Raw genomic sequence first — 111,990 nt, 5'->3', positions numbered from 1 at the left:
CCGTTGTCGGAGTATGTGCGCCGGCGCCGCATGACCGTCGCCGCTGCTGAGGTCATCCGAGGCGAGGACGATCTGCTGAGTATCGCCGTCCGACACGGCTACGGCTCGACCGAGGCGTTCGGACGCGCGTTCCGAGCGGTCCACGGCGCCGGTCCGCGTGACGTGCGCCGTGACGGAGGCCCTCTGCGCACACAACCACGGCTCAGGATCCGCCTGACCGTCGAAGGGAGCACCCCCATGGACACCCGTCTCGTCGACCGCCCCGGGTTCCGGCTGATCGGACACGCGGCCCGGGTTCCGCTCATCCACCAGGGCGTCAACCCGCACATCCAGCAGCACATCACCGCACTGCCGCCCGAGGAGCACGTCCGGCTCAAGGCCCTCGGTGATACCGAACCGGGGGGTCTGCTCCAGGTCAGCGACGACCTCGACCCCGACGGAACGGAGGGCAGCGAACTGACCTACCTGCACGGGGTCGCCGTGTCCCGGGACACGGCGGCCCCCGACGACCTCGACGCCATCGAGGTACCGGCCGGCAGGTGGGCGGTGTTCCGTACCGCCGGACCGCATCCACAGGCCCTGCAGACGGCCTGGGCCGCCACCGCGACCGAGTGGTTCCCCTCCAACCCCTGGCGTCTCCGGCCGGGCCCCTCGATCGTCGCGGTCCTCGAGCGCGCGGAGGACTTCAGCACCGCGACCTGCGAACTGTGGCTCCCGGTCGAGCCTGTCTGACGGACCGCGGTCGCAGCCGTTGCCTCTTCGGTCTCAGTCGGTGATGTACCAGTCGTTCTCGAGGTACTCGAGGGTGTAGCTGCCGAGGTCGCTCTCGGAGAAGGGCACGGAGGCCCTGACCGCTTCGACCGGCATCTCGATCTTGTCGGGCGTACGCACGACGATGCGCTGCGGGTCGACCGTCGCGGTCTGCAGGGCCTTCTTCTGCTCGGGCGAGATCATCTGGACCACAAGGGCGTACGTCGACGTGCACGGGCCGAGCCCCTGGTCCTGCGCCTTCCGCGCGGCGGGCCCGGCCACTTCGCAGACCGTGTCGATGTCCTCACGGCCCAGGGCATGGAGGTATTGCGCGTAACGCTGGATCGCGCCCTCCTCCGTCCTGGGCGCGGGCAGGTTACCGGTCGGCGCCACCGTCGGCTTCCCGGGCGGGGACGCCGACGGCGTGGCCGACGGCTCTTCCGCCCGTGCGGACGCGGAGGACTGTGAAGGCTTCGCGTCCGCGTCCTCCCGCGTTTCCTCCGGACCGCACGCCACCAGCACCACACAGGCCGATACCGCCACGCTCACCATCGTCCGAGCCCTCATTCGGTCCCCCCACTCTCAGTCGGCAACACAAGCGGTCACGCAGGACCCGGGGGAATGGTTCCCGAGCCGGCCCGGGGCGGGACGGGCTCAGGTCACCGGGTGGGACAGTTCGATGTCGAGCGCATCGGCCCCGGAGTCCGTCACGCGCAAGGCGGTGGCGACGGGCGGGTAGCCGCTGGCGACGACGGAGTAGTCACCTGAGTCCAGGTCGGCGAAGGCGTACACGCCGTCCGCGCCGGTCGTGGCCGTCGCGGTGACGTTGCCCGCCGCGTCGACGAGCGTGACGCGGGCGTCCGGCAGCGGGCGCAGGTCCGCACCGGAACGCACCGCGCCCTGGAGCCGGGCGCCCGCGACCAGGTCGATCCGCACCCGGCCGGATCCGCCGTCGCCGACCACGACGGGAACGGCTGCCGGCCGGTGCCCCGCCGCGTTCACGGCGACCGTGCACTCGCCTGCGGGCAGCTCCCCGAAGGCGAACTCCCCGTCCGGGCCGGTCTGTCCGGTGCCGAGCACCTCGCCGCGCACATCGGTCACGATCACCACGGCGGCGACGACCGGCAGCCCGTCGGCGCCGCTGACGACCCCGTTCAGCGCCTGCACGCCGGAGAGCGGGATGTCGTACGCGAGCCGCTCGTCGCCGACGACGACGGTGGCCGCCTGTGGCTGGTGCCCGTCGGCTGCGGCGATCAGCACATAGGTGCCGGCGCCGGGGACGGAGAGCTCGTAGGCGCCGTCGGAACGGGCCACGGTCCGGCCCAGTTGACGCCCCGTGAGTGAAATCAGGGTGACCGTGGGGCGAGAGGCACCGGTGGAGCTACGGATGTGGCCATGGAGGGCGGGGCCGTCCTGGACCAGCACCTGACCTGCCTGGTTCACCTGCGTGCCGTGGTCTGCTTCCGGAGCGGTCGCCGGGGACGGTTCACCGGCGGGGGCCGGTGCGGCCGGCTGCGGGCGACGGAATCCGATCAGGGTGGCCGTCGCGACGAGGGCCACCAGCATCCCGGCCGCACCGACGGTCATGCAGACGTGGACGGCGTCGGTGAAGCTCGCGCCGATCGCTCCGAGCGCGGGGCCTGTCGCCTCTGGGGTGAGCCCCAGGTGTCCCGCGGCGCCCACGCCGCCCTCCGCGAGGGCCTCGCCCACCCGCTGCTGGTCGGCGGCGGTCAGCCCTGAGTCCGCGAGATGCCCGGGCAGTGCGGAGGTGAGCCGGCTGGTGAGTACGGCGCCGAGGACCGCTGGACCGAGCGCGCCACCGAGCTGACGCAGGGTGTTGTTGCCCGCGCCCGCCATGCCCGCCAGGTGGTGCGGCACGCTGCCGACGGCGACGGCGCTGATCGGCGTCATCACGAAGCCCATGCCGAGTCCGAACAGGGCCAGCGGACCGGCCATCGCGCCGAACCCGGAGTCGGTCTCCAGGCCGGTCAGCCAGAGCATGGCGCCCCCGACACCGAGCAGGCCGACGCACAGGAGCACGCCGGGTGCCACCTTGCCCATCAGACGGCCGACGAGCGGGCCGGTGACGACGGAGACACCGTTGAAGACCAGCATCCGCCAGGCGATGTCGAGGACGGAGAGCTGCTGGACACTGCCGAAGAAGAGGCTGAGGGTGAATACGGAGCCGATCATCCCGAACATCACGAGCGCGTTGACGACGCCGGCGCCGGTGAAGGGACGTACCGCGAACAGCTTGAGGGAGAGCATCGGCGAGGCGGAGCGCAGCTCGGCGACGATGAACGCGACCAGGCCGATCGCGGCGGCGGTGAACGCGACGACGACCTTGGTCTGGCCCCAGCCGTCGGCCCCGCCGCCTTCGATCACTCCGTAGATCAGGCCGACGATGAAGACGATCGCGGCGATCTGGCCGGGGACATCGATGGCGCGGCCGTGCGCGGAGCGCGAGTCCTCCAGCATCCGCACGGCCACCAGACCGGTGACAGCGGTGATGACGGCGGCCGGCAGGAAGATCCAGCGCCAGGTGGTGTGCTCCAGGATGACGCCGCTGATCAGCGGGCCGAGGGCCATGCCGATGCTCAGGGAGGCGGCCCAGGCGGCGATGGCCTTGGCGCGGGCCCGGAAGTCCGGGTAGGCGTGGCTGATCAGGGCGAGCGTGGAGGAGGCGAGGGCCGCGGCGCCCGCGCCCGCGATCGCCTGGCCCACCCAGACCTGTTCGACGCTGTGCGCGGTCAGGGAGGTCACGGAACCCGCGGCGAACAGGAGCATGCCCGCGAGATAGGCCTTCTTGCGGCCGTAGAGGTCGCCGATCAGGCCGAAGGTGAGGATCAGCGCGGCCATCGGCAGGATGAACGCGTCGGAGACCCATTGCAGGTCGGACGTGGAGGCGCCAAGTCCCTGCTGGATGCGCGACAGGGACACCGAGACGCTGCCGATGGGCACGTATGCGGCGAACATCCCGAGGCAGGCCAGCACAGTGGTCAGCGCCGGGCGCGCGACAGCGCGGTGAGGGGGTGATATCGCGGACATGGTGAGACGGACCTCCGGATCGAACGCGGCGGCCAAGTTATCAGTTGCCTGTCATAGTCCCAAATGACTGAGATCGGCGGGTGCGGGCGTGACCACCTGGATGGGGCCCGCAGGCACTGTCCGATCGCAGGTGATTCCGCCGGTCACGGATCCGGGCGGGCCGCCCTTGGCGGAACGGTCTCAGTCGGTCCTGGGCGGGTCGGGCCACATGCGGGCCACAGGGGAATCGGGGCCGTCGAGAGCGATGGCGATGCGACGCATGCCGAGCGTCAGACGTTCCAGCTCCTCGGGCCCGCCGACCACGTCGCAGAGCCGCTCCACGACCGCTTCGACGAGCCGGCGCCCCTCGGCCATGCCCCTGAGTCCGGCCTCCGTCGGCTCGACCAGCACGACCCGCCTGTGCACGGCGTGCGGATGCCGCTCGATCCATCCGATCCGCTCCAGATGCGAAAGCGCCGTCGTCACGCTCTGCGGCGTGATGTTCTGCCCCCGGGCCAGATCCGCCCCGGACAGCGGCCCGTGCTGGTCGAGCGTCATCACGATCCCGAGCTGCGTCATGGTGACGTCCAGGGGGCGCAGCCGTTCGTTCAGGGCGCGGTGCACGGAGTTGTTCGCCCGCCACATGGAGTGGCTGAACGTCTGGTTCCAGGGCGTGCCGGAGGCAGCCCCCTCCGGGCGACGGCTCGGCATATGCAACTCCCTGCGGACAAGCGGCTCCCAATCGTAGCGGCAGGGCCTCGCGCGTCAGGCCGCCGGAGACCACGGCCGGCCCGGCTCGTCGCCCGGCCGGGCCGGGCCGGCGTGCGGCCCGGAGCGTGGTGTGGATAAGTGGCAGGGAGCCCTGTCCACCACCCACGGAGTGCGCGCATGTCCGACGCCGTACCGGAGCCTGTCGCGGTCCAGCCCGTCGTGGCACCGCTGACCAGTGCCGCGGTGGTGCTGGTCGCCACGATCGAGCCGGGCGGCGAGTCCGCCGTACGCGACGTGCTGCCCGATCTCGCGGCGTTCGCGCGCTCGATCGGCTTCCGGGTGCCGAGCGCCGGACTCGCTTGCGTGACGGGCTTCGGATCCGATGCCTGGGACCGGCTGTTCGCCGGCCCCAGGCCTGCGCGTCTCCACCCGTTCCAGGAGTTGCGGGGCCCCGTCCACCGTGCTCCGGCGACACCGGGCGATCTGCTGTTCCACGTCCGCGCCGAGCAGATGGACGTCTGCTACGAGTGGGCCTCTCAGCTCCTCGGACGGCTCGGCGGTGCGGTGAGGGTCGTCGACGAGGTCCAGGCCTTCCGATACTTCGACCACCGCGACCTGCTCGGTTTCGTCGACGGTACGGAGAACCCGGTGGGCGACGGGGCGAGGGCCGCGGCCATGGTCGGCCCGGAGGACCCTGACTTCGAGGGCGGCAGCTACGTCGTCGTGCAGAAGTACCTGCACGACCTGGCCGGCTGGAACGGGCTGAGCACCGAGGAGCAGGAACGGGTCATCGGCCGTACGAAGTTCACCGACATGGAGCTCGCCGACGACGTCAAGCCGGCGAATTCGCACGTCGCCCTGAACACCATCACCGAGGACGACGGCACCGAACGCGACATCCTGCGCGCCAACATGCCCTTCGGCAGCTTCCGGGAGGGCGAGTTCGGGACGTACTTCATCGGGTACGCGGCCGATCCCGGGGTCACCGAGCAGATGCTCCGCAACATGTTCCTGGGCAGCCCACCCGGCACCCACGACCGCATCCTCGACTTCTCCACCGCGGTCACCGGCACGCTCTTCCACGCCCCCAGCGCCGACTTTCTCGACGCTCCTCCTCCGCCGCCCTCCCCCGCCGGGACCACAGCCGCCCCGGAGCCGCAGCCCGCGGAGCGGCGCCCCCCGACGACGCCGGTGGTCCGCGACGGTTCGCTGCGCATCGGCAGCCTGCAAGAAAGCGCCCAGTGATGAACAATCTGCACCGCGAGCTCGCGCCCGTCACCGACTCCGCCTGGGGCCAGATCGAGGAAGAGGCCAGACGCACCTTCAGCCGTCACGTGGCGGGCCGCCGGGTCGTCGACGTCAGCGATCCCCAAGGGCCGGAGCTGTCCGCGATCGGCGACGGACATCTGCGGGACATCGATCCGCCCACCCCCGACGTGTTCGCCCGTGCGCGGACGGCGACTCCGGTCATCGAATGGCGGGTGCCCTTCACCGTGACCAGGGCGGCTGTCGACGACGTGGAACGCGGCTCCGAGGACAGCGACTGGCAGCCGGTCAAGGACGCGGCCCGCACCTGTGCGTTCGCCGAGGACATGGCCGTCATCGACGGGTACGCGGCGGCCGGCATCACGGGCCTGCGTGACGGTTCCTCGCACACCCCGCTGCCGCTGCCCGCGGACGCGCGGGACTATCCGGCGGCGGTGAGCCAGGCCCTGACGCGGCTTCGGCTCGCGGGGGTCGACGGGCCGTACCGGCTGCTGCTCGGCGCCGACGCGTTCACCGAGGCCTCCGAGACGTCCGACCACGGCTATCCCGTGACCACCCATCTGGCGCGGCAGCTCGACGAACCCATCCTGTGGGCGCCCGCCGTCGCGGGCGGAATCCTGTTGTCCACGCGCGGGGGTGACTTCGAGCTGTGTCTGGCCCAGGACCTGTCCATCGGGTATCTGGACCACGACGCGACGAGCATCCGGCTCTACTTCCACCAGGCGTTCACCTTCCGGATGCTGACGCCCGAGGCTGTGGTCCCGCTCATCGCCTGAAAGCACCGACCTGCGAGGCTCCTATCAACGCCAGCCGCCGTACGCCACCGTCGGAATCCGTGACCGAGCCCTCCCCCGCGCCGCGCTCCGCCAGATTCGCGGAGGCGCTACGCCTCGCGGTGGGGGAAGGGCTGCTCGGCGAGGAGCGGCCACTCGCGGGCTTCCTCGACGCTGACGGGATACTCGACTCCGTCGACGCGCTGCGGGAGGCCTTCGCCGCCGCGCCGGGCGTACGGGTGCAGCACACCTTCGCCGCGAAGGCCGCGTCGCTGATCCCGGTGCTGCGGCTGCTCGCCGACTGCGGCATGGGCTGCGAGGTGGCGGGCCCGGGCGAACTGAGGCTCGCGGTCGAGGCCGGTTTCGCCCCGGCCCGAATAGTCCTGGACTCACCCGCCAAGACCCGCGACGAGCTCCGGCTGGCGCTGGCGCTCGGTATCGCCGTGAACGCGGACAGCTTCGGCGAGATCCGCCGGATCGAGGAGCTCCGCTCCCCCGGGTCGGCGTCCGTCCTGGGGCTGCGGGTGAACCCGCAGGTGGGGGGCGGCTCAATCGGTGCCATGAGCACGGCGACGGCCACTTCGAAATTCGGAGTGGCCCTGCGTGACCCCGGCGCCCGTGAGCGGGTCGTCCAGACCTTCGCGGAGCATCCCTGGCTGACCCGGCTGCACGCCCACGTCGGCTCGCAGGGCTGCTCTCTGGAGCTCATCGCCGCCGGCATCGCGGAGACGTACCGTCTCGCCGAGGAGACCAACGAGGCCCTGGGCACCCGCCAGATCACCGGGATCGACATCGGCGGCGGGCTGCCGGTCAACTTCGACGACGACGAGACCCGCCCCGCCTTCGCGGAGTACGTGGCGGCGCTCCGGGCCGCGGCTCCGGGCATCTTCGACGGGCACTACGACCTGGTCACCGAATTCGGCAGGTCCCTGCTGGCCAAGAACGGCTTCATCGGGGCGCGTGTGGAGTACACCAAGGACGCGGGGGGCCGTCGCATCGCGCTCACCCACGCGGGGGCCCAGATCGCCACCCGCACCGTCTTCATGCCCGACGCCTGGCCGCTCAGGGTCGGCGCGTTCGACGGGGAGGGCCGCCCCCGGAGCGGGCCGCCGATGGCCCAGGACATCGCGGGGCCGTGCTGCTTCGCCGGGGACGTCGTGGCCCACGGCCGCGACCTTCCCGAGCTGCGGGAAGGTGACTTCGTCGCCCTCTACGACACCGGGGCGTACTACTTCTCCACTCCCTGGGCCTACAACAGCCTGCCCCGGCCGGCCGTGTACGGCTTCGCCGGGCAGTCCGGCGGCCTGCGCTTCGCTCCGGTCCGCGAGGCGCAGTCACTCGACTCGGTGGCGGCGGAGAGCGGGCTGCGCCACGCGGACGCGCTGACGCAACTCCGCGAGAAGCCCTAGAAGCCCCGGCTCACCCCGCCGGCTGGGGCGAGGGCTCCGGCTCGGGCACCGGATCGGGGTCGGGGTTAGGGGGCTGCGGAATCGGGTCGGGCGCGGGGCCGGGCGGCACCGGGCCCGGCGGTACGGGTGGCGGGGAGGGCACAGGCGTCGGCGGCCCCGGTACGGGCGGGGGAGTCGGGGCGGGCGGCACGGGGTCGGGACTGGGGTGCGTCATCTCGGTCCTCCATGTGCGACGGACGGGACGAGTGGATCTCCTCTCCACCGTCTCCCCGTGCGGCTTCCCTCGCCTGCCGAGTCCACACGTACGCACCGTGGCTCCTGGCCCGGGACGTCCCCCGGCCGGCCCTGCCTCAGGGCCGGCCGGGGGAGAGCCCACGAGGCGGCTCAGCCCCCGGCGGGGACGACGGCCTGCGGGCTGCGCTCGGTGCGCGTACCCGGCACGGGAGCGGAGGCGTCGGCGCCCAGGGCAACGATGCGGTTCCCCGCGTCGACGTGCACGACGCTCGGCACGAGGGAGCGAGCCTCGGCGTCGTCGACCTGGGCGTAACTGATGAGGATGACCAGGTCACCGGGGTGTACGAGGTGGGCCGCGGCGCCGTTGATGCCGATGACGCCGGAGCCGCGCTCGCCCTCGATGACGTACGTCTCCAGACGTGCGCCGTTGTCGATGTCCACGATGTGCACGAGCTCGCCGGGCAGCAGGTCCGCGGCGTCCATCAGGTCGGCGTCGACCGTGACGGAGCCGACGTAGTGCAGGTCGGCCTGGGTCACGGTGGCTCGGTGGATCTTGGATTTGAACATGGTACGCAACATCGCGGTACTCCCAAAAATAGGCTCCCTGCCTGCGTTATTGCAGGTCAAGGGCTCTTTCAAAACACTACATCCAGTCGCGTTCCCCGGGCGGCGTTCCCAGGTTTTTCAGGACTCGTGCTGACCACTTGCCGACTTTCCTGACGCATCGCCTGGCGAGTGCAGGAGGGGGACTCGCTCCCCCGGACCTCACCGCGACGACGACACAAGCCTAAGCAGCGCCGCCCCCGGAGGATCCGTGATCACCGTCACTTGGTAGACGTGGCGCATGGAGGAACTTTCGCGAATCAGCGATATCGAGCAGGCCGGGGCCGGCCACGGGGCAGTTGATCTGGGCCGCCCAGGGACAGGGCGGCGAGAGCCTGGGGCCAGGGGTGCGGGCATGGCGTCACGGCGCGGCGTGGGCGGTGGCCAGCCCGAACCGGCAACAGGACCGGCTCGCGGTCATGGGTGACGGCGCCGATGTGGTCGTGTTGGTGCGGCGGGTCCTGAAGGAGGTCGGCGCGTCCTACCGGCTCCTGGGGGAGCTACGTTGATCGATGCGCGCCGCTGGCCGGGGTCGTCGGCGAGGTGGACGGCAGCCTCGGGGTGGAGCCGCTGGCGGTCGCGGCGGATGTGTGGTCCGCGGCCGGGTGCGGGTTCATGGGCGGCGTGTTCACCCGCCCCACCGCCCGCGCCCGCGCCCGCGGCCTTGGCCGGGCCGTGTCCGGCTTCGTCCTGGACGCCCTGGTCGACCGGTACGGCCGCGCCGCGCTCATGGTGCTCACCAGCAACGCGCCGGCCATAGCCACGTACGAACGCCTCGGCATGGCCAAGCATCGGTTCGCAGCGGCGCGCATCCCGGCCCGGTGAGGCCGAGCGGGCGGTGCGGGGGCAGGCCGGTTCCAGAGGTTCGAGGTCGCCGTACAGGTCGTGCCGTGCATGACGAAGTAGCGCGTCGCCTCAATTGCTCCAGCGAGCCACGATGGCCCGATCGACGCGGAAGAGCGCCTCGCACTCCGCGCAGTACGCGCTTCCGAAGAGGTAGGTCAATGCGTCCGCGACCTTGTGCTGACCGTCGGTGAGAGCACGCACGTGGAGCCGCTCGGCCAGCCCTTCCAAGGTGGAGATGGCTGCGGGTCGCAACTCCCGTCGGTGCCCGGTGGCCTCGTTCATGTACATGCTGTCGGTCGTGGAGAAGTAGCCGTATTCGCCGAACACGACGAAGTTCTCCGCCCCGCACGCTGGGCAGGGAACTTCGAACTCCTCATCGTTGAGTCCGTGCAGCTGCTCCCCCCACACCTCGACTCCCTCGAAAGCGAGCAGGGCTTCGAGGAGTTCCACATAGCGCTCCGGACTGTCGGCCAGTGACGGATCGTGCAGAGCCTCCTCCGCCAGCTCGATCAGCTCAGAGGCCTCCGCGGCGTAGGTATCTTTGGGGTCAGGTATCCCGTAGGGCCGGTCGGCGCCGGCGACGATGGACGCGGCCAGGAGCAGGGGCGCGGTTCGGTCCGACGGCGTGAGCCGGCGCGCCTTGCCGACCAGTGCGGGCAGGGCGGCGTAGCTCGCGGGGTAGACCGTCCCCTGGTGACACAGGCGGGACCAGAGCTCGTCCCACGCTGGGCTCTCCGGGTCGTGCCCGGCTGCCTCCAGGAGGCCAGGCACGTCTTCGGCAGTTCCGTACGCATGGGTGAGCTGGGACCATTCCGTCATGGGGCTGATCAAAGCAGACGCCTTCAGCGTCCGAGGCTGCGCCCTGGCGTGGACCTGAGAGGCACGATGTTCCGCAAGCAAAGGGGCCGGCGACGCGGAGACGGTCCGTCCCGGAGCCAGGGCCCTCGGGCGACTCCGAGTGGCTCAGGACCGTTTTCCGTCCTCGAGCCCGCGCATCGCCCATCCGATCAGGCCTGTAGCTGCTCGCCCCGTCGGCATCAGCACCCATCGCTCCCCCGGCCCCCAACGCGGAAAGCCCAGTTCACTGGTCGCCCAGCGGGGCAGGAGGGCGACAGCGTTGGTCGCCAGGGCTGCGTAGAACGGCAACGCGAGAACAGGTATCGGTGGCCGCAGCAGCAGGTACCGAGTGGTCTCCCGCGCCTGCGGCGTACATCGCAGCTCTGCCCGGTACTCCTCCAGGCGTGCGCGCAGAGCCTGGGTCGATCGAGGCGGGGAGGTGACGCCCAGCGCCTCGGCGACGCGGGCCATTTCCGCGACGTACCGGGAGCATTCGCATTCCGTCAGGGGCCGCGACCCGAACCTCTGGTGTGCTCCGAGGAAGCTCTCGGTCTCGGCCACGTGCACCCACTCCAACAGGTGGGGATCGGAGGCGCGGTAGGGCACGCCCTCGTCGGTGGTGCCCCGGATCCGTGCATGCACGCCCTTGACGCGCTCGCAGGCGGCCTGCGCATCCTCGGCCGTGGCATACGTCGTGGTGGCCAGGAAGGTGCTGGTGCGCTGCAGCCGCCCCCAGGGGTCTCCCCTGAACCCCGAATGGGCGGACACCGCGGCCATGGCTACGGGATGGAGAGACTGCATAAGCAGTGCGGACAGTCCGCCGATGAACATCGCACTGTCCCCGTGGACACGGCGCACCGGACTGTCCTCCGGGAACCAGCGGGGTCCAGGCGTGTTGTGGATCGCATCCCTGTTCCGGGGGCCGTCCGGGCCGGCCACCCGCTCAAACAAAAGTTCACCGGCGCGCTCACGCAACGCGTCGAGCGCGCTCTGCAGAACGACCATCGACGCTCCTCACGGCTCTGAAGCTTGCCGGCCGCGCGGATGCGGCCGAGTCGGAACCGGCACCCCTGCACCCATGATCCCTCACGGAACGAAGCGCACGCCACTCATCCGCCTCGATGCTTCGGGGCTCCCTGGGCAGAGCCGACGGGAACCGGTGGCCGCCGTCGCAAAGGGTGGCACGTATCGGTACCCACGCCCTCACGACCTGTGCCCTGAGAGCGTCCAAGCTCACTCCTCCGGTCAAGTCTCGAACGTACGACGCCCGTGCTCGACGCCCAGCGCCCTGTGCGTCAACGCTATTGACACCTACCTTTCAAAGGTTTTACGTTCCGTGGCACATGAGAGCGCTCTCAAGCACTCTCTGTCCCCACGTGACGAGGTGCTGCCCATGCAAGCCTCCCTCTCCAGACCCGTAGCGGCGACGGTCCTGGCCATCGCCCTGGCCGCTGTGGGCCTCGGCCCTGCCGCATCCCCGGCGGCAGCCGCCACCATCCCCGCAGGTTCCGGCAGCTACACCGACAGCCGCCCCGCCGGTGCCTCCGGCCCCACCACCAACACCGGCGCCCCGGTCACACCCAAGCTCACGGCGGCGGCCAAGGACAAACCGGTCCCGACCAACGACTGGTGGTCCTCCCTCGCTTACCAGCGCTACGGCGACAACCCGTACTCCACCCCGATGTACGGGCACCCGCTGACCTATCAGGCGACCTCCGGCGGACTGGAGGTCGGCTACCCGACCACGCCCGTGGTCGTCGGCGAGGGCCGCCAGTACGAGTACGCGCACAAGGCGGACCTCACCGTCGGCCTCAACGGTCTGAACTCCCCGGACACCAAGGCCGACGACTGGTCCGACTGGACGGTCACCCCCTACTGGTCGGACGGCACCCGCACCCTGCGCACGACCATCGGGCACGGCATGCCCTTCGTGTACGCCAAGGGCTCCGGCGGCGACGCCCGCATCACCACGGCCGGCACCCCCACGGTCTTCGCGGACAACGGCAACGTCCTCGGCATCACCGTCGCCGGCCACCACTACGCCCTGTTCGCCCCGACCGGCAGCGACTGGGCCGTCTCCGGTTCCACGATCACCGCGGGCCTCGGCGGCAAGGACTACTTCTCGCTCGCGGTACTGCCGTCCACGGAGGCGCTCGCGACCTACCGGAAGTACGCCTTCAGCTTCGTCACCGGCTCCAAGGTGGCCTGGGAATCCGCCGGAGGCACGGTCAAGGCCACCTACAGCCTGACCACGGAGGCCAAGGAGGGCACCGAACGCGGCACGCTCCAGGCGCTGTACCGCCACCAGTGGCTGCACACCTCCGACGCACTCACGCCGTACACGTACGTCTCCCCGCGCGGCACCATGAAGGTGCGGGAGTCCGCCTCCTTCACCACCAGCCAGAAGAACCAGGGTGTGCTGCCCGCGCTCCCCGCATCCAGCGGGGTCGACAAGGTCCGGCTGACCGGATACCTGAACGAGGTGGCGAACGCCTCCGACCCGTTCTCCGGGGCCAGTGACACGTACTGGACCGGCAAGGCGCTCGGCCGCCTCGCCCAGCTGGTGCCCGTCGCCGACCAGATCGGCCAGCCGGGCATCCGGGACAAGCTGCTCGGCCTGATGAAGGGCCGCCTCCAGGAGTGGTTCACGGCGGGCGGCGCAGCTGAGTTCAGTTACGACAAGACCTGGAAGACGCTCACCGGCTACCCGGCCTCGTACGGCAGCGACACCGAGCTCAACGACCACCACTTCCACTACAGCTACTACGTGTACGCGGCGGCGATCGTCGCCCAGTACGACCAGGCGTGGGCCGCCGACTCCGCCTGGGGCACCATGGTCAAGACCCTGGTGCGGGACGCCGCCAACCCCAGCCGGACGGATGCCGCGTACCCGTTCCTGCGCGGCTTCGACGTCTACGCGGGCCACAGCTGGGCCTCCGGCCACCAGGGTTTCGCGGCGGGCAACAACCAGGAGTCCTCCTCGGAGTCCGTCAACCTCAGCGCGGGGCTCGTCCTGTGGGGCGCGGCGACGGGTGACACCGGGCTGCGCGACCTCGGCAGCTACCTGCTGACGACCGAGTCGGAAGCGATCACACAGTACTGGTTCGACGCCGACCAGCAGGTCTTCCCGGGCTCCTTCGGGCACGACACGGTCGGCATGGTGTGGGGCAGCGGCGGCGCGTACTCCACCTGGTGGACCGCGAACCCGGAGGAGATTCACGGCATCAACGTCCTGCCCGTCACCGGCGGTTCGCTGCACCTGGCCCGTGAGAAGGCCGCCATCAGGCGGAACATCGCGGAGATGGAGCGGGAGAACGGCGGACCGGCCGTCGAATGGCGCGACCTCCTGTGGGAGTTCGAGTCGCTGGCCGATCCGGCTGCGGCGAAGGCCAAATGGGACGCGGGGAACGCGGGTTACGGCCCGGAGCAGGGTGAGTCCAAGGCGCACACGTATCACTGGATCGCCACGCTCGACAGCCTGGGCGCGCCCGACCTGACCGTCAGCGGGAACATCCCGACGTCGGCGGTCTTCACCAAGAACGGAGTCCGTACGTACAGCGCCCACAACCATGGTTCCACCGCTCGCACAGTCACCTTCTCCGACGGCGCGACCCTCTCGGTGCCGGCCCGTTCCACGGCCACCGGCACGGGCGCCGGCGGCGGAGACCCCGACCCGGATCCCGAGGAGCCTGGCCCGTCCACCGGCAACACCTTCCGGCTCAAGACCGGCGGAACTCTCACGACCGCCACGGACAGTGCGGCGGGAGCCGACACGCTGGCCTCGGCCGACGGCGTCAACCGGGACGGCACGCCGTACAGGCCGACGGTCTACGAGATCAAGAAGGTCGACGGAACACTCGCACCGGGGGCGTCCACCGCCTTCCGCCTGCGGGTCGACGCAGGTACGAAGGTGGGTCTCGCCCCGCAGGTCAGGGTCAGTTACGACGTGACCGGGGACGGCACCTTCGACCGGACCGAGACCTTCCGCTACTTCGCGACCGACCCGGTCACGGGGTGGGAGGAGTACACCCAGGCCGTGGGCACCACAGCGGTGACCGGCAGCCTGGCCGACCTCAGGGGCGGAACGGTCCGCCTGGAGATCTGGAGCGCGCTGGGCAACGGCACGTCCCAGGTGCAGACCGGCACGGACGCGGCCGTCGTGAAGATCCCGTACGTCTAGGCCCTTCGTTTGGACAGGCCTCGCGAGCCCGGCATGATCCGGACGGGAGGCCCTGGACCTCGACGCGCGCGGCGGGTCCCGAGCACTCAGGCCGGGCCCGCCGTGTCTGTCTCGACCCCAGCTGTCTCCTCAAGTCGACCAAGCGCCACCGCATGGCCGAGAACACTCGATGTCCAGGCCCCGGCCCGGGGCCTTCCCCGCATCGGGGCAGGCGAGGAGAAGGCTCACGCCGACGCACTCGCTCGGACCGGCTGCTCGGATCACGTACTCCGGCCCCGCGCCCGGGCCAGCCGCTTCAGTTCGACGATGGTCGCCACAGCGCGCAGCCACGTTGCCGCGGTGTCGTCGGCCGCGATCCCGCCCACGAGTTCGGCGCCGGCCCGCAGCCACTCCCGTACGAGAACGGCCGCCTCCCGGCCGGGCAGGGGCTCGGGCAGCTCCGCGGCGCGGGCGAGTCCGCCGGCACGCACGGTGTCGGCGAGGAAGGCGACCGAGCGCGGCTCGGTGCCGAGGCGATCGAGGACGACGGCCGCGGCCGCGGCACCGTCGCCGAACAGGGCGGTGCGCCGGGGGCCGGGCTCGGCGGTGAGGCCGTAACGCAGCAGGACGGTGATGTCGAGCCGGGCCAGCTCGTCGTCCGTGCGGTCCGGCGGGTGCGGGGCGTCGTTCATGGCGGGGCCTCGGGTATCTCGTCTTCGCTGACTGGTCCGCCGCGGTTCAGCTGACGGTGACGGTGTAGGTGATGCGCTCGGGAGCCTGGGAGGGGGAGGTCGCCCCAGGGGCCGGGGTCGCGGACGGCCCGGTCGTCTCCGGGGGCAGCGTGGACGTGTTGCCCTGGCACGTGGTGAAGGTGCAATGCAGCAGCGTGAACCGGGTGGTTCCCTTGCCCTTGGCCTCGAAGGTGAAGGTGAGCCGGCTGCCCGCGCCGGGCGCCGGCTTGTCGCCGGAGTCGGACGCCTGGTCCCGGCCTCGGCTGACGAGCACCGAGCTGTCGGGCTCGGGGTCGACCAGGTACCAGTCCTCGCGGGTGGAGGCGTTCTGGTCGACGTTGAGCGTGAAGCGCTCGCCCGGCTCTGCGGTGATGTCGGTGTCCTTCGCCGTGTAGCTCTCAGGACTGTCCGAAGCGCCCGTGGAGCCGCCGGACGATTCTCCGGTGCCCGAGCCACAGCCCGTGGCGAGAGCCAGGAGCGCGGCCGCCGCGATCGCGGCACCGCCCTTGCTACCGCGGAAGGTAGACACTGTACGCGTCAGGGAGTTCACTGTTGGAAGCCTTGCCCATGTGGCCGTTGATGAAGTCGTCCTCGCTGACCCAGGTGGTCGAGCCCCAGGGGTTGTACACCTGAAGCATGTCACCCTCCTGGGCGATGATGGTCATCGCGTGTGCGCCGTCCTTGCCCGAGACGTCGACCGGCACCGGATGCCCCTGCGCCACCGACCTCTCGACTTCGGTGAGAGCCGCCCTGCGGTCGGCGGCGCTGTCCAGGTCCTGGCGTTCGTAGTCACTGCCGGTGGCACCGCCGACGGCGGAGTCGTTGATCCGTTCCTGCCCCTCGGACCCCATGCCCGTCCAGTTCTCGCCACCGTCGCCTTCGGTGTGCAGCCGGTGCTGTTCGGCTACCAGTCGCTGCTTGAAGGCGTCGGGGTCGTCTTCCTGCCCGTCGGGGCCACCGGTGAGTTCGAGCGCGTACAGGGGGTCGACCATGGCGCGGGACGTGACGGTGGACGAGGCCACGCAGGTGCCCTCGGAGCCGTCGCCGCCCTGGATCCACTTCTGTCCGTCGAACGTGACGGAGTCCGTGTTGCTGTTCGCGCCGTCCGCAGCCAGGCCCTCGTCGTTCATGCTGTCCGCCTCGGTGACCACCGGAGTGAGGTGCCGGCGCATCCAGTCGGAGTCCTTGCCGTGGATCTTGTCCTGGAACGTGCCGATCTCGGCGACGCTGTGGCCGGCGGCCAGGGCCTTCATCAGGTAGGCCCGCTCCTGCGGAGTCTCCGACTTCGCGAGCATCCGCTCCATGGCCATCTCGTCGTCGAGGCCCAGCAGGTCCATACGTGCCGATGCACGCTCCAGTTCGCCCGCCTTGAGGATCTCGTTGAGCTCGGCGTCGGCGCCCGCGACGCCGGTGTCGGCGAGCATCAGCTTGTCGACGGCGGTCAGTTCGCTGGTGCCCATCTTCCCGGCCCGCGCCTCTGCGGCCAGCTTGTTCAGATCCCGGGCCGCGACGCGGGTGGCCTCCTGCGCGTCGGACACGGCGGTGTGCATCAGGTCGACCGCGTAGGAGCTGAAGTGGGCGGCGTTCTTACGGTCCCACTCCTCTTCGTCGTTCTCGTGCATGTCGTCGAAGAAGCCGTCCCTGCCGCCGAGCGCGTTCTTCTGCTCCACCAGCTGTCCACGACCCCGCTCGTCCTGGCGCTGCGCGGCGCCGATCGCGTCGGCCAGAGTCAGCAGCACCGACGAGCCTTCGTGGAACGCCTCGCTCATCTGGGTCACGGCCCGCCCGGCGGCCTTCACCGCGTCGGAGGCGAGGACGCTCGTGTCGCCGACCCATACCTCCGCAAGGCCTTTGCGGCCCACCCGGTCGACCTGGTCGAAGACGGTGCCGACGTTGCCGACCTGGCTGCGGTAGAGGGTTGACAGGCCCTCGATGACTCCTTGGTCCCCACCCGGTGCGGGCACCGACAGGGCGTCGTCTATCAGGTCGAGGACCTCGTTCTTGCTCCCGGCGCCGAGCAGTTTCTTGGACAGCCCGGCGAGCCACGCGAGGCGGATGGAAGGGGAGTCGAAGGGAGAGGGGAAGAACGACACCGACCCACTCCTCAGTAGCTCGACAGGACCGAGCTGCGCCCGCCCTGCGTCGGTGTGGTGGGGATGCCGCTCGGGGCGTCGACGGAGACACCGGACACGCTCGTCCTCACGAGACCGTCGGTTCCGCGGTAGGCGTTCTTGGCCAACTGCACCTTGCCACCGAGCTCGTGCAACGCCGACGCCAGTGTCTTGGCCTCGGCCTCCCATGCCTTGACGAACGCGTTGAGGGCCGAAGCGGCGTCATCGCCGCCGGCATCGTCGTACGAGTAACTGGTGCGGGACCTGACAGCCGAGCTGACGCCGTCCATATCCGTTCCGGCGTCGTCGAGTTGCAGGGCCTGGCCGGTCATACCTGCCTTGGCCTGGTAGCCGTCGAAGCCCACCGCGCCTCCCCCGTATGCGTTCGATCATGGACCGCAGGCAGGCTAACACCCACTTCATATAAGAAGCTCACACGCCATCCGCCGCACACACTTCCTCGACATCACCCACCCCACAGCACACCCTCCAGGGCGAACGCTCCAGGTAGCCGCACCACCCACACCCACCCGTGCAACGGCGGCGGGGCAGACCCCTTGACGGGCGCAGGGCCAGGGGAAAGGATGACCAGGATGTCGTACTGACAACGTTGTCATAGCTCCGGAGGGCCCCATGACCGATGACCCGACCACCCTCGACAGACGAAGGTTCGTCCAACTCGCCGGACTGACAGGTCTGTTGGCCGCCGGTTCGCTGGCCTTCCCAGGTGCGGCGGCAGCGGATCCGACTGCCGTCATCGGAGGCCACCACGACGCCTCGGAGACGGACGACATCGCAGAAACCTATTACCAGGTGCTGCTGACGCACACGCGGTGGGCGGAGACGCAATGGGACTCCGCCCTCGGCCATTACACCGCCAAGGACTTCGGCTTCGCCGTTGTGCTCGGCAACGCCGTGCTCCTGACCCAGGGGACCTACGACCCCGGGCGTGCCGGCATCGGCAAGGACGAGCTGCTTTCCCGCACGATGGCCACCATCAAGCACTTCGCCGCCTCCAATCGCCTCACAGGAGGCACGGAGTGGGGCCGCACGTTGTTCTTCGACACGACCTTCCAGTTGTACTTCGTGCTCGCCGCGCGGCTGCTCTGGGATCAACTGGACGCCACCACGCGGCGGAATGTCGACACGATCGCCCGCGAACAGGCGCAATGCACCACCGCCCTCGGCAGCGGGAACGATCCCGCCTCCGGGAGCTGGACGCCGAACGGGCTCGAGGGTGGATTCGTCGGTGACACGAAGCTCGAGGAGATGGGCGTCTACGCCCAGTCGCTGGCACCGGGCCTCGCCTGGGCCACCGACGATCCCCGGCACGACGGGTGGACGGCGGCCTTCGGCCGGTGGACCCGGAACGAAGCAGGCCTGCCCGCCGCGGACCTGGCCAATCCCGCCCTGGTCGACGGAGTCGCCGTGCAGGCGAACACCGCGACGAACCTCTATGACACGTTCATCGTCGAGAACCACGACTCCTTCGGCCCGCACTACCAGGAGGAGTTGTGGCGTACCTCCGGCCGCAACGCCGCCCACTTCATCGCCGCGGGCCGGCCCATGCCGCAGGTCCTGACCGCGCAGCCGAACGCGGGGCCGTTGTGGCGCACTCTTCTGATGGTGATGAGCGACGCGGGCGAACCCCTGATGCCCATGGTGGCGGACCGCGAACACCTCTACGGACGCGACGTGATCCCGCTGGCCTTCCTCGCCCAGGTGACCGGGGACCGCTCCGCCGCCTGGGCGGAGGCGGCGATGGCGAAGCGGCTGGCGCCCTACCAGGCGTACGCCCCGGAGTACCGGCTCGCCAAGTTCTCGGGCGAGGCGAAGTACGAACCGGAGGCCAGGGCCGAGATCGCCATCAGCTATCTGCTGCACCGGTGGCGGGCTGCGCACGGCGGCGCCGTGGCACCGCTGTCCGACGAGGAGTTCTACGCGCGGGCCTCCGGGGTGCGGGACTTCGCCGAGGGCCCTGGCCTGGTGGTCCAGCAGACCCCGGCGGCCTGGGCGGCTGCGGTGAGCAAGCCGGGCTTCGTCAAGTTCGCGTGGCAGCCCGCCCATGACGACTGGCTGTTCGCGCTGAGCGGCAACACCCCGATGTTCCTGCCTTCGACCGGCGGCAAGGTGCTGCGCCGCTCGGTCACGACCTACCGGCAGGTCCGGGACGGTATCGACGCGACTGCCTCCGTACTCGAACTCGACACCGGGATCGCCGGTTTCACCACCCTGCCGTCGGGTGCGGTCGTCTACGCGACGAGCGGCACGGCCGCCGGAGAGGGGCACCTGCGGATACACAATCTGACGATGCCGGGGCTGGCGGGTCTGGACGGCAGTCGTACGTACACCTCGGCCGAGGGATCGGTTCAGGTGAAATCGAAGGACAGCGGGAACACCTCGGGCGGGACCGGGCCCCGGGTCGACACCCTCCTCCTCCCCCGCGGCACCCACCGTTTCGTCCGTATGCAGGGCGTCTCAGGGCACCCGCAGTACGGGTACTCCCTCTACACCTTCTCCGTCCGGGACGGCGCGGACGGCGCCGACCTCGCCCGCGGCGCTGCCGCCACCGCTTCGTCGGCGACGCCGGGCCGCGAGGCGGTGCGTGTGCTGGACGGCGACGACACCACCCGCTGGGCCGTCGCCGTCGCCGAACGCACCCGCCAGGACAGCTGGCTGACGGTCGACCTCGGCAGCTCCGTCGCCTTCGACCACGTCAGCCTGGCGTGGGAGTCCGCGGCTGCGACCCGGTACCTGATCCAGGGGTCCGACGACGGGGAGCACTGGACCGAACTGACCCGCTTCCCCGAGGCCGAACTCACGAGCCGCGGCGGCTGGCTCTCCGTGGACGGAAGGGCAGGACTGGTGGTGCGTGACAGCTCCAATCCCCTCGCCGTCTACGGTGACATGGTGGTGCTGTCGGACGGACCCGCCGAGGCCCTCACCATCGAGGGACATCCCACAGGAGACCCCGCCGCACTGAGGGCGGCGGCGTCCCGGAAGGCACCACAGGCCGGGAACTCCGCAGTTCACGCCAGCACCGCGGGCGGGCACCTGAGTCTGTTCAACCTCTCCACCGACGCCGTGAAGACCTTGGTGGCCTTGCCCCGGCAGGGCACCGGCCTCGTCCTCTACGCCGGTTCGCAGACGGTGACCTCCTCCGGCACCGATTTCGCGGCCGAACTGGACGGCGCGACCGCGGCTGTCGCCCCGGCCCGTTTCACCCTGCGGGCGGCGACGGGAGGGACGGTGCCGCCCGGCGTCCGGGCAGAGGTGGTCGACGCCTCGACCGTGCGGCTCGCCGGGCCGTCGTGCGACCTGTTCGTGACGGCGGACAACGGCCGGCGCACCAAGGTCCGGCTGCGCCGCGGCCGGACCGCGACGGTGACGGAGCGCGGCGTCGTCCCTTATCCGCTCGGAGACGCAGCGTTGGGATGCGACGCGTTCCCGAACGCACCGCGCCCGGCCGGCATGTCGGACCCGTCAGCCGCGGTTGACGGCGACCGGCGGACATCGTGGACCCCGGGATCCGGCCAGGCCCGGATGGTCGTGGACCTCGGTTCGGTCCGGCCTGTCGGACGGGTCCTCGCGGAGTGGACGACGAGCAGGATCCCGGACTCCACCGTCGAGTTCAGCGACGACGGGGTCACCTACCGGCCCGGTGGGAGCCTTCGGGGCCGCACCACCACGACCGGCCTCTCCGCCGGCACCACCGCCCGCTACGTAGCGCTGGACGTCTCGGGCTGGACCCGCGGGCACGCACGCCTCAGGACCCTTTCCGTACTCCCCCGGTAAAGCCCTCCGGCGCCCCACGCACACAGGAACACGGACACACCACGTTCCGCTACCGCCGCGGTCCGGTGCCGGGTGGCGGCTGCGCCCGCGGTGGTTCCGGTCGGGCCACGAGTACCTCGACGCCGTCCGCCTGGAGGGCGTCGAGGTCGAAGGCCGGGATGCCCGAGTCGACGATGACGAGGTCGAACGCCGTCACGGGGGCCAGTTGGTAGAGCCCGCGCCGGCGGAACTTCGTGTGGTCGACCAGAAGGATCTTGCGGGCGCACGCATCCATCAGGGCTCGCTTCACCGCCACCGTCTCCTGCGACTGGTGGTAGCAGTGGCCGCGGGTGATGGCGGTCGTGGAGGCGAAGAGCGTGTCGGCGCTGAGACTGGTCACGGCGTCCACCGTGCGCAGGCCGAGGAAGGCGTCGTAGGCGGGGTAGTAGGTGCCGCCCAGGGAGATGAGCTCGATGCCCGGGCTGCCGGCCAGCGTCTGGGTGACGGGACCGAAGTTGGTGATGACGGTCAACGGGGCGTGCCGGGCCAGGAGACGGGTGAGCGCCAGAGCCGTCGTACTGTCGTCGATGACGACCGCCTGCCCGGGCTTGACCAGCGGCAGGGCGGCTCGGGCGATGGCCTCCTTCGCCGCCGTCATGGCGCGGGCACGGTGGCGCACGTCGCCGTGGAAGGCGGTCGAGGGCTGCGCCGTCGCGCCCCCGCGGACCTTTCTCAGCCAGCCCCGGTCCTGCAGGTAGTCGAGGTCCCTGCGGATGGTCATGGCGGTCACGCCGAGCTCGTCCGCCAGTTGCTCGATCCGGACGAAGCCCCTGTCCACGACGCGGACTTTGATCCGCTCCCTCCGCTCGCGGGGTTTCCTGCCGCTCATGTCGGCCGGTTGCCGGTCCTCTGCTCCCACAGGCGCTCCTGTTCCTTTTCTGTGAAGTGCACATCCCCTGCCGCCGCCGTCGCCCCGTTGCGGAACGAGGGACCTCGGCCGGAGTCCGCATCCCGCACGCCTTGATCCCGAACGCCGAGCGAACATCGAATGCCGGGGAAACAGCGCGGCAATTGTTCAATTACTGCGGTCCGTTGACACAAATGAAACATCTGAGTTTCCTGAGCGTTGCCTTCAGTGTCGATGCGCAGGGAGTGGAACATGAGAAGACCGGCACGTCTCGCTCTCACCGGCATCCTCGCCATGGGCGCGCTCGTATCGTGCGCGGAGGAGCCCGGCGGCACGACCGGCTCCGGCGGCGGCAGCGGCACGGGCAAGGTCGCGTTCCTGATGCCCGACCTCGCCTCCACCCGGTACGAGCAGTACGACGCCCCCCTTTTCAAGAAGCGCATGGGGGCGCTCTGCCAGGAATGCAAGGTCATCTACCAGAACGCCGACAGTGACGCGTCGTTGCAGCAGCAGCAGGCCAACTCGGCGATGGCCCAGGGCGCCAAGGTCATCGTGCTGGACCCGGTCGACTCCGATTCCGCCTCCACCATCGTGCAGATGGCGCATTCCCAGGGCGTCAAGGTGATCGCCTACGACCGCCCGGTGACCAAGAAGGCCGCGGATTTCTATGTCTCGTTCGACAACGAGGCGATCGGCGAATCCATCGGCCGGTCGCTGGTCGGCCGCCTCGAGAAGACGGGAGCGAAGGGCGGACTGCTCCAGGTCAACGGGTCTCCGACCGACGCCGCCGCCGGGCTGATCAAGAAGGGGATCCACAAGGCGATCGACGACAGCGGGTTCGAACTGCTCGCCGAGTACGACACGCCGGACTGGTCGCCGGAGAAGGCGCAGCAGTGGGCGAGCGGGCAGATCGCCCAGTATCCCGGCCGGATCGCCGGTGTGGTGGCCGCCAACGACGGCACCGGGGGCGGGGTGATCGCGGCCTTCAAGGGTGCCGAGGTGAAGGTCCCTCCGGTCACCGGCAACGACGCCGAGCTGGCGGCGGTCCAGCGCGTCGTCTCGGGTGACCAGTACAACACCATCTCCAAGCCCATCAAGACGGTCGCGGAGGCGGCGGCGGAGGCCGCCCATCAGCTGATGGAGGGTAAGACGCCCAAGGGGGACTCGACGCTCTTCGACACGCCTTCGCAGCTTTTCGAGCCGACGGTGGTGACGCGGGAGAACGTCAAAGAGGTCATCTTCGGTCCCGGCGGGGTGCTCGAGCCCGCGGATGTCTGCACCCGCGTGTACGCCGACGACTGCCGGCGTCTGGGCATCGAGTAGCGGCGGCCTGTGCCGGAGCGAGAGAGGGTAACCATGACGAGCTCCGCGATCCCGGCGGCCCCCGGTTCGCCTGGGACGGGCCCGGGAACCGACGGGACGGTCGTACTGTCGCTGAGGGGTGTGAGCAAGCAGTTCGGCGCCGTCGCCGCGCTCAGCGGGATCGATCTCGATGTCGCGGCCGGTGAGGTGGTGGCCGTGGTCGGGGACAACGGCGCCGGCAAGTCCACCCTCGTCAAGATCCTCTCCGGGGTGTACGCGCCCGACGCGGGGGCGGTCTCCTTCCACGGAAGGGAGGTCTCGTTCGACTCCCCGGGCGACGCGCACGCGCTGGGCATCGCGACGGTCTACCAGGACCTGGCGCTGTGCGAGAACCTAGACGTCAAGGCGAACCTCTTCCTGGGCCAGGAGCTACGGCCCTGGATGCTGGACGACGTCGCCATGGAGAAGCGGTCCTGGGAACTGCTGCGCGAGCTGAGGGCCAGGATTCCCACGCTCGACGTCCCGGTGGCCGCCCTCTCGGGCGGTCAGCGGCAGACGGTGGCGATCGCCCGGGCCCTGCTCGGCCGGCCGGAGGTCGTCCTGCTCGACGAACCGACGGCCGCCCTCGGTGTCGCCCAGACCGCGGAGGTGCTCAACCTCATCGAGCGGCTGAGGGGCAAGGGGCTCGGCGTCGTCATGATCAGCCACAACATGGAGGACGTCCGGGCGGTCGCCGACCGGGTGGCCGTGCTCCGGCTCGGGCGCAACAACGGTGTGTTCGACGCCCGGGAGGTCTCTTCCGAGGAGGTCGTCGCCGCGATCACCGGGGCCTCCGACAACGCCGTTTCGCAGCGTGCCGCGCGCCGCGCGGTCACTTCTCGGGAAGAGGAGGGACAGTCGTGACCTCTCTCGGTTCTCCCGTGGCGGCGGCCACCGACCTGCAGGACGAGCCTCCGGCGGCGCGGCACGGTTTCCGGGACAGCGTCCGGGGCACGGTCCGCCGGGCGCGGGCCGGCGACCTGGGCATGCTGCCGGTCGTCGCCGGTGTCGTGGTGATCTGGACGATCTTCCAGTCGCTGAACCGGACCTTCCTGTCCAGCACCAACCTGGTGAACCTGTCCTTCGACATGGTGTCCCTGGGGGTGATCGCGCTCGGCATCGTGTGCGTCCTGCTCGTCGGCCAGATCGACCTGTCGGTCGGATCGGTGAGCGGGGTCGCCGCCGCCACCACTGGCGTGGTGATGGTCCGTCACGAGCAGTCGGTGTGGCTGGCGGTCCTGATCGCCGCCGGAGTCGGCGCGCTGATCGGCTGGGTCTACGGGCAGGTGCTGAACCGCTTCGGAGTGCCCAGCTTCGTCGTCACCCTCGGCGGCCTGCTCGCCTTCCTCGGCACCCAGCTCTGGCTCCTGCGCGGCCAGAACGCCATCAATCTGCCGTACGACTCCGCCCTGGTGAAGTTCGCCCAGGTGTGGTTCGTCCCCGACGCCCTGGCCTACGCCCTCATGCTCCTGACCGCGGGCGGTTTCCTCGCCGTCGGCCTGGCCCGGTCCCGCAGCCGCCGCCGTGCCGGGCTGTCGTCCGTCTCGCCGCGGTGGCTGGCGGTGCAGTCCCTGGCCCTGGCGGCGGCGCTGCTGTTCGCGGCGTACTACCTGAACCGCACCCGTGGTGTGCCCTGGATGTTCGTGCTCTTCGTCGCCCTGGTCCTGATCCTGCACTACGTCCTCACCCGGACCGGGTTCGGCCGGTCGCTGTACGCGGTGGGCGGCAATGCGGAGGCCGCCCGCAGGGCCGGAATCGACGTACGCGGCGTGTACACCGCGGCGTTCGTCATGTGTTCCACACTCGCCGCGACCGGCGGGGTCCTGGCCGCCGCCCGTCTCGCGGCGGCGAACCAGAGCACCGGCACGGCGGACGTGAACCTGAACGCCATCGCCGCGGCGGTGATCGGCGGGACCAGCCTCTTCGGCGGCCGTGGTTCCGCCTTCGCCGCCCTCCTCGGCGTGCTCGTCATCCAGTCGATCTCCAGCGGGCTCACCCTGCTCAATCTCGACTCCTCGTACCGCTTCATCATCACGGGCTGCGTGCTGCTGGTCGCCGTCGCCCTGGACTCCGCCGCCCGCCGCTCGCGGCAGGCACACGGAAGGGGCTGAGGCATGACGTCGCTGGCCATCGACGCGGGCACCACCACGGTCAAGGTGGTCGGATACGGCCCGGACGGAACAGAACTGACGGCCAGCCACCGGCCGACGCGGGTGCTGCGGCCCCGGCCGGGTCTGGCGGAGCAGGACATGGGCCAGGTCTGGGAGGCGGTCGTCTCCGCGATCCGCGAAGTCGTGGCCGCGCTGCCCGAGCCGCCCGATCTGGTGGCCGTCACCGGGCAGGGTGACGGAGCATGGCTCGTCGACGACCGGGGCCGCCCCACCGGGCCCGCCGTGCTGTGGAACGACGGCCGGGCCGCCGACCTGGTCACCGGGTGGGAGCGCGACGGCACCCTGGAGCAGGCCTTCAGGATCTGCGGCTCCCGGCTGTCCACCGGCATGCCCAACGCCGTGCTGGCCTGGATGCGGGAGCACGACCCGGACCGGACTCGACGCTCCCGCCACCTGCTGACCTGCGGTGGCTGGCTCTTCCTGAAGCTCACCGGCGAAGCGGCCGTGGACGAGTCCGAAGCGTCGGCGCCCTTCCTGGACATCGGGCGACGTACGTGGTCCGACCGGCTGTTCGAGCTGTACGGCGTGGAGTGGGCCCGTGACCTGCTGCCCGAGCTGCGGGACGACGACCACCGTGTGGCCGCGCTCAGCACCGCCGCCACCGCCGGGACGGGGCTGCCCGAGGGCATCCCGGTGGTGCTGGCCCCCTACGACATCTGCGCGACCGCGATCGGCTCCGGCGCCGTCAGCGCCGGCCGGGCCTGCACCGTGCTCGGCACCACGCTGTCCACCGAGATCGTCACCGACTCGGCCGGCTGTGTGCTCACCGACGAGCCGGTGGGCATCACCGTCGCCCTGGGCGTCCCAGGGCACTATCTGCGTGCCTTCCCCACCATGAGCGGCGGCGACATGCTGCACTGGGGCGCACGGCTCCTCGGGCTCGGCTCCGTCGCGGACCTGATGGCTCTGGCGGAGCGCGGCGCCGAGGACACGGCCGGAGTGCGGTTCCTGCCCTACGTCTCCTCGGCCGGTGAACGCGCCCCGTTCTTCGACCCGGGGGCGCGCGGTTCCCTGTCCGGCCTGTCCCTGGACAGCGGCCGGGAGGACGTGGCCCGCGCGGTGGTGGAGGGCGCCACCATGGCCATCCGGGACTGTCTGGCCGCCTCCGTGGCCACCCCGGAACTGTTGACCCTGAGTGGGGGCGGTGCCCGGAGCGCGTACTGGACGCGGCTGATCGCGGATGTCGTCGGCCTGCCGGTGGCGATCCCCGCCGACGCGGAGACCGGGGCCCGCGGCGCCTGGCTGACCGGCATGGTCGCGACCGGCCGTGAGCCCGACTTCGCGACGGCGGCGGCACGGCACGTACGGATCTCCGCGACCTACGAGCCGGACCCGGCCAAGGGCCGGTCCGTGGGTGCTCGTTACGAGGAGTTCGTCCGGCTGCGGGAGCTGCACCGGCCGATCTGGGCGCTCGGGCGCGACGGCGCGGGTCTCGTCGGCGGAGCGGGCGCGTGAGCGGCGCCGACCAGGACGTCTGGCTTGGCATCGATCTGGGCACACAGGGGGTCCGCGCGGTCGCCGTGTCCTCGGACGGCCGGCTGCTCGGGTCGGGATCGTCGCCGCTGACCAGTAACCGGCGGGGCGAACGCCATGAGCAGGACCCGGAACAGTGGTGGCGTGCGGTCTGCTCGGCCGTGGGGCAGACCTGCGCCACGGGCGCCGACCCGCGCCGCATCCGCGCCGTGGCCGTCGACGCGACCTCCGGAACCGTCACTCTGACCGACCGGCACGGCAGGTGTGTCGTCCCCGGCCTCATGTACGACGACGGCCGCGCGACCGTGGAGGCGGAGCAGGTCAACGCGCTCGGCGAAGAGCAGTGGGCCAAGGCCGGCTACCGGCGGATGCAGCGTTCCTGGGGACTTCCCAAGCTCCGCTGGCTGCTCGACCGGTATCCGCACGCGGTGGCGGACGGCTGGCGCCTCGCGCACCAGAACGACGTCATCAACCGCAGGCTCGTCGGGCACGAGGTGCCCACCGACACCAGCAACGCGCTCAAGTCCGGGGCCGACGCCGCGGCGGTGTCATGGCCGGAGAAGGTCTTCGCCGCGCTGGCGATCCCCACCGGTGTCCTGCCCGGCCTGGTGCTGCCCGGCACCTTGATCGGCGAGGTCTGCGCCGGTGCCGCGGCGGAGTGCGGGCTCGTCCCGGGGATTCCCGTGGTCGCCGGGATGACGGACGGCTGTGCGGCCCAACTGGGTTCCGGGGCGACCGCGGTCGGCAGCTGGAACTCGGTCCTGGGCACCACACTCGTGCTCAAGGGTGTCACCGAGGAACTGCTGCACGACCCGAACGGTGTCGTCTACTCCCACCGCTCGCCCTCCGGCCACTGGCTGCCCGGCGGTGCTTCCAGCACCGGTGCGGGCCTGGTCGCCCGGGAGTTCCCCGGCGTCGGGCTGGAGCTGCTGACCGACGAGGCGGCGCCTCTGCTGCCCACGGGGCTGCTGCGCTATCCGCTGGTCTCACCCGGGGAGCGTTTCCCCTTCGTGGCCCCGGAGGCCGTGGCGTTCCGCAGCCGGGAACCGGCGGGCCGTGCCGAGGACTTCGCCGCGCTGATGCAGGGAGTCGCGTATCTCGAACGCCTCTGCTTCGACTATGTGGACCTGCTCGGCGCCCCCACCGACGGGGCCGTCGTCCTCACCGGCGGCGCGACCCGCAACCCGGTGTGGAACCAGCTCCGCGCCGATGTGTTGCGCCGGCCCGTGTCCCTGCCCCGCCATGCCCAGCCCGCCCTCGGCATGGCTGTTCTCGCCGCTTCCTCCTGCGGGGACCCGGGCGGTCTGGACCGTGCCGCCGCCGCGATGGTGCGGCCCGACCGGGTGCTGGAGCCACGGCCCTCGGACCGATCCGCACATGACGAGGGCTACGCCCGGCTGCTCGATCTGCTGGTCCAGCGTGGCTGGCTGCCCGAGACCGTCGCGGCCCACGCACGAGAAGGGACCGCACCATGAGCCTCCATGTCTTCCTCGTACGGCACGGGGAGAGCGTCTGGCACGCCGAGAACCGCTACGCCGGGGTCACCGACATCGATCTCTCCGAGCACGGCCGCGCCCAGGCCGCCGGGCTCGCTTCCTGGGCAGGCCGGGCGGATCTCACGGCGGTGTGGTCCTCACCGATGCGACGCTGCCGGCAGACCGCGGAGGGGAGCGCGGCCCGCGCCGTTCTGCCGCTGAATCTCGAACCACGGCTGCGCGAACTCGATTTCGGCCTCGCCGAGGGGATGACCCGCGCCGAGATGCGGGAGCGCATGCCCGGCGCGCTCAAGGCCTTCGAGGCCGACCCGGTCGGGAGCCACTTCCCGGAGGGGGAGGACCCCGTCGCCGTCAGCGAACGCTGTGCCGGCTTCCTCGCCGGTCTGCGGGCCGGTCACCAGGAGGGACGCGTCCTCGTCGTGGCCCACTCGACCGCCATCCGGCTCACCCTCTGCCGACTGCTCGGTATCCCGCTCCGGGAGTACCGCCGTGTCTTCCCCTACCTGGCCAACTGCGCGTTGAACGAACTGATCCTCCGAGACGGCACACCCTCGCTGCTGGCCCTGAACCAGCACGTGACCCCAGGAGCACCCGAGTGACCACGATCCTCGCGGCCGGCGACCACTTCGTCCGTAACACCCTCTTCACCGACCACCTCCGGCCGGTCGCCCCCGAGGCCACCTTCCGTGAACTCACCCTGCCGTGGCCCGTCGAGCCCTTCGGAGCGGTGGCCGAGGTCCACGAGGCCTCCGGCACGGAGGACCAGCTCATCGAGGCCCTGGACGGTGTGGACATCTGCGTCACCCAGATGGCGCCGCTGACGGAGCGGGTCCTCGATGCCAGCCCAGGGCTCCGTCTCTTCTGCGTCGGGCGGGGCGGCCCGGTCAACGCCAATCTCGCGGCGGCCACCCGGCACGGTGTCGCGGTCACCTTCGCCCCCGGCCGCAACGCCACCGCCACCGCCGAGCACACGGTCGCCCTGATGCTGGCTGCCACCCGCCGCGTACCCGCCACCCATCAGGACCTCACGGCGGGCGTCTGGCGGGGCGACTACTACCGCTACGACAGCGTCGGCCCCGAACTTGAGGGCAGCACGGTCGGCATCGTGGGATACGGCGCCATCGGCTCCCGGGTGGCCCGGATCGTCCAGGGTTTCGGCGCGCGTGTCCTGGTCGCCGATCCGTACGCCGACGACGCCGTCCTGGGGCCGGCGGAACGGGTGGACCTCCCCGAGCTGATGCGCCGCTCGTCCTTCGTCACCGTGCACGCCCGGGCCACCCCGAAGACCGAGGGGCTGCTCTCCCGTGAGCTGATCGGACTCATGCCGCCCGGGGGCGTCCTCGTGAACTGTGCGCGTGGCTCCCTGCTCGACTACGACGCCGTCTGTGACGCCCTGGACGAGGGCCGCCTCTTCGGCGCGGCCTTCGACGTCTACCCGGAGGAGCCGCTGCCGCCCGGCTCCCGGCTCCGGCGTACCCCCAACGTCGTCATGACCCCGCATCTGGCGGGCGCCAGCAAGCAGACCGCCCACAACGCGTCCGCCCTCGTGGCCGGTGAGGTCGCCCGCTTCCTGGCCGGCCGCGCCCCGGCCCACTGCGCGAACCCGGAGGTGCTGCGGACCTGGTCGTGACGGACGTACGAAGGGAGTTGGAGCAAGTCCCACGTTCCCGTGGAAAGGAAACCGCGTGCGCAGCAAGCTCCGGATGTTCCGAACCGTACTCGTCGCCGGGATAGGTGTCCCGGCCCTCCTCCTCGTCGCCCCCTCCCCCGGCATCGCCGCCGGGAGCGACCACGCCGGCCGGCCGCCCGGGCTGCCTTCCTACGTCTACGGCGGCGCGTGGCCGACCAGCCATCTGCAGGGCGTGACCGTGGACCGCAGACGCGGCTTCGTCTACTGGTCGTTCACCCAGCGGCTGGTCAAGACCGACCTCGCCGGCAAGGTCCTCGGGACCGTCGAGGGCCTCACCGGCCACCTCGGTGACATCGACGTCGACGACCGGGACGGCAGGGTCTACGGATCGCTCGAGTACAAGGCGGCGGAGTCGTTCTACATCGCCGTGTTCGACGCTCAGGAGATCGACCGGGTCGGGATGGACGCGGAGCGGGACGGCGTCATGACCGCGGTCCATCTCGACGAGGTGGCCGAGGACTTCACGGCCGACATGGACGGCAACGGCGTCTTCGACGGCGACACCGCCGACACCCTCGACCACCGCTACGGGTGCAGCGGGATCGACGGGGTGTCGTTCGGCCCCGAGTTCGGCAAGCGGGGCGGCAGACAGACGCTGAAGGTCGCGTACGGCGTCTACTCCCACACCGGCCGGACCGACAACGACCACCAGGTGATCCTGCAGTACGACATCAGCACCTGGGGCAGGTACGCACGACCGCTCTCCCAGGACGCCCCGCACCACAGCGGCCCCCGGCACCATGACGGCAAGTTCTTCGTCCGCACCGGCAACACCACCTACGGCGTGCAGAACCTGCAGTACGACCCGTACACCAGGAACTGGATCATGGCGGTCTACAAGGGCAGGAAGGAGGGCTTCCCGAACTACTCGGTCTTCACGGTCGACGGCTCCGCCGAGCCCGTGCGCGGAGAGATCGTGGGACAGCCCACGCGGGAGACCGGCGACCTCCTCACCCTCCGCGAGGCCGGCCTGCGCGACGAGGCGACCGGCATCCGCGGCTGGGAGTTCCACGGCAGTTACGGGTTCGACGCGCTGGGCGACGGCCGCTATTACGTCGCGGAGGGCCGGGCCGTGGAGAAGGACGGCGTCGTCGAGCAGGAGGGCGAGATCCGTCTGCACCGCTGGACGGGCGAAACCCCGGGCCCCTTCGAGCCACTCGGCTGAGGCCCGCCTTCCCGCGCGGCGGGTCAAGTCGTGTTCTCCCTGCCTGTGCTCCGGGGAACCGGGCCTGTCAGCTCCCGGGCGTCCAGCGGCAGCCGCCAGGTGATGCTCCGCCGCACGGTGCCGAGCTCCCTCTCCAGTGGTGAAGGAGGAACGGCCAGCACCGCACACGACGCGTGTGCCAGACAGTAACGCGAGACGGACGGCCACAGTGCGCGGTGCCATCGGCGCGGTCCCCTCCCGACAACCAGGAGGTCGTCGTCCCGGGCGGCGACCTCCACCAGCACCCGCCCCGCTGGACCACGCACGGTCAAGGGCCGCACCGGGACATCGGGGCCGGCGCTGCCGAACGCGGCGTCAAGCGCGTCGAGCAGCTGCTCCCCCGCCGATCTGCGGAATTCGGCCGACTGCGGCGGACCGGAGAGACCGCCGTGCCCGGGTCCGCCGCCGGGCGGCTCCCAGGCCAGCACGGCCCACAACTCGCACCCGCCGCTGCGGGCTTCGGCCGCGGCACGGCGCAGGGGTGCGAGGTTCGACTGCGCGTGGCTCACGCCGACCACAACGCGTCGGCCAGCACTATCTTCCATGGTTCACAGCCCGATGTCGCGGCCGTTGATGTCGGCCAGGGATTCGCGGCGTACCAGGATGCGCGCGCGGCCTTCGTGGACGGCGACCACCGGGGGACGCCCGACCGCGTTGTAGCTGGACGCCATGGAGAGGTGGTAGGCGCCGGCGACCGGGACGGCCAGGAGGTCGCCCGGGTGGATGTCGCCGGGCACGGCCGCGTCGGCGGCGAGCACATCGCCGGCCTCGCAGTGCCGTCCGACGACGGTCGCCGTACAGGGCTCGGCGGTGGACCGGCGGCCGATGAGCCGGGGTGCGTAGCGGGATCCGTACAGGGCGGGCCGCGGGTTGTCGCTCATTCCGCCGTCCACGGCCACGAAGAGGCTGTCACCCGTCCTCTTCACGGTGAGGACCCTGTAGAGCGCGACTCCTGCGGGGCCGGTTACCGCGCGGCCGGGCTCGATGGTGAGCCGGGGCACGGGTATACCGGCCGCCGCGCAGCTCGACGCCAGCTCGCGGCGGATGCGCGCGCCGAGCGCCGCGATGTCGAGGGAGGTCTCCCCCGGCCGGTAGGCGACGCCGTGTCCGCCTCCCATGTCCAGCTCTGGCAGGGCGACTCCGTGCTGGTGGCTGATCTGGGCGAGCAGCCCGACCATCCGCCGGAGCGCGGTCAGGTAGGGCTTGACGGTGCTGATCTGCGAACCGATGTGACAGTGAAGTCCGACCAGGTCCAGACGCGGCTGACCGAGTATGCGGGCGATGGCGTGCTGGGCACTCCCGTCGGTGAGGGAGAGTCCGAACTTCTGATCGTCCGTGCCGGTACGGATCGCCGCGTGACCGCCGGCGCTCACACCGGGGACCACGCGCACCAGCACCTTCTGGCGGGCGCCGTCCGGAACGAGCGCGGACAGCCGGGCGATCTCCCACGCGCTGTCGATGACGATCCTTCCGACACCCAGGCGCAGTGCGGTGCTCAGGTCGTCCGGGCTCTTGGCGTTGCCGTGCATCACGATGCGCTCGGGAGGGAAGCCGTTGGTGACGGCGAGCTCCAACTCGCCCGCGGAGCAGACGTCCAGGCCGAGGCCCTCCTCCCGTACCCAGTGCAGGAGGGCACGGCACAGGAACGCCTTGGCCGCGTAGACGACGTCGGTGTCCGGGAAGGCACGCACGTAGGCGCGGCAGCGGTCCCGTACCTCCCCCTCGTCCAGGAGATAGACCGGAGTGCCGAACCGCTCGGCGGCCTCCACGAGGGAGACGCCGCCCACCGCGACATCGCCCCGGGCGGAGAGTCGCGCCGAAGCGGGCCAGACGGACAGACTCGCGGCGTTGCCTGCCGGGGCGGGAGCGGCCTGCGGTGTGGCCGCGGACGGCAGTCCGGGCAGTGTGGTGGTCATGGTGTTCCCCCAGCGGGTCAAGAGGTGGACGCAGGAGACAGTGGCCGCGCCGCGACCGGGCGGAGCGGGTCGGCCGGGCACGGGTCCCCGGCCGGACGGCGGGTCAACCCGGCGGTGGACACGTCACGGGGCCCTGGGGCTGCGAGCAGCGGGTCGACGACGAGGTCGACGATTCCCAGAGGCGCGACGAGAGCGCGTACAGCGGGCTCGGAGAGCCGGATCCAGGTCTGCCGCCGCCCCAGGGTGAGCGTCAGCCGTCGCTCGTCGGTGAACGCGACTGCGGTACGGACACCGAGGGGCGTACGGAAGAGGCGGGCGCAGCAGCCGGCGGGCCCCTGCCGGACCGGGACGAACAACACCCCGGTCCGGGACGGTTGAAGGGGGTCGGGATCCTCGACGCCTCGGCTGTCGTTCATGGCACTCCTCATGGAGACGGGCACATCCCCGGACCGCTGGGCCGGGGGCTTTTCGATGACGCTATGCCCGCGCCCGGCGGGTCGGCGGTATCCGTTAGCGGACCCTTGACTCCGCACGCCCGACCCTTGACGCGCCGTTGACGAAGCCTCCCGGTCCTGGCCATCGCGGCGCGTGCGCCCCGATCGATCTGACACCCTCTGGCGCCGAGTGGTGCCACCAGGTGCCACTTGACGCCATCCGTCATGCATACACAGCATGGCGCCACAGCGTCCCCCACGGGCGCCACGGACGCCAGAGCATTCTCGCAGGTCAGCACAGTTTGGGCGGCGAGCAGGTCGGGTGCCACCGCCACCCCCTTGCGCTTGGCGCCATCATGGTGCCATCATGGCGTCATGGACCTCACCCCGTACGTCGACACCATCCGCCGCGACCTGGCGGTGGCCGCCGAAGCCGGCGGCGACGAAGCCCGCGAGCTGGCAGAGAGGCTCACCGCTCCCCTGGAGTCGGCGATCCGGCTGACCATGCTCAACGTGCTTTCCGCCGCGATGGACGAGATCACCCGCGAACTCGCCCCCGGCTCGGTCGACGTACGGCTGCGCGGGCTCGACCCCGACTTCGTGGTGACGACGCCACCCGGCGACGGCGGCGCTTCCGCGGGGCCGGCCGCACCGTTCGAGACCTCCGGGCCCCCGGCCGGGGCCGACAGCGACGAGGGCGGCACCGCCCGCGTCAACCTGCGCCTCCCGGCCCACCTCAAGACCCGCGCGGAGGAGGCGGCCGCCCGCGAGGGCCTGTCGGTCAACGCGTGGGTGGTCCGCGCCGTGTCGGCTGCGGCCGACGGTGGTGCCCAGCCGCGCACGACGGAGAAGACCCGGACCGTCGGACAGAGCTTCACGGGCTGGGTGCGCTGAGCGCCCCCTGACCGCACCGCTTCACCCACACCACGTCCCACCAGCGGGGACGCCCTGAAGACCCAAGAGGACGGGACAGCCATGCCTTCTTTCGACACCCCCGAATCGATCTCTGTCTCCGCACACGTGGAGGCGGGTTCCATCCAGTTCACCGCGGGCGACCGCCTCGACACTGTGGTCGCGATCCTGCCCCGTGACCCGAAGAAGGACATGGACGTGCGGACGGCGGACCAGACCGAGATCACGTACGCCGGCGGCACACTGACGGTCAGGACGCCCAAGACCAATCTGCTCGGCCGCACCGGCACCGTGGATGTGACCGTCGAACTGCCGACGGGCTCGCGCATCGACATGACCGGTGCCTGGGCCCAGGTGCTGGGCGAGGGCCGGCTCGGTGAGGTCCGGGTGAAGACCTCGTCCGGAGACGTCCGCCTCGACACGACCGGCCCCCTGTGGCTCAAGGCCTCCCACGGTTCGATCAGCGTGGACCGGGTCGAGGGCCTGGCCGAGATCACCACCAGCTCGGGCAGCCTGCGCGTCGGCCTCGTCGACGGCCCCGCCGTCCTGAAGAACTCGCACGGCACCACGACCGTCGACGCCGTGACCGGCGAAGTCCGGGTGAGCGGCGCCAACGGCGACATCGAGATCCGGCGCGCCGAGGACTCGGTCACCGCCACCACCGCCCACGGCACCCTCCGCGTGGGCGAGGTGGTGCGCGGCACAGCCCAGCTGGAGACGAACTACGGCGCCATCGACATCGGGGTCCGCGCGGGCACGGCCGCCTGGCTCGACGTCAACTCGGGCTCGGGCCAGGTTCGTAACGCGCTCACCGCGTCCGACGCGCCGGAGGAGACCGAGGACACCGTCAAGATCCGCGCCCGCACCCGGCACGGGAACATCGACATCCGCCGCGCCAAGGCCTGAACACCCGCCCCGCCGGCTCGCCCACCACACCCCAGCCACTTCACCCCCCGAAGGGGAGGGCTCCATGCCTTCATCTGTCATGCCCACGATCGGTCGGCCCGGTGGTCAGCGGCCGCCCGCCGCCATCTCCGCCGTCGGTCTGCGCAAGTCCTACGGGGACAAGACCGTCCTCGACGGCATCGACCTGCACATCCCGGCCGGCTCGGTCTTCGCTCTGCTCGGCCCGAACGGCGCGGGCAAGACCACCGCCGTGAAGATCCTCTCCACGCTCATCACCGCAGACGGCGGGCAGGCGCAGGTCGCGGGCCACGACCTCGCCGCGGACCCGCAGGCGGTGCGGGCCGCGATCGGTGTCACCGGGCAGTTCTCGGCGGTCGACGGTCTGATCACCGGCGAGGAGAACATGCTCCTCATGGCCGACCTGCACCACCTCTCCCGCAGCGAGGGAAGGCGCGTCACCGCCGAACTCCTGGAGCGCTTCGACCTGGTCGAGGCGGCGAAGAAGCCCGCCCAGAGCTACTCGGGCGGTATGAAGCGCCGCCTGGACATCGCCATGACCCTGGTCGGGGGCCCGAGAATCATCTTCCTCGACGAACCGACCACCGGTCTCGACCCCCGCAGCCGCCACAACATGTGGGGCATCATCCGCGAACTCGTCTCCGACGGCGTCACCGTCTTCCTCACCACCCAGTACCTGGAGGAGACCGACGAACTCGCCGACCGCATCGCCGTGCTCCACGACGGCAGGCTCGCCGCCGAGGGCAGCGCCGACGAGCTCAAGCGGATGATCCCCGGCGGACACATCCGGCTCCGCTTCACCGACCCCGCCGCGTACCGTTCCGCCGCCTCCAGCCTGGGCGAGGTCACCAGGGACGACGAGGCACTCGCCCTGCAGATCCCCAGCGACGGCACCCAGCGCGAACTGCGCGCCGTCCTCGACCGGCTGGACTCGGCCGGCATCGAGGCGGACGAACTCACCGTGCACACCCCCGACCTCGACGACGTCTTCTTCGCGCTCACCGCCGGCACCGCCATCCCCGACCAGCCCAAGGAGAACGTCCGATGAGCAGCCTCTCCCTCACCGTGCGCGACTCGTCCACCATGCTGCGCCGCAACCTGCTGCACGCGAGGCGCTACCCCTCCCTCACCCTCAACCTCCTGCTCACCCCGGTCATGCTCCTCCTGCTCTTCGTCTACATCTTCGGAGACGCCATGAGCGCGGGCATCGGCGGCGGCGACCGTTCCGACTACATCGCCTACATCGTCCCCGGCATCCTCTTGATGACGGTCGGCTCCACCACGGTCGGCACCGCCGTCTCCGTCTCCACCGACATGACCGAGGGCATCATCGCCCGCTTCCGCACCATGGCCATCCACCGGCAGTCGGTGCTCATCGGGCACGTCGCCGGCAGCGTGCTGCAGTGTGTGATGAGTGTGGTCTTCGTCGGCGCCGTCGGGGTGGCCATCGGATTCCGGTCCACGGATGCCACGGCCATGGAGTGGCTGGCGGCGTTCGGGCTGCTCGCGATGTTCGCCCTGGCGCTCACCTGGATCGCGGTCGGCATGGGGCTGGTCAGCCCGAACGCCGAGGCGGCCGGCAACAACGCCATGCCTCTCGTCTTCCTGCCGCTCATCTCCAGCACCTTCGTGCCGGTCGAATCCATGCCGGGCTGGTTCCGGCCCATCGCCGAGTACCAGCCCTTCACCCCCGCCATCGAGACCCTGCGAGGACTCCTCCTCGGCACCGAGATCGGCCACAACGGGTGGCTCGCGGCCGGGTGGTGCCTGGCGCTCACGGTCCTCGGTTACCGCTGGTCCAAGGCGCAGTTCGACCGCGACGCGAAGTAACCGGCCTGCGGTCCGGACCGCCTCCCGCGAGCGATGTCATCGCCGCGGGAGTCAGTCCTTGCGCCCGGTGGTGGCCACGGTGACGCCGAGGCCGATCATCGCGAGGCCGCCGACTCCGCCGACCAGGGAGAGCCGCTGGGGCGAACGGGCGAACTGGTCCCGCGCGGTGGCCGCGACCAGCCCCCTCCCAGGCGCAGTCGGAGACCACCGCGATGACGTCGCCGTCCATCAGGCCGTCGTTGACATGGCCGGGGGCGAGGCGGTCGAGGTCCTGCTCCACGCTGGATGCGGATGCCGTTCCTTAAGGGCCCCAGAGCCGCAACCGGACACCGGCCTGGGCGAGGAAGGTGTCGAGCACTCCGTCACCGACCTTGGGCTGGACCTTCCCCCAGGAGTTGCGCGGCGGATCGACCCGTACGGCGCGGGCCCGCTGCTGGAGCTCCTCGGACTGGGCCAGCAGCCGGCCGGAGGTCTCCTCGTCCCCTGCCTGCCGCGCCTGGAGTGCGTCGATCATCGTCACCATCGCCTTGCCCCACAGCTCGGTCGCGTCCAGCCAGGGTGCCGCGTCGACAGTGAATCCCTCCTCCACAAATCCGTCGCGGATCGTGGCCGGGGACCGCTCGACTGCGGTCGCGTAGGTGCGCAGGGCCTTGACGGCGCCGGTGCGGTCCCCCTCGTCCCATGCCTTCCAGAACTCCGCTGTACGCCGCGCGAGTTCCGGCGCCTGGGGCTGCCAGGGAGTGCTGCCGAAGGTCGGGGCCATGTGTTCGAGGTCGCCGAGAACGAGCAGGGCCTCGGTGGCCTCGCGGTCGCCACCCGCGAGGTAGGACATGGCGTTACGCCAGTTCCTGTCCGCGTCGTACGCCCGGTCGTTCCAGGTGAAGTCGGCGGCCCCGAAGACGGCCACCTTGCTCGCGTACGGCTGGTTCATGGGGTTGGCCACGATGCCGGAGATGTGCTCGGACAGACCTGCCTCGCGCTTGTCGTACGGTGCGAGCAGCAGCCGTCCGCTGGTGTTGCCGAAGTCGTTGACCGGATAGTTGTCCCACACGAAGACCTTGCGGCCGAACGCCTTTGCCGCCTGCTCCGCCTCCTCGTCGGTGATCTGTGCGGGAACGACGCCCACGCCGGTCCACATCACCTCGACGGCGGGGTCCAGCGTGTCCCGTATCGCCTGCTTGTAGGCCGTGTCGGAGAGGTCCGAGTACTCGGTGGGCACCATCTGCAAGGGCCACGTGCCCTCGTGGGTCGCGATGAAGGTGCGCTGTACGTCGTTGAGCAGGTCGACCTGGGCCTTTCCGGCCGCTCCTCTGCCCGGCTCGCCGTACGCCTCCCGGTCACCCTCGCAGTTCCAGCTTGCGTAGTCGATGTCGTCGAGAGGGAGGGAGAAGGCGCGGGTCCCGAGGTCGTACAGGGCCTGGAGCTTGTCCTTGAGCGCCTTGCGGTCGGCGGGGTCGGAGTAGCAGATCGACTCCCCGGGGGAGACGGCGAAGGTGAAGCGGACATGGTTCGCCGTGGCCCGCCGCACCAGCTCGCCCAGCTCCGCCAGCTTGTCGGCGGGATAGGGCTCGCGCCACTCACCCCGGTGGTAGGGGTCGTCCTTGGGCGCGTATATGTACGTGTTCGCCTTGACGTCCCCGTAGAAGTCCATCTGGTCGAGGCGTTCGGCGGGTGTCCAGGGCTGGCCGTAGAAGCCCTCGATGGTGCCCCGCAGCGGCATCGACGGGAAGTCGCTGACGCGTACACCGGACACCTTCCAGCCGTGGTGTCCGGAGCGGACGAACAACTGGCGCAGGGTCTGCACGGCGTAGAACTGCCCGGCGGCGTCCTTGCCGCCGAGGGTGACCCGGGAGCCCTGTCCGGTCCGCGAGACGCGCAGAGCGTAGCCCTCCGCGTGGTCCGGTACCGCCGTGCCTCCGAGTCCCGCCGCGATGTCGGAGCGCGCGACCGGGCCCAGCCGTACGGTGAGCAGTCCGGCGGCGGCCTGGGGAACCTTTCCGGGAGCGACGATGTCCACCCAGTGGGCGCCGTGTGCCTTCAGCTCGCGGACGAGGCGGTCACGAGCAGCCGCGTCCGTGTCCTTGTCCGCCACCACGAGCACCCTGCCCGTCACGACGGCGTCCCCGCCCGCCCGGGCGAGGGACTGCGGGGCGGGCGAGACCGACGGCACCGCCGCGGCCCCACGGGGGACGGCATCGGTGGCGGCCGCCGGGAGCGCGTCGAGCGCCATGGTGCTTGCGAGTGCGAAGCACACACCGAGCACCGTGGTGGCCTTCAGGTTTCTTCCCATGAGCTCTCCAAGCATGGTCTAGACCATCAAATGCCCTTGCTCCCATGGATGGTGCGGTGCCGGGAGCCGAGAGGTAAGACGTATGGGGTCTAGACCTCTTCGTCGCTCCCCTTTACTCTGGCCAACACAGCCCGCCGGAGGCTATCTCCCTGGCATGCCCCGCTCACGGCGACGCGACACGCAGGCCTGCGCCGCGGTGGAGCCGGTCCGGCGCCATGCGGGTCGGGCCTACTGTCGCCCGTCGACCAGGCCGGATTCCCAGGCCCAGGCGGCGATCTCCACACGGTTGCGGGCGGACAGCTTGATCTGGACGTTGGCGAGGTGCGTCTTCACCGTGCCCACCGAGATGGACAGTTCGACGGCGATCTCGGCGTTGGTCAGTCCTCTGGCCACCAGACGCACCAGGTCCTTCTCCCGTGCGGAGAGCGCGGTGTGCGGCTCCCGGGGCGCGGGCGCCGCGCTGTTGAGGCGCCGCAGCAGCCGTACGGTGATGGCCGGGCTCACCAGCGCCTCGCCGGAGGCGGCCGCCCTGATGGCCTCCACCAGCAGGGCAGGGCCCGAGTCCTTGATCAGGAAGCCGGAGGCCCCCTCACCCAGGGCACGCTGGACGTACTCGTCGTCGTCGAACGTCGTGACCACGACGACCTTCGGCGGATCCACCGTGCCGGGGCGGGTCAGCCTGCGCAGCGCCTCCAGGCCGTCCATGCGGGGCATACGGATGTCCATCAGCACCACGTCGGGCCGGTGGCGCTCGGCGAGCTCCACCGCGAACACCCCGTCCGAGGCCTCCGCCACGACGTCGATGTCGTCCTCCGCGGCGAGGATCATCGCGAACCCTGCACGGACCATCGCCTGGTCGTCGGCGATCAGCACACGGATCGTCATCGGACCGCCACCCCTGCCGCGGACAAGGGAAGGGTCGCCTCGACACCCCAGCCGCCCGCCGTCACCGGGCCCGCCTGGACACTTCCGCCGATCAGGCCCACCCGCTCGGCCAGGCCCTTCAGCCCGAAGCCGCTCTGCGAGACGTGGCGCGGCCGTCCGTCGTCACTGACCCGCACGGTGACCTGGCCTCCCGAGCGGTCCACGCGCACCCGCACCTCGGTGCATCCATGGGCGTGTTTACGTACGTTGGTGAGGGCCTCCATCACCACCCGGTGCGCGGTGGTGGTCACCTCCACCGGCAGGTCGTCGAAGGTGCCTTCCAGATCGAGCCGGGCCCGCGCCCCGCCGACGGCCGAGAACTCCTCGACCAGCGAACGCACTTCGCCGATACCCGCCAGAGGTGTCAGCGCCACTTCCCCGTCGGCGTCCCGGAGCATCCCCACCATGTGCCGCATGGAGGTCAGCGCCTCCGAGCCCGCCTGTTCGATCCGCTGCAGCGCGGGCGGCACCAGTTCGGGTCGCCGGTCCGCGATCGCATGGGCTCCCTGCGCCTGGACGACGATGCCGGTCACGTGGTGGGCGACGAAGTCGTGCAGGTCCCTGGCGAACTCCGTCCGCTGCTCCAGTTTGAGAGCCGCCGCCTGACGCCGCCGGTCCACGAGGAGCAGACGCGTCCCGAGGCCGATGCTCAGCACCGTGAGCGCTGCCAGGGCGTAGATCAACGCGAAGATGGTCGTGGACTGCTTGAGCTGGACCGACACCGGTCGCAGCACGATCGCCAGGTACAGCAGGGGAACAGCCACCGCCGCCCACGACGGCTTCCCCCGCCGGGCGACGACCAGGAGGATGCACACCAGAGCCGCCGGTTCGGCGTATCCCAGCGCCTGCGCCCCGACCCTCATCTCCATGTGCAGCAGCGCCGAGAGACACAGCGACATGACCGCCAGTGTGCAGCCGGCTGCCGGCAGCGCCCGGCTGCCGAGCCGGGGCGAGGCGACGACCAGAGCGATGGCCAGCAGGGCGCCACCCAGCTTGGCGGGGCCCAGCACGGAGCCGTCCCCGAGCCGGTAGAAATCGCCGCCCACCCAGTCCAGCACGACGAGGCCGGCCAGGGCCACGACCAGAACCAGCCGGACCGTGACAAGCAGCTGCGGATGGTCCTTCCCCCGTGTGGCTGTGGGTGCGGCCAACCTCTCCAGCATCTCTCTCACCGTCCTCCCGCCGACCGGCCGAAAGTCGGAGTCGGCCGCGAATGATCTGTCTTTCGCCCGATCCGCCGCAGGCCACGGCGGAGAAGAGTGGTGTCCACCCGGGCGGCGTGTCATAGCCGACCCTCCCACACGCACAGGAGTCACATGAACCACGCAGAGGTGCACCACGGAAGCGGGCCGGGGTTCGGGCGCCCCGTCGGCGCGGCTGCGATCGAGGCCCATGGGCTCGGCAAGCAGTACCGGCGCGGCTGGGCGCTGCGGGACGTCTCCTTCCGGCTGCCTGCGGGGCGGGTCTGTGGCCTTGTCGGCCCGAACGGCGCCGGCAAGAGCACCCTGATGGGCCTGGCCACCAACATGATCCGGCCGACGGCCGGCGCCCTGCGGGTGTTCGGCGCGGCGCCGGGATCGACGGAAGCCGTCCTGCGGACCGCGTTCCTGACCCAGGAGAAGCCGCTGTTCCGGCGCTTCACCGTCGCGGAGACCCTGCGACTGGGCCGCGAGTTCAATCCCTGCTGGGACCAGGAGGTCGCCGAGGGCATCGTCCGCGCGGGTCAGGTGCCGCTGAAGGCGAAGGTCGGCACCCTGTCCGGGGGGCAGCGCACCCGCGTCGCCTTCGCCCTGGCTTTCGGGAAGCGTCCTGATCTGCTCATCCTCGACGAGCCGATGGCGGATCTGGACCCGCTGGTCCGCCGCGAGCTCATGGCCACCCTGACGGCGGAGGCCGCCCAGCACGGCACCACGGTGCTGGTCTCCTCGCACATGCTCGCCGAGCTGGAGCACATCTGCGACTACCTCCTCGTCATCGCGAACGGCGGTCTGCGCCTCGCGGGCGAGGTGGACGAACTGCTCGCAGCACACGCGCTGTTCGCCGTCTCCGGGGGCGGCTCGTCCCCCGCACTCGCGCCGCACAGGGTCATCGAGTCCCGCAACGAGGGCCGGCCGGGCGTCCTGGTGCGCCTCGGCGGACCGGTCGAGTACGGCGGGCAGGCCGAGCCTCTCACCCTGGAGGAGCTTCTGCTCGCCTACCTGCGGTCACCCGACGCGCCCCCGCTGATCGCGCCCAGCGCGCGGGTCGGCGACATCCACGACATCATCACCCACGACCGGACGAAGGCTGTGACCGCATGACCACGCTCACTCACGACCCGGCCCGTACAGCGCCCACCAAACCGGCACGCAGCTACTGGATCCCCCGGCTCGGCGGTCCGGTCTGGCTCGTCTGGCGCCAGCACCGCGCCGCGTTCTGGACACTCATCGCCGCCATGCTCCTCGGCGTGCTCGTCATGGTCCATCTGCGCGGGCAGACGATGGACTTCCTGGCCGCCCAGGACCCGACCTCGCGGAGGTCGGGAGGGCTGCCCCCCGAGTTCGAGACCCACGTCGACCGTCTGCACAGCATCGGGAGCTACCTCAGTTACATCCCCGTTCTGGCCGGTGTCCTGCTCGGGGCTCCGCTCATCGCGGGCGACCTGGAGACCGGCACCGCCAAGCTGGTGACCTCGCAGTCCGTCAGCCGACTGCGGTGGCTCATCACCAAACTCGCCGTTCCCGCCGCGATGCTCGCTCTGTCGACCGGCGTGCTCACCGCCGTGCTCACCTGGTGGTGGAACCCGCTCAAGGGGCTTTCCGACGCCCTCATCTGGACCTCCTTCTTCAGCGTCACGGGGGTCGTACCGGTGGCCTACGCCCTGCTCACGTTCACCGTGGGCGTCGCGGTCGGCCTGCTCCTGCGCCGCACGCTGGTGTCGATGGTGGTCACGCTCGGCATCGTCGTGGCGATCGGCTTCGTCTGGGACGAACTCTGGCGGAGCCTCGGGCACATCATGTCGGTCAGCACCGACAAGGGCGTGGGGCCCGGTGCGGTACGGCCGGAGCTGCCCACCGAGGCTGAGCAGCAGGGACAGGGGACCTACTTCCTCACCAGCTCCGGAGACCGCCTGGACTGGACCACCTGCCTCGACCAGGTGGAGAACGACCGGGCGCACACCGCCTGCCTGGAGTCCAAGCACGTCATCGGCTGGTCCATGGACTACCTCCCCGTCTTCCAGATGCAGACGATGCAGTGGCTCGGAGCCGGCATCATGCTCGCCCTCGCTGCCGTCGTCGCCACCTTCGTCATCCTCTGGGGGCGCAAGCGGCTCCTGTGACCCGTGGCCCCCGGCCGGGGGCTCACCGCGCGGGTTTCGGCGACGCGCGTACCGGTTGGCGGGGAGCGGGCGCCGCGTGGTGGACTTCGTGTACGGACGGAGAGAGACGGTGGCGCAGGGCATGGCCGATCACGGTACGGACCGCGGGTATCTGCTGGACAACCGGCAGTCGGAGGCAGGCATCCGATTCGGTGCGCTCTCCGAGCTGTTCGATCCGGTGACGTTCCGGCACATCGACCGGATCGGCGTCACCCAGGGCATGCGCTGCTGGGAGGTCGGGGCGGGCGGCCCCTCCGTGCCCACAGGTCTTGCCGAGCGTGTCGGAGCCACGGGCCAGGTGGTCTGCACCGACATCGACGTGTCCTGGGCACGCGAAGCCGCCTCCGAAGTCGTCGAGGTCATGCGCCACGACGTCGCGGCCGATCCTCCGCCGCCGGGTGGCTTCGACCTGGTGCACGCCCGGCTGGTCCTGGTGCACGTCGTCGACCGCGCGGAGGCGCTGCGCCGCATGATCCAGGCGCTGCGTCCCGGTGGTGTGCTGCTCCTGGAGGATGCCGATCCGGGGCTGCAGCCTCTGCTGTGCCCGGACGAGTCGGGCCCCGAGCAGCGGCTCGCCAACCGTCTGCGCTCCGGGTTCCGGGAGCTCATGGCCGCACGCGGTGCCGATCTCGCGTACGGCCGGACACTGCCCCGGCTGCTGCGCGAAGGCGGCCTCGACGACGTACAGGCGGATGCCTACTTCCCGATCACCTCACCGGCCTGCACCGTTCTCGAGGCGGCGACGGTCCGGCAGATCCGTGGCCGGCTCGTGGCGGCGGGGATCGCGACCGACGAGGACATCGACCGCCACCTGTCCGCCGTCGCGACCGGACGACTCGACCTGGCGACGGCCCCCATGGTCTCCGCCTGGGGGCGCCGCCCGTAAAGGCGTGCACCGACACAGGCTTTCGTCCCCCGCCCTCGGTGACCTCAGGCCCGCTTGTCATCGTCAGCCACCTGGCACTACTGTCGCCACGCCTTGGTGAACGGGAAATCGGTGTGATGCCGGTGCGGCCCTCGCCACTGTGATCGGGAAGTCCGGCTCCGGCCCTCGCGGGCAGCCACTGGGTCCTTGTGACCCGGGAAGGCGGAGTTCGGGCGGTGGTACCCGTAAGCCAGGAGACCGGCCAAGGCACTTCAACCATCCACGAGGTGCTGGAGAGGGTCTGCTGAGCCATGCACATAGCCGAGGGTTTTCTGCCTCCGGCGCACGCGATCGCCTGGGGTGTCGCGTCCGCGCCGTTCGTCGTCCACGGAGTCCGGTCACTCACGCGTGAAGTCCGGGAGAACCCCGAGAGCACTCTGCTCCTGGGGGCTTCCGGGGCCTTCACGTTCGTTCTTTCCGCATTGAAGATCCCCTCCGTGACCGGGAGCTGCTCGCACCCCACGGGCACGGGGCTGGGGGCCATCCTGTTCCGCCCGCCGATCATGGCGGTCCTGGGCACCATCACCCTGCTGTTCCAAGCGCTCCTGCTCGCCCACGGCGGTCTGACCACGCTGGGTGCCAACGTCTTCTCGATGGCGATCGTCGGGCCCTGGGCGGGGTACGCGATCTACAGGCTGCTGCGCCGGTACGGCGTGCCGCTGATGGTGGGGGTGTTCTTCGGCGCGTTCGTCGCCGACCTGTCGACCTACTGCGTCACGAGCGTGCAGCTGGCGCTCGCCTTCCCGGACCCGAGCACCGGATTCCTGGGCGCGCTCGGCAAGTTCGGCTCCATCTTCGCCGTCACCCAGATCCCGCTGGCGGTGAGCGAGGGGCTCCTGACCGTTCTGGTCATGCGGCTCCTCGTGCAGTCCAGCAAGGGAGACCTGACCCGGCTCGGCGTGTTCCTCGCCGGCAGGCGGGACCGGACCAGGACGGCCGAGCCCGAGGCGGTGGCCCGATGAACAAGAACACGAAGATCAACGCCCTTCTGCTGCTCGTCGTGGCCGCGCTGGCCGTCCTGCCGCTGGCCCTAGGCCTCGGCGACGACGAGAAGGAGCCGTTCGCGGGCGCGGACGCCCAGGCCGAGACGGCGATCACCGAGATCGATCCCGATTACGAACCCTGGTTCTCCCCGCTGTACGAACCGCCGTCCGGCGAGATCGAGTCGGCGCTGTTCGCCCTCCAGGCCGCGTTGGGCGCGGGCGTCCTCGCCTACTACTTCGGCCTGCGACGTGGGCGCCGTCAGGGCGAGCTGCGTGCGAGCGCGCAGCAGGACGGCGGAGACGCCGGGGAACCCGCGGCCCGGGGGAACTGAGGCTCGTGCTGCCGATCGACGCGGCGGCGCACAGCAGTCGCTGGCGCCGCCGCCATCCCGTGGACAAAGCCGTACTCGGTCTGGGACTCACGGTTCTGGCGATCTCGCTGCCGCCGTGGCCCGGAGCCGTACTGATACTCCTCACCGCCGTCACCGTGCTGCTCGGGCCGGCCGGTGTGCCCGCCCGCCAACTGTGGCGGGCCTACCGGGTTCCCCTGGGTTTCTGTGTCACCGGGGCGGCCACACTGCTCGTACAGGTCGGCGGGCCGGAAGGACTCGTGACCCTGGCCGACGGGGGTCCGGTCCGTGCCGGGGAGCTGCTGCTGCGCACCTCGGCGGCGTCGCTCGGGCTCCTGCTGTTCGCCTTCACCACCCCGATGTCCGACCTGCTGCCCCGCCTGGTCAAGGCGGGGGTGCCGGCGCCGGTGGTGGACGTCGCCCTGGTGACCTACCGCATGAGCTTCCTGCTCCTCGACTCGGTGCGCCGGATCCGGGAGGCCCAGGCGGCCCGGCTCGGACACACCACTCGGGCCGCCGCCTGGCGTTCGCTGGCGGGGCTGGGGGCCACCGCGTTCATCAGGGCCTTCGACCGCGCGGCACGGCTCCAGGCCGGGCTCGCCGGGCGCGGTTACGACGGGACCCTGCGCGTCCTGGTACCCGAGGCCCGTGTCTCCGGCCGGTTCGTAGCCGTGAGCGTCACTCTGCTCGCGGCCCTCACCGTGCTGACCCTCGTCCTGGAAAGGCCCCTTTCATGAGCGAATCCGTACTGCTCGCCCTGCGGGGCGCGTCCTTCGCGTACGAGGACGGCCCTGCCGTGCTCAGCGGCCTCGACTTCGAGGCGCGGGCGGGGCGTGCGCTCGCCCTGCTCGGCCGGAACGGCAGCGGGAAGACCACGCTGATGCGTCTGCTCAGTGGCGGGCTGCGCCCCGGCGAGGGGAAGTTGACGGTGGAGGGCCGCCCGGTCGCGTACGACAGGAAGGGCCTGACCCGGCTGCGTACGACGGTCCAGCTGGTGGTGCAGGACCCGGACGACCAGTTGTTCGCCGCGTCCGTCTCCCAGGACGTGTCGTTCGGACCACTGAACCTCGGGCTGTCCGACAGCGAGGTGCGGGCCCGGGTGGACGAGGCACTGGGCGCCCTCGACATCACAGCGCTGGCGGACCGGCCCACCCACCTGCTCTCGTACGGGCAGCGCAAACGGACAGCCATCGCGGGCGCGGTCGCGATGAAGCCCCGTGTGCTGATCCTCGACGAGCCCACCGCCGGGCTCGACCCGGACGGTCAGGAGCGGCTGCTCGCCACGCTGGGCGCCCTCCGGGAGAGCGGCACCACCGTCGTCATGGCCACCCACGACGTCGACCTGGCCCTGCGCTGGGCCGACGACGTCGCGCTTCTCACCCCCTCGGGTGTCCGCGCCGGGCCGGGGCCCGCGATGCTCGCCCGTACGGAACTCCTGGAGGAGGCGGGGCTGCGGCTGCCGTGGGGAATCGCGACCGCCCGGGTGCTGCGCGCCCACGGCCTGCTGGACGCGTCGGCGCCCGGCCCCCGCACCCCCGAGCAGCTCGCGGGCTTCACCTCGCCGACGACGGCGGGGGGCGGCCCTCCCGCCGGTGAGGGCGTCAGATGACGCGGAAGAGGTCTCCGGCGGCACGGACATCGGTGAGGTCCTCGATGCTGCGGAGGTTGTCGCACAGGGCGTCCAGGACCGTGCCGGGCCCCGCGGCCTGCGGGGCCCCGACGGCCACGCCGAAAGAGCGGAAGTCCAGCGTGTGCTTGGCATCGTTCCAGCTGCGCATCCACTGCTCGCTGACGTCGCACTCCCCGTCGGTGATCATCACGATGTCCCCGCGCCTGCGCCCGTCCGAGTTGAACTCCTCGTCCAGCAGTCTGACGGCCGCCGCGAGCGGGGTCCGGAACTCCGTACCGCCTCCGAAGAAGTGCTCGGCGAAGTCGAGGACTTCGGCGATGCCGGCCGGCTGGGAGCCCGGGAAGCGGCACACCTTCACGGAATCGGACGATGAGAACAGGATTCCGACGAAGTCGCGCCGCGCCCGGTGGGCCTGGTCCAGCAGCGCCAGGGCGCACGCCTTGGCCCACGCCTCCCGCGTGATCCCGCCGGGGCCGGACTCCAGCATCGAGTACGAGCAGTCGACGCACGCGATGACGGCGCCCTTCCCCGTGGACTGCTCGCCTCGGCTGTCGTAGAGCATCAGCCGCGACTCGGCGTACCTCGCGGCGAACACGCTCCTCATGGCCGGTACGCCGAGGTTGGCCAGCTCGGAGGGGATGACCCGGGAGAGGTCGTCGCCCAGCGTGATCCCGACCAGTTCACCCCGGCCCTGCTCGACCTTGCGGGCGCGTTCCCCGTCGGCCATCTGCCGGAACCGGCCGATGAGGTCCGCGAACCGCCCCAGCCGGCCCGAGCGCAGCCGCTCGGCGAGCCGGGCACGCCGGTCGAACGGCATCCGCTCCAGCTCGCCCGGCCCCACGCCCCACGCGCGCATCAGCTCGGCCTCCTCGCGGGACTGCCCGGCGGCCTTGCCCGAGGCGCTCCGTGCGGCCGCGCGGATACCGGGAGCCGCGGCGGCGAGTGCCTGCCCGGCCTCCTGGGCCGCTTGCCGCGCTGCGGCGTCGGCGGCCTCGGCCGTCTCGACGGCCCGCGTCAGGGCGTCGGCCGTGAGGTCCGGCACCGTGCCGTCCTCGTCCGCCTCCCCGCCGGCCTGTCGGAGCGCCCCGGTGACCGCGGCCGCCGCGCGGTCGGCCTCCTCCCGGGCGTTCTTCGCCCGCCGGGCCTGGTCCGCCGCCTCCTTGGCCAGTTCCAGCATCCGGCGCAGGGCGTCGGACTGGGCGAGCACGGCCATGGCGGCGGCGTAGGGGTCGCCGGACGTCTCGCGATGCAGCTCGGCGAACTCCGGGCTGCTCGTCACAGCCGCGACGACCTGGTGGTTGACCAACCGTGAAGGGTCCATCCCGGCCCGCTCGCGCACCTGAGGGTTGACCTTGTAGGCGGCCAGGAACACGTCCGCGAGCAGGTCCTCGGTGTGGTCGTAGCGCTCGTTCAGGTCCTTCGCGAGTCGCTGCAGTCCGGTGGCCTGGGTGTAGGTGTCGCGCCAGGCCATCGTGTCGAACCGGTCGGCGGCCACCGCGGCGTTCGCCTTCGGTTGCCGGGCGTCGGCGGCCGGCCCGAGCCACTTGCCTGCGCGGGCTGTCAGATCCGTGATTCCGCGGGGTGTCTCACCCATGATCGTGTCCCCCGCTGCTCAGAGCCGGGCCTGCACGATACTCGCGTCCACCCCGAGCGCTTCGGTCAGGACACGGGCGTGAACGGCTCGCTGAAGGGTGATCACGCGTTCGACGGCGGCCGTGGAGCGCCCGACCGTCTCGGCCTCCTTGCGCAGTCTCTCCAGCTTCTTTCCCGCCATGTTGAGCTTGGTGATCGCTTCCCTGATCGCCCAGTCGCCCAGTGCCTCGCGGGACTGCCCGGCCTTCGCGTCGAGTTGGGCCTCCAGCTCCTCGATGGCGTCGGCGAGGTCGAGCGCCTCCTTGGCGTCGGGGTTGACCAGGTGGAGCACCTCGCGTTCGACGGCCGGGCGTTCGGCGGGCGAGTCCCACAGCACATGGGTGAGCACCGACAGGTCGTTCTGGCCCACCTTGTCGCGGCCGTCCAGGAAGGCGCTCGCCTGGAGCAGCCGGACCGACTGCCGCCAGCGGCGGTCGGAGGAGATCAGCTCCTTGCGGCGCAGGGCGGCCCGCAGCGTGCACACGGCGTCCACGATCGTGTCCGGGACGCCCACGGCCGGGACGGCTTCGGTCACGGCGTGCCGAAGCTCGGCCAGCTCCACGGTCGTCCGGGCGAGGGCGGCCGGGGCGGTGACGGCGGAGCGCACCAGCCCCGCGAAGTTGGAGGGGTCTGCGAGGTATCCCACCTCCAGCCGCACCAGCAGCCGGTCGTAGATCGCGGCACTGTCCTCTCCGGTGGGCAGCTCGTTGGAGGCGGTGATCGCGCTGATCAGGGGGCAGTGGATCGGCTCGCCGCCGTTCTCCGGGTGGTAGATGCGTTCGTTGAGCAGCCCGAGGGTCTCGTTCAGGGCCGCCGTGGAGCACTTGAAGATCTCGTCGATGAACGCGATGTGCGCCGTCGTCGCCCGGCCGTCGAATATCTGCCGGTATTCGCCCCGGCTCAGCGCACCCACGTCGATCGGGCCGAACATGCGGGTCGGCGCGGTGAACTTGCTGAGCAGGATCTCCCAGTAGTTCGCGCTCTCGATACGGCCCGTCAGCTCCCGCGCCAGTTCCGACTTCGCGGTGCCGGGAGGACCGAGCAGGAGGGAGTGCTGACCGGCGAGCATCGCCACCGTCAGCGTACGTATGACGTCGTCCCGCTCGTAGAACAGTCCTGACAGTTCACCGGTGATCGCTCGCAGTCGCGCCGCCGTGTCCTGTGCGCCCATCGCCATCTCCTTGCTCGAGGACCCTGCCCGGGGCCGGAGGGTTACGGGCCGGCCCGCGGCCATCATTATGCCGACCGGGGGCGGTCCGATTTCGGTCCTCGACAAAGGGAACGAAGAAAAAACGAGCTGAAGGGCCGGTGCCGCAACACGGCTCTCGCCCTGGCTCCTGGGAAAGACGCCGCCCGCAGGCCGCCACGCACTCCGTCCGCCTTGCCGACGCTGTGCCCGCGGACGCCAAGGCCGTAGCCACGGCGACCGAGGCACGAGGAAATACCTTCGGAGAACACGACAACGGGCAGGAATTACGGCTCCTGAGAGCCGGTCAGAAAGACCGGCCTTTCCTGCGACGGTTCAAAAATGGGAATTGATTTTTCGCACGCAGCCGTCGGCTTTCGTCGAACTCGGTCTTCCCCGCACTGTCGAGGCTCTCGGCCTGTCGGGGAGTGCCCAGACCAGCCCCCCGGAGCCACTCGCTCCGGACAGCCGACACTCCGGGTCCACAAACGATCCAGTCAACCGCAGTCGTGTTTCCATCGGGTTGACAGGATCCGCGAGCCGAACCGCTGTGCGAATATGACGGATGCCGATCGTCCGGCATATGCACCGGCCACAGAAGCGCCGGTGATCTCAAATAGTGAGAACGGATCGGTGGGCGCACCCTGCACGCCCACAGGACTCCGCCGCACAATTCGGCTCGTCAGGCATCGACTTTCGGACTCTTCACAAAGGATTAACTCCATAATCCCCCCGGCCTGTTAGCGTCCCGAGGGACGGGTGAAGTCCAGGAGGAGGTGAAGCGTGCGAGCAGCGGCGGTCCGGTTCGTACTCGCGATCCTGATGGGCTTCCTATTGGCCCCGCACTCCGGCACCTCGTCGGGGGACGCACACGCGTCCGCCCCAGGATTCGAGGCAGCCGCTTTCCCGGAGGCGACCACGGGTGAGGCGCACGGCGAGTACGGCACGTGCGGCACCTCAGAGCGCGGGGGCGAGTCGAACGGCCTTCTGCGCCACCGGGACCGGCATCGCTCCGCGAGCGTCCCCGCCCCGGAGACGCCTTCGCGATCCGTCGTGACGATCGACGCAGGCGGCCTGCTCGCTCCGGCGGCTGTCGCCGCGATGGGCAACGCGCACCACACGTCCAGATCCTCGACCGCGCACTCCTCCACCCTGCTCCAGGTGTTCCGCTGCTGAGCTGACCCTAGGCGCCCGGTGACCTGCCCCGCTCGGCCCGCTGCTGCGGGCTCTTCGACACGGGGTCATGTCGCCCTGCCGTCCAGGCTCCAGTTCTCACACGTATGCCGACGCGCCGCCCTCAGGCGCGCCAGGAGGAACCACTGGTATGCAATCTCTCGTCGATCACTCCCGGACAGAAGTCCTACGCATCAGCGCCAGCGTCGCCTGGGCACCCCCGCCCGGCGACGTGCGCTCGGCCCCCTTCCGCACGGGATGAGGGCCGCCATGGACAGGGTCTCCAAGTTCCCTCACCTGCGGCAGGATTTCGCCGCGTCACTCGTTGTCTTCCTCGTCGCTCTGCCGCTGTGCGTGGGCGTCGCCGTCGCGTCGGGGGTCCCCGCGGAGCTGGGACTGATCACCGGCATCGTGGGCGGGCTCGTCACCGGCTTCATGCGCGGCAGCAGTCTCCAGGTGTCGGGGCCGGCCGCCGGTCTCACCGTGCTCGTCTTCGAGGCCGTCCAGACCTTCGGGCTCCCCGCGCTCGGAGTCATCGTGCTGACGGCGGGGCTGCTCCAGCTGGCCATGGGCGCGCTGCGGCTGGGCCGCTGGTTCCGGGCGATCTCGGTCTCGGTGGTCGAGGGCATGCTCGCGGGCATCGGCCTCGTCCTGATCGCAGGTCAGCTCTACGCGGCCGCCGGTGCCGAGGCACCGCTCTCCGGTACGGGCAAGATGGCCGGCATTCCCGGGCTGCTGGCCGACAGCGTGTCCAGCCCCTCGGCTCTCGCCTCACTCGCGGTGGGCGCCGCGACGATCGCCCTGATGGTGGGATGGAACAGGATGCCGAAGCGGGTGCGGGCCGTCCCGGGCGCACTCGCCGCGGTCGCGCTGGCCACCCTCGCCTCGCTGGCGTTCGGCCTGCCGGTCGAGACCGTTCAGGTCCAGGGGCTCCTGGACGCCGTCCAGACCCCCGCGCTGTCGGAGTTCGGCGGACTCGCGAGCCTGAGCCTGCTCGGGACCGTGGCGGCGTTCACCTTGATCGCCTCCGCGGAGAGCCTGTTCAGCGCGGCCGCGGTGGACCGGCTGCACGACGGTCCGCGTACCGAGTACGACAAGGAACTGATGGCCCAGGGCACGGGCAACACCGTGTGCGGGCTCCTGGGCGCACTGCCGATGACCGCGGTCATCGTGCGCAGCTCGGCCAACGTACAGGCGGGTGCGCGGACGCGGGCCTCCCGGGTGCTGCACGGTCTGTGGCTGCTCCTGTTCGCGGCGCTCCTTCCCTCGGCGCTGGCCCTCATCCCCCTCCCCGCACTCGCCGGCATCCTCATCCACGCCGGATGGAAGCTGATCCCGCGGCGCGCGCTCGTGAAGCTGTGGCGGGAGCACCGTGGTGAGGCGATGATCCTGGTCGTCACGGCGGTGGCGATCGTGACGGTGAACATGTTCGAGGGAGTTCTGACCGGTCTGGCCCTGTCGGTGGCCAAGGCGGCCTGGGACGCCTCGCACATCAAGCTGGAGGTCGTGGACAGCAACGCCGACGGAGTCCGGGCCCGGCTGTCGGGCAACGCGACCTTCCTGCGGCTGCCGAAGATACTCGACAGCCTGGAGGCCCTTCCCAAGGACCGTCCCATCTCCCTGGACCTCTCCGGCCTGCACCATCTGGACCATGCCTGCCGTACGGCTCTGGAGAACTGGGCCGAGCGGCACAGCTCGTCCGGCACCGAACCTGTGCGGCTGACCCGGTCCGACGTGGTGACGGCTGCGCCCTGAGAGCGCGGACGGCTCGCCGGGGCGCCCTCCTCGGGCGCCCCGGCGAGTCGTCCCCCGCGGTCAGCCGTTGGGGAGGATGACCGCGCGGCCGTTGATCTTGCCCGCGTGCAGCCGCTCGTAGGCGAGCGGGGCCTCGTCGATGGAGTACGTCTCGACGTGGACCTCGACGGCACCCGCGTGGGCGAGCTCGATGACTTCGGCGAGCTCCCTGCGCGAGCCCCAGTACGGCGCGGAGACCGACGTGGAGAACGGCAGGACGCCGAAGCCGACGGGCAGCAGGCCGCCGCCGATCCCGACGATGGTGACGTCGCTGTCGATGGAGGCCATCGCTCCGGCCGTCTTCACGGTCGGCTCGGCGCCGACGAAGTCGAGGACGACCTGGGCACCGATGCCACCGGTGAGTTCGCGGACCTTGGCGGCGGCGTTCTCGTCGGACAGCACCGCCTCGTGGGCGCCCACGGTCCGGGCGAGTGCCAGCTTCTCCTCGGTGACGTCCAGTGCGATGACCCGTACGGCGGTCATGGCACGCAGCAGCTGGATGGCGACGTGGCCGAGGCCGCCGGTACCGATGACCACGGCGGTGGCGCCGGGGGTGAGCTTCGACAGCGAGCGCTTGATCGCGTGGTACGGGGTGAGGCCCGCGTCGGTCAGCGAGACGGTCTTGACCGGGTCCAGGTCGCCGATGGGCGTCAGATGCCGGGCGTCGTCGACGATCATGTACTCGGCCATGGCGCCCGGGTTCCCCAGTCCGGGCGGGTTGATGCCGAGATCGGCGGCGCGCAGGCAGTAGTTCTCCCGGCCCTCCGCGCAGTTCACGCAGGTGCCGCAGCCCCACGGGCCGTAGACGGCGACCGCGTCTCCCACCGAGACGCCTTCGGCGCCCTCACCGAGCGCGGCGACCGTACCGACGCCCTCATGACCGAGCGTGAGCGGCAGCTGGTAGGGGAATCCCTCGGCGGGCCAGCTCATCACGGCGATGTCCGAGTGGCAGACACCGGCGGCGCTGACCTTCAGCAGGATCTGGCCGGGCCCCGCCACGGGATCGGGTATCTCGACGACCTCCGGGGCGGCGCCGACGGTGCGGTACTGGACGGCTTTCATGTCTCTCCTTCGTTCTCCGTACTTCCTTTGTGACCCTCGTGGTGGCGGTGCGCCACTCGGGGATCAGGGAGCGGAGTAGCCGCCGTCCACCAGGTGGTAGCTGCCGTGGATGAAGGAGGCGCGCTCGGAGAGCAGGAAGGCGATGAGTTCGGCGACCTCCTCCGACGTGCCGAGACGGCCCGCCGGGTGCAGGGAGATCAGGTGGTCGCGGGCCGGTCCGTCGGTGTCGCGGAGCAGCGGGGTGTCGATGAAGCCCGGGCCGACCGCGTTGATGCGGACGTTCTGTGCCGCGTATTCGAGTGCGGCGGTCTTGGTGAGGCCGACGACGCCGTGCTTGGCGGCGACGTACGCCGGAGAGTTCGCGAAGCCGTTGGTGCCGAGGATCGACGAGACGTTGACGACGGCGCCGCCGCCCGCGGCCAGGATGGCCGGGAGCTCGTGGCGCATCGAGTAGAAGACGCCGCTGAGGTTGGTGGCGACGACCCTGTTCCAGTCCTCGACCCCGTACTCCCCGGTGGGCTGCGAGGGGCCGCCGATGCCGGCGTTGTTCACGGCGAGGTGCAGGGCGCCGAAGGTGTCGACGGCGAACCGCACTCCGGCCTCGACGGAGGCGGGGTCGGTGACGTCGAGGGCGACCGCGGCGGCGCGGGCGCCGGTGGCCTTCAGGTCGTCGGCGGCCTTGCGGGCGCTCTCCTCGTTGTAGTCGGCGACGACGACGGCCGCGCCGCTCGCGGCGAGCCTCCGGGAGAGGGCGAGGCCGATGCCGGACGCTCCGCCGGTGACGAGGGCGACCTTGCCGGCGAACTCCGCCTCGTAGGCGGTGGGGAGGGTGGTGCTCATGGTGTGCTTCCTTGCGTGGTGCTGTGGGGCGCCGGCCCGTCCTGCCGGGGTTCCAGCAGGTTTGCGGAGAGGGCGTCGAAGGCGTGTACGACGAACTCGGGCAGGGCGGCCGGCCGGCCACCCCGTACCCATGCCGCCTGGGCCGCGAGGAGCGCTCCGGCTCCCGCGGCGACGGCCACGGCGGGACGGAGATCCTGTCGTGGGTCGGCACCGAGCCGTTCCGCGAGAATCGCCACCGACTCCTCCTGGGCGTCCACACGGATGTGGTGGTACGCCGCGTACAGAGTGGGTTCCTCCTCGGCCATGCGCAGCAGGTCGAAGATGCGTGGCCGCAGATGCCAGGGCTCCGCCTCCGGGTCGTCGAGCCAGTCGAGGACGGCCCGGCGGTAGGCGATGAGCGGTGGTTCGGCCAGGGGGCGCTCGCGGAGCGCTCGGTTGATCCTGTCGCCGTCGCCCCGCACTGCGTCGAGGACGGCGGCCTCCTTGCTCGGGAAGTACCGGCTGAAGGTGCGCCGGTCGACGTCGGCCGCCTGCGCGATCTCCTCGACCGTCACGCTCCGCAGACCACGTTCGAGTACGAGATCGAACGCGCTCCGCGCCAGCGCGTCCCGGGTTCTGCGCGCCTTGCGGCTGCGCCGTTCCGGGACGTTCCCTGTCGCATTCATAGTTGCATCGTACACCTGAAAACGTCCCGGTGGGACTTCTGTCCCGCCGGGACATCTCTGCACCTCTGCGATGTGGGTACCGCCCGAGGGCGGCCTCCCGTCAGGACAGGGCCTCCGTCTCCCCTTCCGGCGCCTCCTCTGGGCGCCGGCTCAGCGCGCCCGGCCACCAGGCGACAGGCCCGATGTCCCTCACCAGCGCGGGCACCAGGAGCGAACGCACGACGAGGGTGTCCAGCAGGACACCGAACGCGACGATGAACGCGATCTGGACGAGGAAGGCCAGGGGGATGACTCCCAGGGCCGCGAAGGTTGCCGCCAGGACGACACCGGCGGAGGTGATGACCCCGCCCGTGGTGGTCAGTCCGCGCAGTACACCCTGCCGGGTGCCATGGATCAGGGACTCCTCGCGGACGCGGGACATCAGGAAGATGTTGTAGTCCACGCCGAGGGCGACCAGGAAGACGAATCCGTACAGCGGCACGGAGGAGTCGGTGCCGCTGAAGCCGAAGACATGCTCGAAGACCAGCGACGAGATACCCAGCGTGGCCAGGAAGTTGAGCGCCACCGTGGCCACGAGGAGGAGCGGCATCAGCAGCGAGCGGAGCAGGCCGATCAGGATGACGAGGATGATGACCAGCACCACGGGCACGATGATGTTCCGGTCGTGCTCCGCGGTCCTCTGGGTGTCGTACTGCTGGGCGGTGTAGCCACCGACAAGCGCCTCGGAGCCGGGTACGGCGTGGACCGCGTCGCGCAGCCGCGTGACCGTCTCCTTCGCGGCGTCGCTGTCGGCCGTGTCCGCGAGGGTCGCGTCGATACGGACCCGCCCGTCCACGACGAGCGGGTCCCCGCCGCCCGGACGTCCGGAGGCGGTCATGACGGAGACACCCGCGACCCCCGGCACCTCCTCGGCCGCCGCGACGACCTGCTTCGACCGGTCCGCGGCGGCGATCACGACGGCGGGGTTGCCCGATCCGCCGGGGAAGTGGCGGCTCAGGGTCTCCTGCGCGGCGACGGACGGCGCGTCGTTGACGAAGATCTCCTCGAGGGGTACTCCCTTGGAGTTCAGCGTGGGCATGAAGGCCGCGCAGGCGAGGAGGCCGACCAGCGTGATGGCCCACACCTTGCGCGGGGAGCGGTCGACCAGCCCCGCGATCCTCGACCAGATCCCCTTCGAACCGGAACCGGACTCGGCCCCACCCTTCTTCGGGCCCGACGGCCAGTACGCGGCCCGGCCCAGCAGGACCAGGACGGCGGGCAGGAAGGTCAGAGCACTCAGGACGGAGCACACGATGCCGATGGCACCCACGGGCCCGAGGGCGCGGTTGTTGGTCAGGTCGCTGAGCAGGAGAGCGAGGAGTCCCAGCGCCACGGTGGCGGCGCTGGCCGTGATCGGGCCGGCGGATTCACGGAGTGCCGCGCGCATCGCCGTCCACTTGTCGGGCTTCCGCCCGAGCTCCTCACGGAACCGCGCGGTGAGCAGCAGCGCGTAGTCGGTGGCGGCTCCGATGACCAGGATCGACAGGATGCCCTGGACCTGCCCGTCGACCCGGACGATGTCGTGGTCGGCCAGTACGTAGACGATGGCGCAGGCCACGCCGAGCGCGAAGACCGCGCCGATGATGATGATCAGAGGGAGCAGGACGCTCCGGTAGACGAGGAGCAGGATGACCAGCACGGTCACCAGCGCGACGCCCAGCAGCAGTCCGTCGATTCCGGCGAACGCGTCGGACAGATCGGCCTGGGAGGCGGCGGGGCCCGCGAGCCCGACCACCGTCCCCGGGACGTCCTCCGCGAGGGTCCGGACATGTGCGAGGGCGTCAGGGAGTTCGTCCCCCAGGTCCGGCCTCAGCTGGACCACGCCCTCCAGGGCTTTGCCGTCCTCGGACAGCAGCGCCGGGCTCACCTGGCCGGCAGCCCCGGGAACGCCCTTGGCCGAGGCGAGGGCGGCCGTGGCCGCCTTCCGCTGCTCGGGACCGAGCTCCTCGCCCTTCTCGGCCGACGTCCAGACCACGACGGCGGGCACGGTCTCCTGCTTGCTGAACGCCTTCTGGGCCTCGATGACCCGGGTGGACTCCGCGCTCTGCGGCAGGAACGCGGCCTGGTCGTTCGTGGCCACCTCCCCGAGCTTCCCGGCGTACGAGCCGAAGGCACCGCCGACGACGAGCCAGGCGAGGAGGAGGAAGACAGGGACAAGAAACAGCCGGCGGGCCGGCTTCGATGCGGTGGACATGGCACTCCTGGGTCGGCCGCGATCTCTCAACCATGATGTATCTCAATCATTGAGATTACATGTCGCACGGTCCAGCCTCCCACCGGCATGGCGGTTCAGCGCCGAGGAACCTGCATACGGGCGAGTTCACCGTTCATCCGGCCGAGGAAGCGGAGCGCGGCCTCCAACTCCTGGGGCGAGGACATGGAACGCGCGCCGGCCGCCGCCTCCGCGAGGGGCATGAAGAACGACCGCGCGGCCGCCTTGGCCCCGGGCTCGTAGTGGAGATGCACGACCCGGCGGTCGGAGCTCTCGCGTGCGCGCCTGATGTGACCCGACCGCTCCAGCCGGTCCAGACACGCGGTGACCGCGCCGGACGTCAGGCCGAGGTGTTCGCGCAGCCGCCCCGGGGTCAGCGGTGTCTCCGCGTCGAGGATCGCGCCAAGCGCCTGTACGTCCGTGGCGTGCAGGCCCTGCGCGTGGGCGAAGGCGTGGACCAGGCGGTTGATCTCACTGTTCATCCGGCGCAACTGCACGGCGAGAGCATGGAGATCCGACACCCCCGCCGCATCCGCGCCCGATCCGTCGCGAGGGTCGTCTGCACTGTCCACCGCCCCATACTAGGCGCGCACGACGGGACCACGATCGCCGGACAGGAGAGCGTGCCCGGCCCGGAAGAGGCGCTGCCGTGGACTTCTACAGCGCTGTGTAGATTTGGCGCGCTGCCGCGGGCCGGGAGTCCGGGGCCGCCGGGAGAGCTCCTCACACCCACAGGGAGAAGACAGCCGTCATGTTCGGAATCAGCGAGATCGCGATCTTCCTCATCGTCGCGGTCCTGATTTTCGGTGCCAGGAAGCTCCCCGAACTCGCCCGTTCCCTGGGCAAGTCGGCCCGGATCCTCAAGAGCGAGGCACGGGCCCTGAGGTCCGACGGCATCTCCCCCACGGTCCCGGTAAAACCGCCGGCCGACGGGGCGGACGACCCACGCGTCATCAAGGGGACGGCCACCGAGAAGCCCGGTCCCCGCTGATCCCTGCCGCTCCGCCACCCGCAGGGGTGGGCCTCGGCGTGTCCGCAAGCGGAATCGCCCCCGTGGGGAGACGGTGGACGGAGGAGACCCGATCCGGAGCGAGGCGTCATGGAGAGCAAGGACGACAGCGGTGGGCTGCGGTGCCTGGTGACGGGCGCGACGGGCTACATCGGGGGCCGTCTCGTACCCGAGCTCCTGGAGGCCGGCCACCGGGTGCGCTGCCTGGCGCGGACCCCGGAGAAGCTGCGGGACTACCCGTGGGCGGGCGAGGCCGAGGTGGTCAAGGGGGACGTGACCGACGCGGAGTCCCTGGGCGCGGCGATGCGCGACGTCGACGTCGCGTACTACCTGGTCCACGCGTTGGCCGCCGGGCCGGGCTTCGAGAGGACCGACCGCGAGGCGGCACAGAATTTCGCCGAGCAGGCAAGAGCGGCCGGCGTCCGGCGCATCGTCTATCTCGGCGGGCTCACACCCCCGGACGTCCCCGAACGGGAGCTGTCCCCGCATCTGCGCTCGCGCGCCGAGGTCGGGCGCATCCTGCTCGATTCAGGGGTCCGGACGACCGTGCTGCGCGCCGCGGTCATCATCGGTTCCGGTTCGGCGTCCTTCGAGATGCTGCGCTACCTCACCGAGCGGCTGCCGGTCATGGTCACCCCCAGCTGGGTGTCGACACGGATCCAGCCCATCGCCGTACGGGACGTGCTGCGTTACCTCGTGGGCAGTGCGCACATGCCCGCCGACGTGAACCGCACCTTCGACATCGGCGGGCCCGACGTCATGACGTACCGCGACATGATGCAGAAGTACGCTCAGGTCGCCGGGCTCCCCCACCGGCTGATCCTGCCGGTGCCGATGCTCTCACCGGGCCTGTCCAGCCACTGGGTAGGGCTGGTCACCCCCGTGCCCGCGTCGATCGCCCGCCCGCTCGCGGAGTCCCTGCGCTACGAAGTCGTGTGCCAGGAGCACGACATCGCCGATCATGTCCCGGACGGCCCCGGGCAGCCGTTCTCCTTCGCCACCGCCCTCTCGCTCGCGTTGCAGAGGGTGCGCGAGGCGAGGGTGACGACGCGGTGGTCCTCCGCGTCCACCCCGGGCATTCCCAGCGATCCGCTCCCCACCGACCCGGACTGGGCGGGCGGGAGCCTCTACACCGATGTGCGCGAGCGCGATGTGGACGCCTCCCCCGAGGCCCTGTGGCGGGTCGTCGAGGGGATCGGCGGTGAGAACGGCTGGTACTCGTTCCCGCCGGCCTGGGCGGTCAGGGGCTGGCTGGACCGGCTGGTGGGCGGGGTGGGCCTGCGCCGGGGAAGGCGGGACGCCCAACGGCTCAGGGTCGGGGACTCGCTGGACTTCTGGCGGGTCGAGGAGATCGAGCCCGGCCGGCTGCTCCGGCTGCGCGCGGAGATGCGGCTGCCGGGTCTGGCCTGGCTCGAGATGTACGCGGAGAAGGGCGAGGACGGCCGGTCGCACTACCGGCAACGGGCCGTCTTCCACCCCTCCGGACTGCTCGGCCACGCCTACTGGTGGAGCGTGTCGCCTTTCCACGCCGTGGTCTTCGGCGGGATGGCCCGCAACATCGCGCTGGCGGCGGGCCGGGCAACGGGGGGCCCGGCATGACCGTGGCGATCGTCCTGTTCACTTCCGATCTGCGGCTGCACGACCATCCGCCGCTGCACTCGGCGCTCGCTTCGGCGGACGAGGTGGTGCCCCTCTTCGTTCTCGACGAGGGCGTGGAGGCCGCCGGGTTCGGCGCTCCGAACCGGCGCGCGTTCCTGGCCGACTGCCTCCGGGACCTGGACGCCGGGCTCCGCGAGTGCGGCGGGCGTCTGATCGTCCGCGAGGGAGACGTGGCCGAGGAGGTCGGCAGAGTCGTCACCGAGACGGGGGCGGACTCGGTCCACGTGGCAGCGGGCGTCAGCGCTTACGCGCAGCAGCGGGAGGAACGGCTGCGCGAGGCTCTCGCTTCCGTACGCTGCCGGCTGAGCGTGCATGACGCGACGGTCAACGTCGTCCCGCCCGGTGCGGTGGTTCCCTCCGGGGCGGGCAGGGATCACTTCGCCGTCTTCACCCCGTACTTCCGGCGGTGGTCCGAGGAAGGGCTCCGCTCGCCGTTCCGGGTGCCTCGCACCGTGGACGTACCGGAGGGCCCGGCGTCCGCCGCGCTGCCGTCGCGTTCCGGCCTGCGAGGACTCTCCCCGGGCCTGGCCGAGGGCGGCGAGGCCGAGGGACGCAGGCTGTTCGCCGCGTGGCGCCTTCACGGTCTCGCGTCGTACGAGGACCGTCACGACGACCTCGCGGGCGACGCAACCTCGCGGCTCTCGCCGCACCTGCACTTCGGCACGCTCTCCCCCACCGAGGTGGTCCACCGTGCCCGTGCCGCGGGCGGACCGGGTGCGGACGCCTTCGTACGGCAGGTGTGCTGGCGGGACTTCCACCAGCAGGTCCTGGCCGCCCGCCCGGCGGCCTCCCGCTCCGACTACCGTCCGCGGCAGGACCGCTGGCGGACCGGGCGGGCGGCGGAGGACGAGACGGCCGCCTGGAAGGAGGGCCGCACGGGCTATCCGGTGGTGGACGCCGCCATGCGCCAGCTCCTCCACGAGGGCTGGATGCACAACCGCGGACGGCTGCTGACAGCGAGCTTCCTCGCCAAGACGCTGTACGTGGACTGGCGGGCCGGGGCGCGCCACTTCCTGGAGCTGCTGGTCGACGGGGACATCGCGAACAACCAGCTCAACTGGCAGTGGGTGGCCGGCACGGGCACGGACAGCCGGCCCAACCGGGTGCTCAACCCGGTGACGCAGGCCAAGCGGTACGACCCCGACGGTGCGTACGTACGCCGCTGGGTGCCCGAGCTGGCGGGGGTCTCCGGGCCCGCCGTGCACGAGCCGTGGAAGCTCCCCGCACAGGAGCGCGGGCGCTACGGCTACCCGGAGCCGGTCGTCACGCTCCCGGAGGGGCTGGCCAGGTTCAAGGAGGCACGGGGGCTGGACTGAGCCCGGGCGGCGTCCCGTTCAGATCTTGCGCCAGCGGGCGTTGGCCCAGGAGAAGAGGCCGAAGGCGGCCAGGCCGACGGCGATGAGGACGAGCAGCCAGGGCCCTGCGGGCGTCTCGGTGAAGGAACGCAGCGTGTCGTCCATGCCCTTGGCGCGGCCCGGTTCGTGCTGGACGGCGGCGGCTACGGCGAACCCGCCCGCCGTGACGAAGACCGCGCCCCGGACGGTGCCGCCCAGGACGCCCACGACGTCGACGGCCTGACGGGTCCTCTTCGTCATCTCGCCCATCTTCAGGTGCTTGTGGTACTTGCGTGCGAGGGCGCGGTAGGCCATCCACAGACCCGCGCCGACCACCACGGCACCGGCGATTGCCACGATCCACTGACCGCCGGTCCACTGGAGTGCCCGCGCCGTGACGTCGTCGGTCTGACGGTCGCTCGATCCGCTGCCGCTGCCCTTGTCGCCGAGCGCGTAGGAGAGCACGGAGTACGACACGAAGGAGTAGAAGACGGAGCGGGCGGCCGCCATGGCCCGCTTGTTGGCCTTGCCGCCGTCGGGGCCGGCCAGGCCGAAGGCCGCCTCGGACAGCCGCCACAGCGCCATTCCCGCCAGTGCCACACCGAGCACCAGGAGCAGGATGCTCCCGAAGGGCTTCTCGGCTATCTCCGCGATGACGCCGCCGCGGTCGGCCTGCTTCCCGCCTCCGTCGGAGAAGGCGATGCGCAGGGCCAGGACTCCCACCAGCAGATAGATCACCCCGCGCGCCACGAAGCCTGCGCGGGCACCCACATCCATGGCACGGCTGCGCGAGGCTCTTCTCGCCTTGCCGCGTGCGTTCATCGACAGCGCGTTCGCATTCATGCACTGCCGGATGCCCCTGAATCGACGATCAATGCGGGAGAGCTACGCGCCCTCGTCCGCCGGCTCGTCCTGAGCTGCCTGCCCCTTGGCACGGCGGCCGACCACGGCGGCCGCCCCCAGGGCGCTGCCCGCGAACGCGAGGGCCACGACCCACGGGCGGTCGAGGACGTGCCCGGTGGCATGGTCCAGGGAGTAGCGGCCGGCTCCCGTCACCCCGATCGCGGCGGCGACGAAGCCGAGGAACGCCGGGTACTCGTAGCCGCCGCCCATCGCGAAGAAGCCCGCGGGTGCGTGCACGGCGACGGCGCCCGCCATCGTGCCCGCCGCGGCGGCACCCGCCGCGGGGGTGGCGAGGCCGAGCGCCAGCAGGACCCCGCCTCCGGCCTCACCGAGACCGGCCGCCAGGGCGCTGTGCTTCGGCGGGTGGAAGCCCATGGCCTCCATCGCCGCGGTGGTCCCCTCGATGCCCCCGCCGCCGAACCATCCGCCCAGCTTCTGGCTCCCGTGAGCCGCCAGAACGGCTCCCGTGCCGACCCGGAGTGCGAGAAGGCCGACGTCACGTCGGTTGATACAGGCCATGGGGTGTCTCCTGTCGCCAAGGAGGAGCAGCGGCGGTGAGCCGTACGGATCCACTCTCGTCCGGGGTCGGCCGCGGGGTCCGATGGTGTTACGCCATCCGTGGACCGGGCCTTGCGGGAACTGCGACGTACGTCATTGTGCAACTAGTTGCACAATGACGCTCACGTGGTCTAGAACTGGCTCGACGACACGTGCGAGGAGACCCGGATGAGCCCGTACCCCACCCTGCTGAGCCCGCTCGACCTCGGATTCACCACCCTCCCGAACCGGGTGCTGATGGGATCGATGCACATCGGTCTCGAGGAGGTCGAGCGCGGCTTCGAGCGGATGGCCGCCTTCTACGCGGCGCGCGCACGCGGTGGGGTGGGCCTCATGGTCACCGGGGGGATCGCGCCCAGCGAGCGCGCGTGCTCCTTCCCCGGCGGCGCCAAGATGACCACGGAGGCCGAGGCGGAGCAGCACTCCGAGGTCACGGCGGCCGTGCACGCGGCGGGGGGCCGGATCGCGATGCAGATCCTGCACTTCGGGCGCTACGCCCACCACCCCGACCTGGTGGCGCCGAGCGCGCTCAAGGCGCCGATCAGCGGGTTCACCCCGCACGCGCTCGACGACGACGAGGTCGAGGAGACCATCGAGGACTTCGTCCGGGCCGCGGAGCTCGCGCGCCGGGCGGGCTACGACGGCGTCGAGATCATGGGCTCGGAGGGCTATCTGATCAACGAGTTCATCGTCGCGGCCACGAACCACCGGGAGGACCGCTGGGGCGGTTCGTACGAGAACCGCATCCGCTTCCCCGTCGAGATCGTGCGCCGCGTCCGTGAGCGGGTCGGCCCCGACTTCATCCTGATCTACCGGCTGTCCATGCTGGACCTGGTGCCCGGCGGTTCCACGCTGGAGGAGGTCGTCCGTCTCGCCCGCGAGATCGAGGCGGCCGGGGCGACCATCATCAACACCGGGATCGGCTGGCACGAGGCCCGCATCCCGACCATCGCGACCTCCGTGCCGCGTGGCGCCTTCACCTGGGTGACGGAGAAGGTGCGGGGCGCGGTCTCCGTGCCGCTGGTGACCAGCAACCGCATCAACACCCCCGAGCTGGCGGAGGAGGTCCTCGCCTCGGGCCGCGCGGACATGGTGTCGATGGCGAGGCCCTTCCTCGCCGACCCCGACTTCGTCGCCAAGGCGGCCGAGGACCGCGCCGACGCCATCAACACCTGCATCGGCTGCAACCAGGCCTGTCTGGACCACATCTTCAGCCTGCAGATCACTTCCTGTCTGGTGAATCCGCGCGCCTGCCACGAGACCGAACTGGTGCTCTCGCCGACCCGGGTGCGCAAGCGCGTCGCGGTGGTCGGCGCAGGGCCGGCCGGACTGGCCTGCGCGGTCACGGCCTCCGAGCGCGGGCACGCGGTGACCCTGTTCGACACGGCCGACGAGATCGGCGGTCAGCTGAACGTCGCGCGCCGGGTCCCCGGCAAGGAGGAGTTCGACGAGACGCTGCGCTACTTCCGTACGCGCCTCGCCGAGGAGCGAGTCGAGCTCCGGCTCGGCACCCGGGCGACGTCCGCCGTGCTCGTCGGCTTCGACGAGGTCGTCCTGGCCACCGGGGTCGAGCCCCGCACTCCCGCGATCCCCGGCGTCGGGCACCCCAGCGTGGTGAGCTATCTGGACGTCCTGAAGGGCGGCGCGGAGGTCGGTGACCGGGTGGCGGTCGTCGGGGCGGGCGGGATCGGCTTCGACGTCGCCGAGTTCCTGACCGACGGTGGCGACGCGGCGAGCCTGGACCCGGAGGTCTTCTTCCGGCAGTGGGGCGTGGACACGGACTACGCGGGGCGGGGCGGGCTGCGGGCCCCGGAGCGCCCGAGGTCCCCGCGCACGGTCCATCTGATCCAGCGCAAGGCGAGCAAGGTCGGGGCCGGGCTCGGGAAGACGACCGGCTGGATCCACCGGACCGAGCTGCGCCACCGCGGTGTCACGATGATCGCGGGCGCGTCGTACGACCTGATCGACGACGAGGGCCTGCATCTCACCGTGGACGGCGAGCAGCACCTGCTGCCGGTCGACACCGTCGTGCTGTGCGCGGGTCAGGAACCGCGGCGTGAGCTGTACGAGGAGCTGCTCGCCGCGGGCCGTCCGGCGCATCTGATCGGCGGTGCCGACGTGGCCGCGGAACTGGACGCCAAGCGTGCGATCCGTCAGGGCACGGAGCTCGCCGCGGAGCTGTGATCACCCGCTCCCGCCGTCTTTAGGATGCACTGCATGTCACTCCCGCACGCGATCCTCACGGCCCTGCTCGAGAAGCCGTCGTCCGGTCTCGAACTGACGCGGAGGTTCGACCGGTCGATCGGCTACTTCTGGCCGTCCACGCACCAGCAGATCTACCGCGAGCTGGGAAAGCTGGAACAGGCCGGTCGGATCCGGGTCCTGCCGGCCGCACAGCCGGCGCGTGGGCAGAAGAAGGAGTACGAGGTGCTCCCCGCCGGACGCGAGGCGCTGGCGGCCTGGGTGTCGCTCGCCGAGGATCCGCGGCCGGTACGCGATCCCCTGCTGCTGAGGATGCGGGCGGCCGCCGTGGTCGGCGCCCCGGGGCTGGCCGGGGAGCTGCGCAGGCACCTGGTGCTGCACCAGGAGCGGCTGGCGGAGTACCTGGAGATCGAGAAGCGTGACTTCCCTCCGGAGCGGACCGCGGACGAGGACCGGCTGCGCCGTCTGGTGCTGCGCGGGGGAATCGATCTGGAGACGTTCTGGACGGGCTGGCTGACCAGGGCGATCGACGAGCTGGACGGCCCCTGAGGGCTGTCCAGCCGGTGGCCGTCGGGACGGCTCAGCCGGGGCCGCCCGGGCTCCCGACCGGTTCCGGGTACAGCGTGAACGGCTCGGCGGGGCGTGGGGCGGTGAGGGACGGGCCGGTGAGGACGACCCTCGAAGGCGGTACGGTGACGGCCGGCACGGTGACGGCCGGCACGGTGACGGCCGGCACGGTGACGGCCGGCACGGAAGCGGCCGCCACGGAAGCGGCCCCGGCCGGCTCGGGTACGCCTCCGGCCGTGCTCCCCGCCTGTGCGCGGCTGAGCAGGACCACGCCCCGGACGGCGGCCAGGGTGCCGATGAGCGCGGGCACGAGGCCGACCGCCCCGCCCTGGATGCGCTCGCCGAGCAGGATCAGGCCGATAGCGGCGGCGGCGACCGGGTTGGCGAGGGTGACCACGGCGAGCGGGGCGCCGAGGCCACCCCGGTAGGCGGTCTGGGACAGCATCAGGCCGCCCAGGGCGAAGAAGGAGACGAGCACCGCCACGGTCACCAGCCGCCAGCTCAGCAACGGGCCCGAGTGGTCGGTCGCCGCGACCGTCAGGGTCTGGGTGAGGGCGGAGGCCACTCCGGACGTGATGCCGGAGGCGGCGGCGTGCCGGAGGCCGGGCCGGGTGCCCGGGCGGCTGAGCGCGGCGACGAGCGCCATGGTGACGGCCCCGACGCCCAGCGCCTCGGGGAGGCTCAGCGTGTCGTGCGGCGCGGCGCCGCCCGCGGCCAGGAGCAGCGCGGCGAGGCCGACGAGAGTGAGGAGCGTGCCGCGCCATTCCGTACGGCTGACCCGGCGGCCCGCGGAACGGGCGCCGAGCGGGACGGCGGCGACGAGCGTGAGCGCGCCGAGCGGCTGGACCAGGGTGAGCGGTCCGTACTTCAGCGCGGCGACGTGCAGCAGCGCCCCGCCGGCGTTCAGGCCGACCGCCGACCACCAGGCTCCGCGGCCCATCAGGCGCAGCGCCCCGGCGGAGGGGTCGGTCCGGCCGGCCAGCCGGGCCTGAGCCACCGCGGCGGTCGCGTAGGCACCGGCGGAGACGAGGGAGAGCGCGACGGCTATGAGTGTGGCGTTCATCGGCGTGCTCCGGATCGTGCGTACGCGGGGGACGCGTAGTTCTGGGCCGGGACGGCTGCCGCCCACGGAAGGTGCGTACGGACCGGTGTGCGCGGCAGCCTGAGCGCGGCGTACGCGACGGCGAGCAGGGCGGAGACCACGATCACGTCGAGCCAGTAGTGGTTGGCGGTGCCCACGATGACGAACAGGGTGAGCAGGGGGTGCAGCAGCCACAGCAGGCTCCACCGGGAGCGTGTGGCGACGATCAGTCCGACGGCGACCGCAAGGGCCCAGCCGAAGTGCAGTGAGGGCATGGCCGCGAACTGGTTGGCCATCGAGTCGGTCGAGGGCGTCTCCCCGTACACCGACGGTCCGTAGACCTGCCCGGTGTCGACGAGGCCGGCCGCGTGCAGCATGCGCGGCGGGGCGAGCGGGAAGAGCAGGTGCAGCGCGAGCGCGGCGCCGGTGAGCGCTGCCAGGATGCGGCGTGACCAGACGTAGTGGCGCGGGCGGCGCCAGTACAGCCAGACCAGGAACGCCACCGTGGCCGGGAAGTGCACGGTCGCGTAGTAGGTGTTCGCCGCCTGGACGAGCGTGTCGCTGTGCAGCAGAACGCCTTGAACGGCTCCTTCGCGGGGAAGGCCGAGAGCCCTTTCGAAGCTCCAGACGTGTCCGGCGTTGTGGAAGGCCTCCTCGACATGGCCGTTCGCGGCCTGGCGGCCGAGTTTGTAGACCAGGAAGAGTCCGGCTATCAGAAGCAGCTCACGGACGAGGGGCGGTCGGGCTGAGGCGTCCGGCTCCCGCTCCGCAGGCTCACTGCGGGTGTGCATCACCCGTGCCCCTTTGCTGACGGTGCGTTGTTACGACGTCGGCATGGCCAGTCCATGCCGTATCGATACGCCAGTGTACCGATACGCCGACGTATCGGTACACTGGCGTATCGGTACACTGGCGTATCGAGGGTCTCCAGCCGCAGAGTCGCAGAGAGGGAAGCAGATGCCGTCGCCCGGTTCAGCACAGGAGTCCGTACCCGCGTCACGCCGGTCGAAGATCACACCGGAACGGGCCCAGGAGCTGTACACCGCCGTGCTGGACCTCCTACGGGAGAGCGGCTACGACTCACTGACGATGGAGGGCGTCGCCTCGCGCACCCGGTGCGGGAAGTCCACGCTCTACCGTCAGTGGGGGTCCAAGCCGGAGCTGGTGGTCGCCGCACTGCACGGCAGCCGGAAGAGGCGGTTCTCGGACATCGACACCGGCAGCCTGAGCGGCGATCTGCGCGAGGCGGCGCGGGTCGTGGACGCGGCGTCCGGCGAGGACACCGCCCTGATGCACGCCCTCAGTCATGCCGCGCTCCAGAATCCCGACCTGCTCTGCGCGCTGCGCTCCACACTGATCGCGCCGGCCATCGCCGCTTTCGACACGATGGTCGAACGAGCCGTCCGGCGTGGTGAGATCGACGCCGGCAACCCCGCGGCCGACTACGTGGCCGCCCAGATGCTCGGCATCATGCGCGTCCGGCCACTCCTGGAGGGACGGCACCCCGACGACGCCTCCTTCCTCACCGGCTTCATCGAGTGCGCCGTGCTCCCGGCACTCGGGCTCCCCTCCTCCCCGCCCGCTCCCGAGGGAAGCGGGACCTGATGAACGTGGACCGTCGTCCGAGCGGATGACGGCGGTCCACCCTCGCGCCGCACCGTGGGGACGGGGTCGGCGCACAACCGGCCGGCCGGTGGTTTCCGAGAGGAAACCGCCGGCCGGCCGTTCTCATGCCCGCACCCCCTTCTCGTCCTCTTGACGATATCCCTCGGATCCATTATCGTCTCCATGACGAGAAAGAGGGGGTCCCGAGATGGCCGACATCACCCGGCGCTTCGGCTGGCGCCACCTGCGTTCCGCACCCACCGCCCACATCCGCCACCACAGGCGCGGCAGACTCAACCATGACGGCCCCGGACTGAGCTTCTGGTACCGCTCGCTCTCCGCGGCGCTCTCCGAGGTCCCGGTCGACGACCGTGAGCTGGCGATGGCGTTCCACGCCCGTACGGCCGACTTCCAGGACGTCACCGTGCAGGCCACGGTCACCTACCGGATCAGCGACCCCGCCGAGGCGGCCGTCCGGCTCGACTTCTCGGTGGATCCCGACACTGGGATCTGGCGCGGTGCGCCCCTGGAGCAGATCGCCACCCTGCTCACCGAGACGGCGCAACAGCACGCCCTGGACGTCCTGGCCCGCACCCCACTCGCCACCGCTCTCGTGGACGGGGTCGCCGCCGTACGGGAACGGGTCGCCACCGGGCTCGCCGCCGAGCCCCGGCTGCCCGCCACCGGCATCGACGTGGTCGCCGTACGCGTCGTCGCCATCCGCCCGGAGGCGGAGGTCGAACGCGCCCTGCGCACCCCGGCCAGGGAGCAGATCCAGCAGGAGGCGGACCGGTCGGTGTACGAGCGCCGGGCGGTCGCGGTCGAGCGCGAGCGCACCATCGCCGAGAACGAGCTCGCCAGCAAGATCGAGCTCGCGCGCCGCGAGGAGCAGCTGGTCGACCAGCGCGGCACCAACGCCCGCCGGGAGGCCGAGGAGAAGTCGGCGGCCGACGGAGTGCGTACGGCCGCCGAGGCCGCCCGCACCGTGCGCCTGGCCCGCGCGGAGGCGGAGGCCGCCCGCGACCTAGGGGCGGCACGCGCGGAGGCGCAGGCGGCCTGGCTGCGGGCGCACGCGGACGTCGACCCCGGCACGCTGCACGCCCTGGCCGCGACGCGGCTGGCCGAGAATCTCCCGCGCATCGACAGCCTGACCCTCTCCCCCGACGTCCTGACCGGCCTGCTCGCCAGGCTCGGCCGGCCTGAGCCGGAGGCTCGGGCGTGAGCCTGGCCCCCCGGGCGGTGCTGGTGCACCGGACGACGGAGTACGAGGAGCTGCTGGCGCGGCACGGGACGCACGGGCAGGCCGCGTTCGTGCTCGCCGGGCGCGGCCGGTCGCTCGACGAGGTGGCCGAGCGGCACCGGCGCCACGAGCGGGCACTCACCGAGGTGGCGGCGGCCGTGCCGCTGCGGTGGCGCCGGACCCGGGTGGAGCGGGCGGACCTCGACCGTTTCCTGTTCGGGCCCGAGGACGTGGTCGTCGTGGTCGGGCAGGACGGCTTGGTCGCCAACGCCGCGAAGTACCTGTCCGGTCAGCCGGTGGTGGGCATCGACACCGACCCGGGCCGCAACCCCGGAGTTCTCGTACGCCACCGGGCCCGTGACACGGCGGCACTGTGCCGGGCCGCCGCATCACCCGGCGGGCGGGTGGACGCCCTCACGATGACCGAGGCCGTCGCCGACGACACCCAGCGGCTCCTCGCCCTCAACGAGATCTACCTCGGGCCGCCCGGCCATCAGACCGCCCGCTACCGCATCGGCCCCGACGGCGCCCCGTCCGCCGTCGAGTCACAGGCGTCGTCGGGCGTCCTGGTGGGCACCGGCACGGGCTCCACCGGCTGGCTGCGCTCGCTCTGGCTCGAGCGCGGCAGCCCCCTGCGACTGCCGGCCCCCTCCGATCCGCGACTGGTCTGGTTCGTGCGCGAGGCCTGGCCCTCCCCGGCCACCGGCACCTCGATGACCGCGGGCGAGCTGGGGCGCGAGGACGGCCTCAGACTCACCGTCGAGTCGGACCGGATGGTGGTGTTCGGCGACGGGATGGAGTCCGACGCCCTGGAGTTGACGTGGGGTCAGTCCGTGCGTCTCGGTGTCGCCGGCACCACACTCAATCTGGTGGCGTGATCGCCGTGTGAGGATGAAGACCGCGTCATCCGTACCGACCAGCTGGGGGCAGAGCAGCGTATGACCACCGATTCCGTGAACGTCGCGCCCCGGAACTCCCGTCCTCCGCTCCCCCAGGCCGCCTTCGGCGTGGGTGTCGTCGTGCAGGACGAGGCCGGCAGGATCCTGCTGGGAAGGCACCGCGGCGGCACCTGGGAGCTGCCCGGCGGCAAGGTCGACCCGACCCACGAGTCGGTCGCGGAGGCCGCCGCTCGCGAACTGCACGAGGAGACGGGACTGCGGGTGCCCGTGGACGCCGTCACCGTCTTCGCGATGGTGCACGACGTGGTGGGCGGCATCAACAGGATCAGCATGGCCGCCCTGGTGAGGGTGGCTTCGGCGGTCCCGCAGGTCACCGAGCCGCATATCGTCAGTGAGTGGCGGTGGACCGCCCCCGAGGAGCTGCCGGCTCCCCTGTTCGATCCGTCGGCGCAGATCCTGGCCGTCTGGCGCCCGGATCTCGCCATCGAGCATCCGGCGGCCCACCACCTGCGGGTCTCACCGCCCGAGGATTCGGCCTAGAACAGATAAACATTTGCCTAGGCCTCATAGGCAGAGTTAGCGTCGAGTCCATGAGAGCCGTCAATGAGCAGGACATCCGAGCGTCGTTCGTCAACTGCTCCAAGGGGGAGGCGAAGCGCCTGCCGCTCCCCCGCGACCTCGACGAGCGGCGCTGGGACGACCTCGACTTCCTCGGCTGGCGCGACCTCTCGGCTCCGGACCGTAGCTACATCGTCACCGAGCTGCGCGGCGAGCTCACCGGCATCACGCTCCGTTTCCCCTCCCAGCAGCGTGGCTTCCTGCACCGCAGCATGTGTTCGGTCTGCCTGACCACGCACCCGGGCAGCGGGGTCTCCCTGATGACCGCCCGCAAGCGGGGACAGGCCGGCAGGGACGGCAATTCCGTGGGCATCTACCTCTGCACCGACCTCGACTGCTCGCTGTACGTACGCGGCAGGAAGACGCCGGCCCCCGGCGGGCGCTTCGAGGAGTCGCTGACCGTCGAACAGCAGATCGAGCGAACCAGGAACAAGCTCACCGCGTTCCTGGATCTGCTCGTCGCCTGACCGGGCGAGGCCGGACCGGCCCGCCCTGCCTGGGCGGACCGGCGTCGAGGTCTCCCGGTCAGCCGAGGCGGACCGACCTCAGGGTCTCCCGGTCAGCCGAGGCGGACCGGCGTCGGGGTCTCCCGCAAGGCCACGATGACGCTCTCGACATGCGCCCGCGCGGCGGCCTCGGCCGCCTCCGGGTCGCCGGCCAGGACCGCGTCGATGATCGCCAGGTGCTGGGGCAGTGACTGCGCCGGACGGCCGGGGCGCAGCGCGAGACGGAACTGGTAGCGCACCATCTGGCCGTTCATCCGTTCGAGCAGGGCCTGGGCGACCTTCTGGCCGCCGACCTCGCCGATGCACTCGTGCAGCCTGCGGTTCAGCACCGAGTAGGCGTCCGGGTCACCGCCCTCCACGGCCCGGCTCATCGCCGAGCCGATGCCCTTCAGCTCCTGGCGCACCTCGTCCGAGGCGTACTCCGCCGCCCGCCTGGCACACAGGCCCTCCAGCAGGGCCCGGCACTCGGTGATCTGGATCGCCTCCTCGACGGAGATCACCCGCACCCGCGCCCCGCGCCGCGGGATCAGCTCCACGAGGCCCTCGGCGGCCAGGTCCTGCAGCGCCTCCCGCACCGAGCTCCGCGTCGCACGGAAGACCTCGGACAACTCCTGCTCGACCAGGCGCTGTCCTGGCACCATGTCGCCCGCCGCGAGCGCCTCCCGGATACCGCTGGAGACCGCACTCCGGCCCGTCCGGCCGGTGACCTGATTCGCCGTCACCCCTCCGCCTTCCGTACATCGTCGCCGCCGCGCGCGAGCGCACGCGGACATCAGTGATGATGCCTGAAACTTTCTCGTCAGGCATATTGTCAACAATTTCATCGACGGTTACGGTGGCGTGAACAACCGGGAAGGACGCGTCGGCGAGGAGCCCTCCGGCTGCGTAACCGCCGGCACCACACGCAGGCACTCCGAAGAGGAACAGCGATGATCATCGACTGCCACGGCCACTACACGACGGCCCCGCCCGCACTGGAGGCCTGGCGGAATCAGCAGATCGAGGGGCTCGGGAACCCGGCCGTCTCCCCGCGAAGGGCCGATCTGAGGATCAGCGACGACGAGCTGCGCGAGACCATCGAGTCGAACCAGCTGCGGCTGATGGACGAGCGCGGCATCGACATGACGGTCTTCTCGCCCAGGGCGTCGTTCATGGCCCATCACGTGGGTGATTTCAGCACCTCCGCCGAGTGGGCGGCCATCTGCAACGAGCTGTGCTTCCGCGTCAGCCGGCTCTACCCGGAACGCTTCGTCCCCGCCGCCATGCTTCCGCAGTCCCCGGGCGTCGACCCCGCGACCTGCATACCGGAACTCACCAGGTGCGTCGAGGAGTACGGCGCCGTCGCGCTCAACCTCAACCCGGACCCCTCCGGGGGGCACTGGACCTCTCCGCCCCTCACCGACCGCTCCTGGTACCCCCTGTACGAGAAGATGGCCGAGTACGACGTCCCGGCGATGATCCATGTCAGCACCAGCGTGAATCCCGCGTTCCACACGACCGGGGCGCACTATCTGAACGCCGACACCACCGCGTTCATGCAGCTCGTGCAGGGCGACCTCTTCAGGGACTTCCCCACACTCCGGCTGATCATCCCCCACGGCGGCGGCGCCGTCCCCTACCACTGGGGCAGGTTCCGCGGGCTGGCGATGGCGCTCGGGAAGCCGCCGCTGGAGGAGCACGTCCTGGGCAACGTCTTCTTCGACACCTGCGTCTACCACCAGCCCGGTTCGGACCTCCTCTTCGACGTCGTCCCCACCCGGAACATCCTCTTCGCCTCGGAGATGATCGGCGCCGTCCGTGACATCGACCCCCGGACCGGCCACCACTTCGACGACACCCGCCGCTACGCCGATGCCGCCGGGCTCTCCCCGGACCGGCTGGGCGACATACAGGAACACAACGCGCGCTCCGTGTACCCGCGCCTGGACGCCCTGCTGAAGCGCCAGGACCGCTGAACACGCGGGCGGACCGCGCCCCGGCCATTTCCCCCATGTGCCTCCAGGAGATTTCATGAGTGTGCGTTCCCCCAAGAGCCCCGGCTGGCTGGACTGGTACCAGGATCCGTCCGTACCGGCGTTCCAGCTTCCGGCGGGCACCGTCGACGCCCACTGCCATGCGTTCGGGCCGCAGGACGAGTTCCCCTTCGCCGCCGAGCGCAAGTACACGCCCTGCGACGCCGGGAAGGACCAACTGGCCGCGCTGCACGAGCATCTGGGCGTCAGCCGCGCCGTCATCGTCCAGGCCACCTGTCACGGTGCGGACAACACCGCCATGACGGACGCGGTCCGCGCGGCCGGTGACCGGGCACGCGGCATCGCGACCGTCCGGCCCGACGTCTCCGACGCCGAACTGCGCGAGCTGCACTCGGCGGGCGTGCGGGGGGTCCGTTTCAACTTCCTCCGACGTCTGGTCAACACCTCCCCGAAGGAGGACCTGACCAGGATCGCCCAGAAGATCGCCCCGCTCGGCTGGCACATCGTGCTCTACTTCGAGAGCGCCGATCTCCCCGAACTGGGGGACTTCTTCGGCTCCCTGCCCGCTCCCCTCGTGGTCGACCACATGGGCCGGCCGGATGTGACCCTGCCGGTGGACGGCCCGCAGTTCTCCCGCTTCCTCCGGTTCGTCGACGCCAACGACGTATGGGTGAAGGTGAGCTGCCCCGAGCGCCTCAGCGTGACCGGTCCTCCCGCCCTCGACGGCGAGAAGCACGCCTACGCCGATGTCGTGCCCTTCGGCCGCCGCGTGGTCGAGGAGTTCGGGGACCGGGTGCTGTGGGGCACGGACTGGCCCCACCCCAATCTCACGGACCACATGCCCGACGACGGCCTCCTCGTCGGCCACGTGCCGCGGATCGCGGTCACCCCCGAGCAGCAGCACCGGCTCCTCGTCGGCAACCCGATGAGCCTGTACTGGCCCGGCGAAGGCGTCTGAGGCCCCTCCCCGCCCGCACCCGCACTCCGACAGGGACCGTCCCCATGCAGCACGCCAACGCGGCGAACCGGCTGGACCGGCTGCCGATCTCCCGCTTCCACAAGACCACCCTGCTGGCCGTGGCCTTCGCGTACTTCTTCGAGTTCGCGGACATCAACAGCTTCGCGACGACCGCCCCCAAGCTCATCGAACTCTGGGGTGTGACGGTCGACCAGGTCGCCTACGTCACCTCGCTGTCGTTCGTCGGCATGTTCATCGGTTCCATCGTCGCGGGAGCCGTCGCCGACCGGTGGGGCCGCAAGAAGACCCTGCTCCGCACCACACTGTTCTTCGGCTTCTTCTCGTTCGTCTCGGTGTTCTCCTGGGACGTCTTCTCCCTGGGCGTCTTCCGGGTGCTCACCTCGGCGGGCCTGTCGGCGATGACCGTCGTGGCGGTCATCTACGTCAACGAGATGTATCCGGCCGCCGTCCGCGGCAAGTACCAGGCGTACGCGATGGTCATCGGCATCTGCGGCACGCCGGCCACCAACCTGATCGCCAGCCTCGTCGTCCCGCTCAGCGACTGGTCCTGGCGGTTGGTCTACCTGTGGGGTGCGCTCGGCATCCTCCTCGTGCTGTTCTCCAGGCACCTCAAGGAGTCCCCCCGCTGGCACGAGAGCAGGGGCGACCACGCCGCGGCCGACGCGGTCCTGCGGGAGATCGAGGCCACGGTGAGCGCCGAGAAGGGACCGCTGGCCGAACCGGCGGAGCCCGTGGAGGAGCCCCCGGCGGTCAAGGCCCCGCTGCGTCTGCTGCTGCACAAGAGGTACCTCGCGCCGACGCTCCTGCTCACCGTCCTTTGGGTCACCCAGACCATCGGCTTCTTCGGCTACTCCAGCTGGGCGCCCACCCTGCTCTCCAAGGAGGGGTTCAGCGTCGAGAAGTCCGTCTTCTACGTCGCTCTCACCACGGTCGGCGCGCCCCTCGGCTCCTACCTGGCCTCGCTGGTCACCGACCGGTTCGAGCGCAAGTGGTGTCTCGTCGCCTTCGGCACCGTCATCGCGGTGTGCGGTCTGCTGTACGGGCTGACCTTCGACCCGATCCTGATCGTGGTCTTCGGGTTCCTGGTGAACCTCTTCGAGCGCGGCTACACCGCCCTCGCGTACGCCTACTCCCCCGAGCTCTTCGACACCCGGAGCCGCTCCCTGGGCACGGGCATCACCTACGGGATCGGCCGGCTGTCGAACGCCGCGGGTCCGCTGATCATCGCGGCGCTCTACAACCGCACCGGCTACCAGAGCGTCTTCTACTTCATCGCGGGCGTCTGGATGGTGGGAGCGGTGGCCCTGGCCGTGTTCGGACCCCGGACCCGGCCGTCCAGGACGCCCGTACGGGAGCCGAAGCCCGTCACGTCCGCGTCGTGAGCCGGCTCCTCGGCACCACGACCGGTGAGGCGTCGCCCGGTGCGCTGATTATGTCGGCGTCCACCCCGTAGAGCTCCTTCACCAGTGCCTCGTCGACCGTCGCGGCCGGCTCGCCCCGGGCGACGACCCGCCCGTCCTTCATGGCCACGAGGAGATCGGCGTAGCGGGCCGCGGCTGCCAGGTCGTGCTGCACCATGACCACGGTGCGGCCGACTGCGGCGACCTCCCTCACCAGCTCCAGGACCTCCACGGCGTGGCCGAGATCGAGGGCGCTGGTGGGTTCGTCGAGCAGGATGACCGGGGTGTGCTGGGCGAGGACCATCGCCAGCCAGCACCGCTGGCGCTGGCCGCCGGAGAGCCTGTCCAGGCGCTCGGCGGCCAGTTCGGTCGTTCCGGTGGCCTCGAGTGCCTCGCGTACGGCGTTCTCGTCCTCCTTGGACCACTGGCGCAGCAGGCCCTGCTGGGGGTGGCGGCCGTAGCGGACGAGCCCGGCCACCGTGACGGCCTCGGGTGCGCGCGGCGACTGGGGCAACAGTGCGACGCGATGGGCGGCCCGGCGCCTGCCGATCTCCCAGATGTCCACGCCGCCGACCCGGACGGTTCCCGACTCGGGCCGGTGCAGGCGCGCGACGGTGCGCAACAGGGTCGACTTACCGCACCCGTTGGGGCCGACGATCGCGACGACCTGCCCGGCGGGGACGGTGAGGTCGACGTTCTCGACGACGGGACGGCCGGGGTATCCGGCGTGGAGCGCTTCGACTTCGAGACCGGGGGCGGACTCGCGTGATGCATCGGTCATCGGCGTTGATCAGACCTTTCCGGTGGCACGGTCCGGGCGGAACAGGACCCAGAGCAGGAAGGGGCCGCCGAGGACGCTGGTGACGACACCGACGGGCAGTTCGACGGGGGCGGCGACCCGCCCCAGGGCATCGGCCGCGGCGATCAGGGCCGCGCCGGTCAGTGCGGAGCCGGTGATCGGGACCCGGGTTGGCCCGGCCATCCGCTGGGCGAGGACCGGGGCGGCGAGTGCAACGAAGGCGATGGGTCCGCCGACACCGACGGCCGTCCCCGCGAGGGCGACGGCGAGGGCCAGTGCGCCCGCGCGCAGCCGGCGCAGGTCGACGCCGAGCGAGGCCGCCACGTCGTCGTCGAAGCGCAGGAGTTGCAGCCGGTGGCCGACGGCCAGGGCGAGCGGTACCAGGACGAGCAGGACGAGGGCCAGCGGCGTACCGACGCCCCAGTCACGGCCGTTGAGGCTGCCCACGGCCCAGAGGAAGACGCCTCCCGCCGTGTTGTCGTTCTCGCGGGACATGATCAGGTCGCCCACCGCGCCCAGGAAGGTGGAGACACCGATGCCGGTCACGAGGACGCGGTAGCCGGCGCTCCCGGCCCCGCCCGCGCACAGGACGACGATCGCGGCTGCCGCGACGGCGCCGATCGGGCCCAGCCACCAGTTGCCCACCATGCCGGTGGTGGAACCCGCGGCGGCTGCGACGACGGCGGCGGTGGCACCGTCGTTGACACCGACGAGGTCGGGTGTGGCGAGGCGGTTGCCGGCCAGGGTCTGGGTGAGGCAGCCGGCGATGCCCAGTGCGGCACCGACGAGGAGGCCGGCGAAGATGCGGGGCAGCCGGAAGTCCCGCACGATCATGACGGTGCCCGGGTCGCCCGTACCGAGCAGTCCGGAGAGGGTCTCCGAGAGGCTCATTCCGGTCGAACTGGCCATCACCGCGAGGGCGACGAGGACGGCGACGAGCGGCAGGAGGATCGCGGCGGTGAGCGCGCTGCGGCGCGGGAGGAGCCACGAGAACGTACCCCTGCGCAGCACGGTGCTGTCGGGGGGTGTCACGTCGGGGGCCCCGCTGCGCGGCGCCGCCTCCCTGGCTGTCTTCTTCAGGTCGGTCACGCTTCGGCCCCCGCGGTGGAGAGGCGGGAGGAGCGGGCGATCCAGACGAGCAGCGGGCCGCCCACGAAGGCGAGCAGGACGCTGACCGGGGTCTCCCAGGGCCGGATGACGACCCGGGCGAGGATGTCGGCCAGGATCATGATGTCGGCGGCGATCAGCGCGGAGAGGACGAGTTGGGCCGTCATGCGGGGCCCTGTCAGCGCCCTCGCGGCGTACGGGGCCAGCAGTCCGAGGAAGGCGATGGGCCCGGCCACGGCGACCGCGCAGCCGGCGAGCAGCGAGACCGCTCCGGCGACGACGAGCCGGATGCGGCCGGGGTGGTGCCCGAGCGAGCGGGCGCCGTCGTCCCCGAGGCCGAGCGCCGAGAGCGGGCGGGCGCAGCCGAGCGCGGTGAGCAGGCCGAGCGCCACCAGCGGCAGCAGCGGGACGAGATCGGAGGTCTCCACTCCGGCGAGCGAGCCGATCGTCCAGTACCGGTAGGTGTCGAAGGTCGACTGTGTGCCGAGCAGGACGTAGGAGGTGCAGCCGTGAAAGGTGGCACCCAGTGCCGATCCGGCCAGGACGAGACGCAGCGGTGAGCCCGCCGTGCGTCCCGATCCGGCGAAGAGCAGGACGACGGCGCTCGCGGCCATGCCGCCGGCGAGCGCCCAGACGAGCAGGGCGCCCGGGGAGTCGGCCCCGAAGAAGGTGAGCCCGAGGACAACGGCGAATGCCGCTCCGGAGTTGACGCCCAGTAGGCCGGTTTCGGCCAGCGGATTGCGGGTGGCGGCCTGGAGCAGACAGCCTGCCGCCCCGAGGCAGGTGCCCACGAGGAGGGCGGCGAGGGTGCGTGGAAGGCGTACGTCCATGACGGCCAGCCGGATCTGGGCGTCGGCCCGGGCGGCGGGGTCACCGAGAAGGAAGTCCCAGGCGCGCCTCGCAGGGCTCTCACCGGTGCCGATGACGAGGGAGAGCAGCACGAGGGCCACGAGGAGAAGCAGAAGTCCCGTGGCGACCCAGGGGGTTGAGCGCCCCCGGGAAGGGGGAGTTTCGGATGGGCGGGATCCGGCTGACCTTGGCCGACCCCCTTGCGCGATGGACATAAGGTTAGCCTAACCTAAATGCACTCGTCCGGTTCTGGCGGGTCATGGGCTCACCTATGCCCTGAAGTGGCGCTATGTGTACCGCTTCTCTCCGATTCAGGCTTCGGAGAGCGCCCTGCCGGAACTGGATTCGTCCGAACGCAAACGGAGATCCAAGGCCATGGTGCCGTATTCGCCCCCCTCGTCCCGCGGTATCGCACGCCCCGTCATATCGGCGGCCCTGCTCACACTCGGCGCTCTCACCCTGAGCGCCTGTGGATCCGAGGACAAAGCCGCGTCCGCCGACTCGGGCGCGGCGGCGACGACCCAGGTCACGGACGCCACCGGGACGAAGGTGAAGGTACCGGCCGCTCCGGAGCGCGTGGTCACCCTCAGCGAGATGGACCTGGACGCGTCGCTCGCCCTGGGCGTCGAGCCTGTGGGTCTGACCGCGGGGCGCGGCCAGAAGGGCGCACCCGGGTACCTGGCGGACCAGGCGAAGAGCATCCCGGTGGTGGGAGCCGTCACCGGCCCGGACATCGAGAAGGTCGTGCAGGCGAAGCCGGACGTGATCCTCGCCGGGCAGCTCGCCGACGAGCAGGTGCTCGCGCAGCTCCGGAAGGTCGCGCCCACGGTCGTCACCATCGACGGCACCAAGGACTGGAAGAAGGCCCTCGAGCTCACAGGCACGACGCTCGGCAGGTCCGAGGAGGCCGAGAAGTTCCTCGCCGACTACGGGACGAAGGCCGCCTCCCTCAGGACAGACCTCGGCTCGCAGGCCGGCGCGAGCGTCTCCGTCGCCCGCTACTCGGCCAAGGGCACCGCGGTCATGCAGCAGGGCGTCTTCATCAGCGACGTCCTGAAGGACCTCGGCTTCGAGCGCCCGGGCATCCAGAACGACAAGGGCGAGGGCCACTCGACGCCGCTCAGCGACGAGAACCTCGACGAGATCGACGGCGACTGGTTGTTCATCGGCTCCCTCGACGCCGGCACCGACGCCGGCCTCCTCGCGGAGCTCGCGAAGAAGCCCGCCTACCAGCAGCTGGGCGCCGTGCGGGACGAGCACGCGACGGTCGTCGACGGGACCAGGTGGACCAGCCTCGGCGGCGCGCAGGCAGCCGTCTCGGTGCTCGACGACATCCGGAAGGCGATGGTCAAGTGAGTGCCGAGCAGGAACTGACCGGCCGGCTCGCCCTCGTGACGGGAGCGGGACGCGGCATAGGCGAGGCGGTCGTACACGCCCTCGCCGGCCGCGGTGCCCGCGTCCTCGCCACCGACCTGGCCCCGGAAGGCATCGCCGCGCTGGAGAGGACGTACGACGGAGCGGTGACCGCGCGCACGCTCGACGTGACGGACCCCACGGCTGTCGAAGACCTCGTCGCGAAGGCGGAGGACACTCTCGGCCCGCTGGACATCGCGGTCAACGTGGCCGGAATTCTCCGTGGTTCGCCGGTGGCGGACCTGTCGGACGAGGAGTGGGCGGCCACCTTCGCCGTCAACACCCACGGGGTGTTCCATGTGTCGCGGTCGGTCTCCCGCCGGATGACCGGCCGGGGTTCGGGCAGCATCGTCACGGTGGCCTCCAACGCCGCCGGCATCCCCCGTACGAACATGGCGGCGTACGCGGCCTCCAAGGCCGCGGCCGTGATGTTCACCAAGTGTCTCGGTCTCGAAGTGGCGCCCCTGGGGGTGCGGTGCAACACCGTCTCCCCCGGCTCGACCCTCACCGACATGCAGCGCGGCATGTGGACGGCGGGGGACGAGGAAGCCGCCGCCCGCCGCGTCGTCGAGGGGGACGCGGCGACGTACCGCACGGGCATCCCGCTCGGCCGCATAGCGGACCCCTCCGACGTAGCCGAGGCGGTCGCCTTCCTCGTGTCGGACCGCGCGCGTCACATCACCATGCACGACCTGTACGTCGACGGCGGTGCCACCCTGCGGGCCTGAATCCCGCCCCGCCCCGCCATCCTGCCGGCGCTCGAGCCTTCCCCACTGGAGACCACCCATGTCTGCATCTCTGCGCGTCCCCGCCGCTCCTCCCCCACTCGACTCCCCCGGCGCGGCCACGGCCCTGCTCGAGGCCTACCGGCCCGGCACCGACCGCTTCCTCGCCACACCCCGGCACACCCTGCTCGGCTCCGGCGCCACCGCGCTGGTGCCGCACGACTCGCGGCCTCTCCCGCTGCGGGTGCGGGAGACCCTCGACTCCGCCCGGCGCGCGGGCGACCCCGCCCCGGTCGTCGTCGGCTCCGTACCGTTCGCGCCCGACGGCGCGGCGGCACTGGCCGTCCCGGAGACCGTCCGGTGGGCGACCGCCCTGCGCGAGGACCCGCTCATCGCACTGCACGGCTCCGACGCAGGTCAGGGCGACGCCTGGCAGATACGTGAGGTACCGGCCGCGGAGGAGTACTCCGCGGCTGTCGCAGCCGCGGTGGAGCGGATGCGTGCCGGTGAGTTCGACAAGGTCGTCCTCGCCCGCACGCTGGAACTGACCTCGTCGCGGGACCTCGATCTGCCCGCCATGCTGGGCCGGCTGGCACGCCGTGACCCGGACGGTTACACCTTCGCCGTGCCCAGCGGTCCGGGCCGTACGCTCGTGGGCGCGAGCCCCGAGCTCCTCGTGTCCCGCCGCGGCAACCGGCTCGTCGCCAACCCGCTGGCCGGTTCCGCGCAGCGCAGCGGCGATCTGGCCGAGGACGTCCGCAGGGCGGCCGCGCTGCTGGATTCACCGAAGGACCTCCACGAGCACGCGGTCGTGGTCGACGCCATCCGCGAGGCGCTCGCACCGTTCTGCGTGAGCCTGGACGTCCCCGAACGCCCCACGCTCGTACGGACCGCCGCCATGTGGCACCTGTCGACGACTCTGACCGGGGAGCTGCGCGACCCCTCGTCCACCGCCCTGGACCTGGCGTCGGCCCTGCACCCCACTCCTGCGGTCTGCGGCACGCCGACCGATGTGGCCCGGCAGGTCATCGCGGAGTCCGAGCCCTTCGACCGCGGCGCGTACACCGGCATGGTCGGCTGGCAGAACGCGGACGGCGACGGCGACTGGGTGGTGACCATCCGCTGCGCCGAGGCCGAGGGCCGCACCCTGCGGCTGTTCGCAGGCGCGGGCGTGGTGGCGGAGTCCTCGCCGGCCGCCGAGACGGCGGAGACCGCAGCCAAGTTCCGTACCTTCCTGAGCGCAGTGGGAGCCGCCCTGTGACCGCCCTCCACTCATCCGACGCGCCCACCTGGCCCGCCGAGTTCGCCGAGCGCTACCGGGCCGCGGGCCACTGGCGCGGGGAGACGTTCGGCGGTGTGCTGCGCGAGCGGGCCGCCGCGCACCCGGACCGCGTCGCGGTCGTCGACCCGGCCCCCGGACGCCGTGAATGGACGTACGGCGAGCTGGACGAGCGCGCCTCCCGGCTGGCCGCCGGGTTCTCGGCGCGCGGCATCTCCGCGGGCGACCGGGTCGTCGTGCAGCTCCCGAACATCGCCGAGTTCATCGAAGTCGTCTTCGCGCTCTTCCGGATCGGCGCCCTGCCGGTCTACGCGCTCCCCGCGCACCGGGAGACGGAGATCGAGTACTTCTGCTCGTTCACCGAGGCCGTCGCCTATGTGGTCCCGGACCGGCACGCCGGCTTCGACCACCTCGCGCTCGCGTCGAAGGTCAAGGAGCGTACGCCGAGCCTGAGGCACGTCTTCGTCGTCGGCTCGCCGGGCGAGCACACCGCCCTGTCCGAGGTGCCGTGCGCGCCCACCGGGAGCGGGTACGAGCCGGAGCCGCACGATCTCGCGTTCCTCCAGCTGTCGGGCGGCACGACGGGCGTTCCCAAGCTCATCCCCCGTACGCACGACGACTACATCTACTCGCTGCGCGGATCCAACGAGATCTGCGGCGTCGACGGTGACACCCGCTTCCTCGTCGTGCTCCCCGCCGCGCACAACTTCCCGATGAGCTCGCCGGGCTGGCTCGGCACGCTGTACGCCGGGGGGACCGTGGTCCTGTGCCCCCGCCCCGATCCGGCGACGGCTTTCCCGCTCGTGGAAGGCGAGCGCGTCACGATGACCGGGATGGTGCCGCCCCTCGCACTGATCTGGACGGAGGCCGGCCCCGGCGCCGGGCACGACCTGTCGAGCCTGGAGCTGATCCTGGTCGGCGGCGCCAAGTACAGCGAGGCGGCCGCCCGCAGGCTGGAACCGGCGCTGGGCTGCAAGCTCATGCAGGTCTTCGGCATGGCCGAGGGTCTCGTCAACTACACCCGCCTGGACGACGACCACGAGACCGTGGTCACCACGCAGGGCCTGCCGATCTCCGAGGACGACGAGATCCGTGTCGTCGACGACTCGGACGCGGACGTGCCGGAGGGGGGGTTCGGGCATCTGCTGACCCGCGGCCCGTACACGATCCGCGGCTACTGGCGGGCGCCCGAGCACAACCGGAAGTCCTTCACCGAGGACGGCTTCTACCGCACCGGTGACATCGTGCGCCGCACCCCGACCGGCCACCTGGTCGTCGAGGGGCGCGCCAAGGACCAGATCAACCGGGGTGGTGAGAAGGTCGCGCCGGAGGAGATCGAGAACATCATCCTCGGTCATCCGTCGGTGCACGACGTGTCCGTCGTGGGTGTCGCCGACGCGTACCTGGGCGAACGCACCCTGGCCTACGTCATCCTGCGCGAGGGCGCCGAGCCGCTGAAGCCGGCCGCGGTCAAACGCCTCGTGCGTGAAGGCGGTGTCGCCGCGTACAAGGTTCCCGACCTCGTCGAATTCGTCGAGTCGTTCCCGCAGACCGGGATCGGCAAGGTCAGCAAGAAGGGGCTGCGCTCCGACGCGGCGCCCGGCCCCGCCGTACCCGACCAGCACTGAGATCAGCACCGAGTTCCGCCCAGAGCGGCACCGAAAGGTTCCACCCCATGGCTCTTCCCGCCATCGCTCCGTACGCCCTGCCGACCGAAGCCGAACTGCCCGCGAACCGCGTGGACTGGACCGTCGACCCCTCGCGGGCCGTGCTCCTGGTCCACGACCTGCAGAACCACTTCCTCGGCGCGTTCCCGCCCGGGGAGCAGCCGCTCACCGGCATGCTCGAGAACACGTCGCGGGTCATCGAGGAGTACCGCCGCCTCGGTGTGCCGGTCGTCTACTCGGTGCAGCGCGGTGGTCAGACGGCCCAGGAGCGCGGTCTCCAGCTCGACTTCTGGGGCCCCGGTGCCGCCGACGACCCCGAGGCGCTGGCGATTCCCGGCTCCGTCGCACCGGCGGACGGCGACACCGTGCTGACCAAATGGAAGTACAGCGCCTTCGTGCGCACCGAACTCGAGTCCCTGCTGCGTGAGTCCGGCCGCGACCAGCTGGTGATCACCGGTGTCTACGCGCACATCGGGGTGCTCATGAGCGCCTGCGACGCGTGGATGCGCGACATCCAGGCCTTCGTGGTCGCCGACGCCGTGGCGGATTTCTCGCGTGAGGACCACGACATGGCTCTGCGCTGGGCCGCCGGACGCTGCGCAGTCGTCACCTCGACCGACAACCTCCTCAAGGGGGTCTGAAGACCGTGGCGCTCACCCTTGAACTGATCCGCCACGATGTCGCCGACGCCCTCGGAGAGGACCCCGCTGACATCCCCCTCGACGAGAACCTCCTGGACTACGGCCTGGACTCGGTCCGCATCATGTCGCTGCTGGGACGCTGGCGCCGGGACCACGGCGTCGTGGCGGACTTCGCCGACCTCGCCGAGCAGCCCGCCATCGATGTCTGGGCACCACTGCTGGAGGCCGCGTGACCGTCCTGCTCACCGATGCCGAAGGCGCCGGGCCGGGACAGGACGCCCCGCCCGTCGTACTGCCGCTCACCGCCGCCCAGTCGGGCATGTGGTTCGCGCAGTCGCTCGATCCGCTCAGCCCGGCGCAGAACACGGCGGAGTGCCTGGAGATCGACGGTCCGCTCGATCCGGAGCTGTTCGCGGCGGCTCTGCGCCGTGTGACCGCCGAGGCCGATGCCCTTCGCGTGTGCGTCGAGGACTCCCCGGAGGGCCCGCGCCAGCGTGTCCTGCCCTCGGTCGGACTGCCACTGACCACGCACGACCTGCGGGAGGCCTCCGACGCCGGTCGGCAGGCCGAGGAGTGGATGCGCGCGGACCTCGCCGAGCCCTTCGACCTGGCGACCGGTCCGCTGTTCCGGCACGCACTCTTCCGGGTGGACGAGGAACGGTGGCTCTGGTACCAGCGCATCCACCACCTGGTCATGGACGGCTTCGGCTACTCGCTCCTCGTACGCAGGACCGCCGAGGTCTACTCGGCGCTCGCCCGGGGCGAGGAGCCCGGGCCCCAGGCCTTCGGGACGCTCGCGGACCTGGTCGCCGAGGACGCGGCGTACCGCTCCTCGGAGGCGTTCAACGCGGACCGCGCCCACTGGACGGAGGCGTTCGCGGACCGTCCGGAGGTGCCCCGGCTCGGTGGCCGCGGGGCGCTGCCCTCGCGGACGTTCCTCCGCCGCACCGCCCGCCTGGGGCCTGAGGCCACCGAGGGCGTGCGGGACCTGGCCAGCCGGCTCCGTGCCTCCTGGCCGGACGTCCTGATCGCCGCCCAGGCGCTCTACACCTCGCGGGCGACCGGCCGTCAGGAGGTCGTGCTCGGCCTGCCGATGATGGGGCGCATGGGTTCCGTCTCGCTGCGGGTGCCGGGCATGGTCATGAACGTCCTTCCGCTGCGGCTGGACGTCTCCCCCGACGCCACCTTCGCCGAGCTGGTCCGCCAGGTGGTGCTCTCCGTCCGCGAGGTCCGCCGCCACCAGCGGTACCGCTACGAGGACATCCGCCGCGACCTGCGGCTCCTCGGGGAGCACCGAGGGCTGGTCGGCCCGCTCGTCAACGTCATGCCCTTCGACTACGACGTGGACTTCGCGGGCGCCCCGGCGCGGGCACGGAACCTGTCCGCCGGACCGGTCGACGACCTGACGGTGAACATCTACGACCGGTCCGACGGGCGAGGTCTGCGCATCGACCACGACGGCAATCCCGCGCTGTACGGCGACGAGGAGCTGGCAGCCCACCAGGAGCGCTTCCTGCGTCTGGTGGAGCGGCTGAGCCGCGCCGACCCGCATGTCCCGACGGCCGCGCACGGTATCGCCACCGAGGCCGAAGCCGAGCTGGTCGTCCGTACGTTCAACGACACCGACCGGGCGCTGCCGCCCACGACGCTGATCGGCCCGATCGAGTCGCGCGCCGCCCGTAGCCCTGACGCGACCGCCCTGGTGTACGGCGACACCTCGCTCACCTACGAGGAGCTGAACACCCGCGCCAACCGGCTGGCCCGGCACCTGCGGACGCTCGGCGCCCGGCCGGGCGCGGTGGTGGCGGTGTCGGTCCCGCGCTCGGTGGAGCTGGTGGTGTCGCTGCTCGCCGTGCTGAAGGCGGGGGCCGCGTATCTGCCGCTGGACCCGGACTACCCGGAACAGCGTCTCGCGTACATGCTGCGGGACGCGGCGCCCGTGTGTGCGGTGACCGACCGGGCGGGGCGGCTCCCCGAGGACACCGGGACGCCGCTGGTGGTCCTGGACGGCCTGGACGTCTCGGAGTACCTCTGGGTGAATCCGTCGCGGCCTCTCACGCCGGCGCATCCGGCGTACGTCATCTACACCTCGGGCTCGACGGGCCGTCCCAAGGGCGTCGTCGTGTCGCACGGTGCGATCGACAACCGGCTGCGCTGGATGCAGAGCACCTACGGGCTGACCGCGGACGACCGGGTGCTCCAGAAGACACCGTCGTCGTTCGACGTGTCCGTGTGGGAGTTCTTCTGGCCGCTGCGCCAGGGCGCGGTGCTGGTGGTCGCCGAACCGGGCGGCCACAAGGACCCCGCCTACCTGGCCCGGCTGATCCGCGAACAGTCCGTCACCACCTGCCACTTCGTGCCGTCGATGCTCCAGGTCTTCCTCGCGGAGGCGGACGCGGACGCGTGTACGAGCCTCCGGAGGGTCTTCTGCAGCGGTGAGGCCCTGCCCCGCGAGACCGCCGACGCGTTCGGGCGCGAGCTGCCGGGCGTCGAACTGCACAATCTGTACGGCCCCACGGAGGCGGCCGTCGACGTCACCTTCCACGCGTGCACGGCTGACGCCACCGGCCCGGTGCCGATCGGCCGGCCCGTCTGGAACACCCGCCTGTACGTGCTCGACGCGGCGCTGCAGCCCTGCCCGCCGGGAATCCCCGGGGAGCTTCATCTGGCGGGGCGTCAGCTTGCCGACGGGTACCTGAACCGTCCGGAGCTGACCGCGTCCCGCTTCGTCGCCGATCCCTTCGGCCGGCCGGCGGAGCGCATGTACCGCACGGGCGATCTGGCGCACTGGACGGAGCAGGGCGAGGTCGTCTACCTGGGCCGCACCGACGACCAGGTCAAGCTCCGAGGGCAGCGCATCGAGCTCGGCGAGATCGAGGCGGCGCTGACCGCCCGGGACGGGGTGGACGCCGCCTGTGCCCTCGTACGGGAGGACCGGCCGGGCGAACAGCGGCTGGTCGGCTACATCACCGGCGGCGCCGATCCGGTCGCCGTACGCGCCTCGCTGGCGCGCGAGCTGCCGGAGCACATGGTGCCGGTGGCGGTCGTGGCCCTGGACGCCTTCCCCCTGAGCCCCAACGGCAAGCTGGACCGGCGCGCTCTGCCTGCCCCGGTGTTCAGCGGCGGCGCGGGCGCGCGGCGCCCGTCGGACGCGCGGGAGGAGGCACTGACGCGGCTGTTCGGGCAGGTGCTGGACGTCGCCCAGGTGGGTCCGGACGACGCGTTCTTCGACCTGGGCGGTACGTCACTGCTGGCCGTTCGGCTCGTGGCCCGCGTACGGGAGGAGTTCGGCGCTGAGCTGACGATCGGCTCGCTGTTCGAGTGCCCCACCCCGGCCGCGCTCGCCGCACGGCTTGGCTCCACGGGGCCGGCGTCCGAGGACGCGCTGGACGTCGTCCTGCGACTGCGCGGCGGGGACGCGCGTCCACCGCTGTTCGCCATCCATCCGGCCGGCGGGATCGCGTGGTGCTACGCGGGGCTGGCGGCCCGCCTCGCCCCGGAGCAGCCGGTGTACGGCATCCAGGCCCGCGGGCTGGCCGGGGACGAGCCGCTGCCGCGCACCCTGCTGGAGGAGGCGTCCGACTACCTCCGGCACATCCGCGCGGTCCAGGAGCACGGCCCCTACCGGCTGCTGGGATGGTCCGTCGGCGGGGTGCTGGCGCACACCGTGGCCGTACTGCTCCAGGAGGCGGGCGAGGAGGTCGAGCTGCTCGCGCTGCTCGACTCGTTCCCTGCCGAGCAGTGGCGGGAACGGCCGGCGCCCGAGGAGGGCGACGCGCTGACCGCGGTGCTGCGGATGGCGGGCTTCGAGCGTACGCACGAGCAGGACCGTGAGGACGTGCTGGCGACGCTGCGCCGGGCGGGCAGTCCGCTCGCCGGGATCGGTGACCGCGCGCTGTCGAAGATCGTCGACATCGTGCCGAACCACGCCCGCATGATGCGCGAGCACCACCACCGGGGCTACGACGGCGACCTGCTGTTCTTCACGGCCGCCGCCCCCCGCGCGGAGGACTGGCTCACCCCCGAGGCGTGGCGGGCCCATGTGACCGGGTCCATCGACAACCATGATCTCGACTGCACCCACCCGCAGTTGATGCAGGACCGCTCTCTGGACGACATCGCGGCCGTCCTGGCGGCCCGCCTGAAGGAGCTGGACGCATGAGCACGGCGAGCGGCCCGTTCGACCCGGGCCCGGAGGGCCGCGCCACACACCTGGTGCTGGAGAACGCCGCCGGGCAGCTGTCCCTGTGGCCGGTCTGGCGGGAGGTGCCTGCGGGGTGGTCCGTCCGGTTCGGCCCGGCTCCGCACACGGCGTGCGCCGCCGCGCTGGTGCCGGGCCGGGCCTGAGGTCCGGGACGCCGCGGGCGAAGTCAGCCTCCGTGGACGGTGAGCCGGTAACCCTCGGGCCCGGTGAAGGAGAAAACCGGCCCGAACGGGCTGTCCTGCAACGGGGTGACGTCCTCCGTGCCCGCCGACACGAGCTGCTCGCGCAGCATGCCGGCGTCCGTGGTCCGCAGCCACAGCGCCACCCCCAGACCGGGGCGCCCGGCGCCGTCCAGGTCGACGCCGGGCAGCGGCTCACGGACGGCGAAGGGGATCGGGGTGGTCGCGAAAACGACCGCACCGGGCGGCGCGGCGGGGGCCCGGCGCAGCCCGAGCCGCTCCTCGAAGAAGGCGGCCGCGCCGGGCACGTCCTTGACCTGGAGAGCGATGAAATCGGGGCCTTCGACGGTGGCGGTCATGGTTCCTCCTGGGCGATACTTCGCTTCGATGTCAGGACTTTGACATGCCTGACCATAGGCAGCACCCCCAGGTATGTCAAAATATTGACATGGAAGACCGTGCGCCCGTGCCCGCGCCCCACCCGGCCCAAAACGTCACCGAGCACGTCGGATACCGCCTCAAACGCGCCTCGGCCGCCCTGCGCAACGCCATGGACAAGGCCCTGCGCGCCCACGACCTCACCGTCCCGCAGTACTCCTGCCTCGAACTCCTCGACGAGAGGCCCGGCCTGTCCAACGCCGACCTGGCCCGCGGCACCTTCGTCACCCGGCAGTCCGCCAATGTCGTCCTGCGCGGCCTGAAGGAAGCCGGCCTCATCACCCGGCCGCTCACCCCCGACCACGGGCGGGCCCTGCCCACCCATCTGACCCCGGCCGGGGAACGGCGCCTGCGAGCGGCACGGGGCGCCGTCTACGCCATCGAGGAACGCATGATCAGGAGCCTTCCCGAGGGACGGCTGCCGGCTCTCCTGGCCGACCTCGACACGATGACCGAGGCCCTCGGCGAGTGACCGGCCGCGTCCCGGCGAGAACACCTACGCCGGGACGACGCCGTGGAGCGCTTGTGCCCCCGGACCGCCGCCGAGCCCGCGCCTCAGCCGGCGGGCAGGCCGGCCGGCCTGCGCACGTCGCCGACGGCGCGCTTGAAGTCGGGACAGTCGACGATCGGCTCGTGCTCGCACACGGCCGCGTGCTCAAGACTGTCGCGCAGACGCGTGAGCCGTCCGACCTGCTCGTCCAGGTCACGGGCCTTGGCGGCCATCCGGACCCGCAGATCGGCGTCGGCCGGCCGCGCCACGACGAAGCGGCCGATCTCGGCGAGCGAGAATCCGGCGCTGCGCGCGCACGTGACCAGCGCCAGGCGCTCCAGTACGTCCGGGTGGTAGGTACGGCGCAGGCCGTTGCGGCCCGCGGCGGCGATCAGCCCTTTCTTCTCGTAGAACCGCAGGGCCGAAGGCGCGAGGCCGGTCCGTTGCGCGACCTCGGCGATGTCCAGCAGTGATTCATCCATCAAAGCTCCTTGACTTGAAGCGCGGTTCAAGTCGCAGCCTAGTCGCCATGAGGATTCATCACCTGAACTGCGGATCGGTCATGACGATCGAAGCCACCTACGAGGGCCCCCGCCCCGCACCCGCGGTCAACCACTGCCTGCTGGTGGAGACCGAGACCGCCGGCCTCGTCCTGGTCGAGACCGGGCTGGGCCTCGGTGACGTCCGGGACCCGGGCGGCACACTCGGCTCCGACTGGGCCGAGATGGCGCAACCCGCGCTCGACGAGGAGGAGACGGCCCACCGTCAGATCGCCCGGCTGGGCTTTGCGCCGTCCGACGTGCGCCACGTCATCCTGACCCACCTCGATGTCGACCACAGCGGCGGCCTCCCTGACTTTCCGGACGCCCACGTCCATGTGCTCGCGAGCGAACTCGACGCAGCACTCTCCCAGGCACCCAGCTTCCGCTACCGACCGGCTCACTGGGCGCACGAACCCCGCTGGGTCACCTACGACTCCGATCCCGGAGAGCCTTGGTACGGCTTCACCGCACTGCAGCCGAAGGGGCTGCCGCAGGAGATCAGACTCGTCCCCCTCGGCGGTCACACCACCGGCCATACCGGCATCGCCGTACAGGGCGGCGACCGATGGCTCCTCCACTGCGGCGACGCCTACTACTACCATCGCGAGCTCGGGGAACCTAGGGAGACCCACCCTCTCCTCGACATCGTCCAGACGAGCTCGCAGGTCTCTCGCGACCTGCGGCTCGGAACCCAGGCCCGCCTGCGCGAACTGGTCCGCGAGCACGGTGACGAGGTGGAGGTCTTCTCCGCACACGACCCATGGGAATTCGCCCGCTACACCGACGAGGGCATACCTGCGGGCCGACAGGCATGACGAGACCGCCGACAGCCGGTGTACCGGGACGGCTCTCCCGGCCCGTTCCTCCCGGAGGCCGCTTCGGGGCCACCCTCAGCCGGCGGCAGGGCCCAGCAGGTCCACCAGGCCGTCGGCCAGCTCCGTACGCCAGCACAGATAGTCGTGGCCGCCGTTGAACTCCCGGTAGGAGGCGTCGTCGTACCCGGCCGTCTCCAGGACCTCACGCAGGCGCCTGGCGGCCGGGAGGGCGACCCACTCCTGTTCACCGAAGGAGAGCCAGAAGCGGACGGGCAGGCGCGGGGCGCTCGCGATCCGGTCCGTGAGCCACTGTGCCCGCGGTCCGTCGGGCCACCAGAACGAGCCCGACTGGGCGAGGACGTTGCCGAAGCGGCTGGGCGCGGAGAGCGCGGCATGAGCGGCCGAGAGGCCGCCCAGACTCTGCCCGGCGACGACCGTGCGGGCGGGGTCGTCGGTGACCGGGAGACGGGCGGCCGCCCAGGGGAGCAGTTCGTCGGCGAGGAAGGCGGCGAACTCCGGGCGGCAGGTCAGGTCCGCCCACCTGGTACCGGCGTCCACGGAATCCGGCAGCAGGGCGACGAGCGGCGGGATCCGGCCGTCGGCGATCAGGTTGTCCAGCAGGTGCGCGAGCCCGAGCTGCGGCTGCCAGTGCTCGCCGTCGAGGAGGACGAGGACGGGAAGTTCGGCCGAGTACCCCGGAGCCAGGGGCGGTTCGTAGAGCCAGACGCGGCGCGTGCCGCCCCCCAGCTTCCCGGTGGCCACCTCGTGGGCGGCCACACGGCCACGGGACACGTCCGGCCTCGGCTGCCAGTCCTGCCCGCCGGGAGCCCCGGGGAGTTCGGCGTAGGACACCGGCTCACCACCCCAGCGGCGCGGCAGCGCACGGCCGTTGAGCGGGTCGTGCCGACGCTGGGTACGCAGCCACTGCCAGTGGTCGGCGGTGCCGGGCTCCGGGCCGCCCCCCTCGTCCACGTAGAAGTCGTAGGTACCCCGCCAGTCGTGCCGCAGTCGCAGCGACCAGTGCCAGACGTCGGTATCGGGCACCCGCTCCATCAGGTTGCCCTCGGGCGCGCGGGGATCGCCGAGTTTGTTGGGGAGCACCTGTACGGCGCGGGTGTCGGCCGTGCCGCGCCAGAGGAACGTCACCGCCCGGTGATCGGCGCTGCCCTGCGGGTCCGGAGAGACGAAAGGCGTGCCGCTGCGGCCCACGGCCGCCCAGAAGTCCTCGGTCTCCCCCGGCTCCGGCAGCCGGATTCCCGGCTTCCGGAGCCGCGGCACCTCATCCGGGCGCGCGGTTCGCGGCGGCCGGCGCGGGGTGTCCTGCGGCGGCACTGACGTGATCACGAGAAGGCTCCGAAGTACGAGGTACGGCGACTTAGGGTCACCTTACCTTCTCGCGGACCGCGGCCCCGCACGCGCCGGAGGCGGCGCCCGTTTCCCGGGCGCCGCCTCCGGCCGGTGTTCGCGGTGTGCGGTGTCAGACCGTGGAGGGGAAGCGGTCCCAGACGCGGTGCTTGCCGAGGAGCTGCTTGACCTCTTCCAGCACCTCCTCGCCGGTACCGGCGACGACCACACCCGGCGCGTCCGCGGTCACGCCGGCGGAGACCAGGGCCGCGTCTCCGCCCGCCCATGTCCCGATCGCCTTGGCATGCCGGTACGCCTCGTTCAGCAGCAGGAGCACCCGGGGATCGACGGCGGTGCCGGCCGCGCCCGCCTTGGCGTCCCGCGCACCGATCGCGTCGGCTCCCGCTCCGGGGGCGCCGGCGAGCAGGACGGCGTCGAACTCGACGGAACGGGCGGTGGCGTAGGTGCGCTGGACGGTGACCGGGTCGCCGTCCGCGTCGAGGACTCCCCCGGCGGGTGCGATGACCAGCGGCACCATGCCGGCGGCCTGGACGGCGGCGCGTACCGCCCTGACACCGTCGAGGTCGGCGTCCTTGTCGGCGACGATGCCGATGACACGGCCGTCGAGCGGCCAGACACCGCCGACCTGCGACAGCGCGGGGCTCGGCGTGGGGTCCGCGAGCGGCCCGCCCGGGTCGGGTGCGGGCAGCCCCAGACCGGCGGCCACCTGCTCGCACAGCTGGGTGTCGATGCGGGCGAGCACCTTCAGCGCCCGTTCCTTGATCGCCTGCTCGTAGCACTTGCCCAGCTCGAAGGTGTACGCGGCGATGATGTGTTCACGCTCCACCGGAGTCATGCTGAGCCAGAAGAGGCGGGGCTGGCTGAAGTGGTCGTCGAACGACTCGGGGGCCTCGCGCACCTTCCGGCTCGCGGCGACCTCGGCCGGCACCTCGACGAACGCCCCGGTGTCGGCACCCGCCAGGAACGGGCAGCCGCCGTCCAGGGAGTTGGGCCGGTACGGCGCGACGCCCCGGTGGACCGCCGTCTGGTGCATGCCGTCGCGCAGCATGTCGTTGACCGGGGCGTGGGTCCGGTTGATGGGCAGTTGCGGGAAGTTGGGGCCGCCGAGCCGGGTGAGCTGGGTGTCGACGTAACTGAACAGGCGGCCCTGGAGCAGCGGGTCGTTGGTGAGGTCGATGCCCGGCACCATGTTGCCGACATGGAAGGCGACCTGTTCCGTCTCGGCGAAGAAGTTCGACGGGTTGGCGTCGAGCGTCATCAGGCCGATCGGCTGTACCGGTGCGAGCTCCTCCGGCACGATCTTGGTCGGATCCAGCAGATCGATCCCCTGGAACATCTGCTCGGGGTTGTCCGGGAAGGTCTGGACACCCAGCTCCCACTGCGGGTAGGCGCCGGCCTCGATGGCGTCGGCGAGGTCCCTGCGGTGGAAGTCCGGGTCCACACCGCCCGCGATCTGGGCCTCCTCCCAGACCTGGGAGTGGACACCCAGCTTGGGTTTCCAGTGGAACTTCACCAGGGTGGAGGTCCCTTCGGCGTCGACGAGCCGGAAGGTGTGGACGCCGAAGCCCTCCATCGTGCGGAACGAGCGCGGGATACCGCGGTCGGACATGTTCCACAGCGTGTGGTGCGTGGCCTCGGAGTGCAGGGTCACGAAGTCCCAGAACGTGTCGTGGGCACTCTGCGCCTGCGGGATCTCCCGGTCCGGGTGTGGCTTCCCGGCGTGGATGACGTCGGGGAACTTGATGGCGTCCTGGATGAAGAAGACCGGGATGTTGTTCCCGACGAGGTCGAAGACACCTTCCTCCGTGTAGAACTTGGTGGCGAAGCCGCGGGTGTCGCGCACGGTGTCGGCCGATCCGCGTGAGCCGAGCACGGTGGAGAACCGGACGAAGACCGGAGTCTCCACGTCCCTCGCCAGGAAAGCCGCCTTGGAGATCTTCGACGCGGACCCGTACCCCCTGAAGAAGCCGTGGGCCGCCGCGCCGCGCGCGTGCACCACACGCTCCGGGATGCGTTCGTGGTCGAAGTGGGTGATCTTCTCCCGCAGGTGGTGGTCCTGGAGCAGGACCGGCCCACGCGGACCCGCCTTCAGGGAGTGGTCGGTGTCGTACAGCCGCGCCCCCTGCGCCGTCGTCAGGTAGGAGCCGCTCTGCGCGTTGCGGGCGGGTTCGGCGCCGGTGGGCTGACCTGTGGGGCTGACCGTCTCGGGGCCGTTCTGGTCGTCCTTGGGCGGCAGCGGCTCGCGCGGTTCTGTCGGCTCCTCCTCCGACGGGGGGAGGCTGCTGGGGGCGCCCGGGATGGGCTGCTGTCCTGGTCTCTCCGTCACTTCTTGTCTCCTGTACACGTAGCTCGTCACCGGACCGACGTGCGGGTGAGTTCGACGCGCCGAGCCGCGTGGGCATGCGTATACCTCCCGCCGCCGGACCCGCCTGCCACGCCGGGCGCCGAGCCGTCACTCCTTCGGAGGCGTCCTTCGGGGCGTGGCAGCCGGTCCGCGCGGAGACGGGTCAGACGTGCTGCCTGCTGATCCGCTCGTTCCACGTGCGGGAGAACACCCGGTTCCCGTCCTCGTATCCGTCCAGCGTGGCGTCCACGTGGAAGGCCTCTTCGTCCGAGGTCAGCACGGTGCGTGTCTCGACCCGGACGTCCCAGCCGGCCCGGCGGAAGCGCATCTCCCAGGCCGACTCACCGCGCACGGACCCGAAGTCCTCGCCGACCCAGCTGTACTTCTCGCAGGCCCTCAGCCCGGTCTCGATGCCGTTGTCCTCGTACCGCTGGAGTCCACGGTCCTTCACGATGTCGAGCACGGACCGGTAGTCCACCAGGTCCCTGGTCACGGTCCACGCCTGTTCCGGCTCGCTCAGCCGGGTGACGGCGGGGGGCGCGCAGCCCTCGGGCTCCCCGAAGGGGCGCAGGGCCTTGTCCTCCGGTACGTCGTCGGGGCGGACCGGCAGGGTGAGGGTGCTGCCCTTCTCGTACACGCTCAGCAGTGTGGGTCCGGGCGCCGGCCACACGAGCGGCCAGTACGAGGTGGACAGCGACAGCCGGATGCGGTGGCCGGGCGGGAACGCCTGCGCGACGCTGTGGAGCGGTACGCGGACGCGGTAGCGCCTGCCCGGCTCCAGGGCCTCGGAGGATTCCTCGCTGTCGCGGTGGGTCAGGTTGAGCACGCCGTACGTCACCCGGGTGGAGCGTCCGTCCGGTGCGACGTCGGACAGCCTGACGTTCAGCTGCGCGACCGGGGCGTCCGCCGACACCTCCACCACGACGACGGGGGCACCGAGGATCTCGACACGTCCGTCGAGCGGCGCGGTCTGGAAGACGAGCGAGCCGCCGTCCTCCTCCCGCTGGTCGTAGGGCAGGTCCGGCGGGGCGTTGTACGAGGCCCACTTGCCGGCGAACTGGCCGACGGACAGCGGCGACTGCACCGTGTGGACGCGGTCCTCCTCGCTCTCCTGGTCATCCGGCTTCCCCAGCCCGCCGTCGCGCAGCGGGAGAACGGCCTCGCCGACGTTCGGCGAGGGCCAGGACGGCTCACCGACCCACCGGCCGGGGCGTTCCTCGTAGGAGGTCGAGGGCGGGACGCTCTCCTGCATCCAGGCCTGCAACATTGGGCCGTCCATGACGCCGTTGTCGATGCCCTTGAGCCAGTGGTCCCACCAGCGCACGACCTCCTGGAGGTAGCCGATGGCAGGCCCCGGCTCGCCGAGGTGCGGCAGCTTGTGCGACCAGGGGCCGATCAGTCCCTTGCGCGGCACGTCGACGTTGCTCAGCAGGCGGGTCACGGCGTTGGAGTAGCCGTCGGCCCAGCCGCTGGAGGCGAGCACCGGGCAGCGCAGGGCGGAGTAGTCCTCGCTCAGGCTCGCGTGGCGCCAGTAGTCGTCCCGGTTCGGGTGGCGCAGCCACTCCAGGACCCAGGGGCGCGCGGCGTCGAGCCGTTCCCGCCACATCTCCCGCCAGCGTTCCCCGACGACTGCCGGGTCGGGCGGGCAGGTGGCGTAGGCGAACATGGTCCCGGCCTCGGCCAGGTTGTCGGACAGCATCGCGCCGCCGAGGTAGTGCATGTCGTCCGCGTACCTGTTGTCGGTGAACGACGCGATGCAGATCGCGCGCAGGCTCGGCGGCCTGCGGGCGGCTGTCTGGAGGGCGGCGAAGGCGCCCCAGGAGATGCCCATCATCCCGGTGTTCCCGTCGCACCAGGGCTGCTCGGCGATCCACGCGAGGACCGACTCCGCGTCGCTCTGCTCCTGTTCGAGGTACTCGTCCAGCAGCACCCCCTCCGACTCGCCCGTCCCCCGGACGTCGACACGCACACACGCGTATCCGTGGCCGGCGATGTACGGGTGGTGGATGGCGTCACGCGTGGAGGTGAGGTCGTTCTTGCGGTACGGGATGTACTCCAGGACGGCCGGCACGGGTTCCGCGTCCGACGCGGTGGGACGCCAGATCCGTGCGGAAAGCTCGACTCCGTCCTCCATGGGGATCGTGACGTGCTTCTCTTCCTGGATCGCGAAGGGCAACTGGTCGACGTGGCGCATGCCTGTGCGACCTCCTTTCGTCGTGCTGGACCGGACGGGTCACTTGGTCTTCGTACCGCGGCTCCCCGGCTCCGTCTCGTCGAAGGTCAGGCCGAGGGCGGCCACGCAGCGGTCGAACTTGCCGCGCAGGTCCTCCTCGTCGTCGCCTCCGGTGAAGATGTGTGCCACTTCGTAGCTGTAGCTGTCCTGCCCGGAGACGGTGGAGAGCTTCTGCCCCTCCTCGGGCACGACGTCGATACGCACTCCGGGAATCTCGCGTTCGATCGCGGCGATCCTTTCGGGGGTGGGCACCTCGTGCACCTTGCCGTCGCCGAACCAGCGGTAGTACCACTTGGCGGCCACGGCGTAGGGGCCCTTGCCGCCGGTGAGTTCCGGGTCGCGGCCCAGCGCGAGGCTGATCATGCGGTGGTGGTTGGGCGCACCGTCGACGTAGTCGAAGAGTTCGGCGTGGGACTGCGAGTGCCGGGGGTTGATCTCCAGCAGGCTGATGTCCTGGGTCTTCGGGTCGTAGAAGTACTCGATGCTGAAGGTGGCCTCGTCCATCCCGATCTGCTCCATGGTCCGTTCGCTGACCTCGTGGAGCTTCTGGATCACCGGGGCGGGGAGGCTGCTCGGGTACTGATGGCGGAGGAAGCACGGGGACGCCGGGTAGTTGATCGAGTCCAGTACGCCGTAGACGGTCGCCCTGCCCCCGTGGACGTAGCCCTCGACGGCCACCTGGATCCCGGTCATCGCCTCCTCGGCCAGGCAGACCTGACCTCCGACGTCCTGCATCTCCGGGGGGAGGTCCAGAAGGTCGAGTACGGAGTCGAAGGGCCTGCCGACCCGGCCTATGCCCGCCCGGATCTTGTCGACGGCCGCCCGGAACTCCTCCATGTCGGAGACTCCGTACGCCAGCTCGGACGAGTAGGCGAGGGCCGGCTTGAGCCACATGGGGAAGTTCACGCCCTCGGGGGGCTTCGGGTCGTCCGTTTCCAGGTCCACGCGGCCGAAGCGCGGGTACTCGTCGATGACCTTCTGCTGTTCGAGCCGGCTCCAGTACTTGTGCTCGCACTTGACGACGGATTCGAGGCTGGTCGTCCGCACGCCGTACTCCTTGCCGAGCATCGGGACGAGAGTGCTCACCGGGAAGTCCCAGTATCCGACGATCGCGTCGATGCTGCCTTCGTGGGCGTCGAGAACAGCCCGGGCCCAGTCCATCAGCGCGGGCACCGACACCTCGCCCTCCTGCAGCTCCTTGACGGTCAGCAGACGGTGGAACCGGTAGGAGCCGGCGTCCGGCACGGCCTCGAGCATGGGCAGATTCGAGTCGTCGAGACCGACGACGAAGATGTTCTCGCGCTGCGCCTGCGGCATGTGTATGTCCCTTCGGTAGGAGTGCTTCCTGCACACCACAGGCGCCTGCCCTGAGCACCGGCCGACATGCAGTGCCATCCTCCGCGGCTGCCGTCCCACCCTTCGCCCCCGTGTCAGCGCACTCCTCGGGGGCGGTACTGCACGCTGATCCGGGGCCCGCGGGCGTGCGCGGTCTTGGGGACGGCGTGCTGCCAGGTGCGCTGGCAGGAGCCGCCCATGACGATGAGGTCGCCGTGGCCCAGCGGCCGGCGCACCGTGTCGCCGCCGCGGCAGGGACGCAGGAGCAGATCGCGCGGGGCGCCGAGGGAGAGGATCGCGACCATCGTGTCCTGGTGCGAGCCGCGTCCGGTCAGGTCGCCGTGCCAGGCGACGCTGTCGCGCCCGTCCCGGTAGTAGCAGAGCCCGGCCGTGGTGAAGGGCTCTCCCAGCTCGTCGCCGTAGTGGGAGGACAGCGCGTCGCGGGCCTCGTCCAGCACGGAGTCCGGCAATGCGTCCTCGGAGCGGTAGAAGGCGAGCAGCCGGGGCACGTCGACGGTGCGGTCGTACATCTGCCGGCGCTCGGCCCGCCAGGGCACCCTGTCCGCGAGCCCGGCGAAGAGCTCGTCGGCGCCGCTCAGCCAGCCCGGCAGCAGGTCGATCCACGCCCCGTCACCCAGGACCGTCCTGCGCACACCGGTGAGCGGGCCCAGGTGCGGGCGGTCGGCCTGATCGAACAGCGAACCCTGGAGATGAACGGACATGGGTCAAGCCTACCCGGCGATTAGAACAAACGTTCCCGTACGTGTTGCGGAGCCGGTACAGGCGTGATCACCGTCTTCCGTCGCCTTCCCGCGGTCCGGCGGCCCGCCCCGGTCGCAGCGGCCGGGGATCGGTCATAAGCTGCCGGGGCCGACGGGGTACGGACGCGACGGGCCTGACCAGGGGTTCCACTCCGCCCGGCAGTCGGACCGCACACCCGGGAGGACGGGCGGCCACCCGGAAATCCGCATCACTGACATGCGCGCGGGTGGGCAGGAGAGCGGCGACGCCGCACGGCCCCCGTACGGTCGGCGGCGGGTACGGCATACCTCGACGGAAGGAGCGCCCCCATGTCGGAACAAGGACGCGGTGACGACGTCTACCAGCCGGACGGTTCGGACGCGGACAACCGTCCGACGGACGACCTCGACCCGGAGAACGTGATCGACGAGCCCGACCTCGACGACACGCTGGACACCGGGTACTCCCCGCCGGAGAAGCCCCTGGGCGTCTCCAAGTACGGCACGACCGGCGCGGAGCAGAGGGAGGGCGAGTCCCTCGACGGGCGCCTGGCGCAGGAGGTGCCCGAGGAGGACCCGCTGCTGGCCGGCGGGGCCGACGACGGGCCCGAGGACAACGGCCCGGAGGAGGACGACGCCGGGGCCGAGCGCGCCGGACGCGTTGCCGCCGCCGACGAGGAACCCGGGGCCACGCGCAACAACAGGGTGCTGGCCCGGGACGTCGGCATCGACGGAGGCGCGGCCTCCGCCGAGGAGGCGGCGGTCCACATCAAGGAGGACGACGGGACCTGAGCGGCAGGTCATGGGGCCCGGGCCCTCGGGACACATGACCCGGCCGATCAGGGGAACGCCACGATCGCGGGCCACAACCGGGTGGACCGCGCGCAGGAAAGGTGACAACCGATGACCGACAACGGCAAGAAGCAGCGCAAGGTACTGGCCGTGGTCACCAACTACGGCGTGGAACAGGACGAGCTCGTGGTGCCCGTCGACCAACTCCGCGGTGCGGGGGTGCAGGTCGACGTCGCGGCCGTGTCGACGGACGACATCGTCACGCTGGTCGGTGACAAGGACCCGGGAAAGAGCGTCCGTCCCGACCTCACGCTGGACGACGTCGACCCCACTGCCTACGACCTGCTGCTCATCCCGGGCGGCACCCTGAACGCCGACACACTCCGGCTCCAGAGCGCCACCACCGCAATCGTCCGTTCCTTCACGGACTCCGGCCGCCCGGTCGCGGCCATCTGCCACGGCCCCTGGGCCGTGGTCGAGGCGGACGTCCTCACGGGCAAGCGGCTGACCTCCTACGCGTCGCTGCGGACCGACATCCGTAACGCGGGCGGCGAATGGACGGACGAGCCGGTGGTGACGGACGGTGCCGGCGGCTGGACACTGATCACCTCACGCAATCCGGGCGACCTGGAACCCTTCGTAGGGGAAATCCGCACGGCACTCGCGGCGCGCCCCTGACCGAGGGACGCCCAGCTTCGCGGCGGAGAAATCGGTGGCGCCCCGCGGGATGACCCGCTAACTTCCGCCTGAGCCCGGTGGGCTGCGGGACATGACGGCGAGGGGACCGGACGTGGAGACCGAGGGCGCGCGGACCGACCGGCTGGGCCTGTTGCTCACCCAGTTCGACCAGGCCAGGGAGATGGCCCAGGTGCGGCTGACAGGGCTCGGTGACGAGGAGTACCTGTGGGAGCCGGTGGCGGGTTGCTGGTCGGTCCGGCCCCGGGGTGAGGCCACGACTCCCCGGGCGTACGGGCGGGGTGAGTGGGTTCTCGACAAGGGTGCCCCTGACATCCCGGCGAACGAGTACGCCGAGGTCGCCCGGCAGGCCGCCGGCGGCATGACCGTCTCCAGGATCGCCGACGACTGGAGCGTGAGCGTCGAGCGGGTGGAGCAGATCCTCGCGCACACCGGCGCGCCGGAGCCCGACGAGACGCCGGTCACCACCATCGCGTGGCGGCTGGGCCATCTGCATTCGTGCCTGGCGGGTCAATGGGAGTGGACCTTCGGCGAACGCCGCGAGGAGCCGAAGCTGCTGGTCGACTTCACCCCCTCCGCCGCGCTGGCGCTCGAAAGGTTCTGGGCGCTGATCGACCGCTGGCGCGGGAGTGTCGCCGCCCTCACCGATGACCAGCTCGACACGGTCGGCCTCTCGCAGTACCCCTACGGATCCGATCCCGACGACCCGTTCGTCAGCGTGCTGGCGGGGGCCAACCTCGAATTCATCCACCACATGGCCGAGATCGCGGTGCTCCGTGACCTCCACAGGGCCAGGTTCGCCGGTCCCGGGGCAAGCGGTTGATGCGGAACGCCACCTGGCGGGAGGCCCGCCGATAGGGTCGTAATCCATGGACAACAGTGCGGTTACGGAACTGGTCGAGAAGTACATCGCCGTCTGGAACGAGTCGGACGGCCAGGTGCGGCGGGCCATGCTCGCCGAGGTTTTCACCCCGGACGGCATCTACGTCGATCCGATGGTCGAAGCCGACAGCACAGCGGCGCTCGACACGTACATCAGCGATTCGCGGAAGAACTTCGGCGGGATGCTCTTCACCCATGGCGCGGTGCTGACCCACCACGACTCCGTCCACTTCTCGTGGGAGGTCGGCCCCACGGGGGAGGCTCCGGCGGTGAGCGGATACGACGTGGCGTTCTTCGAGGGCGGCCGGATCAGTCGTCTGTACGGCTTCTTCAACGGCTTCTGACCGGCCTGCCAGGGGCGGTCGCGCCGGAGTTGCCGGCCGTGAAGTTGATCTCTCCGGAGGGGGCCCGGCATGTCCGGTACGGCCGACGACCGTCGCAACAGCGGCTCGCCCGATGCCTCCGGAAGCGCGGCGTGGCTGAAAGGGGCGCATGCGGGGAGTTCCGCTGCTCCTGGCGCAACAGTCCTGTCCAGGCCGACGAGCACCCGGTCTCCCGGTTCGCCGGAACCTGCCAGGGATGTGCCGCGCAGCGCGTCTACGCCTTCACGCCCCCGCCGGGCCGGGACACGGCGTAGGGGCAGGAGCGATCAGGTCGCGCTCGAACCAGGTGCCCGGCTCACCGCCGATGTGGGCCGGATCGGCGGGGCCGACGGGGACGAAGCCGGCTCCGGTCAGCACCTTCCTGGACGCTACGTTCCGATGCGTCGCGGCCGCCCGCACGGTGCGCAGCCCGTGGTCGGCCGCTGCCAGGCGGCACACCTCCCGGACCGTCGCGGTCGCCACGCCGCGGCCGGTGACGTGCTGAGCGACCCGGTAGCCCAGCTCCGCGGTGTGGTCCTCGATGTCGACCAGGTTGAACCTGCCGACCACCGCGCCGTCCTCGGCGACGAGCACGTGGAAGGCGCAGACTCCCGCCTCCTGCTCGGCCAGCAAGGCGTGGTACCTCTCGTCGAACCGGGCGAAGAAGTCGTCGCCGCGGTCCGGGACCGCTGCGGCGAAGTAGGCGCGGTTCGCCGACTCGAAGGCCAGGACCGCCGGGGCGTGACTGACGTGCAGCCGCTTCAGCTCGGGCATCGCCCCACCCTACTCAGGTGGTTCGTGGGGGCCACCGGGTTTTCCCCGGGGCACACAGCGGAAGTGCCCTGCCGATCGCGCGTACCGGAAGCTTCAACAGCTTCCGTCACAGCGGTTCGCAGGACACCTCCACGTGCGTCACCGGGTCAGGGGGTCAGGCCCAGCAGCCGTTCACGGTGGCGGCGAGGCCGTCCAGGGAGTCCTTGATGGCGGCGCCGTCCGCGGTGGAGTTGTTCTCGATGAAGGAGAAGATCTTCCAGCGGCCGTCCTTCCCCTGCGTGAGCCCGCTCAGGGCGGTGGCCCCCGTCAGGGTGCCGGTCTTGCCCGAGACCTGGCCCACGGCACACTGCGAGTTGGCGGTGTCGAACCGTCCCCACTCGGGCCCGAGCGTGCTGCCCGCCTCACCGGCGACCGGCAGTCCCTCGGAGATGGACTTCAGCTTGGTGTGCCGGGGGTCGGTGGTGAGATCGAGGATCTCGGCGACGGTCTGGGCCGTGATGCGGTTGGAGCGGGACAGCCCGCTGCCGTCGTGGATCTCGAAGTTGGACACCGAGATCCCGTACCAGCCGGTGAGGACGTCACGCACAGCCGCGGTGCCGCCCTCGTAGGTGGCCGCTCGGCCGGAGGCGAGTCCGGTCACCCGCAGCAGCGTCTCGGCGATATCGTTGTCACTGGTCTTGAGCATCTGCTTGACGATCACGGACAGCTCCGCCGACCGGTGCTCGGCCACGGGGAAGTCCGTCGAAGCGGCCTGGCCGCGGGTCACGTCCCCCGTGACGCCGATGCCCTGTTCGGCGAGTTGCGCGGCGAAGACGTTCCCCGCGTCGATGGCGGTGTCCTGGACGAGCTTCCCGTCCACCACCAGGGAGCGCACGGGGGCGATCTGGTCGTCGTAGTAGCTGCTGTTCCAGCCCTCGGCGAGCGTCGGCGCCGCGAAGAGACTGTCGTCGATCCGGACCTTCACCTTGTCGAGGCCGGCGTTCTTCAGACCCGCGGCCGCGCTCTTGGCGAGCTCGGTGAGATCGGCGGTCGTCAGAGTGCGGTCGCCTCCACCGACCAGGGTGAGTGTGCCGTCGCCGTAGACCACCTTGGTCGTGAACTTGTGGTCGGGGCCGAGCAGGGTCAGGGCGCCGGTCGCGGTGGCCAGCTTGGTGTTGGACGCCGGCATCAGCGCGGTCTTCGCGTCATGCCCCCAGATCACCTCGTCGGACTCGGCGTCCAGCACCACCCCGCTGAAGGTGGTGCCGATGTTCTTGTCCTGGGACCGGGCGTCGAGGTTGTCCACGAGCTTCTGGTCGGTGGAGTCGAGTCTGCTGACGCTCTCTTTGCTCGCCACCGGCTGGTCGGCGGCGAAGGCGGACTGACCGGCCATGACCGCGCCGGCGACCGGGGTGAGAACCGCGGCGACGAGCGTCCGGCGGACGGCTCTGTTCACGGGCTGGACCTTTCGGTGACGGCCTCCGGCGGAGGATACGGGCGCGGCGTCAGAAGTGGGTATCACAGGGTCTCCACGTCACACATATGACGAGTAGGGGCAACAGGAATGCAAATAAACCTAGTGGCAGTCACCGCGTTCACAGGGGCGGCACCGAGCCGCTCGCTGTGCAGATTCGGTGACGGTGTGGAGACCATTTCAGTGGCGGGTCCGCTGTTCCGGGCTGATGGCGGCGTCACCGGGCGCGGGCACCAGCCCGGTCCGAGACCGCTGTTCGCCGGCGCCCGGTGGGCCCGGACCGAGCGAAACGCCACGCGCGGGAGCCGGGCTACGAGACTGGTGTCATGGAGACCGCGCGCGTACGTGACGTCATGTTCGCCCATGGGGCGGTGAAGCTCTCCGGCTCCCTGGGAGTGCCGGGGCCGGAGAGACGCACCGGCGCGGGCATCGTCCTGGTCGGTGGGTCCGGGCCGTCAGACATGGACAACGGCGGGTACTTCCCACCGCTTCGGCAGCGGTTGATGGCTGCCGGATTCGCCGTGTTGTCGTACGACAAACGGGGTGTCGGCCGGTCAACCGGCGACTGGCGCGCCGCAACCATGGACGATCTGGCCGCTGACGCCGCCGCCGCGCTGGACTTCCTCCGCGCCCAGCCCGGGATTCGGCCCGGAGCAGCAGGGCTTTTCGGCCACAGCGAAGGCGGCTGGCTCGCCCTGCGCGCCTCTACGGCGCGGGACGGCCTGCCGTGGGTGGTCACCAACAGCTGCCCGGGAACGAGCCCGGCCGTACAGGAACGCTACGCGCTGGCCAACCACCTGCTGGAGCTGCACGGTGAGGGGCATCCGGACATCGACAGCACCCTGGCCCTGTACGACCGCCTGACCGACGCAGGCCGACGCGACGCCGACTTCCTGACGGCGACACAGCTCGTCGACGCAGCGGGTGGCCCGTCGGGGCTGGCTTACTACTGGTCCGGCGTGGACGAACACCTCTGGTCCTTCCTCAAACGCAAACAGGACCATGACCCGACCGCGGATCTCGTCGGGCTGCGCTGCCCGCATCTGGCGTTCTTCGGCGGAGCGGACAGGGCGGTGCCGGTCGCCGACAGCGTCCACGTGTTCGCCGCCGCCGCCTGTCATCCGGCCCGCTCTCCCCGGGCGACGCTGACGGTTGAGGTGTTTCCCGGCGCCGACCACCGCTTGCAGGCGCGGGACTCGACCCGTCTCGCGCCCGGGTATCTCGAAAGACTGGCCTGCTGGCTGGCGGACCACACCGGGACGGCCCGATGAGCGGGCTCGCCGCCTCCGGCCGTCCACGGCCGCTGCGGCCCGAGCCTGTGCGGCTTCTTCCTCGTCAGCTCGTTCCCCGCAGAGCATGATCGAGCAGAACTTCCGCCGCCGCCCGCGCGTACCCGCCGTAGTCCGCTTCGTCCAGCACCATGGCGCGGCTGGCCGCCCCGTCGGCGCGGCGGCATCGATGAACGGCCCTCCGCGCACCGGAGCCGCGTCCGGCACCGGCTGGTCGAACAGCTTGCGGACCCGGTCACGCGGAGGGGCGCCCTCGCGGATGAGCACGTCTTCCAGCGTGGCCCCCGACAGCACGAGGTGCTGCAGGCGGGCGACGACCAGATCGACGTGATCGCCTTCAGGTTCCGGACAGGGACGCTGGGGCCCACCTGCCCGGACAGGACTTCCGCCGGTGGCGCGTCGACCGCGGGCCCATGGCCTCACCGGTACCCAACTGGCCCCGGGAATGGGTGAGGGCCGGTTTCGGACTTCTCCGAAACCGGCCCTCACCTGCGACTGTCTCCAGTCGGGACGACAGGATTTGAACCTGCGACCCCTTGACCCCCAGTCAAGTGCGCTACCAAGCTGCGCCACGTCCCGATGCGATTCCCCCGGTATCCCGGGTGACCGCGCAGGACAAACATTACCTCACTCCGAGGACCGTATCGACGCCCCTACCTGCTGCGCGCGGTTCGCCAGTCCTTCGGCGCCGCAGGCGGTGGCGAGCTTCTCTGCCCGGGCGAGCTCCTGCCGGGAGCGGATCGCGGTGCCGTACTCGAAGCGGGCCACGGCGTGCTCGTACGCCGACGAGGATGCCTCGAGGTGGCGTACGGACTCGGCCAGCAGGTGGGTGGCCTCCTCCTCCGGTGCGAACAGGGCCACACAGCGCAGGGCCTCACCGATCGCCGTGTCCGTGCCGAAGCGTTCCGCGTGGACGCGCGCCCGGGTGGCCAGCTGCGCGGCGCGGGCCGGGTCGGTGTCGGCCAGGGCCCGGGCGAGATCCCCGGCCCAGGGCGCCCAGACGCCGTTGAAACGGCCTCGTGGCTCCAGTGCCGCTCCCGCCGACTCCAGCTCGGCCACGGCCTCCTCCGTGCGCCCTTCGGCCAGCAGCAGCCGTCCGCGTACACACGGGGCGTCCGGCAGGACCATCGCGCTGGGGTACGGCGGGCCGAAATCGTACCGGTCGGCGACCAGCCGCGCCTCGGCCGTCCGGCCTCGGGCGAGCAGGGTGTCGACAAGGAGACAGGCGGCGTCCCAGTGGACGGGTAGTCCGCTGCCGGCCCGGTCGGCCAGGCGCAGCCCCTCGCGCAGGAAGCCCTCGGCCTCGGCGAGACGGCCGCGCCTGCGGTGGACGAGGCCCAGGAGGGTGTGGGCGAACGCGAGGTGCGCACCGCTCCATCCCGAGATCTCGAAGGCACGGACGGCCTCACCGAAGAGTGCCTCCGCCCGGTCGAGCTGGTCGGTGAACGCGTAGGTGATGCCCACCATGGTGGGGAGTTCGAAGCCCCATTCGGAGTCGGTCCAGCCGAGCCCGCGTGCGGGCCTCCCGTCGACGAGGGCGCGTTCGCAGAAGCCGACGACGAGCTGGGCGTTCTCGCCGCGGAGCATGGCGTCGAAGGCCCGCAGGGTGAGCAGGGCGCGCTCGGCGTTGTCGCGGCCCTTGAGGTGGTCCGCGTTGCGGGCGAGACGGGCCGACCGTGCCGGTCCGTCGTCCTCGGCGGCCTGCATGCCCTCCCACAGGAAGTGCGCGGCCTGCAGACGCATCAGGCCGGGGCCGGGAGCCGTTCGCGAGGCCTCGGCCGCCAGCGAGAGCGCCGCGTCCTTGAGCTGGTTGTTGTGGGAGAGGGCGGAGGCGAGCCGGAAGGTGGCGTCGATCCGGAGCGTCCCGTCGAGCCCAGGCGTGTCCAGCGCGGCGCGCAGGTGCTGCACCGTGGTGGCGGGCGAGGAGAGCAGTGTGGCGCAGCCCAGTTCGTACAGCAGCGCCGCTCGGTCCTGGGGGGCGCGGTGGCTCGTCCAGGGCGCGTTCGAGACAGCGCCTGGCGGCTTCCGGGGCGCCGACGGCGAGGTGCTGCCGTGCTGCCTCACGGAGCTGCGCGACCAGCTCCTGGTCGTCGTCCGGGTGGACTTCGAGCAGATGGCGGGAGGCCGCCGCCGCTCCGAGCCCGGCCTGGGTGATCGCCCAGGCGGCCCGTCCGTGCATGGCGGTGCGGGTCGCCGGAGGGATCGAGCGGTAGACGGCGGTGGCGATGAGCGGGTGGACGAATTCGAGCGGGTCGAAGCCGCTGACGATACGGGCGTCCCGCAGCCGGGCCGTGCAGTCGGCGGCCTCCGCCGAGCTCATTCCCGCCAGGGTCGCGGCGAGCTCCTGGGAGATCTCGGTGCCGAGCACGGCCGCCGCCCAGGCGAAGCGGTTGGCGTTCGTGCCCAGGCGCTCGAGGCGGGCGACGAGCCCGCTGCCGCGGGCCGAGGCACCGAGCTCGCGCAGGAGGCCGGCGGATTCCTCGACCGGTGCCAGCTCGCGGTCCTGCGCCTTGGCGACGAGTTCGACCGCCTCGTAGGGGTTGCCTCCGGTGACGGCCCAGACCTCGCGGCAGAAGGGGTCGTCCGCGTGGTCACCCAGGCCTGCGCGCACCAGGTCGGCGGTGGCTTCGGGGGTGAGCGCGCGCAACGCGACCCGGGTCAGCGCCGGGTGGGCGGCGGTGCTGCTCTCCCGGGTGCGGGCCATGGCCCAGTCGGCGTCGCGGTCGGCGAGCTCCTGGGGGCGGTGTGCCTGGACGACCAGCACGGGCAGTTCGGAGAGCCGTGCGGTGAAGCCGGCGAGCCAGGCGAGCGATTCACCGTCGGCCCAGTGCGCGTCGTCCACTATGAGGAGCAGCGGCCGGTGGCTGAGGCGGGAGGCGAGCCGGGACACGACGTAGTCGAGGCCGTCCCTGACACCCTGCGGGTCGGGCTGCGGGCCGCTGGGATCGGCCAGGCCGAGTGCGGGTGCCGCGATCTCGAACCAGTCGCCGAACAGGGCGCGGGTCTCGTCGGCGGGGAACCGGACCAGCGCGGGCTGGAGCAGCTGGCGTACGACGTGGAACGGCACCGAGGTGACCGTCTCCCCGCCGCGCGCGGACCAGATGGTGCAGCGGTCGGCTGCCATGGTCTGGATCTCTCCGAGCAGCGCGGTCTTGCCGATGCCGGCCTCTCCGCTGAAGACCAGCAGGCCGCCGGCTGCTTGTCCGCCGCAGAGGGCGTCCAACGCCTGTGCGGCTGCGGCGAGTTCCGGTTCGCGCTCGTACAACGGCCGGGACGGCTTCATGCCTCCCCTTCCCAGGGTGGTTGCGAAGAGCACAGAGCCTAGCCGTGCGCGGGTGCGGGCGGACAGGGTTCCCGCGGTTCTTCGCAGGTGCGAGGCACAATCGGGGGGTGGACGAATCTCGCAGGGACCGCGACGAGGAAGGGCGGGCGCGCAATGCGCGCCCCCGGGACGGACTGGGGCGCCCCCTGCCCTACGGGGCTCCGGGGGTGGAGCGGCAGCCCGAGGGTGTGGTGCGCTCCCCCGACGAGACGGTGCGCGAGGCCCAGCGGCTGTTGGACGCGGGCATGCCGTTCCACGCCCATGAGGTGTTCGAGGACGCCTGGAAGTCGGGGCCGGACGCGGAGCGCGAGCTGTGGCGGGGCCTCGCGCAGATGGCGGTGGGGCTGACCCATGCCGCTCGGGGCAACACGGCGGGCGGGGCGCGGCTGTTGAGGCGGGGCGCCGCTGCCGTCGACGGGCTCCGGGCGGCGGATCCGTACGGGATCGGTGTGGACGGGCTGATCGGCTGGGCGCGGGAGCTGGCGGACCGGGTGGATCCCTCCGGGCCCGAGGGCACGGACGGGGCCACCGGTCGCCAGAAGGACGCTCCGGCCGTGGACGCGGCCGCGGAGGCGCCCTGGTTGCGGCGAGGAGACCGGCCCGGGTACTGAGGACACGAATGCGGTAGGTTTTGCTACTTCTTGACGGCGTGTCGACCACGCCGGTCACATTCACGTTCCATTCTTCGACCACTCGCTCAGGAGACGGACGCCCCGATGACCGACATCATCAACGGCCTCGGCCGTGCCACCGCGTACGGGGCCCTCGGCGTCGTACTGCTCGTTCTCGGCATATTTCTGATCGACGCCCTGACACCGGGCAAGCTCGGCCGCCAGATATGGGAGGAGCGCAACCGCAACGCGGCGCTGCTCCTCAGCTCGGCGCTGCTGGGCATCGGCGGCATCGTGTTCACGTCGATCTGGACGACGTACGAGGACTTCGGCAAGGGGCTCGCCTCGACGGCCGCGTTCGGGCTGCTCGGTCTGATCATGATGGCGGTGGCCTTCCTCGTCGTCGACCTGGTCACGCCCGGAAAGCTGGGGGCCACGCTGGTGGAGCGGGAGCCGCACCCGGCGGTGTGGGTGACGGCGGCCTGCAACCTGGCGGTGTCCGCGATCGTGTCGGCGTCGATCGCCTGATCGCCCCGGGATCCCCCGGTCCGGCGAACATGACGGTGCTCAGCCATTACGATCCGGCGTCATGAGCACTTCTGACCAGGACCAGGAACAGGACCACCGGCAAGAGCAGGACCACGAGCCGGACGAGAGCCCCGCGGCGATACCGGAGGCCGCTGCGCAGGAGCGGAGACTCACTCCGCGTCAGGCGCGGCGGCTGCGGATCGTTCTCTCCTCGGTCGGCATGGCGGCGATGGCCGTCGTCCTGGCTCTCCGGATCGCCAGCCGTTCGTCGGTCCTGGTCGTCGGGGTCTACGGGCTCGCTCTCATCCTCTGCGGCGTGGTGATCGAGCTCAGCAGGAACGGCCGCACCCGGCTCGGCAGCTGGCTGCTGGGAGCAGGCCTGGTGGCCGCCGTCGGCGCCGACTGGCTGATCATTCCCTGAGCCGGTCCCGCCCCGCCGTCACAACACGCTGATCCGTACGGAGGGGCCGTCCGGGTCCACGTGGTCGGTCCAGTCGGCCGCCAGGTGGAAGGGCCTGCCCGGGACGGCGGCCGACAGCAGCCGCTGCCGGTGGAGTTCGCGTCCGTCCTGCGAGACGACGAGCAGCGGCCGCGACAGCCGCCGTGCGGTGCGCAGGACGAACCGGTCCCCCTGCGGGCGCGCGCCGTGGGGACCCGTCACGTTGGGGGCGATCCACCGCAGGGGTGTGTCGACGACCAGGGGCCGGCCTCCGCCCGCGGGGTCGTCGGTGCCGGCGAGGCGGTGCAGGACGGGCACCGCCACGGCTCGTCCCTCCTGGGCCGCGAACTCCGCGCGTTCGACGGCGTGCAGCACGTTCCCGGCGGCGAAGACGCCCGGCCGCGAGGTGCGGAACGCGGCGTCGTACGCCGGTCCCCGGGTGCCGGGATCGAGGAGGATGCCACCACGCCTGGCCAGTTCGTGGTCGGGTACGAAGTCGCCGGTCAGGACGACCGTGTCGCAGCGCAGCGTGGTGGTGCGGCCGTCGTCGTG

At 71.2% G+C, this 111,990-nt stretch carries 102 protein-coding genes, 1 tRNA gene, 2 pseudogenes and 1 riboswitch (2 of these 106 running past the window's edge); of the genes and pseudogenes, 60 read left to right on the top strand and 45 right to left on the bottom strand.

All coding sequences use genetic code 11. The annotated features are described in order from the left end of the window. Nucleotides 1–732 carry the 3' portion of a GyrI-like domain-containing protein gene (locus tag ACIQM3_RS17560; protein ID WP_401624774.1) on the top strand. It extends 138 nt beyond the left edge of the window, so only the last 732 of its 870 coding nucleotides appear in the window; its start codon lies off the left edge, out of view; the stop codon is at nucleotides 730–732. A gap of 33 nt (nucleotides 733–765) precedes the next feature. Here ACIQM3_RS17560 and ACIQM3_RS17555 read toward each other — a convergent pair whose 3' ends face one another. The 3 genes from ACIQM3_RS17555 to ACIQM3_RS17545 all read right to left on the bottom strand — a co-directional run bounded on the left by ACIQM3_RS17555 (nucleotide 766) and on the right by ACIQM3_RS17545 (nucleotide 4,488). Then, nucleotides 766–1,293 carry a hypothetical protein gene (locus ACIQM3_RS17555; protein ID WP_401624772.1) on the bottom strand — a complete coding sequence of 176 codons (528 nt, stop codon included), beginning with the start codon at nucleotides 1,291–1,293 and terminating at the stop codon, nucleotides 766–768. A 111-nt stretch (nucleotides 1,294–1,404) separates the two neighbouring features. After that, nucleotides 1,405–3,798 (bottom strand): MFS transporter, encoded by a 2,394-nt coding sequence (locus ACIQM3_RS17550; RefSeq protein WP_401624771.1) that lies wholly within the window; start codon nucleotides 3,796–3,798, stop codon nucleotides 1,405–1,407. A 180-nt stretch (nucleotides 3,799–3,978) separates the two neighbouring features. Further along, nucleotides 3,979–4,488, bottom strand: a complete 510-nt coding sequence (locus ACIQM3_RS17545) for a MarR family winged helix-turn-helix transcriptional regulator (RefSeq protein WP_401624769.1) — start codon at nucleotides 4,486–4,488, stop codon at nucleotides 3,979–3,981. Nucleotides 4,489–4,665: 177 nt separating this feature from the next. Here ACIQM3_RS17545 and ACIQM3_RS17540 point away from each other — a divergent pair, with 177 nt between their 5' ends. The 3 genes from ACIQM3_RS17540 to ACIQM3_RS17530 are packed head-to-tail and all read left to right on the top strand — an operon-like array spanning nucleotide 4,666 to nucleotide 7,936. Further along, nucleotides 4,666–5,733: a Dyp-type peroxidase gene (locus ACIQM3_RS17540; RefSeq protein WP_401624767.1), complete on the top strand. Its 1,068-nt coding sequence runs from the start codon at nucleotides 4,666–4,668 to the stop codon at nucleotides 5,731–5,733. Further along, on the top strand, nucleotides 5,733–6,530 hold the full coding sequence (locus ACIQM3_RS17535; RefSeq protein ID WP_401624765.1) for a family 1 encapsulin nanocompartment shell protein: 798 nt from the start codon (nucleotides 5,733–5,735) through the stop codon (nucleotides 6,528–6,530). The genes ACIQM3_RS17540 and ACIQM3_RS17535 overlap by 1 nt, the downstream gene beginning before the upstream one ends. Before the next feature lie 59 nt (nucleotides 6,531–6,589). Further along, a complete protein-coding gene (locus ACIQM3_RS17530) occupies nucleotides 6,590–7,936 on the top strand; it encodes a diaminopimelate decarboxylase (RefSeq protein WP_401624763.1) in 1,347 nt (448 codons plus the stop codon). Between the two features lie 384 nt (nucleotides 7,937–8,320). On the opposite strand, the gene panD is transcribed toward ACIQM3_RS17530, so the two are convergent. Beyond that, complete coding sequence (gene panD / locus ACIQM3_RS17525; RefSeq protein WP_401624762.1) at nucleotides 8,321–8,749, bottom strand: aspartate 1-decarboxylase; 429 nt, start codon at nucleotides 8,747–8,749, stop codon at nucleotides 8,321–8,323. Between the two features lie 404 nt (nucleotides 8,750–9,153). Between panD and ACIQM3_RS17520 the strand changes: the two genes are divergently transcribed. Further along, nucleotides 9,154–9,282 (top strand): hypothetical protein, encoded by a 129-nt coding sequence (locus ACIQM3_RS17520; RefSeq protein ID WP_401624760.1) that lies wholly within the window; start codon nucleotides 9,154–9,156, stop codon nucleotides 9,280–9,282. 34 nt (nucleotides 9,283–9,316) lie between these two features. Continuing rightward, on the top strand, nucleotides 9,317–9,598 hold the full coding sequence (locus ACIQM3_RS17515; protein WP_401624758.1) for a GNAT family N-acetyltransferase: 282 nt from the start codon (nucleotides 9,317–9,319) through the stop codon (nucleotides 9,596–9,598). 90 nt (nucleotides 9,599–9,688) lie between these two features. On the opposite strand, the gene ACIQM3_RS17510 is transcribed toward ACIQM3_RS17515, so the two are convergent. Both ACIQM3_RS17510 and ACIQM3_RS17505 read right to left on the bottom strand, forming a co-directional pair. Further along, entirely contained in the window at nucleotides 9,689–10,438 is a 750-nt protein-coding gene (locus ACIQM3_RS17510; protein ID WP_401624756.1) for a hypothetical protein, read from the bottom strand. Between the two features lie 144 nt (nucleotides 10,439–10,582). Continuing rightward, the gene (locus ACIQM3_RS17505; protein ID WP_401624754.1) at nucleotides 10,583–11,461 is read right to left on the bottom strand and encodes an oxygenase MpaB family protein; all 879 of its coding nucleotides are present in this window, start codon (nucleotides 11,459–11,461) and stop codon (nucleotides 10,583–10,585) included. Between the two features lie 388 nt (nucleotides 11,462–11,849). Between ACIQM3_RS17505 and ACIQM3_RS17500 the strand changes: the two genes are divergently transcribed. After that, entirely contained in the window at nucleotides 11,850–14,636 is a 2,787-nt protein-coding gene (locus ACIQM3_RS17500; protein ID WP_401624752.1) for a glycosyl hydrolase, read from the top strand. 260 nt (nucleotides 14,637–14,896) lie between these two features. On the opposite strand, the gene ACIQM3_RS17495 is transcribed toward ACIQM3_RS17500, so the two are convergent. The 4 genes from ACIQM3_RS17495 to ACIQM3_RS17480 are packed head-to-tail and all read right to left on the bottom strand — an operon-like array spanning nucleotide 14,897 to nucleotide 17,822. Next, nucleotides 14,897–15,307, bottom strand: a complete 411-nt coding sequence (locus ACIQM3_RS17495) for a hypothetical protein (protein ID WP_401624750.1) — start codon at nucleotides 15,305–15,307, stop codon at nucleotides 14,897–14,899. Nucleotides 15,308–15,353: 46 nt separating this feature from the next. Continuing rightward, nucleotides 15,354–15,875, bottom strand: coding sequence for a protease inhibitor I42 family protein (locus ACIQM3_RS17490; protein ID WP_401624748.1), 522 nt, complete (start codon nucleotides 15,873–15,875; stop codon nucleotides 15,354–15,356). After that, nucleotides 15,856–17,439, bottom strand: a complete 1,584-nt coding sequence (locus ACIQM3_RS17485) for a peptidoglycan-binding protein (RefSeq protein WP_401624747.1) — start codon at nucleotides 17,437–17,439, stop codon at nucleotides 15,856–15,858. Before ACIQM3_RS17485 ends, ACIQM3_RS17490 begins: the two co-directional genes overlap by 20 nt. 11 nt (nucleotides 17,440–17,450) lie before the next feature. Beyond that, entirely contained in the window at nucleotides 17,451–17,822 is a 372-nt protein-coding gene (locus tag ACIQM3_RS17480; protein WP_401624745.1) for a hypothetical protein, read from the bottom strand. A gap of 268 nt (nucleotides 17,823–18,090) precedes the next feature. Between ACIQM3_RS17480 and ACIQM3_RS17475 the strand changes: the two genes are divergently transcribed. Next, the gene (locus ACIQM3_RS17475) at nucleotides 18,091–21,252 is read left to right on the top strand and encodes a discoidin domain-containing protein (protein ID WP_401624743.1); all 3,162 of its coding nucleotides are present in this window, start codon (nucleotides 18,091–18,093) and stop codon (nucleotides 21,250–21,252) included. A gap of 49 nt (nucleotides 21,253–21,301) precedes the next feature. Here the strand turns inward: ACIQM3_RS17475 and ACIQM3_RS17470 are convergent, their stop codons facing one another. Next, the gene (locus tag ACIQM3_RS17470; protein WP_401626437.1) at nucleotides 21,302–22,120 is read right to left on the bottom strand and encodes a DeoR/GlpR family DNA-binding transcription regulator; all 819 of its coding nucleotides are present in this window, start codon (nucleotides 22,118–22,120) and stop codon (nucleotides 21,302–21,304) included. A 270-nt stretch (nucleotides 22,121–22,390) separates the two neighbouring features. Here ACIQM3_RS17470 and ACIQM3_RS17465 point away from each other — a divergent pair, with 270 nt between their 5' ends. From ACIQM3_RS17465 to ACIQM3_RS17430, 8 genes are read left to right on the top strand one after another with little or no spacing between them, the layout of a single operon-like run. After that, on the top strand, nucleotides 22,391–23,461 hold the full coding sequence (locus ACIQM3_RS17465; RefSeq protein WP_401624741.1) for a sugar ABC transporter substrate-binding protein: 1,071 nt from the start codon (nucleotides 22,391–22,393) through the stop codon (nucleotides 23,459–23,461). A gap of 33 nt (nucleotides 23,462–23,494) precedes the next feature. Continuing rightward, nucleotides 23,495–24,343, top strand: a complete 849-nt coding sequence (locus ACIQM3_RS17460) for an ATP-binding cassette domain-containing protein (protein WP_401624739.1) — start codon at nucleotides 23,495–23,497, stop codon at nucleotides 24,341–24,343. Next, complete coding sequence (locus ACIQM3_RS17455) at nucleotides 24,340–25,590, top strand: sugar ABC transporter permease (protein WP_401624737.1); 1,251 nt, start codon at nucleotides 24,340–24,342, stop codon at nucleotides 25,588–25,590. Before ACIQM3_RS17460 ends, ACIQM3_RS17455 begins: the two co-directional genes overlap by 4 nt. A 3-nt stretch (nucleotides 25,591–25,593) precedes the next feature. Next, nucleotides 25,594–27,105, top strand: coding sequence for an FGGY family carbohydrate kinase (locus ACIQM3_RS17450; protein ID WP_401624735.1), 1,512 nt, complete (start codon nucleotides 25,594–25,596; stop codon nucleotides 27,103–27,105). Then, nucleotides 27,102–28,598 carry an FGGY-family carbohydrate kinase gene (locus tag ACIQM3_RS17445; RefSeq protein ID WP_401624733.1) on the top strand — a complete coding sequence of 499 codons (1,497 nt, stop codon included), beginning with the start codon at nucleotides 27,102–27,104 and terminating at the stop codon, nucleotides 28,596–28,598. Before ACIQM3_RS17450 ends, ACIQM3_RS17445 begins: the two co-directional genes overlap by 4 nt. Beyond that, nucleotides 28,595–29,218 (top strand): histidine phosphatase family protein, encoded by a 624-nt coding sequence (locus ACIQM3_RS17440; RefSeq protein WP_401624732.1) that lies wholly within the window; start codon nucleotides 28,595–28,597, stop codon nucleotides 29,216–29,218. The genes ACIQM3_RS17445 and ACIQM3_RS17440 overlap by 4 nt, the downstream gene beginning before the upstream one ends. Next, nucleotides 29,215–30,249, top strand: a complete 1,035-nt coding sequence (locus ACIQM3_RS17435) for a 2-hydroxyacid dehydrogenase (RefSeq protein WP_401624730.1) — start codon at nucleotides 29,215–29,217, stop codon at nucleotides 30,247–30,249. The genes ACIQM3_RS17440 and ACIQM3_RS17435 overlap by 4 nt, the downstream gene beginning before the upstream one ends. 55 nt (nucleotides 30,250–30,304) lie before the next feature. Next, nucleotides 30,305–31,474, top strand: coding sequence for a hypothetical protein (locus tag ACIQM3_RS17430; protein ID WP_401624728.1), 1,170 nt, complete (start codon nucleotides 30,305–30,307; stop codon nucleotides 31,472–31,474). Between the two features lie 23 nt (nucleotides 31,475–31,497). On the opposite strand, the gene ACIQM3_RS17425 is transcribed toward ACIQM3_RS17430, so the two are convergent. Genes ACIQM3_RS17425 through ACIQM3_RS17415 form a run of 3 tightly spaced genes read right to left on the bottom strand, consistent with a single transcriptional unit; the run spans nucleotide 31,498 to nucleotide 33,845 of the window. Next, nucleotides 31,498–32,058 (bottom strand): universal stress protein, encoded by a 561-nt coding sequence (locus ACIQM3_RS17425; RefSeq protein ID WP_401624726.1) that lies wholly within the window; start codon nucleotides 32,056–32,058, stop codon nucleotides 31,498–31,500. Nucleotides 32,059–32,061: 3 nt separating this feature from the next. Next, the gene (lysA, locus tag ACIQM3_RS17420; RefSeq protein ID WP_401624725.1) at nucleotides 32,062–33,429 is read right to left on the bottom strand and encodes a diaminopimelate decarboxylase; all 1,368 of its coding nucleotides are present in this window, start codon (nucleotides 33,427–33,429) and stop codon (nucleotides 32,062–32,064) included. A gap of 17 nt (nucleotides 33,430–33,446) precedes the next feature. After that, a complete protein-coding gene (locus ACIQM3_RS17415; RefSeq protein WP_401624723.1) occupies nucleotides 33,447–33,845 on the bottom strand; it encodes an SAV_915 family protein in 399 nt (132 codons plus the stop codon). 393 nt (nucleotides 33,846–34,238) lie between these two features. Between ACIQM3_RS17415 and ACIQM3_RS17410 the strand changes: the two genes are divergently transcribed. The 4 genes from ACIQM3_RS17410 (at nucleotide 34,239) to ACIQM3_RS17395 (ending at nucleotide 37,529) form a co-directional block, all read left to right on the top strand. Next, complete coding sequence (locus ACIQM3_RS17410) at nucleotides 34,239–34,757, top strand: YlcI/YnfO family protein (protein WP_401624721.1); 519 nt, start codon at nucleotides 34,239–34,241, stop codon at nucleotides 34,755–34,757. Between the two features lie 81 nt (nucleotides 34,758–34,838). Continuing rightward, nucleotides 34,839–35,681 carry a DUF4097 family beta strand repeat-containing protein gene (locus tag ACIQM3_RS17405; RefSeq protein WP_401624719.1) on the top strand — a complete coding sequence of 281 codons (843 nt, stop codon included), beginning with the start codon at nucleotides 34,839–34,841 and terminating at the stop codon, nucleotides 35,679–35,681. Between the two features lie 64 nt (nucleotides 35,682–35,745). Beyond that, on the top strand, nucleotides 35,746–36,747 hold the full coding sequence (locus tag ACIQM3_RS17400) for an ATP-binding cassette domain-containing protein (RefSeq protein WP_401624717.1): 1,002 nt from the start codon (nucleotides 35,746–35,748) through the stop codon (nucleotides 36,745–36,747). Beyond that, nucleotides 36,744–37,529: an ABC transporter permease gene (locus ACIQM3_RS17395; protein WP_401624715.1), complete on the top strand. Its 786-nt coding sequence runs from the start codon at nucleotides 36,744–36,746 to the stop codon at nucleotides 37,527–37,529. The genes ACIQM3_RS17400 and ACIQM3_RS17395 overlap by 4 nt, the downstream gene beginning before the upstream one ends. A gap of 51 nt (nucleotides 37,530–37,580) precedes the next feature. On the opposite strand, the pseudogene ACIQM3_RS17390 reads toward ACIQM3_RS17395, so the two are convergent. The 4 genes and pseudogenes from ACIQM3_RS17390 to ACIQM3_RS17375 all read right to left on the bottom strand — a co-directional run. Continuing rightward, a pseudogene (locus tag ACIQM3_RS17390) lies at nucleotides 37,581–37,712 on the bottom strand (lysine transporter LysE); the annotation flags it as partial. Nucleotides 37,713–37,830: 118 nt separating this feature from the next. After that, entirely contained in the window at nucleotides 37,831–39,819 is a 1,989-nt protein-coding gene (locus ACIQM3_RS17385) for a beta-N-acetylglucosaminidase domain-containing protein (protein WP_401624713.1), read from the bottom strand. A gap of 228 nt (nucleotides 39,820–40,047) precedes the next feature. After that, the gene (locus ACIQM3_RS17380) at nucleotides 40,048–40,704 is read right to left on the bottom strand and encodes a response regulator (protein WP_401624711.1); all 657 of its coding nucleotides are present in this window, start codon (nucleotides 40,702–40,704) and stop codon (nucleotides 40,048–40,050) included. Continuing rightward, on the bottom strand, nucleotides 40,701–41,894 hold the full coding sequence (locus ACIQM3_RS17375; protein ID WP_401624709.1) for a sensor histidine kinase: 1,194 nt from the start codon (nucleotides 41,892–41,894) through the stop codon (nucleotides 40,701–40,703). The genes ACIQM3_RS17380 and ACIQM3_RS17375 overlap by 4 nt, the downstream gene beginning before the upstream one ends. Before the next feature lie 165 nt (nucleotides 41,895–42,059). Between ACIQM3_RS17375 and ACIQM3_RS17370 the strand changes: the two genes are divergently transcribed. The 7 genes from ACIQM3_RS17370 (at nucleotide 42,060) to ACIQM3_RS17340 (ending at nucleotide 47,968) form a co-directional block, all read left to right on the top strand. Then, a complete protein-coding gene (locus ACIQM3_RS17370; protein ID WP_401624707.1) occupies nucleotides 42,060–43,043 on the top strand; it encodes an ABC transporter ATP-binding protein in 984 nt (327 codons plus the stop codon). Beyond that, nucleotides 43,040–44,062, top strand: coding sequence for an ABC transporter permease (locus tag ACIQM3_RS17365; RefSeq protein ID WP_401624705.1), 1,023 nt, complete (start codon nucleotides 43,040–43,042; stop codon nucleotides 44,060–44,062). Before ACIQM3_RS17370 ends, ACIQM3_RS17365 begins: the two co-directional genes overlap by 4 nt. A gap of 121 nt (nucleotides 44,063–44,183) precedes the next feature. Next, entirely contained in the window at nucleotides 44,184–44,987 is an 804-nt protein-coding gene (locus tag ACIQM3_RS17360; RefSeq protein ID WP_401626435.1) for a class I SAM-dependent methyltransferase, read from the top strand. A gap of 55 nt (nucleotides 44,988–45,042) precedes the next feature. Then, nucleotides 45,043–45,248: riboswitch (cobalamin riboswitch) on the top strand. A gap of 29 nt (nucleotides 45,249–45,277) precedes the next feature. Continuing rightward, a complete protein-coding gene (locus tag ACIQM3_RS17355) occupies nucleotides 45,278–45,988 on the top strand; it encodes an energy-coupling factor ABC transporter permease (protein ID WP_401624703.1) in 711 nt (236 codons plus the stop codon). Then, nucleotides 45,985–46,341, top strand: a complete 357-nt coding sequence (locus tag ACIQM3_RS17350) for an energy-coupling factor ABC transporter substrate-binding protein (RefSeq protein WP_401624701.1) — start codon at nucleotides 45,985–45,987, stop codon at nucleotides 46,339–46,341. Before ACIQM3_RS17355 ends, ACIQM3_RS17350 begins: the two co-directional genes overlap by 4 nt. 5 nt (nucleotides 46,342–46,346) lie before the next feature. Beyond that, a complete protein-coding gene (gene cbiQ, locus ACIQM3_RS17345; RefSeq protein WP_401624699.1) occupies nucleotides 46,347–47,096 on the top strand; it encodes a cobalt ECF transporter T component CbiQ in 750 nt (249 codons plus the stop codon). Beyond that, complete coding sequence (locus ACIQM3_RS17340) at nucleotides 47,093–47,968, top strand: energy-coupling factor ABC transporter ATP-binding protein (RefSeq protein WP_401624697.1); 876 nt, start codon at nucleotides 47,093–47,095, stop codon at nucleotides 47,966–47,968. Before cbiQ ends, ACIQM3_RS17340 begins: the two co-directional genes overlap by 4 nt. Here the strand turns inward: ACIQM3_RS17340 and ACIQM3_RS17335 are convergent. Next, nucleotides 47,961–49,583 (bottom strand): VWA domain-containing protein, encoded by a 1,623-nt coding sequence (locus ACIQM3_RS17335; protein ID WP_401624695.1) that lies wholly within the window; start codon nucleotides 49,581–49,583, stop codon nucleotides 47,961–47,963. The genes ACIQM3_RS17340 and ACIQM3_RS17335 overlap by 8 nt on opposite strands. Before the next feature lie 18 nt (nucleotides 49,584–49,601). After that, nucleotides 49,602–50,798, bottom strand: coding sequence for an AAA family ATPase (locus tag ACIQM3_RS17330; RefSeq protein ID WP_401624693.1), 1,197 nt, complete (start codon nucleotides 50,796–50,798; stop codon nucleotides 49,602–49,604). Between the two features lie 792 nt (nucleotides 50,799–51,590). Here ACIQM3_RS17330 and ACIQM3_RS17325 point away from each other — a divergent pair. After that, nucleotides 51,591–51,983: a hypothetical protein gene (locus ACIQM3_RS17325; RefSeq protein WP_401624691.1), complete on the top strand. Its 393-nt coding sequence runs from the start codon at nucleotides 51,591–51,593 to the stop codon at nucleotides 51,981–51,983. Nucleotides 51,984–52,250: 267 nt separating this feature from the next. After that, the gene (locus ACIQM3_RS17320) at nucleotides 52,251–53,735 is read left to right on the top strand and encodes a SulP family inorganic anion transporter (protein WP_401624689.1); all 1,485 of its coding nucleotides are present in this window, start codon (nucleotides 52,251–52,253) and stop codon (nucleotides 53,733–53,735) included. A 60-nt stretch (nucleotides 53,736–53,795) separates the two neighbouring features. Here ACIQM3_RS17320 and ACIQM3_RS17315 read toward each other — a convergent pair whose 3' ends face one another. The 5 genes from ACIQM3_RS17315 to ACIQM3_RS17295 all read right to left on the bottom strand — a co-directional run bounded on the left by ACIQM3_RS17315 (nucleotide 53,796) and on the right by ACIQM3_RS17295 (nucleotide 59,164). Continuing rightward, on the bottom strand, nucleotides 53,796–54,836 hold the full coding sequence (locus ACIQM3_RS17315; RefSeq protein ID WP_401624687.1) for an NAD(P)-dependent alcohol dehydrogenase: 1,041 nt from the start codon (nucleotides 54,834–54,836) through the stop codon (nucleotides 53,796–53,798). 63 nt (nucleotides 54,837–54,899) lie between these two features. Beyond that, nucleotides 54,900–55,676 carry an SDR family NAD(P)-dependent oxidoreductase gene (locus tag ACIQM3_RS17310; protein WP_401624685.1) on the bottom strand — a complete coding sequence of 259 codons (777 nt, stop codon included), beginning with the start codon at nucleotides 55,674–55,676 and terminating at the stop codon, nucleotides 54,900–54,902. Beyond that, nucleotides 55,673–56,341 carry a TetR family transcriptional regulator gene (locus ACIQM3_RS17305; RefSeq protein WP_401524485.1) on the bottom strand — a complete coding sequence of 223 codons (669 nt, stop codon included), beginning with the start codon at nucleotides 56,339–56,341 and terminating at the stop codon, nucleotides 55,673–55,675. Before ACIQM3_RS17305 ends, ACIQM3_RS17310 begins: the two co-directional genes overlap by 4 nt. Before the next feature lie 100 nt (nucleotides 56,342–56,441). After that, nucleotides 56,442–58,574, bottom strand: coding sequence for an MMPL family transporter (locus ACIQM3_RS17300; protein WP_401624683.1), 2,133 nt, complete (start codon nucleotides 58,572–58,574; stop codon nucleotides 56,442–56,444). 95 nt (nucleotides 58,575–58,669) lie between these two features. Further along, complete coding sequence (locus ACIQM3_RS17295) at nucleotides 58,670–59,164, bottom strand: MarR family winged helix-turn-helix transcriptional regulator (protein ID WP_401624681.1); 495 nt, start codon at nucleotides 59,162–59,164, stop codon at nucleotides 58,670–58,672. A 179-nt stretch (nucleotides 59,165–59,343) separates the two neighbouring features. Between ACIQM3_RS17295 and ACIQM3_RS17290 the strand changes: the two genes are divergently transcribed. The 3 genes from ACIQM3_RS17290 to ACIQM3_RS17280 all read left to right on the top strand — a co-directional run bounded on the left by ACIQM3_RS17290 (nucleotide 59,344) and on the right by ACIQM3_RS17280 (nucleotide 62,576). Continuing rightward, nucleotides 59,344–59,583 carry a twin-arginine translocase TatA/TatE family subunit gene (locus tag ACIQM3_RS17290; RefSeq protein WP_401624679.1) on the top strand — a complete coding sequence of 80 codons (240 nt, stop codon included), beginning with the start codon at nucleotides 59,344–59,346 and terminating at the stop codon, nucleotides 59,581–59,583. A 108-nt stretch (nucleotides 59,584–59,691) separates the two neighbouring features. Further along, a complete protein-coding gene (locus ACIQM3_RS17285; protein ID WP_401624677.1) occupies nucleotides 59,692–61,200 on the top strand; it encodes an SDR family oxidoreductase in 1,509 nt (502 codons plus the stop codon). Next, the gene (locus tag ACIQM3_RS17280; protein ID WP_401624675.1) at nucleotides 61,197–62,576 is read left to right on the top strand and encodes a cryptochrome/photolyase family protein; all 1,380 of its coding nucleotides are present in this window, start codon (nucleotides 61,197–61,199) and stop codon (nucleotides 62,574–62,576) included. Before ACIQM3_RS17285 ends, ACIQM3_RS17280 begins: the two co-directional genes overlap by 4 nt. 18 nt (nucleotides 62,577–62,594) lie before the next feature. On the opposite strand, the gene ACIQM3_RS17275 is transcribed toward ACIQM3_RS17280, so the two are convergent. Together ACIQM3_RS17275 and ACIQM3_RS17270 are read right to left on the bottom strand one after the other, a co-directional pair. Next, complete coding sequence (locus ACIQM3_RS17275; RefSeq protein ID WP_401624673.1) at nucleotides 62,595–63,437, bottom strand: DUF1206 domain-containing protein; 843 nt, start codon at nucleotides 63,435–63,437, stop codon at nucleotides 62,595–62,597. 42 nt (nucleotides 63,438–63,479) lie between these two features. Then, entirely contained in the window at nucleotides 63,480–64,016 is a 537-nt protein-coding gene (locus tag ACIQM3_RS17270) for a DoxX family protein (protein ID WP_401624671.1), read from the bottom strand. A 207-nt stretch (nucleotides 64,017–64,223) separates the two neighbouring features. On the opposite strand from ACIQM3_RS17270, the gene ACIQM3_RS17265 reads away from it, so the two are divergent. Beyond that, nucleotides 64,224–66,239, top strand: coding sequence for an FAD-dependent oxidoreductase (locus ACIQM3_RS17265; RefSeq protein ID WP_401624669.1), 2,016 nt, complete (start codon nucleotides 64,224–64,226; stop codon nucleotides 66,237–66,239). A 33-nt stretch (nucleotides 66,240–66,272) separates the two neighbouring features. Next, nucleotides 66,273–66,806: a PadR family transcriptional regulator gene (locus tag ACIQM3_RS17260; RefSeq protein ID WP_401624667.1), complete on the top strand. Its 534-nt coding sequence runs from the start codon at nucleotides 66,273–66,275 to the stop codon at nucleotides 66,804–66,806. Between the two features lie 31 nt (nucleotides 66,807–66,837). Here the strand turns inward: ACIQM3_RS17260 and ACIQM3_RS17255 are convergent, their stop codons facing one another. Continuing rightward, a complete protein-coding gene (locus ACIQM3_RS17255; RefSeq protein WP_401624665.1) occupies nucleotides 66,838–67,887 on the bottom strand; it encodes a DMT family transporter in 1,050 nt (349 codons plus the stop codon). Then, nucleotides 67,884–68,696 carry a phosphatase PAP2 family protein gene (locus ACIQM3_RS17250; RefSeq protein WP_401624663.1) on the bottom strand — a complete coding sequence of 271 codons (813 nt, stop codon included), beginning with the start codon at nucleotides 68,694–68,696 and terminating at the stop codon, nucleotides 67,884–67,886. The genes ACIQM3_RS17255 and ACIQM3_RS17250 overlap by 4 nt, the downstream gene beginning before the upstream one ends. A gap of 166 nt (nucleotides 68,697–68,862) precedes the next feature. Between ACIQM3_RS17250 and ACIQM3_RS17245 the strand changes: the two genes are divergently transcribed. The 5 genes from ACIQM3_RS17245 (at nucleotide 68,863) to ACIQM3_RS17225 (ending at nucleotide 72,734) form a co-directional block, all read left to right on the top strand. Continuing rightward, nucleotides 68,863–69,510, top strand: coding sequence for a TetR/AcrR family transcriptional regulator (locus ACIQM3_RS17245; protein ID WP_401624661.1), 648 nt, complete (start codon nucleotides 68,863–68,865; stop codon nucleotides 69,508–69,510). Nucleotides 69,511–69,718: 208 nt separating this feature from the next. After that, complete coding sequence (locus tag ACIQM3_RS17240) at nucleotides 69,719–70,732, top strand: SPFH domain-containing protein (RefSeq protein WP_401624659.1); 1,014 nt, start codon at nucleotides 69,719–69,721, stop codon at nucleotides 70,730–70,732. After that, nucleotides 70,729–71,628 carry a hypothetical protein gene (locus ACIQM3_RS17235; protein ID WP_401624657.1) on the top strand — a complete coding sequence of 300 codons (900 nt, stop codon included), beginning with the start codon at nucleotides 70,729–70,731 and terminating at the stop codon, nucleotides 71,626–71,628. The genes ACIQM3_RS17240 and ACIQM3_RS17235 overlap by 4 nt, the downstream gene beginning before the upstream one ends. Before the next feature lie 60 nt (nucleotides 71,629–71,688). Beyond that, nucleotides 71,689–72,189, top strand: a complete 501-nt coding sequence (locus tag ACIQM3_RS17230; RefSeq protein WP_401624655.1) for an NUDIX hydrolase — start codon at nucleotides 71,689–71,691, stop codon at nucleotides 72,187–72,189. A gap of 50 nt (nucleotides 72,190–72,239) precedes the next feature. Next, on the top strand, nucleotides 72,240–72,734 hold the full coding sequence (locus ACIQM3_RS17225; RefSeq protein WP_401624653.1) for an FBP domain-containing protein: 495 nt from the start codon (nucleotides 72,240–72,242) through the stop codon (nucleotides 72,732–72,734). A 92-nt stretch (nucleotides 72,735–72,826) separates the two neighbouring features. Here the strand turns inward: ACIQM3_RS17225 and ACIQM3_RS17220 are convergent, their stop codons facing one another. Further along, nucleotides 72,827–73,495, bottom strand: a complete 669-nt coding sequence (locus tag ACIQM3_RS17220; RefSeq protein ID WP_401624651.1) for a GntR family transcriptional regulator — start codon at nucleotides 73,493–73,495, stop codon at nucleotides 72,827–72,829. A 207-nt stretch (nucleotides 73,496–73,702) separates the two neighbouring features. Here ACIQM3_RS17220 and ACIQM3_RS17215 point away from each other — a divergent pair, with 207 nt between their 5' ends. Genes ACIQM3_RS17215 through ACIQM3_RS17205 form a run of 3 tightly spaced genes read left to right on the top strand, consistent with a single transcriptional unit; the run spans nucleotide 73,703 to nucleotide 77,107 of the window. Further along, the gene (locus tag ACIQM3_RS17215) at nucleotides 73,703–74,728 is read left to right on the top strand and encodes an amidohydrolase family protein (protein WP_401624649.1); all 1,026 of its coding nucleotides are present in this window, start codon (nucleotides 73,703–73,705) and stop codon (nucleotides 74,726–74,728) included. Nucleotides 74,729–74,783: 55 nt separating this feature from the next. After that, a complete protein-coding gene (locus ACIQM3_RS17210) occupies nucleotides 74,784–75,704 on the top strand; it encodes an amidohydrolase family protein (RefSeq protein ID WP_401624647.1) in 921 nt (306 codons plus the stop codon). A 44-nt stretch (nucleotides 75,705–75,748) separates the two neighbouring features. Then, on the top strand, nucleotides 75,749–77,107 hold the full coding sequence (locus tag ACIQM3_RS17205) for an MFS transporter (RefSeq protein WP_401624645.1): 1,359 nt from the start codon (nucleotides 75,749–75,751) through the stop codon (nucleotides 77,105–77,107). Here the strand turns inward: ACIQM3_RS17205 and ACIQM3_RS17200 are convergent. Genes ACIQM3_RS17200 through ACIQM3_RS17190 form a run of 3 tightly spaced genes read right to left on the bottom strand, consistent with a single transcriptional unit; the run spans nucleotide 77,091 to nucleotide 80,095 of the window. Further along, complete coding sequence (locus tag ACIQM3_RS17200; protein WP_401624643.1) at nucleotides 77,091–77,906, bottom strand: ABC transporter ATP-binding protein; 816 nt, start codon at nucleotides 77,904–77,906, stop codon at nucleotides 77,091–77,093. The two genes, ACIQM3_RS17205 and ACIQM3_RS17200, sit on opposite strands and share 17 nt — an antisense overlap. Before the next feature lie 9 nt (nucleotides 77,907–77,915). Continuing rightward, nucleotides 77,916–79,004, bottom strand: a complete 1,089-nt coding sequence (locus ACIQM3_RS17195) for a FecCD family ABC transporter permease (protein ID WP_401626432.1) — start codon at nucleotides 79,002–79,004, stop codon at nucleotides 77,916–77,918. Between the two features lie 5 nt (nucleotides 79,005–79,009). Next, complete coding sequence (locus ACIQM3_RS17190; protein ID WP_401624641.1) at nucleotides 79,010–80,095, bottom strand: FecCD family ABC transporter permease; 1,086 nt, start codon at nucleotides 80,093–80,095, stop codon at nucleotides 79,010–79,012. 160 nt (nucleotides 80,096–80,255) lie between these two features. Here ACIQM3_RS17190 and ACIQM3_RS17185 point away from each other — a divergent pair, with 160 nt between their 5' ends. From ACIQM3_RS17185 to ACIQM3_RS17150, 8 genes are read left to right on the top strand one after another with little or no spacing between them, the layout of a single operon-like run. Further along, nucleotides 80,256–81,236 carry an ABC transporter substrate-binding protein gene (locus ACIQM3_RS17185; protein WP_401624639.1) on the top strand — a complete coding sequence of 327 codons (981 nt, stop codon included), beginning with the start codon at nucleotides 80,256–80,258 and terminating at the stop codon, nucleotides 81,234–81,236. Then, entirely contained in the window at nucleotides 81,233–82,021 is a 789-nt protein-coding gene (locus tag ACIQM3_RS17180; protein ID WP_401624637.1) for a 2,3-dihydro-2,3-dihydroxybenzoate dehydrogenase, read from the top strand. The genes ACIQM3_RS17185 and ACIQM3_RS17180 overlap by 4 nt, the downstream gene beginning before the upstream one ends. Nucleotides 82,022–82,079: 58 nt before the next feature. Continuing rightward, the gene (locus tag ACIQM3_RS17175) at nucleotides 82,080–83,279 is read left to right on the top strand and encodes an isochorismate synthase (protein ID WP_401624635.1); all 1,200 of its coding nucleotides are present in this window, start codon (nucleotides 82,080–82,082) and stop codon (nucleotides 83,277–83,279) included. Further along, on the top strand, nucleotides 83,276–84,925 hold the full coding sequence (locus ACIQM3_RS17170; protein ID WP_401624633.1) for a (2,3-dihydroxybenzoyl)adenylate synthase: 1,650 nt from the start codon (nucleotides 83,276–83,278) through the stop codon (nucleotides 84,923–84,925). The genes ACIQM3_RS17175 and ACIQM3_RS17170 overlap by 4 nt, the downstream gene beginning before the upstream one ends. A 47-nt stretch (nucleotides 84,926–84,972) precedes the next feature. Then, complete coding sequence (locus tag ACIQM3_RS17165) at nucleotides 84,973–85,605, top strand: isochorismatase family protein (protein WP_401624631.1); 633 nt, start codon at nucleotides 84,973–84,975, stop codon at nucleotides 85,603–85,605. A gap of 5 nt (nucleotides 85,606–85,610) precedes the next feature. Further along, nucleotides 85,611–85,838: a phosphopantetheine-binding protein gene (locus tag ACIQM3_RS17160; RefSeq protein ID WP_393762582.1), complete on the top strand. Its 228-nt coding sequence runs from the start codon at nucleotides 85,611–85,613 to the stop codon at nucleotides 85,836–85,838. Beyond that, nucleotides 85,835–89,767 carry an amino acid adenylation domain-containing protein gene (locus tag ACIQM3_RS17155; RefSeq protein WP_401624628.1) on the top strand — a complete coding sequence of 1,311 codons (3,933 nt, stop codon included), beginning with the start codon at nucleotides 85,835–85,837 and terminating at the stop codon, nucleotides 89,765–89,767. Before ACIQM3_RS17160 ends, ACIQM3_RS17155 begins: the two co-directional genes overlap by 4 nt. After that, a complete protein-coding gene (locus tag ACIQM3_RS17150; protein ID WP_401624626.1) occupies nucleotides 89,764–89,952 on the top strand; it encodes an MbtH family NRPS accessory protein in 189 nt (62 codons plus the stop codon). The genes ACIQM3_RS17155 and ACIQM3_RS17150 overlap by 4 nt, the downstream gene beginning before the upstream one ends. Before the next feature lie 23 nt (nucleotides 89,953–89,975). Here the strand turns inward: ACIQM3_RS17150 and ACIQM3_RS17145 are convergent, their stop codons facing one another. Further along, entirely contained in the window at nucleotides 89,976–90,347 is a 372-nt protein-coding gene (locus tag ACIQM3_RS17145) for a VOC family protein (RefSeq protein ID WP_401624624.1), read from the bottom strand. A gap of 89 nt (nucleotides 90,348–90,436) precedes the next feature. Here ACIQM3_RS17145 and ACIQM3_RS17140 point away from each other — a divergent pair, with 89 nt between their 5' ends. Further along, the gene (locus ACIQM3_RS17140; RefSeq protein ID WP_401624622.1) at nucleotides 90,437–90,898 is read left to right on the top strand and encodes a MarR family winged helix-turn-helix transcriptional regulator; all 462 of its coding nucleotides are present in this window, start codon (nucleotides 90,437–90,439) and stop codon (nucleotides 90,896–90,898) included. An 83-nt stretch (nucleotides 90,899–90,981) separates the two neighbouring features. Here ACIQM3_RS17140 and ACIQM3_RS17135 read toward each other — a convergent pair whose 3' ends face one another. Further along, nucleotides 90,982–91,398 (bottom strand): MerR family transcriptional regulator, encoded by a 417-nt coding sequence (locus tag ACIQM3_RS17135; RefSeq protein WP_401624620.1) that lies wholly within the window; start codon nucleotides 91,396–91,398, stop codon nucleotides 90,982–90,984. Between the two features lie 80 nt (nucleotides 91,399–91,478). Between ACIQM3_RS17135 and ACIQM3_RS17130 the strand changes: the two genes are divergently transcribed. Beyond that, the gene (locus ACIQM3_RS17130; protein WP_401624618.1) at nucleotides 91,479–92,273 is read left to right on the top strand and encodes an MBL fold metallo-hydrolase; all 795 of its coding nucleotides are present in this window, start codon (nucleotides 91,479–91,481) and stop codon (nucleotides 92,271–92,273) included. Nucleotides 92,274–92,348: 75 nt separating this feature from the next. Here ACIQM3_RS17130 and fes read toward each other — a convergent pair whose 3' ends face one another. The 5 genes from fes to ACIQM3_RS17105 all read right to left on the bottom strand — a co-directional run bounded on the left by fes (nucleotide 92,349) and on the right by ACIQM3_RS17105 (nucleotide 100,272). Then, nucleotides 92,349–93,617 (bottom strand): enterochelin esterase, encoded by a 1,269-nt coding sequence (gene fes / locus ACIQM3_RS17125; RefSeq protein ID WP_401624616.1) that lies wholly within the window; start codon nucleotides 93,615–93,617, stop codon nucleotides 92,349–92,351. Nucleotides 93,618–93,750: 133 nt separating this feature from the next. Next, a complete protein-coding gene (locus ACIQM3_RS17120) occupies nucleotides 93,751–95,964 on the bottom strand; it encodes a catalase (protein ID WP_401624615.1) in 2,214 nt (737 codons plus the stop codon). Between the two features lie 181 nt (nucleotides 95,965–96,145). Further along, complete coding sequence (locus ACIQM3_RS17115) at nucleotides 96,146–98,176, bottom strand: CocE/NonD family hydrolase (RefSeq protein WP_401624613.1); 2,031 nt, start codon at nucleotides 98,174–98,176, stop codon at nucleotides 96,146–96,148. A 39-nt stretch (nucleotides 98,177–98,215) separates the two neighbouring features. After that, nucleotides 98,216–99,532, bottom strand: coding sequence for an acetyl-CoA carboxylase biotin carboxylase subunit family protein (locus ACIQM3_RS17110; RefSeq protein WP_401624611.1), 1,317 nt, complete (start codon nucleotides 99,530–99,532; stop codon nucleotides 98,216–98,218). A 113-nt stretch (nucleotides 99,533–99,645) separates the two neighbouring features. Further along, nucleotides 99,646–100,272 (bottom strand): alpha-ketoglutarate-dependent dioxygenase AlkB, encoded by a 627-nt coding sequence (locus ACIQM3_RS17105; RefSeq protein ID WP_401624609.1) that lies wholly within the window; start codon nucleotides 100,270–100,272, stop codon nucleotides 99,646–99,648. Between the two features lie 348 nt (nucleotides 100,273–100,620). Here ACIQM3_RS17105 and ACIQM3_RS17100 point away from each other — a divergent pair, with 348 nt between their 5' ends. The 4 genes from ACIQM3_RS17100 (at nucleotide 100,621) to ACIQM3_RS17085 (ending at nucleotide 103,004) form a co-directional block, all read left to right on the top strand. Continuing rightward, on the top strand, nucleotides 100,621–101,082 hold the full coding sequence (locus tag ACIQM3_RS17100) for a DUF5709 domain-containing protein (RefSeq protein WP_401624607.1): 462 nt from the start codon (nucleotides 100,621–100,623) through the stop codon (nucleotides 101,080–101,082). 111 nt (nucleotides 101,083–101,193) lie between these two features. Continuing rightward, on the top strand, nucleotides 101,194–101,760 hold the full coding sequence (locus tag ACIQM3_RS17095; RefSeq protein WP_401624605.1) for a DJ-1/PfpI/YhbO family deglycase/protease: 567 nt from the start codon (nucleotides 101,194–101,196) through the stop codon (nucleotides 101,758–101,760). A gap of 112 nt (nucleotides 101,761–101,872) precedes the next feature. Continuing rightward, nucleotides 101,873–102,601 carry a DinB family protein gene (locus tag ACIQM3_RS17090; protein ID WP_401626429.1) on the top strand — a complete coding sequence of 243 codons (729 nt, stop codon included), beginning with the start codon at nucleotides 101,873–101,875 and terminating at the stop codon, nucleotides 102,599–102,601. Nucleotides 102,602–102,647: 46 nt separating this feature from the next. Next, complete coding sequence (locus ACIQM3_RS17085; protein ID WP_401624603.1) at nucleotides 102,648–103,004, top strand: nuclear transport factor 2 family protein; 357 nt, start codon at nucleotides 102,648–102,650, stop codon at nucleotides 103,002–103,004. A 261-nt stretch (nucleotides 103,005–103,265) separates the two neighbouring features. Here ACIQM3_RS17085 and ACIQM3_RS17080 read toward each other — a convergent pair whose 3' ends face one another. Together ACIQM3_RS17080 and dacB are read right to left on the bottom strand one after the other, a co-directional pair. Beyond that, nucleotides 103,266–103,796: a GNAT family N-acetyltransferase gene (locus ACIQM3_RS17080; RefSeq protein WP_401624601.1), complete on the bottom strand. Its 531-nt coding sequence runs from the start codon at nucleotides 103,794–103,796 to the stop codon at nucleotides 103,266–103,268. 154 nt (nucleotides 103,797–103,950) lie between these two features. Then, on the bottom strand, nucleotides 103,951–105,231 hold the full coding sequence (gene dacB / locus ACIQM3_RS17075) for a D-alanyl-D-alanine carboxypeptidase/D-alanyl-D-alanine-endopeptidase (RefSeq protein WP_401624599.1): 1,281 nt from the start codon (nucleotides 105,229–105,231) through the stop codon (nucleotides 103,951–103,953). A 344-nt stretch (nucleotides 105,232–105,575) separates the two neighbouring features. Here dacB and ACIQM3_RS17070 point away from each other — a divergent pair, with 344 nt between their 5' ends. After that, nucleotides 105,576–106,520: an alpha/beta hydrolase family protein gene (locus tag ACIQM3_RS17070; RefSeq protein ID WP_401624597.1), complete on the top strand. Its 945-nt coding sequence runs from the start codon at nucleotides 105,576–105,578 to the stop codon at nucleotides 106,518–106,520. 523 nt (nucleotides 106,521–107,043) lie between these two features. On the opposite strand, the gene ACIQM3_RS17065 is transcribed toward ACIQM3_RS17070, so the two are convergent. Beyond that, nucleotides 107,044–107,117: transfer RNA gene (locus ACIQM3_RS17065), tRNA-Pro, on the bottom strand. A 48-nt stretch (nucleotides 107,118–107,165) separates the two neighbouring features. After that, nucleotides 107,166–109,821 (bottom strand): annotated as a pseudogene (locus tag ACIQM3_RS17060) (ATP-binding protein). Nucleotides 109,822–109,928: 107 nt separating this feature from the next. Here ACIQM3_RS17060 and ACIQM3_RS17055 point away from each other — a divergent pair. The 3 genes from ACIQM3_RS17055 to ACIQM3_RS17045 all read left to right on the top strand — a co-directional run bounded on the left by ACIQM3_RS17055 (nucleotide 109,929) and on the right by ACIQM3_RS17045 (nucleotide 111,420). Then, complete coding sequence (locus ACIQM3_RS17055; RefSeq protein WP_401624595.1) at nucleotides 109,929–110,471, top strand: DUF309 domain-containing protein; 543 nt, start codon at nucleotides 109,929–109,931, stop codon at nucleotides 110,469–110,471. A 105-nt stretch (nucleotides 110,472–110,576) separates the two neighbouring features. After that, nucleotides 110,577–110,999 carry a DUF350 domain-containing protein gene (locus ACIQM3_RS17050; protein ID WP_356715627.1) on the top strand — a complete coding sequence of 141 codons (423 nt, stop codon included), beginning with the start codon at nucleotides 110,577–110,579 and terminating at the stop codon, nucleotides 110,997–110,999. A 61-nt stretch (nucleotides 111,000–111,060) separates the two neighbouring features. Then, nucleotides 111,061–111,420 carry a hypothetical protein gene (locus ACIQM3_RS17045; RefSeq protein WP_401624593.1) on the top strand — a complete coding sequence of 120 codons (360 nt, stop codon included), beginning with the start codon at nucleotides 111,061–111,063 and terminating at the stop codon, nucleotides 111,418–111,420. 18 nt (nucleotides 111,421–111,438) lie between these two features. Here ACIQM3_RS17045 and ACIQM3_RS17040 read toward each other — a convergent pair whose 3' ends face one another. Then, nucleotides 111,439–111,990, bottom strand: the 3' end of a protein-coding gene (locus ACIQM3_RS17040) for an FAD-dependent oxidoreductase (RefSeq protein ID WP_401624591.1). The gene runs 720 nt beyond the window's last position; the window shows 552 of its 1,272 coding nt (coding positions 721–1,272); its start codon lies off the right edge, out of view; it ends in the stop codon at nucleotides 111,439–111,441.

It is taken from the genome of Streptomyces sp. NPDC091271 (genome assembly GCF_044757505.1).
Lineage (GTDB): Bacteria > Actinomycetota > Actinomycetes > Streptomycetales > Streptomycetaceae > Streptomyces.
The sequence above is the reverse complement of the archived record's forward strand: the minus strand, read 5'-3'. Positions and strand labels throughout refer to the sequence as shown.

Coding starts and splice junctions, on each gene's coding strand:
- ACIQM3_RS17550 (WP_401624771.1), bottom strand. CDS start 3,798: ATGTCCGCGATATCACCCCCTCACCGCGCTGTCGCGCGCCCGGCGCTG.
- ACIQM3_RS17545 (WP_401624769.1), bottom strand. CDS start 4,488: ATGCCGAGCCGTCGCCCGGAGGGGGCTGCCTCCGGCACGCCCTGGAAC.
- ACIQM3_RS17540 (WP_401624767.1), top strand. CDS start 4,666: ATGTCCGACGCCGTACCGGAGCCTGTCGCGGTCCAGCCCGTCGTGGCA.
- ACIQM3_RS17535 (WP_401624765.1), top strand. CDS start 5,733: ATGAACAATCTGCACCGCGAGCTCGCGCCCGTCACCGACTCCGCCTGG.
- panD (WP_401624762.1), bottom strand. CDS start 8,749: ATGTTGCGTACCATGTTCAAATCCAAGATCCACCGAGCCACCGTGACC.
- ACIQM3_RS17510 (WP_401624756.1), bottom strand. CDS start 10,438: ATGACGGAATGGTCCCAGCTCACCCATGCGTACGGAACTGCCGAAGAC.
- ACIQM3_RS17505 (WP_401624754.1), bottom strand. CDS start 11,461: ATGGTCGTTCTGCAGAGCGCGCTCGACGCGTTGCGTGAGCGCGCCGGT.
- ACIQM3_RS17500 (WP_401624752.1), top strand. CDS start 11,850: ATGCAAGCCTCCCTCTCCAGACCCGTAGCGGCGACGGTCCTGGCCATC.
- ACIQM3_RS17495 (WP_401624750.1), bottom strand. CDS start 15,307: ATGAACGACGCCCCGCACCCGCCGGACCGCACGGACGACGAGCTGGCC.
- ACIQM3_RS17475 (WP_401624743.1), top strand. CDS start 18,091: ATGACCGATGACCCGACCACCCTCGACAGACGAAGGTTCGTCCAACTC.
- ACIQM3_RS17470 (WP_401626437.1), bottom strand. CDS start 22,120: ATGAGCGGCAGGAAACCCCGCGAGCGGAGGGAGCGGATCAAAGTCCGC.
- ACIQM3_RS17465 (WP_401624741.1), top strand. CDS start 22,391: ATGAGAAGACCGGCACGTCTCGCTCTCACCGGCATCCTCGCCATGGGC.
- ACIQM3_RS17460 (WP_401624739.1), top strand. CDS start 23,495: ATGACGAGCTCCGCGATCCCGGCGGCCCCCGGTTCGCCTGGGACGGGC.
- ACIQM3_RS17450 (WP_401624735.1), top strand. CDS start 25,594: ATGACGTCGCTGGCCATCGACGCGGGCACCACCACGGTCAAGGTGGTC.
- ACIQM3_RS17440 (WP_401624732.1), top strand. CDS start 28,595: ATGAGCCTCCATGTCTTCCTCGTACGGCACGGGGAGAGCGTCTGGCAC.
- ACIQM3_RS17425 (WP_401624726.1), bottom strand. CDS start 32,058: ATGGAAGATAGTGCTGGCCGACGCGTTGTGGTCGGCGTGAGCCACGCG.
- lysA (WP_401624725.1), bottom strand. CDS start 33,429: ATGACCACCACACTGCCCGGACTGCCGTCCGCGGCCACACCGCAGGCC.
- ACIQM3_RS17415 (WP_401624723.1), bottom strand. CDS start 33,845: ATGAACGACAGCCGAGGCGTCGAGGATCCCGACCCCCTTCAACCGTCC.
- ACIQM3_RS17410 (WP_401624721.1), top strand. CDS start 34,239: ATGGACCTCACCCCGTACGTCGACACCATCCGCCGCGACCTGGCGGTG.
- ACIQM3_RS17405 (WP_401624719.1), top strand. CDS start 34,839: ATGCCTTCTTTCGACACCCCCGAATCGATCTCTGTCTCCGCACACGTG.
- ACIQM3_RS17400 (WP_401624717.1), top strand. CDS start 35,746: ATGCCTTCATCTGTCATGCCCACGATCGGTCGGCCCGGTGGTCAGCGG.
- ACIQM3_RS17395 (WP_401624715.1), top strand. CDS start 36,744: ATGAGCAGCCTCTCCCTCACCGTGCGCGACTCGTCCACCATGCTGCGC.
- ACIQM3_RS17385 (WP_401624713.1), bottom strand. CDS start 39,819: ATGGGAAGAAACCTGAAGGCCACCACGGTGCTCGGTGTGTGCTTCGCA.
- ACIQM3_RS17380 (WP_401624711.1), bottom strand. CDS start 40,704: ATGACGATCCGTGTGCTGATCGCCGACGACCAGGCGATGGTCCGTGCA.
- ACIQM3_RS17370 (WP_401624707.1), top strand. CDS start 42,060: ATGAACCACGCAGAGGTGCACCACGGAAGCGGGCCGGGGTTCGGGCGC.
- ACIQM3_RS17365 (WP_401624705.1), top strand. CDS start 43,040: ATGACCACGCTCACTCACGACCCGGCCCGTACAGCGCCCACCAAACCG.
- ACIQM3_RS17360 (WP_401626435.1), top strand. CDS start 44,184: ATGGCCGATCACGGTACGGACCGCGGGTATCTGCTGGACAACCGGCAG.
- ACIQM3_RS17355 (WP_401624703.1), top strand. CDS start 45,278: ATGCACATAGCCGAGGGTTTTCTGCCTCCGGCGCACGCGATCGCCTGG.
- ACIQM3_RS17350 (WP_401624701.1), top strand. CDS start 45,985: ATGAACAAGAACACGAAGATCAACGCCCTTCTGCTGCTCGTCGTGGCC.
- ACIQM3_RS17340 (WP_401624697.1), top strand. CDS start 47,093: ATGAGCGAATCCGTACTGCTCGCCCTGCGGGGCGCGTCCTTCGCGTAC.
- ACIQM3_RS17335 (WP_401624695.1), bottom strand. CDS start 49,583: ATGGGTGAGACACCCCGCGGAATCACGGATCTGACAGCCCGCGCAGGC.
- ACIQM3_RS17330 (WP_401624693.1), bottom strand. CDS start 50,798: ATGGCGATGGGCGCACAGGACACGGCGGCGCGACTGCGAGCGATCACC.
- ACIQM3_RS17320 (WP_401624689.1), top strand. CDS start 52,251: ATGGACAGGGTCTCCAAGTTCCCTCACCTGCGGCAGGATTTCGCCGCG.
- ACIQM3_RS17315 (WP_401624687.1), bottom strand. CDS start 54,836: ATGAAAGCCGTCCAGTACCGCACCGTCGGCGCCGCCCCGGAGGTCGTC.
- ACIQM3_RS17310 (WP_401624685.1), bottom strand. CDS start 55,676: ATGAGCACCACCCTCCCCACCGCCTACGAGGCGGAGTTCGCCGGCAAG.
- ACIQM3_RS17305 (WP_401524485.1), bottom strand. CDS start 56,341: ATGAATGCGACAGGGAACGTCCCGGAACGGCGCAGCCGCAAGGCGCGC.
- ACIQM3_RS17300 (WP_401624683.1), bottom strand. CDS start 58,574: ATGTCCACCGCATCGAAGCCGGCCCGCCGGCTGTTTCTTGTCCCTGTC.
- ACIQM3_RS17290 (WP_401624679.1), top strand. CDS start 59,344: ATGTTCGGAATCAGCGAGATCGCGATCTTCCTCATCGTCGCGGTCCTG.
- ACIQM3_RS17285 (WP_401624677.1), top strand. CDS start 59,692: ATGGAGAGCAAGGACGACAGCGGTGGGCTGCGGTGCCTGGTGACGGGC.
- ACIQM3_RS17280 (WP_401624675.1), top strand. CDS start 61,197: ATGACCGTGGCGATCGTCCTGTTCACTTCCGATCTGCGGCTGCACGAC.
- ACIQM3_RS17275 (WP_401624673.1), bottom strand. CDS start 63,437: ATGAATGCGAACGCGCTGTCGATGAACGCACGCGGCAAGGCGAGAAGA.
- ACIQM3_RS17270 (WP_401624671.1), bottom strand. CDS start 64,016: ATGGCCTGTATCAACCGACGTGACGTCGGCCTTCTCGCACTCCGGGTC.
- ACIQM3_RS17265 (WP_401624669.1), top strand. CDS start 64,224: ATGAGCCCGTACCCCACCCTGCTGAGCCCGCTCGACCTCGGATTCACC.
- ACIQM3_RS17260 (WP_401624667.1), top strand. CDS start 66,273: ATGTCACTCCCGCACGCGATCCTCACGGCCCTGCTCGAGAAGCCGTCG.
- ACIQM3_RS17255 (WP_401624665.1), bottom strand. CDS start 67,887: ATGAACGCCACACTCATAGCCGTCGCGCTCTCCCTCGTCTCCGCCGGT.
- ACIQM3_RS17250 (WP_401624663.1), bottom strand. CDS start 68,696: ATGCACACCCGCAGTGAGCCTGCGGAGCGGGAGCCGGACGCCTCAGCC.
- ACIQM3_RS17245 (WP_401624661.1), top strand. CDS start 68,863: ATGCCGTCGCCCGGTTCAGCACAGGAGTCCGTACCCGCGTCACGCCGG.
- ACIQM3_RS17240 (WP_401624659.1), top strand. CDS start 69,719: ATGGCCGACATCACCCGGCGCTTCGGCTGGCGCCACCTGCGTTCCGCA.
- ACIQM3_RS17230 (WP_401624655.1), top strand. CDS start 71,689: ATGACCACCGATTCCGTGAACGTCGCGCCCCGGAACTCCCGTCCTCCG.
- ACIQM3_RS17225 (WP_401624653.1), top strand. CDS start 72,240: ATGAGAGCCGTCAATGAGCAGGACATCCGAGCGTCGTTCGTCAACTGC.
- ACIQM3_RS17215 (WP_401624649.1), top strand. CDS start 73,703: ATGATCATCGACTGCCACGGCCACTACACGACGGCCCCGCCCGCACTG.
- ACIQM3_RS17210 (WP_401624647.1), top strand. CDS start 74,784: ATGAGTGTGCGTTCCCCCAAGAGCCCCGGCTGGCTGGACTGGTACCAG.
- ACIQM3_RS17205 (WP_401624645.1), top strand. CDS start 75,749: ATGCAGCACGCCAACGCGGCGAACCGGCTGGACCGGCTGCCGATCTCC.
- ACIQM3_RS17200 (WP_401624643.1), bottom strand. CDS start 77,906: ATGACCGATGCATCACGCGAGTCCGCCCCCGGTCTCGAAGTCGAAGCG.
- ACIQM3_RS17190 (WP_401624641.1), bottom strand. CDS start 80,095: ATGTCCATCGCGCAAGGGGGTCGGCCAAGGTCAGCCGGATCCCGCCCA.
- ACIQM3_RS17185 (WP_401624639.1), top strand. CDS start 80,256: ATGGTGCCGTATTCGCCCCCCTCGTCCCGCGGTATCGCACGCCCCGTC.
- ACIQM3_RS17175 (WP_401624635.1), top strand. CDS start 82,080: ATGTCTGCATCTCTGCGCGTCCCCGCCGCTCCTCCCCCACTCGACTCC.
- ACIQM3_RS17165 (WP_401624631.1), top strand. CDS start 84,973: ATGGCTCTTCCCGCCATCGCTCCGTACGCCCTGCCGACCGAAGCCGAA.
- ACIQM3_RS17150 (WP_401624626.1), top strand. CDS start 89,764: ATGAGCACGGCGAGCGGCCCGTTCGACCCGGGCCCGGAGGGCCGCGCC.
- ACIQM3_RS17145 (WP_401624624.1), bottom strand. CDS start 90,347: ATGACCGCCACCGTCGAAGGCCCCGATTTCATCGCTCTCCAGGTCAAG.
- ACIQM3_RS17140 (WP_401624622.1), top strand. CDS start 90,437: ATGGAAGACCGTGCGCCCGTGCCCGCGCCCCACCCGGCCCAAAACGTC.
- ACIQM3_RS17135 (WP_401624620.1), bottom strand. CDS start 91,398: ATGGATGAATCACTGCTGGACATCGCCGAGGTCGCGCAACGGACCGGC.
- ACIQM3_RS17130 (WP_401624618.1), top strand. CDS start 91,479: ATGACGATCGAAGCCACCTACGAGGGCCCCCGCCCCGCACCCGCGGTC.
- ACIQM3_RS17115 (WP_401624613.1), bottom strand. CDS start 98,176: ATGCGCCACGTCGACCAGTTGCCCTTCGCGATCCAGGAAGAGAAGCAC.
- ACIQM3_RS17110 (WP_401624611.1), bottom strand. CDS start 99,532: ATGCCGCAGGCGCAGCGCGAGAACATCTTCGTCGTCGGTCTCGACGAC.
- ACIQM3_RS17105 (WP_401624609.1), bottom strand. CDS start 100,272: ATGTCCGTTCATCTCCAGGGTTCGCTGTTCGATCAGGCCGACCGCCCG.
- ACIQM3_RS17100 (WP_401624607.1), top strand. CDS start 100,621: ATGTCGGAACAAGGACGCGGTGACGACGTCTACCAGCCGGACGGTTCG.
- ACIQM3_RS17095 (WP_401624605.1), top strand. CDS start 101,194: ATGACCGACAACGGCAAGAAGCAGCGCAAGGTACTGGCCGTGGTCACC.
- ACIQM3_RS17085 (WP_401624603.1), top strand. CDS start 102,648: ATGGACAACAGTGCGGTTACGGAACTGGTCGAGAAGTACATCGCCGTC.
- ACIQM3_RS17080 (WP_401624601.1), bottom strand. CDS start 103,796: ATGCCCGAGCTGAAGCGGCTGCACGTCAGTCACGCCCCGGCGGTCCTG.
- ACIQM3_RS17070 (WP_401624597.1), top strand. CDS start 105,576: ATGGAGACCGCGCGCGTACGTGACGTCATGTTCGCCCATGGGGCGGTG.
- ACIQM3_RS17050 (WP_356715627.1), top strand. CDS start 110,577: ATGACCGACATCATCAACGGCCTCGGCCGTGCCACCGCGTACGGGGCC.
- ACIQM3_RS17045 (WP_401624593.1), top strand. CDS start 111,061: ATGAGCACTTCTGACCAGGACCAGGAACAGGACCACCGGCAAGAGCAG.